We start from the raw sequence: 115,343 nt of genomic DNA, 5'->3' as shown, positions 1-115,343 counted from the left end.
ATGTTTCAAGTATTGTCGGCCACTAGGGAAAAAAATGTTGGTAAACATGAACGCATGTTAATCAACCGTAAAAAGAGACATAGGCTGTTAGCGGTGATCGGATGCGCGCGTGGTATGCCTAGAATTCCGATTTCGATGGGTCTTGCTCGACGTTAGCCTGAATTGGCCATGGGTAAACCCGGCTATTACCGTAAAACATGGAATTTGCCGACATCCTGACCGCGCTCGATCCGCAGTTGCCTTGTGGCGAGGATCTCGAATACGACCTTGAGTTTCTGCAGTTGCAGCAAGCCGCGGTGGAGCGCAGCGAGCAGCAGTTCGGCTCGACGATCATTCCCGCGCAGCCTCCTGATTGGCGTGAAGTCGAGCGCCTGGCGCGCGGATTGTTAGAGCGCACGCGCGATATCCGCGTCATGGCGTACCTCACGCAGGCCTGGACCGAAGTGCGAGGGCTGCAGGGCTATGCGCAAGGCGTGACGCTGGTGGCCGATACGCTGGAGCGCTATTGGGAAGCGGTCCATCCGCGGCTCGACAGCGACGGCGACTACGACCCCATGCCGAGGATGAACGCATTGTCGTCATTGGGCGCACATGCGGGCTGCGCGCCTAGCGTCCGTTCGAGCCGACTTGTCAATGGCGTACATGGGCAGCTGACTTTACGCGATGCCGAATCCCTCTTGGATGGCAGTCGTGCCGACCCCGAGTTTTACCCGGGTGGCCGCGCGCGGTTGGTTGAGCATCTGCGTCAGGCATGGATGCAGCAAGACAGTGCGTTGGTGGCGATAGCCGCAGCGGATGAGGGCTTGCGCCGTATTCAGCGCTTGGTGGCAGACAAGCTGGGGCGTGATTGGGTGCCCGACTATACGGCTATGTATCGCACGTTGAACGTGGTCTTGCAGGCACTGGGAGACAGCGTAGCCCAGCCGGCGCCGGCCCCACCCAGTACGGAAACGATACCGTCCGCGTCCGAGGTGAACGTTATGGATTCCCAGCATTCGCACACGGGGAACGTCGCTGCCCAGCCTGTCATGCGCTGGCAGGACGCGCAGATTCAATCGCGCGAGGAGGCATCGGCCATGTTGGCCAAAGTCTGCGCCTATTTCGAGGTGCATGAGCCTAGTCATCCCGCGCCGTATCTGATTCGTCGTGCTCAGCAACTGATTTCGATGAGCTTTCACGACATCATCAAGAACCTGGCGCCGCAAGGCCTGGAGCAATTCGAGACCTGGCTGCCCAAAGACGCCGATGGCGCCTCTGGCAACTGAGGTGACGACATGCTTGGCATAAATCGCAGCATAGGAGCGTAAACATGGCAACGACACTGAAGGGCAGCGGGCAGAAGTTCATCGCGCGCAATCGCGCCCCGCGCGTGCAGATCGAATACGACGTGGAAATCTATGGCGCTGAGCGCAAGATTCAGCTGCCCTTCGTCATGGGCGTGCTGGCGGATCTGGCAGGCCAGTCGACGCAGGCCCAGCCGGATGTGGCCGAACGCAAGTTCCTGGATATCGACATCGATAATTTTGATGAACGCATGAAGTCGATCCAGCCGCGCGCCGCGTTTCACGTGCCCAATACGCTGACAGGCGAGGGCGAGCTCAACGTGGACATCATCTTCGAGAGTATCGATGACTTTTCGCCCGCTACCGTGGCGCGCAAGGTGGACGCCCTGAATCAACTGCTGCAGGCGCGCACACAGCTGGCGAATCTACTGACCTATATGGATGGCAAATCGGGTGCCGAAGAGCTGATCGGGAAAGTGCTTAACAACCCCGCGCTCATGAACGCATTGGCTGCAGCCCCCAATCCTGATGCATCTGCCGATGCACCCAATACGCCCGACTCGGATCCGGCCGCTAAATAACCGAACACGGAGGTCGCGATGACTGCAGTAGCCAAACACGAAGACGCGCAAAGTCCGCAAACGCTCGAAGCCGATGGCCTGTCGGCACTGCTGAAAAAAGAGTTCAAGCCCAAGACCGAGCAGGCGCGCGAAGCGGTCGAGCATGCGGTGCGCACGTTGGCGCATCAAGCCCTGCAAAATAGTGGCGTGGCGGTGTCGTCCGATGCCTATCGCACCATTCAAGCCATCATTGCAGAGATCGATCAAAAGCTATCGGATCAAATCAACCTGATTCTGCACCATTCCGCTTTCCAGCAGCTGGAAGGCGCGTGGCGCGGACTGCACTACCTCGTCACCAATACGGAAACAGACGAGCTGCTAAAGATCCGCGTGATGTGCATGTCGAAAAAGGAATTGGGCCGCACGCTCAAACGCCATAAGGGCGTGGGTTGGGATCAGAGCCCGATTTTCAAGCGCGTGTACGAAGAGGAATATGGTCAGTTCGGCGGTGAGCCGATAGGTTGTCTGGTGGGTGACTATCACTTCGATCACAGTCCACCGGATGTGGAGTTGCTGACCGAGATGGCGCGCATCGCGGCGGCCGCGCATTGCCCTTTTATCGCGGGTGCCTCGCCCAATGTCATGCAGATGGATTCATGGCAAGAGCTGGCCAATCCGCGCGACCTGACCAAGATCTTCACGAACACCGAGTATGCCGCCTGGCGCAGCCTGCGTGAGTCGGAGGATTCACGATATATCGGTCTGGCAATGCCGCGATTCCTCGGCCGGCTACCCTATGGCGCGCGCACGAGCCCCGTCGATGAATTCGATTTCGAGGAAGACACCGACGGTGCGAATCACGATCGCTACACCTGGGTCAATTCCGCGTATGCGATGGCGGCCAATATCAATCGCTCTTTCAAGCTCTATGGCTGGTGCACGTCGATACGTGGGGTGGAATCGGGCGGTGCGGTAGAGAATCTACCTTGTCACACGTTCCCGACCGACGATGGTGGTGTAGACATGAAGTGTCCCACCGAGATTGCCATCAGCGATCGCCGGGAGGCGGAGCTTGCCAAGAACGGCTTTATGCCGCTGGTGCATCGCAAGAACTCCGACTTCGCTGCGTTTATTGGCGCGCAGTCGCTGCAGAAACCGCATGAATACTACGACGCCGATGCGTCGGCCAACGCCAAGCTGTCGGCGCGCCTGCCCTATCTGTTCGCTTGCTGCCGCTTCGCGCATTACCTGAAGTGCATCGTCCGAGACAAGATCGGCTCGTTTCGCGAACGCGACGATATGGAGCGTTGGTTGAACGACTGGATCATGAATTACGTTGACGGGGATCCCGCCAACTCGTCCCAGGAGACCAAAGCGCGCAAGCCCCTGGCGGCCGCCGAGGTCCAAGTGCAGGAAATCGAGGACAACCCAGGGTACTACTCTGCGAAGTTTTTCCTGCGGCCGCATTATCAGCTCGAAGGGCTGACTGTGTCGCTGCGTCTGGTGTCCAAGCTGCCGTCGCTGAAAAAGAACGATGGTTGATGGACGTGTTGCCACCCGGCCGCAGTCAGGCAAGGAGGCATGGATCGCGGCACAGAGTGCCGTGACTGCAACTTAGGGAGAGCAAAGTGTCTGTAGACATGTTCATGAAAATCGATGGCGCCAATGGTGAGTCCAGGGATGCTAATCACAAGAACTGGACCGATATCATTTCGTTCTCGTGGGGCGCGACCCAGCCGGGCAATATGTCCAGCGGCGGCGGTCTGGGTGCCGGCAAGGCCAGTTTTAATGACCTGCATGTCGTGGCGCGCATCGACAAGGCCGCGCCCGCGGTGATGAAGCACTGCGCGAGCGGCAAGCACTTGAGCCGGATCGAACTGTCGGTGTGCAAGGCGGGTGGCCAACAAGTGGAATACACCAAGATCACGCTCGAGGATGTACTGGTTTCGTCTGTGCAGTTGTCTGGCGAAATGAATTCCGAGGCGGTGACCGTGAACTATGCGTTCCAGGCGGCCAAGGTCAAACAGCAATACTGGGAGCAAACCGAGCAAGGCGGCAAGGGTGCCGAAAGCCTGGTGGCCTGGGATATCAAACAGAACAAAGAGGTGGGCTGAGCCTGGTCTTGGCGGCGCGCGTCGATGGCGGCATCCTGGCCCGTTTTGCCGGGGCAGAGATGTTCAGGCGAGCCCGCCCGTCGTGACGCGAACCTCACCTCATGACGATGGGCGATGTGCGGGTCGGCCATCTGCTTTCGATTTACTCCGCGGGAATCGTTCATGAGCAAATCAGCTATCGCCTTGCGCGAAAGCAGCCTGGCCGAGCATTTGGAGGCTGTCCAGACCGAGATTCGCCGTCATCCCGCCGATGCGGACATGCGCGCACAGCTGTTTCAACTGATGGCGGTGCAAGGCGAATGGACACGGGCACTCGAGCAGATAAAGCTTGCCGCGCAGTTGAACCCGCAGGCGCAGCCGTCGGCCATTTTGTATGAACAGGTCATCGCCGGCGAAGCCCAGCGCGAACGCGTGTGGGCCGGGCTTGAGCCGCCCGCCGGCTTTGGCCATGCACCTGGCTGGTTCGAGGATCTGGCGCTGGCCTTGCAGCGCGATGCCGATGCGCCTGAACAGGCGGCGGCATTGCGTGCGCAGGCCTATGAGGCGGCTCCGGCGACCGCTGGCGAGATCGGAGTGGCAGTCGAGGGCGTGGCCACTACGTTTGCCTGGATCAGTGATGGCGACAGCCGGCTGGGCCCCGTAATGGAGTTCATGATGGGTTCGCGCTATGGCTGGCTGCCCTTCGCGGCGTTGCGCAATGTGCGCATCCTGGCGCCGGAGGGTTTGGCAGATCTGGTGTGGGCGCAGGCCGAGATCACGACCACGGACGGACGCACGCACTACGGGGCGATTCCGGCGCGCTATCCGGCCTTGCCAGGGCAACAGTTCAGCGAATTGCCCGATGGCGTAAAGCTCGGCCGCATGACGGATTGGCACTGCTTGCATGAGGATATGTATGCGGGCATCGGCCAGAAGATGTGGATGACGGATCAAGGCGAATACGCCTTGCTGGATATCCGGACGGTGGAGATGGCTTGATGGCGGTTTACGAGTCGATGCGTCAGTCGCGGCAGGGGGATCCGCTGCCACGCAACGAACGCGTGGCGAAGGACCGCTTGCAGCCGTCGTTACTCGATCGTCTGATCGACCATGATCCCGCGAAAGGCGTTGAGCCGCGCGAAGCCTCGATGCTCACGCAGGCCGAGTTGCGCAACGCCGTGCTGCGCGACCTGCGCTGGTTGCTCAATACGGTGAACCTGCAGACCACGAACGATCTGTCGGCCTATCCACGCGTCATCGATTCCAGCTTGAATTTCGGACTGCATGCGATGGCCGGCAAACGCATGTCCGAGATCGATTGGATTGACGTGGAAGAGTCGATCCGCAATGCGATTGCCGCGTTCGAACCGCGCATCCTCGATTCCTCGGTGGAGGTCCGCTGTGTGACTGACACCGGCACGCTCGAGCACCACAACATCCTGAGTCTGGAAATCAAGGGCATGCTGTGGTGCGTGCCGCATCCGATGGAGTTCCTTTTTCGCACCGATATCGATCTGGAAAGCGGGCACATGGACCTGCGCGATCTGGGGGGCGGCTAATGGATGCGCGACTGCTGGACTACTACAACCGCGAACTGGTGTATCTGCGTGAGCTGGGCGCCGAGTTTGCGCAGCAGTATCCCAAAGTCGCGGGCCGGCTGGGGATGAACAGTACCGAGGTCGCGGACCCGTATGTGGAACGGCTGCTAGAAGGCTTTAGCTTTTTGACGGCGCGCATTCACCTCAAGATGGATGCGGAGTTCCCGAGGTTTTCGCAGCGGCTGCTGGAAGTGGTGTACCCGAATTATCTGGCTCCCACGCCTGCCATGGCGGTGGTGCAGTTTGCACCCAGCATGAACGAGGGGACGTTAGCTCGCGGCTTCGATCTGCCGCGCGGCACCTTGCTGCGAGGTCGCATTCCGCGCGGCGAACAGACGGCTTGCGAGTTCATAACTGGACATGCCGTGCGATTGTGGCCGTTGCGGGTCACCGAGGCAGCCTTTACCGGCCCGCCACCCGACCTGCCTTTGACGCGATTGGGCTTGGGTGGGCGTAATGGCCGGGTGCTCAGTGCGTTGCGCGTGGGCATCGAAATCGGTGGCGGCGTGCGGCTCGAGGATATGGATCTGGACCAGTTGATGTTTCACTTGGCCGGTCCCGATCTGCAGATGCAGCGGCTGCTGGAAATTTTGATGGGCCATACGGTGGCGGTCCTAGGGCACGATACCGCGCGCCCGTTAAGCTGGATCAACAAGCTGCCGCCTTCGGCCGTGCGTCACGAAGGCTTTGACGACGATCAGGCTTTGTTGCCCGCCGACTCGCGTGTGTTTCAAGGGTATCGGCTACTGCAGGAGTATTTTGCGTTTCCTCGTCGCTTTCTTTTCTTCAGCGTGAATGATTTAAAGCGCGGGCTACGGTCGACGGTGCGTGCGGCCAATGGGCAACTAAATACACGCAGTTTTGAACTCACGTTCCTGTTTTCCGTGGCGGCGCCGGAACTCGAGGGCGCGATTGCTGCCGAGCATCTGGCCTTGCATTGCGCGCCGGTCATCAACTTGTTTCCCAAGCGCGCGGACCGCATCGCGGTGTCGCCTCGCACGAGCGAATACCACTTGGTAGTCGACCGGACCCGGCCCTTGGACTACGAGGTCTTCAGCGCGACGCAAGTCGTGGGGCATGCCTCGGCCGAGCGGCCCGAACAGGAGTTCCGACCTTTTTACGGCACACTGGGCAGCGACCCGGACGATTATGGGGCGTACTACTCCCTGCGCCGCGAGCCTCGCATGTTGTCGGAGCAAGCCAGACGTAACGGGACACGCACGGGCTATATCGGCAGCGAGGTGTTTATTTCCTTAGTGGATCGCAACGAGGCACCGTTCTCGGGGCAACTGAGGCATCTGACGCTGCAGACCTTGTGTACGAACCGCGATCTGGCCATGTTGTTGCCATTGGGCACCGACACGGACTTTACGCTGCGCGTCTCGGCGCCGGTGGGTGCGATCAAGGTATTGCATGGGCCGACACGGCCGCATGCGGCCTTGGCCGAGAACGCGGCGACGTGGCATCTGATCAGTCATTTGGGCTTGAATTATTTAAGCCTCGTCGACCTGAACGCAGAGCAGGGCGCCCAGACGCTGCGCGAGATGTTGAATGTTTACGCCAAACTGGCCGACCCGGTGGTGCGCAAACATATCGCCGGTGTGCGGCATGTCAGCGCGGAACCCATGCATCATCGATTGCCAGTGCCAGGTCCCATCGTCTACGGCCGTGGTGTGCGTATCGGTCTACAAGTCGACGAGTCGGCGTTCTCGGGCATCAGTCCTTACCTGTTCGGCGCGGTGTTGGAGCAGTTTTTCGCGCGTCACGTCTCGATCAACATGATGTCCGAGCTGGTGTTGTCCACCCTGCAGCGTGGCGAAATTGCACGCTGGACGCCTCGCATGGGCGCGCGGCCCGCGGTGTAGGGCGATGAAATACGGAAAGAGGAATCTGTCATGAAACACGCGGCGAAACGTCAGTATCCTGCTTACGATCCGGTGCATCTGATCGGCACGGTGACGCATCGCGGTGAGGCGGGCGCATACGTGGTCGAATGCGACGGCCGCCCGTGGACGGCGAGGCGGGCGGCAAGCTGCCTGCTGACGCCGCAGCTGGGCGACCAGGTGATGATCAGCGGCCCCGATGCGTCGCGCGTCTATCTCATCGCCGTCATCGAGCAAGCCGAGCCAGCCCATAGCGAGCTGGAAACCGCCGGGGATATGGTGCTGCGCGCCGGGTCCGGCAATCTGACGCTGGAGGCGCCGCACGCCTTGCGGCTAAACGGCAAGGAGGAGGTAACGGTAGAGACCCCTAGCCTGCAGCTACAGGCGCAGGCTGCCGATTTCACGGCAAACACCTTGACCTACATCGGCAATGAGGTGGCCGCCACGGTGGGCTCGACGCGGTTGGTGGGGAAAGTCTACGAAGCCGTCATGGATCGCTTGTCGCTCTTGTCGCGCATCACTTTTCGCGTGGCCGAAGAGGTTGAGCATGTGCGCACTGGCTCGCTGGATTATCGCGCCGACAAAAGTGCGCGTGTGCATGGCGCCTATACGATGATCACGGCGGATAAGCTCGTCAAGGTAGACGGCAAGCAGATTCACATGGGATAAGCATGGCCGACACTGTGACGCATGACGGGGAACATGCCGTGGCATCGACCGCATCCGGGGCGACGGATTTGGGCGGGGCCAAAAATCAGTCCGAGAAAGGAACAGGCATGTCCGCACGGCCGACGATGCCGGCAGAGTTCTGGCATGCGCTCGCACAGAATCCTTATGCGCACGATCTGTTTCATACGCTGCGCTGGATCGATGCGCGCGCCCCGGGCCGTGTGCCTCTGGGCCGCGAATCCGTGCCACGTAACGAGCCAGTACGGCTGCGGCAAGAACCCTCCATGGCGTTCGCGCCATCGACGCTGGCCTCCGTGGACGCCGGGCGCGAAGGTCGTCCGCCCGAGATAGCGATCTACAGCTTTGGTTTGTTTGGACCTAATGGCCCACTGCCGCTGCATTTGACGGAGTTCGTACGCGAGCGCATCCATCATTATGGGGATCGCACATTAGCCGGATTCGCCGATGTGTTCCATCACAGGTTGATACTGCTGTTCTACCGCGCTTGGGCCGACGCACAAAGCACGGCCAGTCTCGACCGCAAGGAGGCCAGCTTTACGCGGTATATCTCAAGCCTGCTCCATATGGGCATGCCGTCGCTCGCTCGACGCGACACGGTGATGGATCATGCGAAGTTCTTCATGGCCGGGCATCTGCTGCGTCAGACGCGCAATCCGGAAGGACTCAGGCAGATTTTGCAGACGTTTTTCGCCGTTCGGGTGCGCATTGAGGAATACGTACCGCAATGGATACGGCTGGAGCCTGCGCAACGTTTAGGCTTATCCGGATCGATGGGGCTAGGTCGCGACACGATCCTCGGGCTTGCCGTGCGCGATGCGCAGCACAAGTTTCGCATTGAACTCGGGCCGCTCTCGCATGCCGAATACACCAGTTTTCTGCCTGGTGGCCATCGTGCGCGGCAGCTGTTGCACTGGGTGCGGGATTACATCGGCGTGGAGTTTGCCTGGGACGTACGGCCGGTGCTCAAACACGATCAAGTGCAAGGCATCAGACTTGGCGCCGCGCAGCCGCTGGGATTGTCGTCCTGGGTGGGAAAACGGCGCGCGCGGCAGGGCGATGCGCGCGACTTGTTGCTCGATTATGAAAGCCGCGAGCGCCGCGCGCGCGCAAGCGCCTCACACTGAACCGTAGAACACAACATGTCCGACATCGGCCGCATCGATCTTTTTGGCAAACTCGATCCTCTGCTGTATCAGTCGCTCGAGGGGGCGACGGCGTTTTGTAAATTGCGCGGAAATCCCTATGTCGAGCTGGTGCATTGGATCCATCAGATCGTGCACATGCAGGACAGTGACCTGCACCGTATCGCGCAGAGATTCGATCTGGACATGGGCCGTCTGCAGGCCGACCTTACCGCCGCGCTGGATCAATTGCCGCGCGGGGCCAGCTCGGTATCGGACCTGTCGGAACATATCGATTCCGCGGTAGAACGAGCGTGGGTGTTGGGTTCCTTGCGCTATGGGGCCCAGCGCATCCGCGGCGGGCATTTGCTGGCAGGGCTGGTAAAGACCTATGCATTACGCAATGTGCTGGTGGGGATGTCGGATCAGTTCACCCGTATCGTGCCGGATCTGTTGCTAGAGCAACTGATGCAGATTGTGCAAGGCTCGCCTGAGGATGCTGATGCAACCGCTGTGGCGTCTGCTGCCGGGCAGGACCAGGCGGTGCCCGGTGGGCGTTCAGCACTGGCGCAGTATGCGGTCGATCTGACGGCGCGTGCGCGGGCGGGAGAGATCGATCCGGTTTCGGGCCGGGATGAGGAGATCCGCCAGATCGTCGATATCCTGATGCGGCGCCGGCAGAATAACCCTCTGCTCGCGGGCGAGGCGGGTGTCGGCAAGACGGCGGTCGTGGAAGGACTGGCATTGCGGCTGGCCTCGGGCGATGTGCCGCCTCCGCTACGAGAGGTGGCGCTATGGTTGCTGGATATCGGCCTGCTGCAGGCCGGTGCCGGGGTCAAGGGAGAGTTCGAGCAGCGGCTGCGCGCCGTGATCGACGAAGTGCAGTCCAGCCCGCGTCCTGTGGTGTTGTTCATCGATGAGATTCATACCCTGATCGGCGCGGGCGGTGCGGCGGGCACGGGCGACGCCGCGAATCTGCTCAAGCCTGCATTGGCGCGCGGCCAGCTGCGCACGATCGGCGCGACGACCTGGTCCGAGTACAAAAAATATATTGAGAAAGACCCCGCGTTGACGCGGCGGTTTCAGGTGGTGCAGATTCACGAGCCCTCCGAGCCGCGTGCCGTCGGGATGCTGCGGGGTTTGGCCGCCACGCTGGAGACGCACCATCAAGTGTTGCTGCTGGACGAGGCCATCGAGGCGGCGGTGTCGTTGTCGCACAGGTATATCCCGGCGCGTCAATTGCCCGACAAGGCCGTCGCCTTGCTGGACACGGCATGCGCGCGCGTGGCCATCAGTCAGCATGCGGTGCCTGCCGAGCTAGAAGCGGTGCGCAAGCGTATCGAGGCCTTGGAGATCGAGCTGCGTATTGCGAAGCGCGAAGCACATATTGGCGTCGGAGAAAGCCTGCGTGTGGATCAGGTGATGGCCGATCTCGCACAGGCGCGCGATGCGCAAAGCCATCTCACGCAACGCTGGGAAAGCGAACGTGACCTGGTCGAGCGGGTGTACACGTTGCGTCGCGAGCTGGAGGACATCGCGGCCTCGTCTACGGCAGAGTCCTCCGACACGAGTGAGCAAGATGTCCAGCGCCTGCGCCGCGAACTTAAGCAGGCACAAGCCGAACTCTCGGAAAGGCAGGGCGAGCAGGCGTTGATCTATCCCGCTGTCGATGCGGCCGCCGTGGCGGCGGTCGTGGCCGATTGGACGGGTATCCCCGTGGGCCGCATGGTGCGCGACGAAGCTCAGTCGGTATTGCGATTGGCCGATACGCTGGAACAGCGGGTGATCGGTCAGCGCTATGCCCTGGAGACGATCGCGCGCCGTATTCAGACTTCGCGCGCCAAACTCACCGACCCGAATAAACCCGTAGGCGTGTTTTTGCTGTGTGGCCCGAGCGGCGTGGGGAAAACGGAAACGGCACTCAGCCTGGCTCAGGCACTGTTCGGCGGTGAACAGAATCTCATCTCCATCAATATGAGCGAGTTTCAGGAATCGCACACGGTGTCCACCCTGAAAGGGGCGCCTCCTGGATATGTTGGCTATGGCGAAGGCGGCGTATTGACCGAAGCGGTGCGCCGCCGCCCCTATAGCGTGGTGTTGCTCGACGAAGTCGAGAAAGCGCATCCCGATGTGCACGAGATATTTTTCCAGGTGTTCGACAAGGGTTGGATGGAGGATGGTGAGGGTCGCTACATTGATTTCCGCAACACGGTCATCATCCTGACTTCCAATGTCGGGACGGATCTGATCACTGCATTGTGCAAGGATCCCGCTTTGATGCCCGAGCCCGAGGCGTTGGCTACCGCACTGCGCGAGCCTTTGTTTAAGGTCTTTCCCCCGGCGCTGTTAGGACGGTTAGTTGCCGTGCCGTATATGCCGCTATCGGATGCGATGCTCGCGCGCATCGTTGAGCTGCAGTTCGACCGGATCGGTCAGCGTCTGCAGGACCAACATGGCATCGCATTCGAGGTCAGCCCCGAAGCGAACGCATTGGTGGTGGCGCGCTGCACAGAGGTGGAATCTGGTGGTCGCATGATTGACGCTATTTTGACCAACACCGTATTGCCTGAAATTAGCCGCGAGCTGTTGATGGCGGCGATGGACGGGCGGCGCATGCAGTCCGTGCGCGTGGGAGCCAACGGCGTGGAGTTTGATTATCACTACGACTACAGTGGTTGACGCTACGGCACGATTATTTGGTCCTTCCGGAGGGGCTGCGAGCCGGCGGCTGCTCGTGCTTGGCTTCAGGCGCGCGTTCGGGCGTTTCAGACCTGACGCGGCTGGGGCGCAGAAAGCCGCCGGTTTCACGGGTGTGATCGCGTGCGGTCCACTGGTCGTGCGCGGGCTCTTGTTTCGGATCGAACGTGTCACGCAACGGGTCCAGGCGATGCGGCGCGAGCGGATCGTGCGCGGGCAAGGTCGAAGGGGTGGGGTCGGAAAATACATGCTCGACATCTGGCCCCTCGTGCGAGTCAAGCAGCTCCAGCGGATCTCGCGCGGGGCCGCTCACGTTCGCGTCGCCACGTGGCAGTTGTCGCAATGGGTCTTCGGGGTTGCGTTCTCCGGCGGATTCCATGTCGAACGGATGCGTGCTCGCATCAGGCACGCTGCCTACGGGCAGGGTGCCGGGGCCGAACAGACCGCTGAAGACGTCGTCACTCTGGGCCGATGTCTCGGTATCGGATGCCAGAGACGATTCGGCTTGTGGCGAATCGGCTTCGACACCCGCTATGACATTTTCGTCGACCTCGATGTTCGGTATCTGGGCGACAGGGTCTTGGAACAGCGTGTCGCTTCGTGCCGTGCGGTCGATCACAGGTTCCGCGATCACGTCGGGCACCGGCTCGGGTACCGCTTCGAGCTGTGCGGGATCAGCCATTGCCGAGGCATGATCGAACTCCGACGCGGGCGTTGCGGCGTCGAGCAAGGGGCTTTCCAGCAAAGGATCCGGCTCGGGCTGCAGCAACGGCGTGGCCGCGGCGGCGCCGGCCGCCACGCCCGCCATCGCATCGATGTCCGGGTCTTGCGCCAGTATGGTGTAGGGGCCGATTTGCAATTGATCCCCCGAGGTCAACGGCAGCTCTTGATCCCGCTCGATCTGACGTCCATTCAGTCGAACTTCGCTCATGCTACTGAGGTTCACCAGATAGCACGCATTGTCGGTGATACGCACTGCCGCTTGCACTCGGCAGATATCGCGTTGCGGATCGGGCAGACGCAAGGCGTTATCAGGCGAGCGGCCGATAGTGCCACCCGGCGCGTGAAAGACGGTGGACCACGGTGCGATCAGACCCGACTCATCAGGTCGTTGCTGCACGGTAAGTTTCATGCCGGCGCCTCCTATGCGAGATTCGATGATAACGACTGCGGGAGGTCGATACGATGACGGCTAGTTATGAAATTTTATTTACGCGCCGGTTTTTCTCCCCACGGCGTAACAGTGGTAACTCTTTCTTTTTTCGCACGACAAGATTTTTGTTTTCCCTTGTCATAGGCGGTTTGTTACCCGCTAGAGGAGGCGCTGCGTAATGGGCTCTTTCCGTCATACCATCATTGCGGTCGGCAAGGGCTTATGTCTCGGATGGCTGGCTGTACTGATGCTTGTCACTGCGGGATGTTCGTCCACGGCAAGGCGCGTACCCGTGCCCTATGCGATCGAATTATCTGCGGATAAGCAGGTGAATCCCGATGCGAACGGACGCCCCTCGCCCGTGCAGGTCACGATCTACGAGTTAAGTTCGTCGACGGCTTTTGGCTCGCGAGATTTTTTTGCCCTGCAATCCGATGCGCAGGCAGCGCTAGGGAAGGAATTGCTGAACACGGATCAGGTTGTGTTGCGTCCCGGTGAGACAAAGACGCTGCAATACCCTGGCAGCAGCGAAGCGCGCATGGTCGGCATCGTCGCCGCCTATCGCGATCTGGAGCACAGCCAGTGGCGGCTGGTGGTCGAACTGCCCGAAGCGCAGAACACCAATATCTTCAAGATATGGCAGTTCTCGCCGAACGAGGAAACCATCAAGATCGCCGTCAAGAATCACGAGGTCATCGTGACTGATCGAGACCGATCATGGTGGCCATTTTGATAGCAACCTCCTCGCTGCCTCGGGACGACGCATCGAATCCTACACTCAAGCATAGCTATGGCAGAGAAGAATAAAGTCATCTGGTCGGAGGGGATGTTCCTGCGACCCCAGCATTTCCAGCAGTTCGAGCGCTATATCGAGAACACGCTGGCGCAGCGCACAGCCGCACTGCATGGGTTTTACTGGGGGTTTAGTCATCTCGCTTTCGATCGTGAAGCGCTGGCTATCGGCAAACTCGTCGTGACCGAGGCACAAGGGGTACTGCCTGATGGGACCACGTTCGGCTTTGCCCACCCTGACGATGCGCCCGGCGCGCTGGAGGTGCCCGCGACCGCGCAGGATGTGCGCGTGATGCTCGCGCTGCCTCGTGTGCGGCCCGGTGCGACGGAGGTGCAATACGAGGACGAGCCCGATTCCTTAGCGCGCTATCTGGTGCGGGAGACCGAGGTCGAAGATTCGGGTGCGATTGGCATGGAGCCTGCGTTGTTGCAGGTAGGACGTTTGCGACTGCGTCTGATGCTCGAAACCGATATGGGCGATGAATGGGTCGGCATCGGCGTGGTCCGCGTGATCGAACGTCGTGCCGACAATCGCGTGGTGCTGGATGAACGCTATATCCCTCCTTCGCTATCGTTTGGCGAACAGCCTCTTTTGCTGGGCTTTGCGCAAGAGCTGTATGGCTTGCTGCAAGCCCGCAGCGAGGTGCTGGCCGCGCGATTGTCACAACCGGGGCGAGGCGGTGTGTCGGAGGTCGCCGACTTCATGCTGCTAGAGACTGTCAATCGCTACATCGGCGCGTTATGGCATATGCGTCAGGCTGGCTGGTTGCATCCGGAACGGCTCTTTCATGACTGGTTGATGCTGGCTTGCGATCTCGCCACCTATACATCGGCGAGCAGGCGCCCCGAAGTGTTGCCGGTATATGAGCATGATGATTTGCAGGCCACTTTTGGCGCTTTGATGGATGAGTTGCGCCGATCCCTTTCGGCTGTGCTGGAGCAGCACGCCTTGCAGATCCCGCTGCAGGATCGTGGCCAGGGCGTGCGGGTGGCGCAGATCCCGGATCTGGATCTCCTGCGTACAGCGGGTTTCGTGCTGGCCGTGCATGCGGATATGCCTTCGGACACGGTGCGCGCGCGCTTTCCCGCGCAGGTCAAGATCGGGCCGGTCGAGCGGATACGCGATCTGGTGCATCTGCAGCTGCCGGGTGTGACGGTGCGCGCCTTGCCCGTGGCACCCAGGCAGATTCCGTATAGCGCCGGGCATATTTATTTCGAGCTGGATAAGGGCGGCGATTTCTGGAAGCAGCTCGAGCGTACCGGCGCGCTCGCGCTGCATCTGGCTGGCGAGTTCCCCGGTCTGACGATGGAGTTCTGGGCAATACGCGATTAACGGTGGCCCGCCAATCACGACATGCACGCATCTGACACCGCATTTCCCGGGCCCATGGGCACCGGTTTCCCAGAGGGCGGCGCGACGGCGTCGGACCGTTTGCGGCCGCACGAGTATGTGATCAGCGGCTCGAATCCCTTGGTGGCCGCAGCGAACCCTTTGTTGGATTTGATCCCGCAGATTCGTGCCACCACCTCGCATCCATCGCCAGCCATGTTGCGCGAGCATTTGCTCGACGAGATTCGTCAGTTCGAATTGCGCGCGCAGCAGGCCGGCATCCCGAACGAAACCATTTTGGGTGCCCGTTATTGCCTGTGCACGGCGCTGGACGAGGCCGCGGCGTTGACGCCATGGGGCGGCAATGGCGTATGGTCGGCGCATAGTCTGCTGGTGACGTTTCACAATGAGACCTGGGGCGGGGAGAAATTTTTCCAACTGTTGGCCAAGCTGTCGCAGAACCCGAGTCAGCATTTAGACCTGCTGGAACTGCTGTACTACTGTCTGGTCCTCGGATTCGAGGGGCGCTATCGCGTTCTGGACAATGGTCGCTCGCAACTGGAAACGCTGCGTCAGCGCTTGCTGCGTATTCTGCGCAGTGCGCGGGGCGAGTATCCGCGCGCATTGTCGCCGCATTGGCAGGATGTGCCCGCCCAAACACAGCTGCGGCGCTTGCCCGTGCCGTTATGGGTATTCGGTGCGCTGGCCGCGGTGCTGGCGCTGGCGATCTACTGGGCCTTGGCATGGCATCTGAGCCGTCAGTCTGACGCGGTGTTCGCAGCCATCAGCAATGTGAGTCCGCCCAAGGTGCAGATCGCGCCAACGCGCCAACCTGCCGCAGCCCCGCGTCTGGCGGTGTTCTTGTCGCCCGAAATCCGTGATGAATTGGTCTCCGTGCGCGATGAGGTCGACCGCAGCGTAATCGTGCTACGGGGCGACGGGCTGTTCGAGTCGGGCTCTGCCTCGGTGCGAGATCAGTACCTGCCTGTGTTGTCGCGCGTGGCCGACGCCCTGCGGCAAACGCAAGGCGAAATCCTCGTGCGTGGCTATTCCGACAATATCCCGATTCGTAGCGCTCGCTATCCGTCGAACTGGCATCTGTCGCAGGCACGGGCCGATGCGGTCAAAACACTGTTGGAGCAGCGACTCGATCAGCCGCAACGCGTGCGGGCAGAAGGACGGGGCGACGCCGATCCGGTGGCGCCCAATGATACGGCGGCTGGCCGCGCGCGCAATCGCCGTGTTGAGATCACATTAATGGTGCCGCCCGTCCCGAGAGGCGCAACCGTCGAGGGTGCGCAACAATGATTCATCGCCTGTTCAGTTTCATCTTTAGCCGCGGGTTGTGGAATTTCCTGGGCCTGGTGGCGATCGCCCTGCTGATCTGGATTGGCGGGCCCTTGCTCGCCATCGGCAACACACGTCCGTTGGAAAGCGAGACGACCCGCATCGTAGTCATCGCGGTGCTGTTCGCGTTATGGCTGTTACGCATCCTGTGGCGTAAATGGCGTGAGGGACGTCTCAATGCGCAACTGCTGGGGCAATTGCGCAAGCCCTCAACCAAGAAAAAGGTCGAGCCAGAGCCGCAAAATGGCGAAATACGCCAGCTGGAAGAGCGCTTTAACGAAGCCGTTGAACTGCTGCGAAAAACGCGTTTCGAGGGGGATAAACGCCGGCTGTCGCTATCGCGGTTTTCCAAGCAGCATCTCTATCAATTGCCGTGGTACGTCATCATCGGCGCTCCCGGCGCGGGCAAGACAACGGCCCTGGTGAATTCGGGGCTGAACTTTCCGCTGGCCGATCGTTTCGGCAAGGTGGCGCTGCGTGGGGTAGGGGGCACTCGCAACTGCGATTGGTGGTTCACCGACGATGCCGTGTTGTTAGATACGGCCGGACGTTACACCACGCATGAGAGCGACGCGATCGGTGACGAGCAGGAATGGAAAGGCTTTCTCGGTCTGCTCTCAAAATTCCGAGGCCGGCAACCCATTAACGGCGCGATGCTCACCATTAGCGTGGAGGACTTGCTCGCCGCCTCGGACGCCGAGCGCGCGCAGCACGCGGCCGTGTTGCGCCGGCGCCTGCAAGAGTTGCGCGAGCAGTTGGGCATCCAGTTCCCGGTCTATGTGCTGGTGACCAAGACCGACTTGTTATCGGGCTTTGAAGAATACTTTGCCTCTTTCAGTCGCGAAGATCTCGCGCAGGTCTGGGGCTTCACGCTGCCTTATACGCGCACGCAGGAAGCGGACTTCGACCTATACGAGGCGTTCCACGCGGAATACCGCCTGCTGCAGCGGCGTCTGGACGATGCGCTACCCGAAGTCATGGCGGCGGAGCCAGATGCCGCGCGTCGCGCGCGCGCCTATATGCTGCCGCAGCAGTTCGCCGGGCTGCAATCGTTGCTCGGTAACTTCCTGAGCGATGTGTTTGCCACCTCGAAGTTCGAAGCGCGGCTGGTGCCGCGCGGTGTGTACTTCACCAGCGGCACGCAAGGCGGCGAAACCTTCGATCAGGTCACAGGTCATCTGAAGCGTTATCTGCGCATTGACGGTGGCGCCTCGCAGGCCATCGCCGCTCGGGAAGAGGGCGGACGCAGTTACTTCCTCAAGGGCGTGCTGCAGGATGTGATCTTTCGCGAGGCGGGGCTTGCCGGACGCAATCTGCGTTGGGAGCGGCGCTACCGCCGTCTGCATTGGGCGGGTTATGGTTTGATTCTGGCGATCCTGACCGCGCTGCTGGTCGGCTGGTTCGTCAGCTATCGGAATAACGCCAACTATGTGGCAGACGTCGAGGGCCGTGTGCCCACGGTCGAAAAGCTGGCGCGAGATATCAAGATCACGCGAGCCGGGGATGTGCTGGGCCTGATGCCGTTCCTCGATAGCCTGTGGTATCTGCCACGCCATGCGGATTTCGAGCTCGATGCGCCGCCGCTGACCTATCAGTTCGGTCTGTATCAGGGGCAGAAGCTCAACGCCGCCGCACAGGGCGTCTATCGCGATACGCTCGAGCAAGTCTTGTTGCCTCAGGTCGCGCGCCGCGTAGAGAGCGCCCTGCGTACCGCTGCCCCGGATGATCTGGAATATTCCTATGAGGCGCTGCGGGCTTATCTGATGCTATACGAGGCCGATCATTACGACGCGGAATTCATGCATGCGTGGCTGCTGTCCGATATGCAGAACACCTTGCCCGAGGGCTATACGCGCCGCCAATATGACCTGATGTCTCTGCATCTGCGCAACCTCGTGCAGGGGCGCGTGTTGTCCTCGCCATTTCCACGCGATGAGGAACTGGTGACGCAGATGCGTGAACGGCTCGCGCACTATACGCTGGCCCAGCGCGCGTACAGCCGCCTGCGCAGACTCTTATCCAATACTGATCAAGGGCCTGAGCAGACCGCCATCACGCTGGGCGGGCCGCAAGCCAGCTCGGTGTTCGTGCGCAAAAGTGGCAAACCGCTCACGCAAGGCATTCCGGCGCTGTATAGCTACGACGGTTACTGGAAGGTATTTAACCAACGGGTGAATCGTGTCGCCGAGCTGCTGCGTCAGGACGACGCGTGGGTGCTGGACATCGCGCCGCCCGGCGCGCTGGACCAGCCGGCGCAGCAGCAGTTGATCGTGGATATCAAGCGGCTGTACATGAACGACTATGTGCAGCAATGGGACGCGTATTTGAATGACCTCAAACTCGCGCCCGCGACATCGCTTTTGGAAAACATTCAAATCGCACGCACATTGTCCGCGCCGGATTCTCCCCTGGTCAAGCTCGTACAGGGCGTGGCGCGAGAGACCAATTTGTTGCGCGACACGAACGATGGGCGGTCCCTCATGGATCAGGCTCGCGAGCGCGTCAGTAGCACACGCGATGCGCTGGAGCAGATGTTCGGGCCGACGGGCCCCAACTCCGCAACGCGTGCCGATGCCAGTACCGAGAAACTCGAACGCATTGTGGATCAGCACTTCGAGCCCTATCGTCGGCTCGCGCAGAGCGAGGCGCAAGGCGGGCAGCCCGTGATCGCGGCTACCACGGGGCTGATCAACGAGCTCTATACGTATCTGACCGCTGCCGACGCCGCACTGCGTAGTGCCAACCCCGCGCCGAATTCCGAAGTCGTGACCAAGCTGCGCGCCGAGGCCGGGCGTTTGCCAGAGCCGTTGCGCGATGTGCTCAATACGATGTCGGTCAACGCCTCGGACGAGATCTCCGGCGCGGCGCGTCAGCGTATGGGCGAGACGATGACGGCTACCGTAGGGCTGTTTTGTCGTCAGTCCATCGCCGGCCGCTATCCCTTTGCGCGCAGTTCGCCGCGCGATGTGGCGCCCAACGACATGGCGCGCTTGTTCGGCCCCAACGGCATGATGGACGAGTTCTTTCAGAAGGAGTTGGCTCCGCATATTGACGTCTCGGGATCGCGTTGGCGGTTCAAGCCCGGCATTGACGGTGGCCGGGGCGACAGCGCGGCGTATCTGGATTCCTTTCAACGGGCCGGCGTGATTCGCGATGTGTATTTCATGGCGGGAAATCCTTTGCCCTCCTATCGAGTCGCGATCCGGCCGATAGAGATGGATGCACAAATCACGCAGTTCGTCCTCGACGTCGACGGCCAGGCGGTACGCTATGCACACGGACCACAAGTGGCGACCAATGTGCAATGGCCGGGGCCACGCGGATCCAATCAAGTGCGCATCGAACTCGAACCGCAAGCCGGCGGGGCAGGGTTGTCCGCATCGGGGCCTTGGGCGCTGAATCGCCTGCTGGACAAGGCTCAGCTGCGGCGCGGCGCATCGCCTGAGATCACCATCGCGACCTTTGATATCAACGGCAGGAAAGTCGTGTTGGAGATCACAGCCAGCAGCGTCAAGAGTCCTTTTCATCTTCCCGAAATGCAGGGCTTTTCCTGCCCCGGCCGTTAGGTGAGACTGGCGATGAATGACGTCACGGCGCAGCTCGGTTGGTACGGCAAGATCCCGGCATCGGGCGACTTCGTGCATCGCCGTTTGCCCCGTGAGCTGATCGCCTGGTGGGATCGCTGGCTGCAATTCGGTCTGGCCGCCGTCAAGCAAGCGCCGAATGACAGCGCAAGCCGCAGTTTTGCCACGGCGCCAATCTGGAATTTTGCTATTCCGTCCGGGCCTAGTGGCGGGGCTGTGCAGTTGGGCTGCCTCGCGCCAAGCCGCGATCGTGTGGGGCGCGCGTATCCGCTATGCGTGACATGGACGGTCGCCGCGGCGCACTACGATGCAGGGATGTTGGACGGGGCGACCGAGTTCTACCGCAAGATCGGCGCGGGCATTCTCTCGGCCGTGCGGCATGGCTGTGCGACCGAACAATTCGATCGTGAACTGCTGGCGGTGCCTTTACCGTGCGCGGCGCGGCCATCCGTGGCCTCCAGCAGCGGTAGTGACATTATGGATATTCTGAATGCTGGCCGCGACGCCGTGGCGGCACCGCTGTCATCGCGCGAGTTGGCAGCCTGGCCGGAGCTCTCGCTGTGCTTTAACCCCAGTTCGCATACAAGCTATTGGTGGACGAACCAGGCTGATGGCGCGTCGCATCAGACTTATATCCATGGCGGGGCGTTGAACGCCGCGCTGTTCACACGACTGTTCGCGTCGCTGCCCGCGTGGCGCTAGCGATGCCACCGGTGCACGGAGTCTCTGCATGAGTACGACATCCTTCACGCTACATCCTGACGCATCGACCTTGAGGCCGCTGAATTTGATCGCCGCCGTGGCCAGAGGCGGCGTGCCGCAAAAGCGCATCCAGCGCGTGCTCGCCGAATTGATCGAGGCATTAGCACCCTTGCACGCAGAGGGTCGGGTGCATGGCGGCATCGCCACGAGTACGGTGGGGTTGGACGCATCGGGTCACGCGCATCTGATGCACGCGCCGTTGTCTCCTGCCCCGGACGCCGAGGAGGCAACGCGAATCGAGGGGTATGCCGCATTCGAGCAGTACACCGACGACCCGGATTGGCATTGTGGTCCATGGACCGATGTCTACGGGCTTAGCGCATTAGCCCATGCAATGGTGATGGGTGCCGCGCCGCCCGGCGCGCTGGCGCGTCGTGTCAAGGATCTCGCCACGCCGTTGGTGGAGATAAGCCCCGCCGGTTACGACCGCGAATTCCTGCAAACCATCGATAGCGGTTTGTCGTTAGCACCGGCGGGGCGACCCGCAACGCTACAGGCGTTCTGTGCGGCCGTCGGACTGGCGTGGCCGGGGCAGCTTGCGACAGAGACCGATCAAACGTCGTCTGTCGTCGACCGCGACGCTGCTACAGTGGCCGTAGCGCCGCAGACTGAGCATGCGGTGCAGGCGCAGGTCGCCCGTGAGGAGGCGGCCGCTGCGTTGCCCCCGGTGGCTGCCGCACCGGTGCGCCCGCGAGGCACGCGCGTGCCTTTGCTGTTGCTCCTCGGTGTGCTGGGCGCGATCGCGTTGGGCGTTTATATCTGGCTGCAGTCCGTGGCGCCGCCGCGCTCGGCCAATTACGCAAGCGCGACTCCCGAACACGAGGAAGCCGCGTCGATGCCGCCGAGCGTTCCCGAGCCGCCCGCGTTATCTCAACTTGAGCAGCGTGATGGCGAAGCAAACCGCGCGCAAACCGGAGCCGTATCGTCCGCTACATCCAGCCCAGAACAGTCAGAACCAGCCCCAGTCTCTGACTCTGCCTCACAACCGCCAACAAGGTCTGACGCTGCAGCGCCTCTGGCGGACACAGCTTCCGATGCGGCTTCTGACGAGGGCGATGCGACCCTGCATAGCACCCCTGACGCTCCCGCGTCGACTGCAGCGGTTGCTTCGTCCACCGCCGAGACCACCGCGAATCCAGACGTCGGGGCGTCGTCAGACTCTGTTGCTACGGCAACGACCGGGGTCCACCAACGTCCAGCGCCCGTCGGCGCCGATACTGATTCCGCAGGCAGCGCTGCGACAGCGCCACAGCCGCAGCCTTCCGCGTCCGAGACGTCGAACGAGCCAGAACCTACTGCTGCAGCTAACGACACCGCCGTTGGAACCCCGCCCGAGCCGTCTCCCTCCACGGAGAAGCCCCCCACCGCGACCCCTGTCGCCGTGCCGGTCCGGGTGCGCCCGTGGGGCGAAGTCCTGATCAACGGCCGCTCGCGTGGCGTCAGCCCTCCCTTAGGGCGGATCATGCTCACGCCGGGCAGCTATAACGTCACGATCCGCAATCCCGCCGCGGGAGAATATCGCGGCAGAATCACCGTGGCTCCCGGCGGGGGCGCTGCGATTTCTCACACTTTCGAGTAATGCGTTTCCACGCAAATGCCCCCGGTTACGCGCGCAGCGGGGGCATTCGGCGGGTAAAGGCCTATCAGCGGCTAGCGGTCACATCTTCCAAATCCGGGATGTCGGCATCCACCAAAAGGTCGCTGGTGAACATATAGCCCCAGCCATGTACCGCTTTAATGGGGAGGCGTACGCGTTGTGCCGCGGCTTTGCGGCGCATGCGACTGATCATGACGTCGATAAAACGGCCGCGCCGCTCGCTCTCGGGACCTTCGCCAGACGCCAGGTCGGCGCTGAGCGCATCGCGGCTGATGCGCTTATCGGGCTCGTGTGCGAATCGCAGCAGCAGGCTGCGCTCGGCGGTGGTCAAGGACAGCATTTGCCCCGTGGGGGCCATCAGCGCCCATCCTTTGCTGGTCAGGCGCCATTTCCCCGTGGAGGAAGCGGTCTCGAGCGGAACCGAGTAGCTGTGCGCAGCGTGCGTGGGCGTGGGTGTGGGGACATAGGTCTGCGGCGCGGGCTCCACCGCCGCAGCGTGTTGTGCCGCTTCAGCGATACGGCGCATCAACGATTGTAGAACCGCCGCCAGCTCCAGCCCCGAGGTGGTCGCGTCCAGGCAGGCGTCGGCGCCGCTCAACAGGGTTCTTACCCGCGAATCGCTATCCGGAAAATCCGCGATCGCCACAATGCCGACGGCAGGCAGCATGACGCGCAATTGCGCCGCGGCGATGTCGATCAGTGATAAACCGCCGGTTAGCACCACCAGAGGCACGGCATGCTGAGACAGATGCTCGTACAGTTGTGCCAGCTCGCCATAGTGGTGAACCTTGAACCCCAGGCGGGTAAGCTCGGTGATTTGAGAAACGGCGGGGTCGTCGCCAGTGAGGAAAAGAACGTCCGGCGATGTATTCATGGTTTTATTCCGAATAAGGCATCGAGACCATTGCATGGTCCGCGCCTAGTCTAACTCGGCCAGAGCCTGGAGTTTGTAAGGACTTACAAAGAGTCCGGCAAGGTTTGCGTAAGATGTTGGCCCTGGTTCTATCTGCGCGCGTCGAGGATAATCGACAGGGCGCGGCAAGTGAGCGGAAAGACGCATCTTGTGTGACGCAGTGTTTCATTCAGTGCGGTGGCGGAGAGTGTCCGCGCTACAGTCAGTCAGTGTACAAACATCTGGAGGTGAAGATGTTCAGGAAGTTGCGGGTAAGCCAATTCGTGTTAGCGGGCCTGGTACTAGGCGCGGCAGGATGTGCGGAAACCACCGTGCACACCCAGGCTCATGCCGAGGGCGCGGCCGCGACCCATGCCGCCACCAGCGCCGATTCGTTTGCGCAAACTGCATGGCAGCTGACCCGTTGGGTTGAAAAAGGTGGGGCGAGTCGGCCCATCGCCCTGGGACAGAACGCCCAGCCGGTTGAGCTGGTGTTCCTGGCTCAAGGCAAGGAATATCGGGTCAACGGCTACTCCGGGTGCAACCGCTATTTCGGTAATTATCGCTTGCAAGATGGGAAGCTGTCGATTTCTGTCCGGGGCAATACGCGAATGGCCTGCCCGGATCCTGCTCGAGCCGCGCTCGAAAACGCATATCTGAAGGCCTTGGGCGAGGTCTCGTCGTTTACGTTGGATAGCGGCAGCGCTCCGCGCCATCTGACCTTTAATCTGCGCGACGGCGACGTGCTGGAGTTCACGCGCACGCAGGATCCTCCGACGCCGCAGTAGGCACCACAGCCGGGCGATCGGCCCGGCTCGTTTACTATTACGCCGCTACATTCAACGCGGTACCGCTAGTCATGTCCAATGTCGTAAACATCGCTGCTTACAAATTCGTTCCCCTGGACGAGCTCCCCGTCTTGCGCGCCGAGATGCTCGCGCGCGCTCAGGCAGCCGAGCTAAAGGGAACGATCCTGCTTGCCGAAGAAGGCATCAATCTCTTTTTGGCAGGCACGGCCACGGGAATCGAGTCCTGGCTGCAATGGTTGCAGTCCGACCCGCGCTTTGCCGAGCTGGAAGTCAAATACAGCTTTTCGGATCATGTGCCGTTTCGCAAGATGCTGGTCAAGATCAAGCGCGAAATTATCCGTATGAATCACCCGGCGATTCAGCCGCGCGCCGGCCGTGCCCCTGCCGTGGCGCCGACCACGCTGGCGCGCTGGCTCGAGCAAGGCCAGGACGACGAAGGGCGGCCTATCGTCATGCTGGATACGCGCAACGCGTTCGAGGTGGATGAGGGCACGTTCGAAGGCGCGATAGATTGGCGCATCGACCGCTTCACCCAATTCCCCGAGGCGGTGCTGGCCAATCGCGGCAGCCTCGAAGGCAAGACGGTGGTGAGCTTCTGTACGGGCGGAATACGCTGCGAGAAGGCAGCGATTTTCATGGCCGAGGCGGGTATCGATCACGTCTACCAGCTTGATGGCGGGATCCTCAAATACTTCGAGGAAACCGGCGGCCGCGGCTTCAAGGGCAACTGTTTTGTGTTTGACGAGCGCGTGGCGCTCGATCCGAGTCTGGCGCCCACGGCGGAACCGGGCGAGGCCAGTCAGTAACGACGCAGTGAAGCTGGGATATCGGCGTTCACGCGGCGCCTTGCCCGCCAGGAACGCCGACTAGCATCGAGCGTTAGCGCACGCGCATACCCGGTTGCGCGCCGGGCCAGGGCTCCAGCACGTAGATGCCGGCATCCACCTTGTCATCCGCGTGGCTGCCCGCCAGCACCATCCCTTCGGACACCCCGAACTTCATCTTGCGCGGCGCGAGGTTGGCCACCATGACGGTCAGCTTGCCGATCAGATCCTCGGGCTTATAGGCCGACTTGATGCCCGAGAACACATTGCGGTGACGGCCTTCGCCCACGTCCAGGGTCAGTTGCAGCAGCTTGGTCGAACCCTCGACATGCTGGCAGTCGACGATCTTGGCAATACGCAGGTCGATCTTGGCGAAATCGTCGATCGTGATCGTGTCGGCGATGGCTTCGCCACCGGGCGTCGGCGCGGCCGGTTCGGGCGCGGCCGGCGGCTCGAACAGCTGGTCCAGCATGGTCGGGTCCACGCGTTGCATCAGATGCTTGAAGGGCGCCACACGCTCGGGCAGTACGGCGGCATCGGCCCAGGTGTACGGTTGAGCGGCCCCAAACAGCTCGCACGCCACGCGCTCGGTCAGCGCCGGCAACACCGGCGTCAACATCACGGACAACGCCTTGAAACCCGCCAGCGTGCGCGAGCAGATGTCTTGCAGCGCGGCCTTTTGTGCGTCGTCCGCCGTGCTGATGCCTTTGGCCAGCACCCACGGCTGCGCGCTATCGAACGCCTGATTGATGCCGTCCGCATACGCCATGATCTCGCGGATCGCGCGGTTATATTCGCGCGCCTCGAAGGCGGCGCGGATCGACTCGGCCTGCGCGGCAAAGCTTGCCGACAAGGCTTCGGTGTCGCCCGTATAAGCCAGCGCCCCGTCAAAATGCTTGGTGATAAAGGTCGCCGCGCGGCTGGCGATATTGACGTACTTGCCGACCAGATCGCTATTGACGCGGGCGACAAAGTCTTCCGGGTTGAAATCGATATCCTCGACACGGGCGTTCAGTTTGGCGGCGATGTAATAGCGCAGCCATTCCGCGTTCATGCCGATGTCCAGATAGCGCAGCGGCGAAATCCCCGTGCCGCGGCTCTTGGACATTTTCTCGCCACTGACCGTGATGAAGCCGTGCACATTCAGCGCATCCGGCGTCTTGCGGCCGGCGAATTTCAGCATGGCCGGCCAGAACAGCGCGTGGAAATAAATGATGTCCTTGCCGATGAAGTGCACCTGTTCGGTGTCGCTTTCCGGGTCGAGCAGTGCGTCGAAGTCCAAGCCTTCTTTCTGGCAATAGGCCTTTAACGACGCCAGATACCCCACCGGCGCGTCCAGCCACACGTAAAAATACTTGCCCGGCGCATCCGGGATCTCGATGCCGAAGTACGGCGCATCGCGCGAGATATCCCAGTCGCCGAGCTTGGCCTCGCCGTCATCGCCGCCCAGCCATTCGCGCGTCTTGGCCTGCACCTCGGCTTGCAAATGCTTGATCCCGCGCGCGTTGGCGCCGGTCGTCCATTGCTGCAGGAATTCCACGCAGCGCGGATCCGACAGCTTGAAGAAAAAGTGATCCGACGACTTCAGCACGGGCGTGGCGCCCGTCAGGGCCGAGTACGGGCTGATCAGCTCGGTCGGGGCGTAGACCGCGCCGCAGACCTCGCACGAATCGCCGTATTGATCCTTGGCATGGCATTTCGGGCATTCGCCCTTGATGTAACGGTCGGCCAGGAACATGCCCTTGACCGGATCGTAGAACTGTTCGATTGAACGCGTTTCGATCAGCCCCTGGGCCTTGAGCGCACGATAGATGTCTTGCGACAGGGCGACGTTTTCGTCGGAATCGGTCGAGTGCCAGTGATCGAAACGGATATGAAAGCCGTTCAGATAGCGCGGACGTTCGGCCGCATAGCGCGCCACCAGGTCACGCGGCGTGATGCCTTCTTTCTCGGCCTTGAGCATGATGGGCGCGCCGTGCGCGTCATCGGCCCCTACGAAGTGCACGGTATGGCCCGCCATGCGCATGGCGCGCACCCAGATATCGGCCTGAATGTATTCCATGATGTGACCGATATGGAAAGATCCGTTGGCGTAGGGCAGCGCGGTCGTGACGAACAGGGTGCGAGACATATCGTGGGATGAATGAGAGGAAAAAGTAACGTGTATTTTACCGGCCCGCGAAAGTTCCTTGCGGGGGCTTTAAGCCTGCCCCAAAAACAACACCCCCGCGCCGGGCAGGGCCGGAGCAGGGGATGGCGGCTAGGATGCTACGCGATCAGGCCGCCGGGGCCGGAACGGTCGGGCCCGTCTGATTAACGGATTTCGCGCGCTTCGACGTCGATCACGTCCTGACGCGGGGGCGTAAAGCCGCCGCCCGAGGCGGTGGCGCCCGCCGGCCGGAACGGATTGGGGCGCGCGGTCTGGCGCTGGCTCCAGTAGGCGCGCACGCCGAACGGCTTGCCGCGCACCTTGGCGACCAGGTACAGAATACCGACCGCGATAGCAGTGGAAATCATGAAGGCCAGGGCCATCGCCATGCCGAAAAGGGCCAGCACGGCGAAAGCCACAGCTCGGAGAATTCGGGAAATTGTGTCGATCATGAGTGTCGGATGCAAAACAGGAGAAAAGGTTCCCGTGTATCCGCTATCCTTCGGGTAGCGGCAGGTGTGAGCCTCCTGCCTTTGGAATAAGAGTAATGAGTATAACGATAGCGCAAGTACGCAGCGCATTACGCACGGTAACAGATTCGCCGCCGGCTGGCGACGCCGGGGGCGGGCAGGCGCTGGATCGACTCGTGAAAGACGCCGATATCGTCATCGATGGCGAGGCGGTGTCCGTGTCCGTGGCGCTGGGGTATCCCGCCGGCTGGGCGGCGCCTTGCGTGGAAAAAGCGGCGCGGGAGGCCCTGCACGCCGCCGGGGTTGCGCGCGCCGAAGTTACAGTCAGCTGGGCCGTGAAACCGCACGCCGTTCAGCGCGGACTGCGGCCCTTGTCCAATGTGCGCAATATCATCGCCGTCGCGTCCGGCAAGGGCGGCGTAGGCAAGAGCACGACCGCCGCCAACCTGGCGCTTGCCCTATCGGCCGATGGCGCCAAGGTCGGTCTGCTTGATGCAGACATTTATGGTCCGAGCGTGCCCGCCATGCTGGGCATCACCGGTCGCCCGGTCAGCCATGACAATAAAACCATGGAGCCCTTGCAAGGCCATGGCCTGCAGGCGAATTCGATCGGCTTTCTGATTGACGCCGATGCGCCGGCCATCTGGCGCGGCGCCATGGTCACACGGGCGTTCGAGCAGATGCTGCGCCAGACAAACTGGGGCGATCTGGATTATCTGATCGTCGATATGCCGCCCGGCACGGGCGACCTGGCGCTGACGCTGGCGCAGAAAGTGCCCGTCGTGGGCGCTGTGATCGTGACAACTCCCCAGGACCTGGCGCTCTTGGATGCGCGTAAGGGATTACGCATGTTTCAAAAGGTCGACGTCCCGGTGCTGGGGGTCATCGAAAATATGGCCGTCCATCTTTGCAGCCATTGCGGCCACGCGGAACACATCTTTGGCGAGGGAGGCGGTCAGCGCATGGCACAAGAGGTCAACGTGCCCTGGCTGGGCAGCCTGCCACTGGCAAAGACAATACGCGAGCAGGCCGATGCGGGTCGTCCCACGGTTATTGCGGACCCGGACAGCGAGGCCGCGCATCATTATCGCGACATTGCGCGCAGACTCGCCCGCGCCGTGGCCGCGTTGCCCCCCGATAGGGCCGGCAAGCTGCCGCCCGTCGTCGTCCAGGCGGCGGGGTGATACATGCGAGCAGTCGTCGGTTTTGTTTTGTTGATGGCAGTGGGTCTGGGATGGATGGGAGCCGCGCGGGCCGAAGAGCCCGAGGTGATTATCGATCCCGGTGGCGTGCCGCCCGCAGCGCTGAGCTCCATCACCGAAGCGGTCGCCGCGATCACGCGGCTGGCCGAGGATCAGGATGGCGGCGAAATCGACCGGCTACGCCGTCGGGCCCGCGACGCGGTGCTCGCCGCATTGGCCACCCAAGGCTATTTCACGCCCAAGGTCACCTTGCAGGCAGGCGAGGCGCTCGGCCGAGAGACCTGGGATATCTCGATCGAACCCGGCAAACGCGCCACCGTGAGCGCGGTCGACCTCAAATTCACCGGTCGCGTGACTCGTCCTGAGTACGCCGAGCGTGTCGCGGAACTGCGTGAGTCCTGGTCCTTAAAAGTCGGGCAACCCTTTATCAACAGCGATTGGAACAAAGCCAAATCCACGCTGCTGGACGATTTGTCCTCGCGGGATTTCATGCTCGCGTATCTGGCCGAGTCCGACGCCGCCGTGTATGCCGAGACTGCCGAGGTGCGGCTGTCCGTCACCTTCGATAGTGGCCCGCTGGTGCGCATGGGGCCCATGCATACGCAGGGGTTCAAGCGGGTGCCAGAGTCCCTAGCCAAGCGTTATGTCCGCTACGATGTTGACGAGCCCTATGATCAGAACAAGCTCAATGAATGGCAGCAGATGCTGCAGTCGACCTCGTTCTTTCGCGGCGCGTTCGTCACGCTGGGTTCACAGGAGCAGGACGAAAAGACCGACGCAGAGGAGGCCCCGATTTCTGAAACGGGCAAACTGCCTGCCGTGACGCCCGCTGGCGACCCGGAGGTCGCCAGCGCCGACGCGTCCAGCGCGGCGGACGGGCGCAATTCGGATGGCGTGATCACGCTGCCAGTCGATGTCCGCGTGGTCGAAGGCCCGGCGCGCCGGGTCAGCGCGTCCATCGGCCTGGACGACGAAGTTGGCGCACGGGCTCAGGCGGTGTACCAACAGAATGTGGTGTTCGACTGGCCGGTGATTTTCGAGAGCGGCATCAGCCTGGATCGCAAGGAACAACGCGCCTACGCGGACTTCCATCTGCCGCCCGATGAAAAGGGGCAAAAGGATTCGTTCGGTTTTCTAGCCCGGCATAAATATATTCAGGGCCAGGATGAGCGCCGCGTGGCGGTGGGCGCCACCCGCGTACGCGAGCGCAAGGGCGCGGGCGACAGTCGCGTTGACTACGAGAACCGTTGGGGCGCGTTGCTGGCGTACGATCAGGTCAAACTTGATGGCGGTGACGCCTTCGACTTGCCCACGGCCACGCTGACGTCGGAATTCTTGCGCCGCGATGTCAATGACAAATACGATCCGCGTGAAGGCAACCTGATCTCGCTCGGGGGCGGTGTCGGGATGGTGCTTAACACCGGCAAACCCTTTTTCCGCACGCGCATACGCGCCCAGCAGTGGTGGCCCGTCGGCGAACGCGATGTGCTGACGGTGCGTGGCGAAGTCGGGCGTATCTGGTCCGATAAGAACACCCGCGTACCGGACGACTTCGGTTTTCGGACAGGCGGGGCGCGCTCGATCCGCGGCTATCGTTATCTGAGTATCGGCGAGCACCGCGATGACGCCGTGGTCGGGGCCGCGACGCTGGCCGTGGCCAGCATTGAATACGACCACTATTTCGATGAGCGCTGGGGGATGGGTGTCTTTGTCGACGCGGGCGATGCGGCGGAGTCATTCGGTGAGATGAAGCTTCACTTGGGTTACGGCGCGGGCTTGCGGGTGCGTACCCCCGCCGGGCCGATATTTCTGGACGTGGCTTACGGTCAGGAACGGCACGATCTGCGGCTGCATTTTTCGTTGGGGATCGCGTTTTGAAGTGGCTGCGAGGGTTATTACGTCTCCTGTTTGTCTGGGGATTCCCGCTATTACTCACGCTGTTCATTGCGTTGTGCGGCTTGGCGTTGTGGCTGACTGGGACGCAAACCGGCACCCGAACCTTGCTCAAGGTCGTGGCGCAGCAGTTCGACGGCGTCGTGGAAGACGTCAACGGCTCGATACTCGGCGGCCTGCAGGTAGGGCGCTTGCAAATCGTCCCACCCGGCGCGGCGGTAGACCTGACGGACTTGCGTTTGCGCGTGCGTTGGCGCGCGCTGCAGGATTATCAGCTGCATGTCGAGGAACTGTCGGCGGCCACGCTGCGCGTCGATGTCGTCACGAGCGAGGATGACACTGAGCAGGACGCTAACGAGCCGGTCGTCGTGCCCGAATTGCCGCTGACTGTCGCTGTGGACCGTTTTGCCGTCGGCGCGCTGGACGTGACGCTCAACGGCGAACCCTTGCCCGTCGCTGTCAGCGATCTGGCGGCCCAGCTCAGTACGCAGAAAGAGGGTGCCCAGCTGGTCGTCAATAGCCTGCGTGTCGCACACGAGCAGATCGTGGCGAACCTGGACGGTCGTGTCGATTTGCGCCAGCTCAGCGAGCCGTGGCCGTTGCAAGCCAGCCTCAACATTGCCGCGCAGAGCACAGGCGTGGACTCGCCACTCTGCGCCACGCGAGCGTTGCATCTGCCGCCGGCTGACGCGCTCGCAAAAGGGAAAACCAGTCAGGCAGGCCGCGCGAAAAACGACGGCAAGGCGGGCAAGCCTGCGGCTGCAGCGAAAAAGGCCGGGAAACAAACCAAGGACGCCAAAGAATCGCACACGGCTGCCGAGGCCGCTCAGGAATCGCGCACGGCCGCCGAGGCTGCCAAGCCGCCTTCGCAACCGACCGCCGCCTCCGCTGTTGTCTGCGCGGCGACCGCACGTATCCAGGCCGAGGGCTCATTATCCGAAATGACCGTGCGGCTTGATGGCGCGACGGCGGATGGCGCGCTCAAGCTGGCCGCCCAGGCTGGGCTGGCGCTGGAGCAGGCCTTTCCGCTGCGTACCGCCAATCTGGACCTGCGCCTGGCCGATGATTCGGGAGCCACTATCACCCTGGATCGCCAGCCGCTGCCCGATAGCGCTGGGGTCGATCGCCTGGTTGCCACCCTTGACGCCCGGCGCCTCAATCTCGGGGCGCTCGCGGGCGATGCGTTGCCGCCTGCGCTGCTAAGCGCGCGCATGGCGCTCGAGGCGCAGCTGGTCGATGTGTTCACGTTGCGTCAAGCGGACGTGCAACTGCAAATCGATAAAGATAGCCGCTGGAACCGCCAACCGCTGTTTGGAACCCTGAAAGGGCGCGTTGACGTGCCCGCGACCGGCGCGCAAGCTGCAGCGTCTGGCACTTCGCCGTCCATCACCCCGGGCTCGACACCTGCCGTAAAAGCGCCCACGCCGTCCGCGGACCCGTTGGCGGGCTTTAAGCTGCACGATTTGGTGCTGGATCTCACCTTGGGTCCCAATCGAGTCAAAGCGCAAGGCGAACTGATCGAAGGGGCGGGTGCGCTGACGCTGGACGCCCAGGCGCCGAGGCTGGACGCTTTCTGGCCGGATCTGCCGGGTGGCGCCACCCTCAAAGGCAAATTGGCTGGCCGACTCGATCAGCACAAGGGTGAACTGTCGGCGCGCTATACCCCCGCTGACTCGCGGGCCGACACGCTGGGCCGTGCGCCCATGCAGGCCGACGTCGCTTTTACCGGCGGCTGGGGCGCCCCGGTCGTGCGCGCCCGTCAGGACGAGGCTGTGTCCGCCGCACCTGACGCCACGCAGCGACCCGATGACGCGAAAGCAGCGGCCGGCGCGACCACGTCAGCCGATTTGCGGGCGGCACTCACCGGATGGCGCGGCAAAATCGATCGCTTGACCGCGAGTTCGATGAATTTCAGCGCCAGTTTGCAACCCGTCACGCTCGCTTTTCTCCCGGATGCGCAGACTCCTCAATGGCAATGGGAGGTGGCCGCGACCCAGCTGACGTTGACACTACCGAACAAGCAACGCGCCGTGATTGCTCACCAGGGCTCGCGCGGTGGCCAGGGGCGCTGGCAGACGGCCGGCCGCGCCGATAACCTCGAAATCAACAGCGCGATGCTGCGCGAGATCATGCGCGCCCTGGACCCGGCTGCGGCCGAGGCGCAGCGCCAAAATCGCGTCAACGCGCGAGGCTCGCAGGCGTCGCGCCGCATTGCGCTGGATGCCGCCTGGGACCTGCAATTCGCCGGCGCATTGTCCGGCACAGCGCGAATCGCCCGTCGCGACGGCGATCTGCGTATCCCGGGCGATCCGCCTATCCCGCTTGGTCTGACGCGCCTGGTGGTGGATGTCAAAGCCACGCCGACCGGAGGGGGCGCGAGCCGCCTGGATGCTTCTTTAGACGTGCGCACCCAGAAAATGGGCGTGATGTCCGGGACGGCGACCGCCGTGCTGCTGGCTGACGCCCATGGCGGCTTTAGCCTGGATGAAAAGCGCCCGATACGCGCCGATCTCAACGCGAACATCGATGATCTGACCTGGGTCGATCTGTTCGTTGGCGATACGATGGAGATACGCGGCAAGCTTCAGGCCAATGTCAGCGCGCAAGGCACGCTCAACGGCAAATGGGCCACGAGCGGCACCGTGCGCGGTCGTGACCTGCGCGTGGTGCGCATCGATGACGGCGTGCGCTTGATCGATGGCACACTCGACGCACATTTGGACGGCACGCGGGTTGTGTTGGACTCGCTACGGTTCCCCGCATCGCTGCGCGTGATGCCCGACGAGTGGCGCACGCGCGAATGGATCACCCAGAATCCCGACGCCAAGGGCGGCTACGCCGAGGCGACCGGATGGTGGGATATCGAGACTTCGCAGGGCGCGATTCGCCTGAAGCTGTATCGATTCCCGGCGCTGCAACGCTCCGATCGTTACGCCATGGTGTCGGGTACGATCAATCTCGATGCCCAACTGCCGCGCTTATCGATTACCGGCGATCTGACGGCCGACGCCGGCTGGTTCAGCCTTGAAATTCTGCAGGGCGTGCCGACGCTGGATGACGATGTGCACGTGATCCGTCCGGGAGACAGCCAGACCACGCGCAGCTCGCCCCTGCAGATCACCATGGACCTGAAGTTCGATATGGGTCCGAGGTTCTACATCACGGGCATGGGTCTGGACGCCGGGCTGGTGGGATCACTGCAAATTCATATGGCCGATGGCCGATTGACGGGCATAGGCGCCTTGCGCACTCGCGCGGGCGGCATCGAAGCCTATGGACAGAAATTGCGGCTGCGCCGAGGCACCCTGACGTTCCAAGGCAGGCTGGACAACCCGATCCTGGATATCGAGGCCCTCCGTACCGGAGAGCAAGTCGAAGCCGGTGTCAGAGTCACAGGCACCGCCCAACGTCCGCGCATCGATCTGGTGTCTTACCCCGATGTCAGCGACGTAGAGAAACTATCGTGGCTGATCCTCGGGCGTGGCCCGGACGAAAATGGCAACGACGCGGCGCTGCTGTTGTCGGTGGGCACCGCGCTGCTGGGTGGGGGGCAGCCGTTCTATAAACAGTTCGGGCTGGATGACGTCAGTATCCGTTCGGGCAACATCGGCAGCTCTGGCAGTCTCCTGCCCGACCGGACGGTGGCCAGCCAGGTCAACTCGGGCAGCGACAGCGATCTCGCCACGCAGTTCCTGGTTGCGAGTAAGCGTTTCGCCAACGGCATCACGCTCAGCCTCGAACAGGCCATGGCGGGTTCGGAAACCGTGGGACGGGCCAGTTATCAACTGTCTCGACACTGGTCGGTGGATCTCAAGGGCGGCGCCGTTAATGGCATCGCATTGGTATACAAAACGTTCTTCGCCGATTAAGCGGTGCGCGCCTCAGAGCCTGCATTCCGGCTCTGAGGCGGCAGAGGCTAAAATACCTGTCAGTCAACCCGAACAAGCACTCATCATGAGCATTAAAAGCGACCGCTGGATCCGACGCGCGGCCGAGGCCGGCATGATCGAACCTTTCGAGCCGGGCCAGGTCCGCACGGCCAACGGCGGCCGTATCGTCAGCTATGGCACCAGCAGCTATGGCTACGATGTCCGTTGCGCCAACGAGTTCAAGATCTTCACGAACATCAACTCCACCATCGTCGACCCCAAGCAGTTCGACGAGAAGTCGTTCGTGGATTTCAAGGGCGATGTTTGCATCATTCCGCCGAACTCCTTCGCGCTGGCGCGCACGGTCGAATACTTCCGTATTCCGCGCAGCGTGCTGACGATTTGCCTGGGCAAGAGCACCTATGCGCGCTGCGGCATCATCGTCAACGTGACCCCGCTCGAACCCGAATGGGAAGGCCACGTGACCCTGGAGTTCTCCAACACTACGCCTCTGCCGGCCAAGATCTACGCCGGCGAAGGCTGCGCGCAAATGCTGTTCTTGGAAAGCGACGAGGTCTGCGAGACTTCGTATCGTGATCGCGGCGGCAAATACCAGGGTCAGCGCGGCGTCACCTTGCCGCGTACCTGATTGGGGCACGCCGTCAGGGGCGCAATGACCTGCCCGGGTACGCATTTTGCCAACCCTCATTCGCATACGGTTGTAACCGTCCGCCGCAGGGCGCGCTTATGCGCCCCTGCACTGTCTTTATCGCAGTACACTCGCGTCCGTCTCGGCCTTGCCTCAGGAGCGCCCGCATGAAATTTCGCTTCCCCATTTTTATCATCGACGAAGACTACCGGTCCGAGAACGCCTCGGGTTTGGGGATTCGCGCCCTGGCAACGGCTATCGAGGCCGAGGGTGTGGAAGTCATTGGCGTGACGAGCTACGGCGATTTGAGCTCGTTTGCGCAACAGCAAAGCCGCGCCAGCTGCTTTATCTTGTCGATCGATGATGAGGAATTCGACGACTCGTCTCCCGAAGATGTGGCCAGCGCGATCAAGAATCTGCGCAGCTTCATCGGCGAACTGCGGTTTCGCAATGCCGATATCCCGATCTATCTGTATGGCGAGACCCGGACGTCCGAGCACATCCCGAACGATATCCTGCGCGAGCTGCACGGCTTTATTCATATGTTCGAGGACACGCCCGAGTTCGTGGCGCGTCACATCATCCGCGAAGCGCGCAGCTATGTGGATAGCCTGCCGCCGCCGTTCTTCCGCGAGCTGGTGAAGTACGCGCAAGACGGTTCGTACTCGTGGCATTGCCCGGGTCACTCCGGCGGTGTGGCATTCCTGAAGAGCCCGGTGGGCCAGATGTTCCACCAGTTCTTTGGCGAGAACATGTTGCGCGCCGACGTGTGTAACGCCGTCGATGAGCTGGGTCAGTTGCTCGATCACACGGGTCCCGTTGCCGAGTCCGAACTCAACGCCGCGCGCATTTTCCACGCGGATCATTGCTTTTTCGTGACCAACGGTACGTCCACCTCCAACAAGGTCGTCTGGCACGCCAACGTGGCCGCCGACGATGTGGTGGTCGTGGATCGTAACTGCCACAAGTCGATTCTGCACGCGATCACCATGACAGGGGCGATCCCTGTGTTCCTGCGTCCGACGCGCAACCATCTGGGCATCATCGGGCCGATCCCGCTGGAGGAATTCGATCCCGAAAACATCCGGAAAAAGATCGAGGCCAACCCGTTTGCCCGCCAGGCGCGCAACAAAAAGCCGCGCATCCTGACGCTCACCCAGAGCACCTACGACGGTGTGATCTACAACGTCGAGATGATCAAGGAAAAGCTGGGCGACTACGTCGACACGCTGCACTTTGACGAAGCGTGGCTGCCGCATGCCTCGTTTCACAGCTACTACAAGGACATGCACGCCATTGGCCAGGGGCGCCCGCGCCCGGAAGGTCCGATGGTGTTCGCCACCCACTCGACGCACAAGCTGCTGGCTGGCATCTCGCAGGCCTCGCAAATCATTGTGCAGGAATCCGAGTCGCGCAAACTGGATCGCAACGTCTTTAACGAGGCGTACCTGATGCACACCTCGACCTCGCCTCAGTACGCGATCATCGCGTCCTGCGACGTAGCTGCTGCGATGATGGAGCCGCCGGGCGGCACTGCACTCGTCGAAGAAAGCATCCGCGAGGCGATGGATTTCCGTCGCGCCATGCGCAAGGTGGAATCCGAGTTCGGCAAGAACGACTGGTGGTTCAAGGTCTGGGGCCCGAACCGTCTGGTTTCCGAGGGCATCGGCAATCGCGACGAATGGGTGCTGGAGGCCAACGATCACTGGCACGGCTTTGGCGAGCTGGCCGACGGCTTCAACATGCTCGACCCGATCAAGGCAACGGTGGTTACCCCGGGCCTGGATATGTCGGGCAGCTTTGGCGAAACCGGTATTCCCGCCGCGCTCGTGTCCAAGTATCTGGCTGAACATGGCGTGGTGATCGAAAAGACGGGCCTCTATTCGTTCTTCATCCTGTTTACCATCGGCATCACCAAGGGCCGTTGGAACACGCTCCTGACGGCGTTGCAGCAGTTCAAGGATGACTACGACCGCAATCAGCCCTTGTGGCGCATCCTGCCCGAGTTCAGCCGCGCGCATCGTCGTTACGAGCGCATGGGGTTGCGCGATCTGTGTCAGCAGATTCACGAAGCCTACCGCGAAAACGATGTCGCGCGACTGACGACCGAGATGTACCTCAGCGATATGGTTCCGGCGCTCAAGCCCTCGGACGCGTTTGCCCGCATGGCGCATCGCGAAGTCGAGCGCGTCGAGATCTCGCAACTCGAAGGCCGCGTCACCGGTGTGCTGCTCACGCCCTATCCGCCGGGCATTCCGCTGCTGATCCCGGGCGAGCGCTTCAACAAGACCATCGTGCAGTACCTGAAATTCGCGCGCGATTTCAACGCCCGGTTCCCCGGCTTCGAGACTTATATCCACGGCCTGGCCGAGGATCTCGGTCCGGACGGCACCAAGCGTTACTACGTGGACTGCCTGATCGAGTGAGCGCGGTTCATCCCCACCGCCGCGCGGTCGCGCGGCGTGTCAGCATGAGAAGGGCGGGCGGCGCGCTACGGCGCGCGCTCGTTTGTCCCCATGTTTGATGTCGCAATCATAGGTGCTGGCGCTGCCGGCATGATGTGTGCCGCCGTAGCCGGCCAGCGCGGCCTGCGCGTCGTGTTGATCGATCATGCCAAGCGGCTGGCTGAAAAAATCCGCATCTCTGGCGGCGGCCGCTGCAATTTCACCAATGCGGGTACGGGGCCGGGCAATTTCCTGTCTGAGAACCCGCATTTCTGCCGCTCGGCCCTGGCGGGCTATACGCCCAAGGACTTCCTCGGGCTGTTGCGCGAACACCGCGTGTCCTGGCACGAGAAGCACCGTGGACAGCTGTTTTGCGACGACAGCAGTGAGTCCATTATCCAGATGCTGCGCGCGGAATGCGAAACCGCCCGGGTGCAGTGGCGCATGCCTTGTCAGGTCCAAGAGATCAGCCGGTCGGATACCGGCTATCGACTCGGCACGAATCAGGGCGAGATCCACGCCGCCAAACTGGTCATCGCCACTGGCGGCATGGCAATTCCCCAGTTGGGCGCCACCGATTATGGGCTGAAGGTCGCCCGACAATTCGGTTTGAAAGTCGTTGAGCCACGGCCCGCGCTGGTGCCGCTGACCTTTGATCCGGCAGAGTGGAAACCCTTTGCAGAGCTCTCGGGCGTGGCCTTGGAGGTATCGCTGGCCACGGGCTCCGGCCGCGCGCGGGGCGAGTTCCTTGAAGACTTGCTGTTTACGCATCGGGGGCTTTCGGGACCGGCGATTCTGCAGATCTCTAGCTATTGGCGCCCGGGTGAACCCATCGTCATCGATCTGGCCGCCGGCCGCGATCTTGCCCATGAGCTCATTGAAGCAAAACCCGGCAACCGGCAGCAGCTGCAAACGGTGCTGGCCGGGCTGTGGCCGCGCCGTCTCGCCGATCAGTGGCTACAGGCAGCGGGCCAGAGGGCCGGCGCTGACCTGGCGACGATGCGTCTGGCCGACACGCCCGATAAAACGCTGCGCGCGTTGGCAGGCGGCATTCATGAATGGCGTCTCGTTCCCAGCGGCACCGCGGGATATAAGAAGGCCGAGGTCATGCGGGGCGGGGTCGATACACGCGCGCTCGATCAGAAATCGATGCAGGCGCGCGAGGTGCCTGGCCTCTACTTCATCGGCGAAACCGTCGATGTGACCGGCTGGCTGGGCGGCTACAACTTCCAGTGGGCCTGGGCCTCGGGCGTCGCTTGCGGCAGGGCGCTGTAGTCACGGCGGGGGGACTCGGGAGTCCCCGCTGCTGGGGCACCTTGAAGATCCGGGCGCGCTGGGTCCAGAGCATGAAATCATGCGCATTTGTGTACACAAATAAAAATGAATATCATTTACGTGTAAGTGTGTCCGTGGGCGGCATCCGGTTGTCCCACTGCCATCCTCGACGCGTCCATCGCAGCCGCCACTCGACCCAATATGAGGCCAGGAGGGTAATCCCCTCAGTCCAGTGAACCTCCCCTTGGGCATACGAATTGCTGTATGAGCCCGCGTCGTTTGATTTGCTCCCCTCCTGGGAGCATGCAACCGAGGAGATCTGTCATGGCTTATACCCTCCCCAAGCTTCCCTATGCCTATGATGCTTTGGAGCCGCACATCGACGCGCAGACGATGGAGATTCACTACACCAAGCATCACCAGACCTATATCAACAACCTGAACGCCGCGCTGGAAGGGGCGGGTTTAGGCACCGATGAACCCGTGGAAACGCTGGTGGGCCGCGTCGACGCGCTACCCGAGGCCGTGCGCGGCCCCGTGCGCAATAACGGTGGCGGGCATGCCAATCACAGCTTGTTTTGGACTGTCATGTCGCCGGATGGCGGCGGCCAGCCCCAGGGCAGTGTGGCTGCCGCCATCGACAGCGATTTGAGCGGCTTTGACGCGTTCAAGGATGCCTTTACCAAGGCGGCGCTGACGCGTTTCGGCAGCGGCTGGGCGTGGCTCAGCGTCACGCCCGAGGGCAAGCTGGTGGTGGAGAGCACGGCCAATCAGGACAGTCCGCTTATGCACGGGAATACCCCAGTCCTGGGGCTGGACGTGTGGGAACACGCGTATTATTTGAAATATCAAAATCGCCGTCCTGAGTACATAGGCGCTTTCTTCAACGTGATTGATTGGGCCGAAGTGGCGCGCCGTTACGAAGCCGCCGTCGGTTGAGTCCAACAAGGTCTTGCCACCACTTCTTAGGTCGTTGATGAATACTTTTAGCCGCCATCGCGTTCGTCCACCGCTGACCAGCATCAGCATTTGGACTTTGGCCATTCTGGTGGCTTGTCTGGGCGCGCATGCGTTGTGGGACTATCTCGTTCCACGCGCCCCGCATGTGGCCGATGCGCTGGCGGGCGGGCTGCTGGCGGCCGCAGCGACTGCGCTGGGCACCTTGCCCGTGGTGTTTTCCCAGACCCTCTCGGAAAAAGTGCAGGACACGATGTTCGGGTTTGGCGCCGGCGTGATGTTGGCGGCTTGTGCCTTTTCGCTCGTGGTGCCCGGTTTAGCGGCGGCTGGCGAACTCGGGCATGGGCCGTGGGCGCGCGGCTTGATCGTGGGCGGTGCGTTGCTCGTCGGAGCCGCGGCGCTGCTCATTATGGACCGCACGTTGCCGCACGAGCATTTCATCAAAGGGCGCGAAGGCATCTCCATGCAGCGCGTGCGCCGAGCCTGGCTGTTTGTCATCGCGATCGCTCTACATAACGTCCCCGAAGGCCTCGCCATCGGGGTCAGTTATGTAGGCAACGACGCACTGCGCGGCAGCGCCTTGGCCACGGGGATCGCAATCCAGGACGTGCCGGAAGGGCTGGTGGTGGCCCTGGCGTTGCTGTCGGTGGGATATAGCCGCACATTCGCCGTCGCGTTAGGTATGCTGTCCGGGCTGGTCGAGCCGATAGGCGCGGTGATCGGCGCGCTGGTAGTGGGCTGGTCGGCGGAGTTGCTGCCCTGGGGGCTGGGATTCGCCGCCGGTGCGATGCTCTTTGTCATCAGTCACGAGATCATCCCCGAGTCGCATCGCAAGGGCCACGAGGTCTGGGCGACTGGCGGCTTGATGATTGGTTTCGTCCTCATGATGCTGCTCGACACCGCGCTGGCATAACCCGGCCGCTGACGTTTGCCGGCGCGGGCCGCGCGTATTACCTGTCGATCCAACACGCTGGCGCGCGTTGTCGCTAGGCGATGGTATGAATTTCGATGTATGCTTCACTCCGCTGTCATGTTAGTCGCGGGAGAGAGCGGTCCACCATCTTGGGGCAGGGCCGTCGCCGAAGGCGCAATTCGCCCGGAATCGCTCAGGTAACCCATACCGCGACGCACCAGTGTCCCGGCGCAGATCATGCGCCACACACTGAAACAGCACTCTGGAGAGACCTGGCGCCGCGTTGACGCGAGCAGCCCAGGCGCCGAAGGTGCAAACCCGCCGCATGCGGGGCAACTCTCAGGCAAAAGGACAGAGGGGCGGAAAATCCAGCTGGCTCTGGCGCTTTCCGCATCCAGGCCGGCATTCCGTAACCCTAGGCGATGCCGCCGTACTGGAGCCTGTTCATGTCTGCTGTTCTAAAACGTACCCCCCTGGCCGAAATGCACGTTGCCGCTGGCGCGCGCATGGTCGATTTCGGTGGCTGGGATATGCCGCTGGCATACGGGTCGCAGCTGGAAGAACACCACGCCGTGCGCCGCGATGCCGGTATGTTCGACGTCTCGCACATGCTGAATGTGGACGTGGCCGGCGAGCAAGCGACGGCTTTTTTGCAACGTCTTGTGGCTAACGATGTGGCCAAGCTGACCGTGCCCGGCAAGGCGCTGTATTCCTGCATGCTCAATCCCCAGGGCGGGATTATCGATGACCTGATTATCTATTTCTTTGCCGCCGACGCGTGGCGCGTGGTCGTGAACGCCGGCACGGCCGACAAGGATGTCGCCTGGATGCGCCGCGTCGCCGCCGTGGGCCAGTTCGATGTCACCATCACGCCACGTCGCGATCTGGCGATGGTCGCCGTGCAAGGCCCGAACGCCCGCGCCAAAGTCTGGGCGGCTCGCCCGGCATGGCAGGCTGCGACCGAATCCTTGACCCCGTTTGTCGGCGCGCAAGTCGCCGACGACACCCTGGTGGCGCGCACTGGCTATACCGGCGAAGACGGCTTTGAAATCGTCCTGCCCGCCGCCGATGTGGTCGCGCTGTGGAATGATCTGGCCGCCCAGGGCGTGCGTCCCTGCGGCCTGGGCGCGCGCGACACGCTGCGCCTGGAAGCCGGCATGAATTTGTACGGCCAGGATATGGACGAACTCACGCAGCCGGATCAGGCCGGTTTGACCTGGACCGTGTCGCTCAAGGATCCCGCCCGCCGTTTCATCGGCCGCGATGCGCTGGAGCAAACCGCCACGCCGTGCGCTTTCCTCGGCTTGAAGCTGCAGGAACGCGGCGTGATGCGCGCCCATATGGCCGTGCGTACGCCCCAAGGCATGGGCGAAACCACCAGCGGCACCATGTCGCCCACGCTGGGCGTGTCGATTGCTTTTGCCCGCCTGCCGCTAGGCGTGACACCCGGCCAAACGGTCGAGGTAGACATTCGCGGTAAATGGGTGCCGGCTTTGGTAACCAAATTGCCCTTTGTCCGCCACGGCAAACCCGTCGAACACTCGTAAACTGCCGCCATGCGCCGGCAGGGGTGTCGGCGCAGGCGCGTCCAAACTACTAGGAGCTTTTCATGAGCCTGCCCACCGATCGTAAATACACCGAGTCCCATGAATGGGTGCTCGCCGATGGCGATGTCTACGCCGTCGGCATTACCGATACCGCCCAGGAACAGCTGGGCGATCTGGTCTTTGTCGGCGACGTGGTCGTCGGCGCCAAGCTCAAGGCCGGCGACACCGCTGGCGTGGTCGAATCGGTCAAGGCCGCTTCCGACATCTACGCCCCGGTCTCGGGCGAAATCGTCGCGTTTAACGAAGAGCTCGAAGGCACGCCCAATCTGATCAACGAAGCGGCATTCAACACCTGGATCTACAAGATCAAGCCGGACAACGCGGCCGATGTCGACCAGTTGCTGGACGCCGCCGGCTACGAAGCCGTCGCCAACAGCTGACCCGCTTGACGTCATGCGGGCGATCTGGCCCGCATGACGCTTTCTCCGTACCGAGATTCCTCATGTCGCGCGCTTTAGATACCCATTCCGATTTCGTTCCCCGCCATATTGGTCCGTCGACCGACGATCAGGCCAAGATGCTCGCCGCCGTGGGCTGCGATAGCCTGGACACCTTGCTTGCCGAAGTCGTGCCTCCCGCGATTCGCAGCAAAGGCCCGCTCAATCTGCCGGATTCGCTGAGCGAACCGGCCATGCTGGCCGAATTGAAGGCCATCGCCAGCCGCAACCAAGTTTTCCGCAACTATATCGGCCAGGGGTACTACGGCACGCAAACGCCCAACGTGGTGCTGCGCAATGTGCTGGAAAATCCGGCCTGGTACACGGCCTATACGCCGTATCAGCCCGAGATTTCCCAGGGCCGCCTGGAGGCCTTGCTGAACTACCAGACCATGGTGGCGGACCTGACCGGGCTGGATATCTCCAACGCCTCGTTGCTCGACGAAGGCACCGCCGCCGCTGAAGCCATGACTCTGGCTCGCCGTGGTTCCAAGGCGAAAAGCCCGGTGTTTTTCGTCTCGGTGCATTGCCATCCGCAAACCATCGAAGTCGTGCGTACGCGCGCCGAGGGCCTCGGTATCGAGATCACGGTGGCCGACGAAGCGCAAGGCTTGCCCGAATGCTTTGGCGTGCTGCTGCAATATCCCCACAGCTTGGGTTCGGTCGCCGACTATCGCGCGCTGGCTGAACAGGCGCACGCACAAGGCGCGGTCGTGGCCTGCGCCACCGACCTGCTGGCGCTCGCGCTGCTGACGCCGCCGGGAGAGTGGGGCGCCGACATCGCCATCGGTTCTTCGCAACGCTTTGGCGTACCGTTCGGGTTTGGCGGCCCGCATGCCGGCTTCATGGCGTGCAAGGACGCGTACAAGCGCAATATGCCAGGCCGCCTGGTGGGCGTGTCGAAAGACGCCCAGGGCAACCCGGCGCTGCGGTTGGCCCTGCAAACGCGCGAACAACATATCCGTCGCGAGAAGGCGACCTCGAATATTTGTACCGCCCAGGTATTGCTGGCGGTCATGGCGGGCCTCTATGCGGTCTGGCACGGCCCCGAAGGCATTCGCCGCATCGCCAACCGTGTACAGCGTTACACCGCCATCCTGCGCCACAGCCTGACGCAGATGGGTATCAAGGTCGTCAACGACACTTTCTTCGACACGTTGTTGCTCGAAACCGGCCCCGCGACGCCGGCGCTGGTGACGGCAGCCGAGTGCGCGCATATCAACCTGCGCCGTGTCGATGGCGCGCGTCTGGCCATCTCGTTGGACGAGACCGTCACCGCCGCCGATCTGCAGACACTCGTTAATGTGTTCGCCGCGGGCCTGGAAACCGACGAGGTCGCGTTGGACATCGCGGCGCTGGACGCCGTGGCGGCAGGCGGTATCCCGGCGTCCGTGCAACGCGAGAGCGCGATCCTGACGCACCCCGTGTTCTCGAGCGTGAAGTCGGAAACCGACATGCTGCGCTATCTGCGCAAGCTGGCCGACAAGGATCTGGCGCTGGATCGCACCATGATCCCGCTGGGCTCCTGCACGATGAAGCTGAATGCCACGGCCGAGATGATCCCCATCACGTGGCCGGAATTCGCGCAGATCCATCCGTTCGCGCCCCAAGACCAAACCCAAGGCTATCGCGAACTGGTGCAGCGCTTGTCGGCGGCACTGTGCGAAATCACCGGTTATGACGACATCAGCCTGCAGCCGAACTCCGGCGCGCAAGGCGAATATGCCGGCTTGCTGGCCATTCGCGGCTATCACCGCGCGCGTGGCCAGTCGCAACGCGACGTGTGCCTAATTCCGGCCTCCGCGCACGGCACCAACCCGGCCTCGGCGCAACTGGCAGGCATGAGCGTCGTCGTCGTGGCTTCGGACGATAACGGCAACGTCGATATCGCCGATCTGCGCGCCAAGCTCGAACAGGTGGGCGATCGCCTCGCGGCGCTGATGATCACGTATCCGTCCACGCACGGCGTGTTCGAAGAAACGATCACCGAGATCTGCGACCTCGTGCATCAGGCAGGCGGCCAGGTGTATCTGGATGGCGCCAACATGAACGCGATGGTGGGCGTGGCGCAGCCGGGCAAATTCGGCTCGGATGTGTCGCACCTGAATCTGCACAAGACCTTCTGCATTCCTCACGGCGGTGGTGGTCCGGGCGTGGGTCCCGTGGCGGTGCGCGAGCATCTGGCGCCATATCTGCCCGGCGTGGTGAACGCACAGGGCAAGTTGGGCGCCGACGCGAATGTCGGTCCGGTGTCGGCCGCGCCCTATGGCTCGGCCAGCATTCTGCCCATCTCGTTTGCCTACATCGCCTTGATGGGCGCCGAGGGTTTGCGTCGCGCGACCGAAGTAGCGATCCTGAATGCGAACTATGTGGCATCGCGCCTGAGCGCCCATTATCCCGTGCTCTACTCCGGCCGTAACGGCCGCGTGGCGCACGAGTGCATCCTGGACGTGCGTCCGCTGAAAGAAACCAGCGGCGTGAGCGCCGAGGATATCGCCAAGCGTCTGATGGACTATGGCTTTCATGCGCCGACGATGAGCTTCCCGGTCGCCGGTACGTTGATGGTCGAGCCCACCGAATCCGAGGGCCTGGACGAGTTGGATCGTTTTGTCGATGCGATGATTGCCATCCGCGAAGAGATCGCGCAGATCGAACGCGGCGAACGCGACCGCGACGATAACGTGCTGAAGAACGCGCCGCACACGGCGCAGATGTTGCTCGCGGAAGAATGGCATCACGACTATCCGCGTCAGCAGGCCGCATATCCGGTCGCCTCGTTGCGCCAGACCAAGTACTGGCCGCCCGTCGCGCGCGTGGATAACGCGTATGGCGATCGCAATCTGGTTTGCGCGTGCCTGCCGATCGAGGCTTACCTCTGATCTGATCGCACGCTGACGCAGCGATAGAAGGCTCGCTTTGTCACGCGGCCGCTTTCATCGCTGTGATCGTCGCTAAATAAAACGCCCGTCGAAATCGCTTTCGACGGGCGTCTTGCTAGGTCAGCCGGAAGGCTGGCGCCAGGTTACGACTTCTTGTCTGCCGCGGCGTTCATCGTGTCGGCGAAATCCGTCACGCTGGCCAAAAAGACGGCTAGCGAATACTGCACATTACTCGCACCGATACCGCCATAGGCGTTCACATCCATTTCCAGGACGGCGACTTTTTTGTCGGCATCCCAATAGGCGCGCGCCATGCGATTTTCCTGATTCCAATCATTCAGCGCACGCATCGACACTGCATGCGGCGTCTTGATCGTCGCGCGCAAGGACATGTCGCTGCACGCCGAGGAGGTTTCGCAGTCATTGAACGCGATCGTGATGCTCTCGGCGCCTTCGTCACTGCCATCGACCTTCACCACGGGCGCGCCGTCGTCGGTGGCGCCCAACTGGTAGTCGTAACCCATGCTCTCGATGATCTCGCCGATGACCGTGGGATCCAGCGTCTCGAGCATTGCGTTATCGTCGCCAACCATTTCCTCATCGTCGCTGCCCAGGCCCCCTAATAGATTTTCGAACAAATCTTCGACGGGGAATTCCTCGCCATTGAGGTCAGCCTTGCCTTCAGCGTAGCGGAACGTGCCCACCAGGTCTTCGCCTTGCACCTTGGCGATGCCGAACATCTCGGCCAGGCCGCCCAGCGAGTCTATCTGTCCGGCGGCTTCGTCCGCAGCGACCGCGGCGTCTTCGCCCTCGTTTTGCAGATACTGCGCCAGCACATCCTGCATCATGGGTTTAGACAGCTTGATCTTCAGATCGATGAGTGCAATGGCCTGTTGAACCAATTGACGATAATCGGACGGCAGCGCCTGGCCGGGGTTCAACCCTTCCGGCTTGGTCAGGTCCACGGCCAGGTCCAGGCGGCTTTGCCCCTTGGCAGTTTCCCAGATCACCGGCTCGATGCGCAGCGTAGGCTTGGCCGCCAACAGCTTGATGAGTTGATTGGTCGCCTCGGTGACTCGGGCCTCGTTGGGCGAGCTGGCAACAGTGTCATCCGAGGATTCGCTGAGCAGTTCGTTATAAAAATCGGTCAGGGCCTTGGAGGCCGGACCATCGACGCGATCTACTTTGATGCTGACAGACCCGTGGCCAAAATCGTTGCCATTGACCAAAACCTGGCCGATCTTGTAGTCGGCGGCGCCATGGAGCATATCGCCGGTCTCGCCTAACGAGCCTGTATAGCTCAGTTTCTTGATCACGACATTCGAGCCATGCTCCTCGGGGGCTTGCCCGGGCGTGGCAGCGTCCAGCGCGCGCGGCTTCGCGTCGAACGCCATGCGGTCGATCTTCATGCCGGAGGTGCCGACGCCCAGACCCCACTTACCCGCGCGGGTATCGATCTCCATGCTCAGGCCATCGATGTCGATCTGTACGGTCTCGTCTTCATCATTGATGTGCAAAAACAGCTTACCCATCGTCGAGGACCCGACGATATGCTGCGTGGCGCGGGTGTAAGTCCCCTGCATTTGCGCGCCGCTGAACTTGATGCTTTGCTCGTCTTTCGCGAATTCGATGGGGACGATGGAGGAGGTGATTTCCGCATCGCCGTTGTACGCAAAGATCGTATCGCTAGTCACGGGCGAGGCACCCTGGGTCAACTCGAGCACGGGCTTGATGAACTCGTTTTCCGCCAGTTCGGTGTGCACAAAGGCGAGCTTGGGTAGCCAATGGCCACGTGCCAGCGCGCCCTTGGCGAATGGCCCGTGTTCGATTTTTCCCGCGATTTCCAGCAGGTTTTCAGGCAGCGTGTCGTCGTCGGCGGGTTCGCTCAGTTTGACCACATACCGAACATCGGTGGTAAAGAAATGGCGGTCGTAGGAGATCTGTTCGAACGACAGGCCGTGCCCCGTGCCGGCAAGCGCCTGAGCCAGCTCCTTATTGAGCCGCGTCACTTGCGCCGGTGCTTCGGCCTCGATGCGTTTGCCGGTGTACCAGGTCGCGCCGAGCCAACCAGCGACGGCGACAACGACCACTCCGGTGGTGATCCCTACTGCCTTTTTCATTTCGTTTTCCGTTATACGTTGCTTACCGCTGGATCGGCGCAAGCCAGCTATCCAGTCGAGGGCATCGTCAGCCCCGCGGGGAGTATAACGAGATGTGGGGAGCCGGTGTTTTCGCGGGAGTTACTGGCTGTATACGCGCACGTTGCGTGCGGCTACAAGAAACGCGGCCGGACTCGCGGCAATAGGATGCGCGGCATCGATGACGATGCCGCGCATCGCCCTTTATGCCACGCTGTGCAGCACGTCGTTGAGCTTGCTAAAGAGCTCCGTGATCTGCGTCTCGTCAATGATGAGCGGAGGCGACACGGCGATGATGTCACCGGTAAAGCGGACCATCAGACCATTGTCAAAGCACTTCTGGAACACCTCGGTCGCGCGCGCGCCGGGGGCTCCCTCGCGCGGGGCGAGCTCAATACCCGCCACCAGACCGAGGTTGCGGATGTCGATGACATTGGGCGCCGAACGCAGGCCGTGCGCGGCCACTTCGAACGCCGCCGACATTTCGCGCGCGCGGGCAAACAGGCTTTCGCGCTTGTACAAGTCCAGCGTGGCGATAATGGCGGCCGCGGCCAGGGGGTGAGCCGAATACGTGTAGCCGTGGAAGAACTCGATTCCGCCCGCCACGCCATTGACGATCGCGTCATGGACCTCGCGCTTGACCGCCACCGCGCCCGCTGGGACTGCGGCGTTGCTCACGCCCTTGGCCATGCAGATCAGATCCGGCGTGATGCCGAAGAATTCGCTCGCGGTCGCGGCGCCGAGGCGGCCATAGCCCGTGATGACTTCGTCGAAAATCAGCAGAATGCCGTATTTTGCCGTGATCGCGCGCAGGCGTTCAAGGTAGCCCTTGGGCGGAATGAGCACACCGGTGGAACCCGCCATGGGTTCGACGATGACCGCGGCAATCGTGGACGGATCGTGCAGGGCGACGAGCCGCTCGAGCTCATCGGCCAGATGCTCGCCCCAGGCCGGTTGACCCTTGGAGAAGGCGTTTTTCTCCAGGTTATGGGTGTGCGGCAGATGGTCCACCGCCGGCAGCAATGCGCCGGAGAACGTCTTGCGGTTGGGCGAGATCCCGCCCACGGATATGCCGCCGAATCCCACGCCGTGATAGCCGCGCTCGCGACCGATCAAGCGAGTGCGTTGGCCCTCGCCGCGCGCGCGGTGGTAGGCCAGTGCGATCTTGAGCGCGGTATCGACCGATTCCGAACCGGAGTTCGTGAAAAATACGCGGTCCAGGCCTTCGGGCATGATCTCGGCCACGGCGGTCGCGGCTTGGAATGCCAGAGGGTGACCCAGCTGAAAGCCGGGTGCATAGTCCATCTCGCCCGCCTGCTGTACGATGGCCTGGACGATTTCTTCGCGGCAATGGCCCGCGTTCACGCACCATAGCCCGGCCGTGCCATCCATCACCTGGCGGCCATCGACCGACGTGTAGTACATCCCTTTGGCGCTGGCCAGCATACGTGGCTGGCTTTTGAATTGGCGGTTGGCGGTGAAGGGCATCCAAAGATGCGACAGATCGGGCAGCTCGGCGGGGGCGTTCATGGTCTTGCTCCAGGTTGATCAATGTGCCGCCACGCAATCGTCTGACGTGCGTGGCAAAACGGCTTCCATTCTGGCCGGGCAACGGCAGGATGAAAATATACAGTCAACGTAATTCTTCCTAACTGTATTGGAAGACTAGCGAATACTGTACAGATACTGTCGCCGCTTTCGCCGCCGAAATCAAGAGCCGACCATGGCGATCAGGCGCGATGCGCCCACGACCACGGTATGTTCGGCTACCCGACGCGCCTCGGCCGCATCGTGGTTCTCCAGCGCCTGGAATAATTTCGAGTAGCTTTGCTCGAGCTCTTCGTCGCGTGTGCGGAACCCGTACATCAGGCGGAAAGAGGGGGCGGTGCGCAACCACAGGTCTTCGATCACGCGCACTAGCGCCGGCATCTTCGATGCCTCGTAGATCAAAAAGCGAAAGTCGCGGCTGGCCAAAAGCATTTTCTCGACTTCGTCGCTTTGTGAGGCTGCAAGAAAACCGTTCAGGGCGCGCTTGATCTGCGTTAACTCGCGCTTCGTGACGCGTAGGGCGGCGCGTTCGACGGCCAGACATTCGACGGCCAGACGGATGTCGCGCAGCTCTTCGTAGTGATGCGCGTCGAAGGCGGGCACCCGCGCGATCGCGCCGGGCACGAGCTCCAGCGCCTGCGCCGCGGCCAGGCGCGAGATCGCCTCGCGCACCGGCGTGACGCTGGTTCCGAGCGTCTCTGCGATCGAGATCAGCGAAATCCGGTCACCCGGCGCGAAATGACCCGCCAGCAATGCTTGACGGATATGGCGCTCCACGTGTGTCGATAAATTCTCGCGCAGGACTGTGTCGAGCTTTGCAACAGGGAACGTTCGCAATGAGCCACGGTTTTGCGTCGACGACCTTCGGGCCCTCGTCCCTGACTGCACAGTTTTCACTTTCTTTCCTCAATCGCGAGAGATCACACTAGAGATTCGGCTTTTAGCGATATCCGTCGAACATCGAAAGCCATCGAGTTCGTTGGACGCCAAAGCGCCAGGCGGGTCCCACTACACTAAGAGGTCTTCACAAATCGTGTAGAGCTCTACAGCATTTCGAAAAACGCCTGAATCTTATCAGGATCATTGGTTTTGGTGAGCGCCAGCGCGAGCAGAATCCGGGCCTTTTGCGGGTTGAGATTGTCCGAACCCAACATGCCTTGATCGCACAGATACTGCCGGCGCGCCACACGGCCGCTGCCGGCGCGGCTGCATTGCACCACCAGCACGCCGGAGGCGGCCGCGCGTTCGAGCGCCTTGCGCTCCAGCGGTGCGGGGATGCCTGGGGCCAGACCGGCGGAGATAATGCCTTTGGCGCCTGCGGCGACAAAGGCATCCACGGCCGTCGCGTCCGCGCCGGCATACGAATAAACGATGTCCACGCGCGGCAAGACGGAGATCTCGCTGATGTCGAACGGGCTCTCCAAGGTGTGCTTGCGCACCGGCGAGCGATAGAACTCGATGCGGTCGCCATCGACGTGACCCAGCAAACCGAAGTCGTGGCTGCGGAAGGTCTGAAGCCGGTAGGTCGAGGTCTTCGTCGCGTCGCGGGCCGAATGAATTTCGTCATTCAACACGATCAATACGCCTTTCCCAATGGATTGCTCGTCGATCGCCGTGCGCACGGCGGCAAGCACGTTCATATTGACGTCACTGCTGACCGCGCTGGCCGGACGCTGTGCGCCTACCAGCACGACGGGCTTGTCGGTCTTCAATACCAGGTTCAGGAAATACCCGGTCTCTTCGATCGTCGCTGTGCCGTGCAAAATGACAAAGCCGCGAATCTCGGGGCGCTCTTGCGCCGTACGCATGATCAACTGCGCGAGTTCGATCCAATCCGACGGCAAAATCGCCGAGCTGCCGACAGCGCGAAACGGCAGGGGCACATATTGGGCAAACCGCTCGGTTTCTTGAATACGCGCGATGGCCTCGGCCGAGTTCATCTTGCGGCTGATGTCCGGGTAGTTCAGCACATCCAGCGAATCATCCACCACCGAGGAAATTGTGCCACCCGTGCCGATTACGGCGACTAAAGGTTTATTCATCGTAGAACCATCCTGTTTTATATCGCTTGCTGAGTTGGATTGAGCCGCTCTTGGGTGACAACTTGCACCTCGGCTTCGAGCGCCTCTAGCAATAGTTCGGGCCAATCGGTCGGGAGATCGTGGCCGATGAGTACGATGCGCGTGCGTTGATCGTCGCTGGGCCATTGAGGCAGCCATTGCGGGCTGAACACCATATGCTGGACCGCATGCACGACCATCGGTTTATCGGGACATTCCGCCAGCGCGATAAAACCCTTCAGACGCAGCAGCTTGTCGCCTAAATGCGTGGCCAGTCCTTCCAGGAACAGCGGCACGACGGCGGCGCTCAAGGGCTTTTCGCGCACGAGGCTGATCGAGCGATAGCCATGCGTGTGCAGCGCTGGCGCGGCAGCGGGCCTGGCTCGTGGTTCGACGCGCTCAGGCGTTTGTCCCGACCAGCTCCGAGCATCCATCACGAGGGCGGTCGGATTCAGCGCCGACACCAGGGCGCGCACGCTGGTAGTGTCCTCGACCAGGTCGGTTTTCGACACGAGCACGATGTCGGCCATGCCGACCTGGCGTCGTGCTTCTTCGTAGCGCTCCAACGTGGACAGGGCGGCCACGCCATCAACCACGGTCACCACGCGCGACAACACGAAGTTCATGGCTGACACCAGATCGCTGCTTAATGCATGCAGCAAGGGCACCGGGTCGGCCAGGCCCGAGGTCTCGATGATCACGCGTTGAAATGCGATCTCGCCCGCCTCGCGGCGGCGGCGCAAATCGTCCAGGGCACGCGCCACATCCGATGATGAACGACAGCAGAGGCAGCCATTACCCAGGGTAATGACCGTCTCGTCTGCGCTTCGGATCATCTCGTGGTCCAGGCTTACCTCGCCAAACTCGTTGACGATGACGGCCGTATCGCGAAAGTCATCGCTGGACAACAAGCGCGACAACAACGTGGTTTTGCCACTGCCCAGGAAACCCGTTAAAAGCGTGACCGGGGTCATGTTGCGACTCCCATGACGCCCACGCGTAGCGGCACCCGTTGGCTTTGCATGATGCCAAGCATCTCGCTCACCACACTCACTACGCCGAGCACCGAACTGCAAAGACGCGATGAGCCCAGCGAGCTTTTGACCGACCAGCGTGCGATGTCGCGCATGGCGGGCGGTGTCTGCGTCACACTCACCGTGAAGCCATCCGCGCGTCTGATCTGGATCGTGTCTTCGCCCGAGTCGGAAAGTTCGACATCGTCCAGATTCCACAACGCGACACTGCCCGCCAACAAGGCGTGCAATCGACGCAAAAGTTCGCTTTCGTGCATCGCGCGCTCTACAGCTTAGTGCCGCCGTTGAGGATCGACGGATCGATCTTGCGGGGCAGATATTGGCCATTGGGGCGTGCATGGAACGCACCGTCTTCGACCGCGATTTGACCGCGCAGCACGGTCAGCGAGGGCCATACCGCGACTTCACGGCCTTCCCACGGGGAATAGTCGGTTTCGTGCAGCTCCTTGGCATCGAGCGTGCGGCGCAGACCGGGGTCGAGCACCACGATGTCTGCGTCGCTGCCCGCGGCGATGGCGCCCTTGCGGGGATACAAGCCCAGCACCTTGGCCGCGTTGGTCGACACCAGATCCACGAACTTTTCCAAACGATAGCCGCGCTTTTCGACCATCTCGGTGTACATCAGCGATACGCGTGGTTCGACCGCGGCATTACCGCCAGTCGTATCATCGATACGCACGCCTTGGGTCTTGGTGGCCAGCGAGCAGCAGATCTCGTCGGTGGCGATGGCGTGGATCGTGTCATCCAGCGTGCCTGCCCACAGTGCGTCCTGATCCTGTTGCGACTTCAGCGACGGATAGGTGTGATACATCTGACCGTTCGGGCGCTTGTAGTCTTCGCTGGTGTAGAGCATGTACTGATGCAGCGATTCGCCATAGATCGGCAGGCGCTTGGCTCGCGCTTCGCGAATGGCGGCGGTGCCGGTGGCGGCACTGACGTGCATCATGTAGAGCGCCGTGCCGGGCACCTGCTCGGCCAAGCGGATGATGCGGCGAAATGACAGGTCCTCGGACAGCGTGTTGTGCACTTCGGCCATGTTCTCGAAGGCGACCCGCCCTTCGCGAATCAGCTTGTCGTACATGTGCATGACGATGTCGTTGTCCTCGGCGTGAATTACGCCCATGCCGCCTTCGGCCGCAAGTACTTTGAAGACTTCCCAGATATCGCCGAAGTCCACCATCCGGCCACGCGTGGACGGGCGAATATCGGTGGTGAAGATCTTGATCGTCGGGTAGCCCGCCTGAATGGTTTCGGCGATCTGTCCGAAGATATCCGGCGGCAATGCGCCTTCGACCATCACGTGGTAGGCGTAATCGCAGTAAGTTTGGCCGATCCAATCCTGGTCGCGCTTTTCGATCGTACCCTGGATGGTGTTGCCATGTGTCCAACGGGCAAAATCGATAATCGTGGTCGTGCCGCCATGCAGTGCCGCGCGACTCACCACGTCTGGGGGATCAGACAAACCGGCCGTGCCGTCGACATTGGGCACGTGCCATTTGCAATGCACGTGCGGGTCGATGCCACCCGGAATCACGATCTTGCCCGATGCATCGATGAGCCGGCCGCCTTCTGTCGGAGACAAGCTTCCATACGCACCGACAGCGGCAATTTTCTCGCCTTGGATAGCGATGTCGTGCGCGCCGACGCCATGCGGCGTCACCACGCGATCTGAACGGATGATGAGATCAAACATTGATCAATTCTCAATAAATACAACAGCCAGTCGCGGCCGGATCGTCGTCCGGCGCGACAGTGGGCTCGCAGGCTAAATGCCCACGTCAGTATTGGTCGCCGGGCACCGTGCCGGGGGGCAAGCTGGCCACATGGCGGTAGATATCGCCCGGGCGGGTCAGCCAGATCTGGTCGCGGTGCTTTTGAATGTGTTCGAACACACGGCGCAACTGCGGCAGGCGGTAGGGGCGGCCCACCACGAACGGATGCAGCGCAATCGGGCAAACCAAGGGCTGACGCTTGGACTGCTCCAACATCTCGTCGAACGCGTCGATGAGCATGTCCGCGTATTCTTTGGAGCTATAACGGAACCACACCAAGGCGCGGTTATCGTTGGACTCGATGGGGTAGGGCATCAAGAGGATCTTGCCATTCCGGGTCTTGGCCCAGATTGGCTGGTCGTCGGACGTCCAGTCCATCACGTATTTATAGCCAGCCTCTTGCAGCAGGTCGAGCGTCTGGTCGGAGTTGGAGAACCAGGGGCTCATCCAGCCCGTGGGAGCATGGCCTTCCTCTTTGGTGATGCGGGCCGTGCATTGTTCGATCAGCGCGCGCTCTTCCTCCACGGATACCGCGGCTTGCTCGTCCGAGTTGGTATGGCCGTGCCCCAGAATCTCGTCACCATGTTCGCGGATACGCTCGACGATGTCCGGATGCAGGTCGTACGCGGCGGTATTGAGCTGATGTTCGAGCGGGATATTCATCTCGCGGAACATATCCATCAGTCGCCAGAAGCCCACGCGGTTGCCATAGTCGCGGTACGAGTAAATGCTGGGGCTTTGCGCCTGGTCGGGCGGCGCGATTGCTGCGCCCTTGCCCTTGCCAAATCGAAACACTTCAACGTTCATCGCCACGAAAACGGCCAGACGTGTGCCGTTAGGCCACTCGTAGGTCGGGCGCTGGTCGATGTTTCGATATTCATACCTTCCGTGATGTTCGAGCGTCATGTGTTTGCTTCTCCACGAATAAATTCAAACAATGCGCGCGCTTTCGTGGCGCTGCGCTGCCAGTCGTCTGCGTAATGTCGCTGCGGTCACCCCGCCGCCGTTGGGCGCAAATGGGCGTATCCACCGACTTGTAATGCGTTGTCGGTCTCGATGTGTGAGCATCGAGACCGACGGGTTATCGCCTCGGCTTTAGAAGTGTCCGGATTCGGGCCTTCGTATGCCTTTGGAACCTCGTTACGACATCATGTTGGGCAAGAACGTCACGATTTCCGGGAAAGCCACCAGCAATGCCAGCACCAGGAAATCCATCACCACGAACGGCGTGACGCCCGCGAACACGTTCTCCAGGCTCAGCGGCACCGGCGAGGCGCTGCGCACCACGTACACGTTCAAGCCCACGGGCGGCGTGCACAGCGAGATTTCCGCCAGCTTCACCGAGATAATGCCCAGCCAGATCGGGTCATAGCCCACGCCGATCAAGACCGGATACATCACCGGCATGGTCATCACCATGATCGCGATGGCTTCGATGAACATCCCCAGAATCAGGAAGACCACGATGAAGCAAAGCAGATAGGTGATCGGCGCGAGTTCCAGCGAGATCAAATAGTTCGTGACGTCGTTGACAATACCGGTGTAGGTCAGGAAACGCGCGAACAGCATGCCGCCGATAATGATGATGAAGATCGTCGTGCTGTTGATGCCTGCGTCTTTGACGATTTCAACTGCTGCCTGCTTGGTCAGGCGGCGCTTGCATACGACAATCACCAGTGCACCAAACGCGCCTACCGCACCCGCGAAGGTCGGCGTAAACAAGCCTGCGTAAATGCCGCCGATCACCAGCGCGAACAGAACACAAATGCCCCACACACCGGACAGCGACTTGAAACGGTCACCCCAGGTGAAGGTTTCCTTCGGCATGGGCGCAAGCGAAGGCTTGAGCTTCCACGCACATAGATGCCGCCCATGAACACGAGCGCGGTCAGCAGTCCGGGGACCAGGCCGGCCAGCATGATCTTGCCGATCGATTGCTCCGTGATAATGGCGTAGACCACCATCAAGATACTCGGAGGAATCAGCGCGGCCAATGTGCCCGAGGCGGCGATGCAGCCCGAGCTCAGCAGCTTGTCATAGCCCAGGCGGGTCATTTCCGGCAGCGCCATGCGCGTGAACACGGCTGCGTTCACTATGGTCGAGCCCGATGCCGCACCGAAGGCCGCCGAGGCCAAGGTCGTCGCGATCGCCATGCCACCGGGCAAGCGGCCCAGCCAGGTATAAGCGGCACGATAAAGGTCCGTCGTCAGGTTCGCCTGTGTCGCGAATGAGCCCATCAGGATGAATAGCGGAATCGTGGCCAACATAAAGGAGTTGGTCGTGGCGAACGGCACCATGGCCAGCTGCGCCCACGCAGCGTCCGGACCGATCGTCAGGTACATGCCCAGCACGCCGGCAATACCCAATGCCACGCCGATGTGCGCGCCGATCACCAGTAGGAGAAACAACAGTCCTACGCAAATCAAGCTAGTGGTTGCGGGATCAAGCACGGCGTTGTTCTCCTTCTTCCATGAGCGCCTTGATTTCGTCTGTGATGAGATCCTCTTTGCGACCGCCGACGCCGGTCAGCAATCGACCGATGTCTTCGAGCAAATCAAGAAACATCTGAATCAGGAAAAGCACCGAGCCGAACACCAGGACGAATCGGGCCGGGTATAACGGAAAACGAACCAGACCATTCGTCGCCTCATCGATCTCCCAGCTATAGAGCGCTTCATTCCAGCCTTGCCAGGCCAGGAGGGCAAAGAACACCAGCGCAGCCAGGTCAGCGACGATATCCATCGTCGACTGCACGCGGGGCGACATATGTTGGTAGAGCAATTCGACGCGGATGTGCTTGCGCTTGATCTGCGCGTACGCCAACCCACCAAAGACGACGAGCACCATCGTGCTCTCAGTAAGTTCATATGCGCCGGGCACGGGGTGTCCGACATAGGTGCCGACGACGTCGGCGACACCCAGGCACATGGACATCATCAATCCCAGGCCGCCAACTACGACAGTGGCCCAAGCCAGTTTTTCTAATAACCGAGACAATGAGGACATGGGGTTCGCTTCAGGTTTGAAGTCGGCGTGGCCCGGCCGGGCCACGCCATCTAGGCCGCGACGGGCTTATTGGGCCAGCAGTTCGCGCCAACGAGCAGCGATCTTCGCGGCTTCGTCGCCTTGGCCACGCTTGGCCGACTCACGTACCCAACCCTCGATGAGGTCAGGCGCGGCGGCTTTCCACTTGGCCATGTCATCGGGGTTGAAGGGCACGATCTCGATACCCGCTTCATTGATCACGCCGATAGCCTTCTGGTTGTTGGCGTCAACCCACTCCAGATAACGCTGTTGAGCAGCGGCTGCTTCCTCGGCGATGATGTCCTGGTATTCCTTGGGCAGGCGCGTCCAGGTACGATCGCTGACGGCCATCATGTGGCCCGTGAACGTCATGATGGGGCCACAGATCTTGTTGCCCACTTCATACAGCTTCAACGAGGCCAGGTTGCCCACGTCGGCGTTGGCATAGTCCACCACGCCGCGTTGCAGGCCTTCGTACATTTCGGTCGTCGACAGGGTCACCGGCACGCCGCCGGCCGCGGAGACGATCTTGGGAATGTCTGCGCCGAACGCACGCACTTTCTTGCCGTTGATGCCAGCCAGCGTATCGCAGCCTGCCTGGTTGCCCAGGAAGTAGTACGAACCCAGCGGTTGCTGGAACAAGAAGCGGATACCCATCTTCTTCATTTCGGCGTCAAAGCTGGGGAACTCTTTGCGCAGCGTTTGCAGCGTTTCGATGGCCTGTTTGGGGCTCTCGAAGACGAAGGGCAGTTGCGAGGCCTTCCACAGCGGCAGGCGGTCCGGATAGTAGCCGGCGGGCGCCGTTGCGAAGTCCACCGCGCCACGGCCAGCCAGAGCCAAGATTTCGCTCACGTTGCCCAAGCCGCCAGCGTAGGTCGCGTTGATCTTGACCTTGCCGTTGGTGCGTTGTTCGACGTTCTTAGCGAACTGGTTTTCGACCTCGAGGAACGGGCCGTCAGGCAGATAGTGCGCCCAGCGCAGGTTGTACTCCGCCTGTGCCATGGACAAAGCGGGAAGCAGCGCGAACGCGGTCGCGGCCAAAAAGCGCTTCATGGAAACTCCTTTAGTGCTTGAGGGAAAAAAGGTTGTGGGTAAACAGAGTGTCGTTCGGGCCAGCCGGTCGCGCATTCATCTGCCTTAACCCTGGTTCACTGACCACCAGTCTGACGTGTGACCATCCTGATATTTTGGTCTCGGTCGTGCCAGGATTAAAAAGAGAATACGCATATATCGTATACGATAAAAAGCCTGTCGTCGCTGGGCGTAGTTGCTTCTAAAGCTGCAAAGTAGCGCCAAATATCCCCTTATTTCATGCCTTTATTGAAATTCAGGGGGGAATAGCCTCGTGTTGCTTTGCTTTTTTGGCGCGCGAATTATCGCCGATAATCCTATACGAAAACAAACTTTTTTACATTGGAACGGTAGGGCGGCCCCGCCGCACAAGCCTGGTGCAGATCGCACTTTGTCGGCGTGCGGTTTTGGCTCAACTTGGGGCGGAGATGCCTTATTGTGGTGCGCGAGAGCGCGCCATCACCCATTTGCTCAGCTAGCTACTTTTCACCCGATGGCGCCGCCCGACATATAAAATCAGCGCGAACGTTCATCGGTCTGCGCTCATCCTTCGTCGGCCGGACGCACCCTTGGGACTCGCAGTTGCCATGTTTGATTTTCAGCCGGTTCGCGCGCGCAATCAGGGACCTACGCTGGTCGATCAGGTGGTGGACGCGTATGCCGCCGCGATCCAGAACCGCCGGTTGCGCCCCGGCATGGCAGTGCCTTCGGTACGTGAGTTCGCACGCAAGTACGGCGTCAGCACATTTACCGTCGCTAGCGCCTATGGTCGCCTGGTCAATCAGGGCTGGTTAACGGCGCGACCCGGCGCCGGATACCGCGTCGCGCCACAGGGGGATGCGCATGCGCCGAGCGAGCCTGCTCCCTGGGTGCCGCCGCGGTTGAATGCGAGCTGGCTGTTATCGGACATCTTTGCCGATCACTCCATCGCCATTAAGTCGGGTGGCGGCTGGTTGCCGGGTGAATGGTTAAACGAGGAAGGCCTGCATCAGGCGCTACGGCACTTGGGGCGCGTGCCCGCGTTGCGCATCGCGGGTTACGGGCATCCCTATGGTTATGCCCCCTTGCGCGACACCGTCGCGTCCGGGCTCGGCGCGCATGGCCTGGATGTAACGCTCGACCAGGTGGTGTTGACGCAAGGGGTGACCCATGGTTTGGACTTGGTCATACGTACTTTGCTGCGGCCGGGCGATACCGTGCTGGTCGAACATCCTTGTTATGCCAACCTGCTGCCCATGTTGCGGCTAGCTGGGGTTCGGATGGTCAGCGTACCTCGCACGGCAGACGGTCTGGATTGTGAGGCGCTGGCCCAAGCCGCGCAGACTCATCGTCCGCGCGCGTTATTCGTCAACACCGTGCTGCAAAATCCCTCTGGCGCCGTTATGAGCATGTCGAATGCCTTTCGCGTGCTTCAGCTCGCCGAGCAACAAGAGTTCTGGGTGATCGAGGACGATATATCACGTGAACTCGTGACCACCTCCGCGCCGATGCTCGCCGCGCTCGATGGAGCACGGCGTGTAGTGTATCTGGGCGGGTTCTCGAAAGTGATCAGCCCTTCGGTGCGCGTGGGTTATATCGCCGCGCATCGCGATCTGGTGCGCGACATCGCTCGCACCAAAATGGCGGTCGGCTTGACCTCGCCCGAAATCATGGAGCGTGTGGTGCATCAGGTCATCCGCGAGGGACGCTATCGCGCGCATATCGCGCGCACACGCGAGCGGCTGGCGCAGGCACACGCGGTGGTGGCGCAGCACATGGATGCACTGGGATTGACACTGTGGGCGCGCCCGCATGCGGGCTTATTTTTGTGGGCGCGGTTGCCAGACTCTTGGGCGTGCAGCGCCAATACGTTGGCCGAGGCCGCGCTCAAAGACGGCATCTGGCTCGCGCCGGGATCGTATTTCGATCCCGACGAGGCCGACATTCCGTGGATGCGGTTCAACGTCGCCTATTCACAAGCGCCCCAACTGTGGCGCTTTCTTGAGCAGGTGCGGCAAATGAAATCAGCCTAGCGTGCCGCCTGATCGCCTCAGTCGCGCCGCTCGTACACCACGAATTCGTAGTGGTAGCCGTTCTCTTCCGGCTGTGGCTCGCGCGAGGTTTCACGCCAATGCGCGGCGGCCAGTCCCGGGAAAAAGGCATCGCCTTCCACATGCGCACGCACTTCGGTGGCGATGACGCGTTGCGCGAGCGGGATGGCTTGCTCATAGATCTGCGCGCCGCCGATCACATACGCATGCGGCACGTTCCCACAGGCATCGATTGCCGCCTGCAAGGTCGTGGCCACCACGGCGCCCGGCGCCTCGTAATCCGCATTGCGAGTCACCACCACATTCGTGCGGCCCGGCAGCGGGCGTCCGAGCGATTCCCAGGTCTTGCGTCCCATGATGATGGGGCTGCCCAGCGTGGTGCGCTTGAAATGCGCGAGGTCGCCCGGCAGCTTCCAGGGCAACGCATTGTCGCGTCCAATGACGCGATTATCCGAATACGCGACAACAAGGGTCAGGGTAGGCGGCATAGGTTCGGCCTCGATGAAGTCAGCGTCGCAGTCGTTATACGGCCATGGGCGCGGTCAATGGCGGGTGATGCCTGTAGCCTTCCAACGCAAAATCACCCGGCTCCACGCGCTCGAGCCAATCGGGTTCGTACTGACCCGTGACGGCATAGTCCGGGATGCGGTCCGACAGCACCAGGCGCGGCGATTCATACGGCTCGCGCTTGAGCTGTTCGCGCAGCATGGGCATATGATTCTCGTAAATATGCGCGTCGCCAATGAAATACGAGAACCAGCGCGGGCGATACCCCGTCAACCGGCCCACCAGATGCAGCAGCGCCGCGCCCTCGGTCAAATTGAACGGCGTGCCCAGCCCGACATCGTTGGACCGTATATATAGACACAGTGATATCTCGCGCGTGCTGGCGTTAGGCAGGAACTGATAGAGCAGGTGGCAAGGCGGCAGCGCCATTTCCTCGATCTGTGCCCAGTTCCAGCCATGAAAGAGAATGCGTCGGTCCTGCGGGTTGGTATGTATCGTGTCCAGGCACTGACGCAGTTGGTCCACCGCTTTGTACAGCAACACATGCGGCACGCCGGCTTCGTCTACCTCGGATACTTGGCGGTAGCCCCGACCCAACGCATCTTCGATCTGCGTGCTCTGCGTCCGAGGCAGCAGCTTGTACGCCGGCCAGCGTCGCCATTGAACGCCATAGACCGGCCCCAGATCGTCCGGGCCCTCGCGGTACGGGTTGGCGAGCCAGTTTGCGTTCTCGTTCGCATTCTGGTCCCAAACCTTGCAACCCAGCGCGCGAAACTCCGCTGCGCTGCGCGCCCCGCGTAGGAAACCGACCAGCTCGCCAATTGCCGATTTAAAAGCCAGCTTCTTGGTGGTGACCGCAGGGAAACCCTGTTGCAGGTCGAACCGCAACGCCGCGCCGGGCAGGGACAAGGTCCGGATGCCCGTGCGGTTTTCCTGCCACGCACCGTGATCCAGGATGGATTGAATTAGCGAAAGGTACTGTTTCATAGCAAAGCCAGGCGCCCACGAAGCAAGCGTGGTCCCGCAGCCGTCAGGCCGCGGGCGTTTCGTCGGTGTCGACCACTTCTACCGAGAACGTGAGTTCAGCGGTTTTTTCCAGGATGGCCGACGCGGAGCAGTATTTCTCATGGGACAGTTGTACCGCGCGTTCCACGGCAGCGCGGGGCAATTTCTTACCAGTCACTGTGAACGCAAAATGAATGCGGGTAAACACTTTAGGGTCCGTTTCTGCCCGCTCCGCGGCCAGTTTGACCGAGCAGCCCGTCACGGCGTGACGTCCGCGCTTCAAGATCAGGACCACATCGTAGGCCGTGCAGCCGCCGGTGCCGGCCAGCAGCATTTCCATGGGGCGCGGGGCGAGATTATGCCCGCCACCTTCAACCGCGCCGTCCATGGCGGCGACATGGCCGCTGCCGGTCTGCGCGACGAACAGCATGCCGTCCGGGCCACCCCAGTTGATGGTGCATTCCATGAAAAATCCCTCGTTCGTAAGTCGCGAAGAAAACCTCGATGATAACCCGGGGTCAGCCGTCCAGGACGCAGGGTCGGGAGCGGTACATGCTAAAGCAGCGTTATAGAACGAGGAAGGCCGACACTAGCCAATTTCCCTACAATTAGGGGGAACCCTAGATTACAGATGCAGATGCTCAGGAGTCTCAATATGCCAGATGTCACCATGAATTCCGTTGCTGTCCCGTTTGCACGCCGGCGCGGTCCACTCGACGGTTTGATTGGTGAAGTCGACCGTGCCCTGCGCGTGCTCGCGGGTGCCGCGACCGCCTCGCGCGCCTATCCGGCACAAGCGGCAGAGCCCCAACCGCCCTTGACCGAGCAGGAAAAGCGGCATTCCGCCGGGCTGATGCGAGTGAATCACGTGGGTGAAGTCTGCGCACAGGCGCTGTATCGTGGGCAGGCCACCGCCTGCCGCGATGCGTCGGCGCGCCGTTTGCTGGAACAGGCCGCGGCCGAAGAGGTGGATCATTTGGTGTGGTGCGCCCAGCGCCTCGAAGAGCTCGGTAGCCGCCCGAGTTTGCTGAACCCGCTTTGGTATGCCGGTTCATTCACGTTAGGGGCTTTGGCCAGCGTGGCCGGCGTGCCGCGCAATCTGGGCTTTATGGCCGAGACGGAGCGTCAGGTCGAGGAACATTTAGACGGTCACCTGCGCACCTTGCCGCCCAGCGATCTTCGTTCCCGAGAGATAGTCGACAAGATGAAAGAAGACGAGGCCCAGCACCGGCATAACGCCGAAGAGGCGGGCGGCGTGCCATTGCCAGCACCCGTGCGCGGTGTGATGCGGCTGATGTCGCGCGTGATGACGACGACCGCCTACCGGATTTAAGTTGGATGTTCGGATCGCGGTAATTGTGCAATGCACAATTACCGCGATTGGCAGGGGTCATAGAGAGTCGCCGAGTGAGTCTAAGCGCTTGAAAAATTTAGGGTAAGCCCGCAAGGGTTTACCCTTTCCGGAAACGCCCTGATGCACGTAGATGCTTGTTGTCAGCGCAGTCGGGGACCGCATTGCGGCGTAATCACAACAAAAATCGCGGCCCCAAAAAATTTCCAAAAAACATCTTGCGTCGCACAAAACGATCGGCTAATATTCGTACATGGATGTTGATAACGCAGCGGCGCGGTGAAAACCCCGAAGCGTAGCGGCAAGACCCTCAGAGTTGCCCCAACATGCCACGGTTGTCTCCTCCACCCTCCTCCTTTGGTGGATTTAGCCCGAGATCTTACGATCTCGGGCTTTTTTTTTCGTTATGCGCTCGCTCGCCTGGTGTTGTAAGCAGTGCCCCCCCCCTCACTGCCGTTCTCTGCACTCACCGAAATCGCCCTGCCTCATCACCCCTTCCTGCATCTCCAGGATCAAGACGATTGTGGCCGCAAAGCCACGCCCGGGTAAAAAGGCGCGCGCCCTGGGCGTGACATGGGGGCTGGGCGTATCGGAGGGAGGCAATAGGATTACAATTCCCTCACGCTGCGGGTGGCCCTGCAGAGTACGCTTCAATTGTTACATCCTGAGGGGACACCTTTCACTTGTTCATGCCCCTCATATACGGGTGTTACACGCGGTGTCGATAATGTCGTGCTCCTTACCTCCACCTGCTAAGGTATTGTTGTGACTTGGTTATATATCTGTGTGGTGGCGTTCATGGTCGGGGGCCTAATCGTCGCCTCCGAGCGCTGGCATGGCGCGTTTACCGGTGACAGCGACCTAAATAAGCCTCAGGCCTCGCATTCGCGTGCCACGCCTCGCGTGGGTGGACTTGCGGTACTCGCTGGTTCCTTGGCGGGGCTGCTCGTGCTCGGGCCGAGCAACATGACGCTGACTTGGCTATGGCCTGCGCTGTTTGTCGCGGCCTTGCCCGTGTTCGTCGCGGGGCTGCTCGAAGACATTACCAAGGACATTGGCGCCAGTAAGCGCCTGCTTGCCGCTTTTTTATCCGCCGCGATTGCGTGGTGGTTGCTGGGCGGCGTCAGCCGTGTCGGCATGGCTCCTGTGGATTGGGTGCTGTCGTTCTGGCCGGTATCGCTGCTTTTCACCATGTTCGCGGTGGGGGGCTGTACGCACGCGCTCAACATCGTGGACGGGATGAACGGCTTAGCCGGGATGGTCGCAACCTTGATGTCGGTCTCGATTGCCCTGGTGGCGCTGCAAGTGGGCGATATGCCGATCTTTATGATCGCTGCGGCCCTGGCATCCGCCACGCTGGGCTTTCTGGTGTGGAATTTTCCGTTCGGCCGCGTGTTCCTGGGCGACGGGGGTGCGTATTTTCTGGGTTTCATGCTCGCGGAACTGGCCGTCTTGCTGGTTGTGCGTAATCCTTCCGTATCGCCGTTCTATGCGCTGGCGGTACTGTTTTATCCGGTTTTCGAAACGGGGTTTTCAATCTGGCGCAGGCGCTTCAAACGCGGAGTGCCGGTGGATCAGCCGGATGCGTTGCACTTGCATCAGTTGGTCTTTCGCCGCCTGGTGCGGGTGACGTTCAGCCGTGATCGTCGCCATGCCGTGCCGGCTCTGTGCAACGCCCTGGCGTCCCCCTATATGTGGGTGCTGGCCCTGATCGGGCTGGTGCCGGCCACGATATGGTGGGATAACGCCTGGATACTCTGCCTGAGCCTGGTGGTGTTCGCAGCGGTTTATATCTGGCTGTACGTCCGGCTCGTGTCCTGGCGTCGCCCGTCCTGGCTATTGCTGCCAAGGGCGCACTGAGCAGGCCACTGCCTCGCCGTTGTTACAATTCCCGTTCCTATTTGCAATGCCGCGATCGTAAAGCGGCAAAGGGAGAGCGATCTTGCGTATCGATGAAGTGAAACTTGCCGTGGTGGGCCTTGGTTATGTCGGGCTGCCCCTGGCCGTGGAGTTCGGCAAAAAGCGTCCGGTGATCGGGTTCGACATCAATGTCAAACGCATCCAGGCGCTGCAGGCCGGCCACGATCACACGCTGGAGGTCGAAGACGACGAGCTCGCGCAAGCCAAGAATCTGACCTATACGTCCGATCGTGCCGAATTGGGCAAAGCCAACGTGTTCATCGTGACGGTGCCCACGCCGATCGACCAATATAAGAATCCGGATCTGACGCCGCTCATCAAGGCGAGCGAGACCATCGGTTCAGTGCTCAAGCGCGGCGATATCGTGATCTACGAATCGACCGTGTATCCGGGCGCGACCGAAGAAGACTGCGTGCCCGTGCTCGAACGTGTGTCGGGTCTGAAGTTCAACGAAGATTTCTACGCCGGCTATAGCCCCGAGCGCATCAACCCGGGCGACAAGGCTCACCGCGTCAACACCATCAAGAAAGTGACCTCCGGCTCAACGCCGGAAGTCGCCGATCTGGTCGATGCACTCTACAACGAGATCATCACTGCCGGCACGCACAAAGCATCCAGCATCCGCGTGGCCGAGGCCGCCAAGGTCATCGAGAACACCCAACGCGACGTCAACATCGCGCTGATCAACGAGCTGGCCCTGATCTTTAACAAGATGGGCATCGACACCGAGGCTGTGTTGGAAGCGGCCGGTACGAAGTGGAACTTCCTGCCGTTCCGCCCGGGTCTGGTGGGCGGCCACTGCATAGGCGTGGACCCGTACTATCTGACGCATAAGGCGCAGTCGATTGGCTATCACCCCGAGATCATCCTGGCGGGTCGCCGCCTGAATGACTCCATGGGCGGCTATGTGGTGTCGCAGTTGGTCAAGTGCATGACCAAGCAGCGCATCCATGTGCAGGGCGCGCGCGTGCTGGTGATGGGCCTGACGTTCAAGGAAAACTGCCCCGACCTGCGCAATACGCGCGTGGTGGACATCGTGCACGAGTTGGGCGAGTACAACGTCGATGTGGACGTGTATGACCCGTGGGTCGATCCGCAGGAAGCCGTGCACGAGTATGGCATCGAGCCCATCGCCAAGCCCGAAGCCGGCAAGTACGACGCCATTATCCTGGCCGTCTCGCATGAGCAGTTCGTGAAAATGGGTGCCGCCGCGATTCGCGAATTCGGCAAGCCGAAGCATGTCTTGTATGACTTGAAGTACGTGCTCAAGCCCAGCGAATCCGACCTGCGTCTGTAAGGAGGTATGAATGTCTAATCGCTACGAGAGCATCCAGCGCGAACTGCAAGCGTCGCCTGCCAAATGGCTGGTGACCGGCTGCGCCGGATTCATCGGCTCTAACCTGCTGGAGACGCTGCTCAAGCTGAATCAGACCGTGGTCGGTCTGGATAATTTCGCGACGGGTTATCAGCGCAACCTCGATGAGGTACGCGATTCCGTGAGCGCCGAACAGTGGGCGCGCTTTACGTTTATCGAAGGCGATATTCGCGAATTGGCGGATTGCCAGCGCGCGGTGGAGGGCGTCGATTATGTGTTGCATCAGGCCGCGCTAGGTTCCGTGCCGCGCTCGCTGGTCGATCCGATCACGACGAATGCGGTGAACATCAGCGGTTTTCTGAACATGCTGGTCGCCGCGCGCGATGCCAAGGTCAAGAACTTTGTGTACGCCGCATCGAGCTCGACCTATGGCGATCATCCGGCGCTGCCCAAGCTGGAAGAAAACATCGGCAATCCCTTGTCGCCCTACGCGGTGACCAAGTACGTCAACGAGCTGTACGCCAATGTGTTCGCGCGTTCGTATGGGTTCCGCAGCGTGGGTCTGCGTTATTTCAACGTGTTCGGCAAGCGCCAGGATCCGGATGGCGCTTACGCCGCCGTGATTCCGAAATGGACGGCGGCCATGATCCTCAACGAGGACGTCAGGGTCAACGGCGATGGCGAGACGAGCCGTGATTTCTGCTTTGTCGATAACGCCGTGCAAGCCAATCTGTTGGCGGCGGTAGCCAGTGACGAGGCGCGCGATCAGGTCTATAACGTCGCCTTCGGCGGTCGTACCACGCTGAATCAGCTGTTCGACTATCTGGCGAAGACCTTGGGCCAGCAGGGCGTGCGGTATGAAAAGAAACCCGTGTATGGGGATTTCCGTCCCGGCGATGTGCGGCATTCGCAAGCCAATATTGGCAAGGCGGAAAAGCTATTGGGTTACTCCCCGGCCTACGACATCCTGCGTGGGCTGGAGGTCGCCATGCCCTGGTATGTCAAATTCCTGCGCTGATCGATTTTTATCTTGAAAGCGCTCATTCGCAGAGTCAATGCGATCCATCCTGATCACCAGCGCATTTTCAAGGCGGCGTTTCGGGTAGCGATCTTTTTGATCCTGGGTAAGGCCGCCGGCGCGGTCAAGGAAATGGCCGTCGCCTACCGCTACGGCGTGAGCGACGCCGTGGATGCCTACCAGTTCACGATGACACTGGCGAGCTGGTTGCCATCGACCATCGTGGGCGTATTGGGCGTGGTGCTCATCCCAGTCCTGGTGCGCCTCAAGCGCACTGGGGGCGCTGAACGCAATCAGTTCGTGCGCGAATTGCAGGGTTGGGTGCTGTTGGTCGGCGTTGTGCTAGCCGGGCTGACGGTCGCTGCCTGGCCGTGGGTGTTGCGCTGGGGCGGCAGCGGGCTGTCGGCCCAGGTGTCGAGCATGAGCACCGAACTGCTGCTGGCGTTCGCGCCGGTGGCGGCGCTGTTATTGGTGGCGGGCATCAGTGGGGCGCGTCTGCGGTCCCACGAACGGCACGTCAATACGCTGCTCGATAGTTTGCCCGCCATTGCTACGCTGGCTTGGGTGATGCTTGCCGCGCAGTCCGTCAATGATGTCGGTCCATTGTTGTGGGGTACCTTGGTCGGTTATGCCATTCAGACTGCGTGGCTGGCGTGGCTGGCCGCGCGTGCGGATGGTGGGTTCTGGGGCTCGCCCAGGTTGAGTCTGCAATCGCCGCATTGGCCCGAACTCGTTAGCGCCGCAGGCATCATGCTGGTGGGGCAAGTGGCGATGAGCTTCGTCGGGCCCTTGGATCAATATACGGCGGCGCAGTTAGGCGATAACGCCAACGCGACGTTGGGGTATGCAGCCCGGCTGCTGTCGCTGTTGATCGGCATTGGCGCGGTGTCGGTGGGTCGTGCCGCGTTGCCCGTGCTGGCCGATGTGCAAAGCCGTGGCGATGCGGCGCGCGCGCGGACTATGGCGTTGAAGTGGTCGGCCCTGATGCTGGGAGCGGGGGCCGTCGCGGTGGCGATCGCCTGGGCATTGGCGCCGTGGGGCGTTGCGGTGTTGTTTCAGCGTGGTGAGTTCACCGCTCAGGATACGCAGATGGTGGCCGAGGTGTTCCGCTGGGGCCTGCTGCAATTGCCGTTTTACTTCGGTGTTTTGATCCTGGTGCAGCTTCTAGCGAGTCAGAATCGCTACCGTGTCATGGCTTTTATCGCCGTGGCGAACTTTTTGCTCAAGGCGGCGTTGAATGGTGTGCTGGCCGACCATATGGGCACCGCGGGAATCATGTTGGCCACGGCATTGATGTATGCCTTGTCCTTTGCCTGTTATCTCGTGGTGGCGCTAAAACGCCCTGATCCGCCTGTTGCCAAGGAGGCGGTGTGAACGATACGACGATGCCTGTGCCGCGTGTCCTGATCTTTATTCACTCGCTGCATGGCGGCGGCGCTGAGCGCGTCGCCGCGGATCTGAGCGCGCACTGGGCCGAGTCGGGCTGGCCGGTGATGGTGGTCACGCAGGCCGACGATCGCGATGACGCCTATACGCTGCACCCGAACGTGCAGCGGCGGATCCTCTACACCGCCGGCGAGGGCGGCGGACTGCGCGGCATCGTCGCGAATGTGCGCCGCGTGCGCGCATTGCGCGAGGTGTTGCGCGAGTTTCAGCCAGACATCGTGCTGGGCATGATGACCACCGCCTCGGTGCTGGCGGTGTTGGCCGCTCGCGGTCTGCCCTGCCAGGTGATTGCCACCGAACATACCCATCCGCCGTCGCAGATGCTGTCTGGATTGTGGCAGCGTTTGCGCCGTCTGACTTATCCGCGCGCCGCGCGCGTGGTGGCGTTGACGCGCGGTACGGCGGATTGGCTGGATCAGCACGTGCCAGGTTCGCGCCTGGCGGTGATTCCGAATCCCGTGCATTGGCCGTTGACGCGAGGCGAGCCGGTTGTGATGCCGCCTGCCGCGAACGGGCGTCGCCGGCTGCTGGCGGTCGGACGACTGCATACTGATAAAGGATTCGATCTGCTGCTGCAGGCCTACGCGCGTGTCGCGCAAGCGCATGCCGACTGGGATTTGATCATCCTGGGCGAGGGCAGCGAGCGACAGGCCTTGCAGGCGCAGATCGACGCGCTGGGCCTTTCGGCGCGGGTATCGATGCCCGGCCGCGTCGGCAATGTCGGAGACTGGTACGCGCAATCCGATCTTTATGTGCTGAGCTCCCGATTCGAGGGCTTGTCCAATACGCTGCTGGAATCGCTGGCCAGCGGTTTGACCGCGGTATGCTTTGATTGCGACACGGGACCGCGCGAAGTCGTGCGCGATGGCATAGACGGAGTGCTGGTGCGACCCAACGGCGATGTGGCCGCTATGGCGGCGGCGCTATCGACGCTGATGCGTGACAGCGCGGCCCGCGAGGCCATGGCGGCGCGTGCCATCGACGCACGCGAACGATTTTCCGCCCAGCGGGTGCTGGGTATGTGGCAACAACTTTTTGACGATGTGCGGCGCGCGGGCTAACTAGTTTGGCGCGGCATCGTCCGGACGCACGCAAAAGAGACCATCATGTGTGGAATAGTCGGAATCTGGGGAGCTTTACCCGATAAGGCGCAAGTGCTGGCCGACAGCTGCCGGCGCATACAGCATCGTGGCCCGGATAGTCATGGTCTCTGGGAGGACCTGAACGCTGGCATCACGCTGGCGCATGTCCGTCTGGCGATTCTGGATCTGTCTGAAGCGGGTCATCAGCCGATGGTGTCGGCGTGTGGCCGGTACGTGCTGGTGCTCAATGGCGAGGTGTACAACCATCTCGAAATGCGCGCGCAGTTGGAACAGGCAGGCCATGCCCCGCAGTGGCGCGGGCATTCCGACACGGAGACCGTGCTGGCGGGATTCAGTGCCTGGGGCGTGGAGAAAACGCTCCAAGAGACGGTGGGTATGTTTGCTATCGCGCTATGGGATCGTGAACGGCGCAGCTTGACGCTTGCGCGAGACCGCATGGGCGAAAAGCCGCTCTACTATGGGTTTACGGGGGGCAACTTCGTATTTGCTTCGGAGCTGAAGGCGCTGATGCCCATCCCAGGTTTTGGCCGTGAGCTGAATCGCGGCGCGATCGCGTCGCTCATGCGGCACAACTATATTCCGTCGCCGCAATCGATCTACGAAGGCATCTACAAGCTGACTCCTGGCAGTTGGCTGGAGGTCAGCGAGGCTGATGTGCAAGGCGCTCGTGTCCCTCAACATGTCGCCTACTGGTCCGCGATGCAGATGGCCGATGCCGGCTTGCAGACGCGCAGTCATTTCGCCTCCGATGCGCACGCGGCCGATGAGTTAGAGGCCGTGTTGTCCAGGGCAGTGGGTGGGCAGATGCTGTCGGACGTCAGCCTGGGCGCGTTTCTTTCGGGTGGGATCGATTCGTCCACCATCGTGGCGTTGATGCAGGCGCAGAGCTCGCAACCGGTGCGCACCTTTGCCATCGGTTTTCACGAGAAAAAGTACAACGAGGCCGAGCACGCGAAAGCGGTGGCCAAGCATTTGGGCACGGATCATACCGAGCTTTATGTGACGGCTGACGACGCGCTGGCCGTGGTGCCCACGCTGGCCGATATGTATGACGAGCCGTTCGCGGATTCATCGCAGATCCCCACGTCGCTGGTCACGCGCATGGCGCGTCAGCATGTGACGGTGGCATTGTCCGGCGATGGTGGCGACGAGCTGTTTGGCGGCTACTCGCGGTATTTCCGGGTGCGTGACTGGTGGGCGAAATGCGAACGATATCCGCGTCCCGTACGTCACCTGATGGGGGCGATGCTCAGTGCTTCGACGTCTCTGCCTGGGCGTGGCGCGTGGCGCGGCAAGGTCGGCAAACTCGGTGAATTGCTGCGCACGGACCGTCATGGCGATTTCTATCGTCAGTTCGTGTCTTACTGGGCCGATCCCGCCCGTGTCGTCAAAGGGGGCGTCGAGCCGCCCTCGTTGTTCGAGCAACGATTGGAGGGCTCGGTCTTCGATGCCATGATGAAGCTCGATACGGTGACGTATTTGCCCGACGACATCCTGGTGAAAGTGGATCGCGCCGCCATGGCCGTGAGCCTGGAGACGCGTGTGCCCATCTTGGATCACCGTGTCTATGAGTTCGCCTGGCGCTTGCCTTTCGAGTACAAGGTCCGGGGCAACACTGGCAAATGGCTGCTGCGTCAGGTGCTTTACCGCCATGTGCCTCAAGCCCTGGTAGATCGTCCCAAGCGCGGATTCGCGGTGCCCTTGGCCGCGTGGTTGCGTGGACCGTTACGCGACTGGGCAGAGTCCTTGCTACAACCGGAGCGGCTGCGTCAGGAGGGCTGGTTCGAGCCCGAGCCGATTTTGCAGAAGTGGCGTGAGCACGTTTCCGGGCATCGCGACTGGAGCAGCCGTCTGTGGGGCGTGCTGATGATGCAGGCCTGGTTGGATCGCTATCACGCCGGTATGGTTGGACAAAAGGATACACGACGATGAAGATATTGCTGCTGGTCAGTTCCATGCACGCGGGCGGCGCCGAACGGGTGGCCGCCACATTGGTGAACGCCTGGACTGAGCGCGGCGATACCGTGACATTGGTGCCCACGTATTCTTCCAAGGGCACGTGTTTTTATCCCGTTTCAGATGCGGTGAACCTCATTTGGCTGGCCGATCGCGCGGGCACGCGTCATGGCGGGCCGCTGGCGGCGTGGACGCGACTGCGCGCGTTGCGCCAACTCATCATCGAGCAAAAACCCGATGTGGTGGTGTCGTTTCTGACCAATGTGAACGTCGCGGCCATTCTGGCCACCAAGGTCCTGGGCAAGCTGGACGTGCCACTGATTGTCTGCGAGCGCACGAATCCGGTCGCGGAAACGACGACGGGCCGTGTCTGGTCTCAGGCGCGGCGCTTTTTGTATCCGAAGGCCGACATGGTCACGGTACAGGCCGATGACACCGTGGGGCCATTCTCCCGGCAGGTGCCCGGCATGCGCCGCCTGGAAGTGATTCCCAATCCCTTGCCACCCGCATTATTGGATGCCCCGCTAGTCGATGCGCAGGCAGAGACGCCGCGCAAGCGGCTCTTGGCGATGGGACGGCTCGTGCCCGCTAAACAGTTTGATCTGTTGATCGATGTCTTCGCTCAGTTGGCGACCGCATATCCGGATTGGGACTTGTGGATCTGGGGCGAGGGGCCCGATCGGGACAGCCTGCGGGGGCGCGTCGAGTCCGCGGGGTTAGTGGATCGCATTCAGCTGCCCGGACGCACCGATGCGCCCTGGGAAGCGTTATCCGAAGGTCATGCCTTTGTGTTGAGCTCCGCGGTTGAGGGGTTTCCTAACGTGTTGTTGGAGTCGATGGCGCTGGGTCTGCCTTGCGTCGCATTCGACTGCCCTAGCGGCCCGCGTGAGATGACCCGTGATGGTCAGGACGCGATCCTGGTGCCCGCGGGTGATCGGGACAAACTGCGCGATGGCATGCGCCGCGTGATGGCCGACGCGACTCTGCGTCATAGCCTGGGCCTGCGCGCCGCGCAATCCGTGCGCGATCGTTATGCGCTGCCTGCGGTGCTGGCGCAATGGGATCGTTTGTTCGAGACGGTGCGAGGCAAGGCATGACCACGGGCGAGCCGTTGCGCGTTACCCATGTGATCACCGGCCTGGGGCAGGGCGGCGCAGAGGCCGTGTTGTTCCGGCTGGCCACTTTTGCCGGGCAGCCCGTTGAGCACACCGTCATTTCGCTGACCGATGACGGTGTGTACGGTGAACGTTTGCGGGCTGCCGGCGTCACCGTCCACACCTTGGGCATGGCGCGGGGGCGCGTTAGTCTCAGTGGGTTAGCCAGATTGCGTCGCCTGCTGATCGAGCAACGGCCGGATGCCGTGCAGACATGGATGTACCACGCCGATTTGATCGGCGGCATCGCGGCGCGATTGGCGGGTGTGCGTGCCATCGCCTGGGGCATACGCAACTCCGGTGCGCACTTGCAGCGCAGCAGCCGTTCCGCGCGACTGGTCTTGAAGCTATGCGCGATGCTCTCTGGTCGAATTCCTGCAGCGATCGTATGCGCAGCGCGCGATTCGGCGGTGCGTCACGAGCAATACGGCTATCGCGCGGATCGTTTAACCGTGATCGCCAATGGCTACGATCTGTCGCGTTATCAGCCCGATGCGCAAGCCCGTCAACGTATGCGCTTACAGTGGCAGGTGTCGGATACGACGTCGGTAATCGGATGTGTGGCGCGCTGGGACCCCCTGAAGGACCATGGCAACCTGCTCGGTGCAATGGCGTTGTTGGTGCAGCGATATCAGCCCGGCGCGGATGACGGCGTGGGCGGGGCTATCACGACGACTCGTGCCGATGCCCCTGGATACAGGGCTGCCGACATACGCTGCGCGTTAATCGGACGGGGTATGACCCTCGACAATGCCGCGCTGCGTGCGATGGTCGAGCGTTTGGGGTTGGGTGATCGGGTGCTATTGCTCGGCCCCAGCGATGACGTGCCGGCCGTCATGAATGCATTGGACATTCACGTCCTGTCGAGTTGCGCGGAAGGTTTTCCTAATGTGGTCGCGGAGGCCATGGCTTGTGGTACTCCTTGCGTCGTCACCGACGTGGGCGACGCCGCGCATATCGTCGGGCAGACTGCCCCGGTCGTTCCGCCGGAGAACGCGCAAGCCTTGGCTGACGGTATCGCCCGGGCGCTGCAGGACATCACGGTGCGCGGCCGCGATGCCGTGGGAGGCCCCGGACGTGCACGCGTGCTCGCCGAATTCGATCTGGCCCATATGGTCGCTCAGTACGAGTCAGTCTGGCGTCGCATCTCGCGCCGGGGTGCGAAGGAGTCATCATGAACCGACCGCGTCTGCTGTTTGTCGTCAACAATCCGGCGTTCTTTTTATCGCACCGGCTGCCGCTGGCCCTGGCCGCCCAGCGCGAGGGCTATGAGGTGCATGTGGCGACCATGGACGGCGACAGCGTGGCGCGTATTCAGTCGTATGGTATGACGCACCACGTCATCCCCATGACGCGTAGCGGCAAGAATCCGCTTAGCGAACTGAAGACGATGCTTGCGTTGTATCGCCTGTTCAGGCGGGTTCGGCCAGACATCGTGCACCTGGTGACCATTAAACCAGTGCTTTATGGTGGGGTTGCGGCAAGACTGGCCCGCGTACCGGGCATGGTCTCCGCGATATCGGGCTTAGGTTTCGTCTTCGTCTCGCGTGGGGCCAAGGCCGAACTCGTGCGCCGGGTGGTAACCGTGTTGTATCGCATCGCGCTTGGTCATCCGAATAGCCGCATCGTGTTTCAGAACGCCAGCGACCGTGATGTGCTGAGCAAGCTGGGGGCAGTGCGCGACGAGCAGGTGGTGATGATTCGAGGTTCCGGCGTGAACCTGTCGGAGTACGCCGCGGTTGCCGAGCCGCCCACGCCGGTCGTGGCCTTGATGGTCGCGCGTTTGCTGCGCGACAAGGGCGTGTTGGAGTATGTCGAAGCGGCTCGCATTCTGCGCCGGCAGAATGTGCATGTTCGGATGTTGTTAGCCGGGGGCATTGATCCGGGCAATCCGGCCTCGGTGACTGCGGAGGATGTGCGGGCGTGGCAGGACGAGGGCATCATCGAGCCCTTGGGTGAGCGCAGCGATATCGCCCGGTTGTATGCGGCGTCCCATATCGCCGTGCTACCTTCCTATCGCGAGGGGCTTCCCCGCTCGCTGATCGAAGCGGCGGCCTGTGGCCGCGCCGTAGTCACCACCGATGTGCCGGGGTGTCGTGATGCTATTGAGCCTGATGTGACGGGGTTGTTGGTGCCCTCGCACGATGCCAAGCCCCTGGCAGCCGCAATTGCGCGGCTGGCTCAGGACACGTTGCTACGGCAACGGATGGGCGCGGCGGGGCGTGCACTGGCCGAGCGCGAGTTCGATATCGAGGACGTGTGCACCAAGCACCTGGAGCTGTATCAAACGTTGCGGCAAGCGCGCTAAGAGCATTGCCGCGCCGTCAAGCATCTCTGTGATGCGTACACACACACGGCTTTGACAGCCCCGTCCTAAGCCCGCCGGGCGTAGCCAGCGAGCTTAGATCAGCCTCATATCAGAACGGCAGTTTGGCCTCGGGTGCCAGACGCAGCAGTTGTTGACGGAAATCTTCCTTGATGCGCGTCAAGGCTTCTTGCGTATCGGCCTCGAATCGCAAGACGACAACCGGCGTCGTGTTCGACGGACGGGCCAGACCGAATCCATCGGGATACTCGGCGCGTACGCCGTCGATGGTCACCACGCGCAGCGCGCCGTCGAACTTGCCTTCGGCTTGCAGGGCTTGGATCAACGCGAACGGTTGGCCTTCCTCCATCTCGATCTTGAGCTCGGGCGTGGATTCCGCCTGCGGCAGGCTTTCGAGGGGCTCGGAAGGATTGGCGTGGCGGGATACGATTTCCAGCAGGCGCGCACCGGTATAGAGGCCATCGTCAAAGCCATACCAACGCTCTTTGAAGAAGATATGGCCGCTCATCTCACCCGCCAACGGCGCGCCGGTTTCGGCGAGCTTGGCTTTGACCAGCGAATGGCCGGTCTGCCACATCAGCGGATTTCCGCCAGCGGCCTCGACGGCCAGACCCACATGGCGACTGCACTTGACGTCATAGATGATAGTTTCGCCCGGGCAGCGTTCCAGCACGTCGCGGGCAAACAGGATCAGCTGGCGATCGGGCCAGATGATCTGGCCGGACTTGGTCACTACACCCAGACGGTCACCGTCGCCGTCGAAGGCCAGGCCGATCTCGCAATCGGTGGTGGCCAGGCAGTGAATCAGGTCTTCGAGGTTGTGCGGGTCCGCGGGATCGGGGTGGTGGTTGGGGAAGCGGCCGTCGACTTCGCAGAACAGCTCGGTGACCTCGCAGCCCATCGCGCGGAACAAACGGGGCGCAACGGCGCCGGCCACGCCGTTGCCGCAATCGATGGCGATTTTCATGGGTCGCGCGAGTTTGACGTCGCCGACGATGCGCTGGATGTATTCCTCGATCAGGTCCAGCTCGCGACGCGTGCCCGGTTGCTCGGCCGCTGCGGGCGGGGTGACACGCGCGGCGTTCATCGCGTCGCGCAGGGCCAGGACATCGGGGCCATACAGGGCGCGCCCGCCCATCATCATCTTGAAACCGTTGTATTGCGGGGGGTTATGGCTGCCGGTGATAGCGATGCCAGAACCCGTTTTTTGCGTGTAGGCCGCGTAGTACACCAGGGGCGTGGGCACTTGGCCGATGTCCAGGGTGTCGATGCCGCCTTCCAGAATGCCGGCTTGCAGTGCCTCGGATAGCTCGGCGCTGCTCAGCCGTCCGTCCCGGCCCACGACCAGCGTGGAGACATTCTGGGCGCGCGCTTGCGCCGCGAGAGCGCGCCCGAGCGCGCGGGCAAAGTCCGGGTTCAGGGCGTCCGGTACGATGCCTCGAATGTCATAGGCCTTGAATACCGAATCGGGATAGCGTGCGACGTCGTTCAATTTGGCTCCTGGAGGTAGATAGCGAAAGCAGTACGCCTACCGTGACGGAACTGCTCGCACGGCGCGTGAATGGAGTGATTATCGTTGATTCCCGCCGCCTGCGGCGAGCCATGTGTGACGGGCAGCATCCCAGGTTACGGCGTCCTACAATAGCGGTTATCTTCCATGTCGCTGGGCGAGTGGCGCCGAGCGCTTTGACTGCGGTAATGTCTATGAGCTTATTGAACGCACTGGAATCGTTGCTGGGCCCGGAACATGTGCTGACCGGTGACGATGCCGAACCTTATCTGCACGACTGGCGCCGTCGTTATCGTGGTGCCGCGCTGGCGGTCATCCGGCCGGCTAGCGCCGAGCAGGTCGCGCAGGCCGTGCGGCTCTGCGCCGAGCACGGCGCGCCCGTGGTGCCTCAAGGCGGCAATACCGGTTTGTGCGGCGGCGCGACGCCGGACCAAAGCGGTCAGGCAGTACTGCTGTCCACGGCCCGATTGAATAAGATTCGTGCGATCGATACCGATAACGATACGATCACCGTCGAGGCGGGTTGCATTCTGCAAACGGTCCAGCAAGCCGCGGCCGATGCGGGTCGCCTGTTCCCCTTGAGCCTGGCGGCCGAGGGCAGCTGCACCATCGGCGGCAATCTGGCGACCAATGCAGGCGGCACCCAGGTGCTGCGTTATGGCAACGCTCGTGAGTTGGCGCTGGGGCTCGAAGTCGTGACCCCGCAGGGCGAGCTCTGGAACGGTCTGCGCGGTCTGCGCAAGGACAATACCGGCTACGATCTGCGCGACCTGTACATCGGTAGCGAAGGCACCCTGGGCATCATCACCGCGGCAACGCTCAAGCTCTATCCCAAGCCCGTGGCCTCGTGCACGGCGCTCTTGGCTTTGGATACCATCGATGCGGCGGTAGAGTTGCTGTCGCGTGCGCGTGCTGGGTTTGGCGCTTCGCTCACAGGCTTCGAGTTGATGGCGGGCGATTGTTTGCAAACCGTCGTGCAGCTCTTTCCCCAACAGCGCTTGCCGTTCGAAGGCGATTCCGCGGCGTCGCCGTGGTTCGCGTTGCTGGAGCTTTCCGATAGCGAAAGCGAGGCGCATGCGCGCGAACGTTTCGAGAGTGTGCTGGGCGAGGCGATCGAGGCAGGCATCGTCACCGATGCCGCCATCGCGGCCAATGTCGCGCAAAGCCGCGCCCTGTGGCATTTGCGTGAAAGCATTCCGCTTGCCGAGGCCGAGCAAGGCAAGGGCGTCAAACACGACGTATCCATTCCGATCTCGCGCATCGCGCATTTCGTGCGCACGACCAATGCGCTGCTGCAAGCGCGGTTCCCCAATGTGCGCAATGTTGTGTTCGGCCATCTGGGCGATGGGAATCTGCACTACAACGTGGCGCGCGCGCCCGGACAGACCGAAGCCGACTTGCTTGCGCTGCAGCAGGACATCTATGACATCGTCCATCGTAGCGTGATGGAGCACGATGGCTCGATCAGCGCCGAGCATGGTGTCGGTCAGCTCAAGCGCGACGAACTCCCGCACTACAAGAGTGCACTGGAGCTGGAGTTGATGAAACGCATCAAGCGCGCGCTCGACCCGGTCGGGTTGATGAACCCGGGCAAGGTCCTGCAGGCTTGATGGCGATAGGCCGGCGGCAGAAGCCGCCGGCCCGAAGGCCCCGCAGCGCTGCGGGGCCGGAAGCGGAACGGCGAATTAACGGGCGGGCAGCACCGTGCCGGACGACTCGCCGAAAGCGATGCGGGGATAGCCGGGCTTGTGGCATTGCGCGCGGATGATGATTTGATCGCCATCCTGCAAGAACGTGCGCTGTTCGCCCCATGGCAGGGTGATCGGCGATTTGCCGCCCTGAGTCAGTTCGAGTAGCGAGCCCAACTCGCCCGGATTCGCGCCCGACAGCGTGCCCGTACCGATCAAATCCCCTGGCTGCAGATTGCAGCCATTAACCGTGTGATGCGCGATCAACTGCGCCACATTCCAGTACGCATCGCGGAAGTTGCTGGTCGATAAATGCGCGGGCGCCTGCTGTGCGGCGCGCGAGGCTTCGGTAGTCATCAGCACTTCCATCTGTACGTCGTACGCGCCCTGGGCGCGATTGGCTTCGGACGACAGATAGGGCAGCGGCTGAGGCTCGCCTTCGCCACGGGTAAAGGGGATGCGGAACGGTTCCAGGGCCTCGAACGTCACTACCCACGGCGAGATCGTCGAGGCGAAATTCTTCGAGAGGAAGGGGCCCAGCGGCTGATACTCCCACGCTTGAATGTCGCGCGCGGACCAGTCATTCAGAATGCACATGCCAAACACATGTTCATCGGCCTGATCCAAAGTCACGCGGTCGCCTTGCGCGTTGCCCGTTCCCACAAAGATGCCCAGCTCCAGCTCATAATCCAGACGCTGGCACGGACCGAATTGCGGCACGCCGCCTTCGGCTGCGGGGCGCGTCTGGCCGACCGGGCGCGGGAACGCTTGATTGACGCCCACGCTGGAGGCGCGCCCGTGATAACCAATCGGCACCCATTTGTAGTTCGGCAGCAGGGGATTGTCCGGGCGGAACTGTTTACCCACGTTGGTTGCGTGATGCACCGAGATATAGAAATCGGTGTAGTCCCCGATGCGCGCCGGCGTGGTGAATTCGGCCTCGGCCTGCGCCACCAGCAGCGGCTCGATGGTCGCTTGCAGCGCCGAGCCCGTGCGTAACGCACGCGACAGCGCCAATCGCAGCGCGCTCCAATGCGAACGACCCAGCGCCATCAAGGCATTGAGGCTATCGCCCTGGCAGGCAGCGAGCGCTTGCGCGGCCTGTCCTTCGAACACGCCGGCTTTTGCCAACGCCGCCAGATCCACGATGCGGTCGCCGATCGCCACACCTGGACGAAAGGCCTCTTGAGAGCCGCGCCGGCGGAACACGGCATACGGCAGATTCTGCACCGGGAATCCCGTGGCGTCATTGTTGGCACTGGCGACCCAGCTGGTCAGGGTGGCGTCGTGAGTTTCGTTCAGAGTCGTCATGAGTTCGCGGTTCAGTTAGGCTTGGCCGGGTTGAAATGCTTTTGCAGCCCTTGCCAGCATTGGTAGTAGTCTTTCTGCAGTTGCTCGCTCGCCAGCGCTTGCGCGGTGGGGCGGATCACGCGGCGTGTCTCGAACATGAACGCCATCGTATCCCGGATGTAGTGCGCTTGCGAGGTGTCCGCGGCGCTTGCCTTGGCGAAAGTATCAGCGTCTGGGCCATGGCCGCTCATGCTGTTATGCAAGCTCGCGCCGCCAGGGGCAAAGCCCTCTGCCTTGGCGTCATACACGCCGTGAATGAGGCCCATGAACTCGCTGGCCACATTACGGTGATACCAGGGAGGTCGGAAGGTGTGTTCCATCGCCAGGATACGTGGCGGGAATATCGCGAAATCCATGTTGGCCGTGCCCGGGGTGTCGGAGGGTGCGGTCAGCACCGTGAAAATCGACGGGTCGGGATGGTCGAAGCTGATGGAACCGATCGTGTTGAAGCGGCGCAGGTCGTATTTATAAGGGGCATGCGTGCCATGCCAGGCGACGACGTCCAGCGGCGAGTGGTCGATCGACGCACGCCAGAAGCCACCCGTGAATTTGGCGATCAGTTCGAAGTCGCCTTCGACATCCTCGTACCAAGCTACAGGGGTTTGGAAATCCCGTGCATTGGCCAGACAGTTCGAGCCGATCGGTCCGAGCTCCGGCAGCCGTAGCGCGGCGCCGAAGTTTTCCAGCATATAGCCGCGCGCTTGCCCATCGGGAAGTTCGACGCGGAATCGCACGCCGCGCGGGATGACGGCGATTTCCTGCGGTTCGATTTCGATGATGCCGAGTTCGGTCGCCAGGCGCAGGCGCCCTTGCTGCGGCACGATCAACATTTCGCCATCGGCGTTATAGAAAAAACGGCCTTGCATGCTGCGGTTGGCCACATAGAGATGGATGCCGACACCGCTATGCTCGTCCGGTGCGCCGTTGCCGCCCCAGGTTTGCATCCCTTCGATGAAATCGGTGGGCGCTTCGGGAATGGGCAATGGGCTCCAGCGCAGCTGATTCGGGGTGACGGGGCCAGCGCCAAAATGACTGAGCCAACGCGCCGCGCCCTCGAACGGTTCGAACGGCAAGTGCTGCACGCCAGGACGGATGCGATAGAGCCATGAACGACGGTTCTCGGCCCGCGGCGCGGTGAAAGCCGTGCCCGACAATTGCTCCGCGTAAAGACCATAGGCGCACCGTTGCGGGGAATTCTGTCCGACGGGTAGCGCGCCGGGCAGCGCCTCGCTGGCCCAGTCGTTGCCAAAGCCGGTTTGATATTGCAAAGACATGAGGTCGTCTCCTGTCGCGCCGATAGTAGGCCGACGGCCCGTGCGCGCTGTACAGAAGCCATTTTCGACAAAAATCCACCCCTCGGCTATGGGAATAGGAAAATATCGACTATAAGTTTGGTGAATACCAGAACCGGATACAGGCCGACGCGTTATGGCGGAATTACGCAATATTGATTTGAATCTGCTTGTGGTCTTTCAGCATTTGCTGCAAGAGCGCAATATCTCTGCGGTCGCGAGACGTCTGAACCTGTCACAGCCCGCGGTGAGCAATGCGCTGCGGCGCTTGCGCAGCGCGCTGGGCGATGAACTCTTCGTGCGTACGGCGCAAGGCATGCAACCCACGCCGCATGCTGAACGTCTGGGTGGCCCGGTGGGTGAGGCCTTGGCGCTGTTGTCCCATACCCTGGACGCCACGCATGACTTTCGGCCAGAGGAGAGCCGCCGGCGATTTCGGATCGCTATGACTGACGTAGGGGAAATTCATTTCATGCCACGTCTGGTCAAGGCTTGCAGCCGGCAGGCGCCCGGGGTGCGCATTGATTCACTGCGGCTCACAGGCACCGATTTGCGGCGGGAGATGGACGCCGGGCACGTGGATCTGGCGATCGGCGCGTTCGACGACTTGGGCAGCGGGTTTATGCAACGCATGTTGTTTCGCCAGGGCTATGCCACGCTCTTTCGTCGCGGTCATCCGACGGCCCACGAGGGGATGAACGTCAAAGCCTTTCGCGCCGAGCGGCATCTCGTGGTGTCGCGCGCCGCGCCTCATGGGCAGGTAAATCAATCCCTGGAACGCGCAGGCGTGAAACTGGACGAGCATTTCAGCGTGCCGCATTTCTCGGCAGTGCCTTATATCGTCAGTACCACGGATCTGTTGGCGACGGTGCCGCGCAAATTGGCGGACACGGTGGCCGCGCAATTCCATTTAGGTCTGTTCGCGCCACCGATACGGATACCGGCCCTGCAGACGAATCTTTACTGGCATCGACGCTTCCATCGCGATAGCGGTAATCAGTGGCTGCGCGCGCTCATGGTCGATACGTTTGTCGAGGAGAACTGAAGCGGAATTTGTTTATCAGCTCTTCGGTTATTTCTACGGCAGGATCGCGCGCCTTGCGCGCGCTAGCGCGTCGTGAATGATCTCCATGTCGCCAATGTGATTCGCCAGTAGCAACACCAGCGCGGCATTCATCTCCGCGCTTTGTTCATCACTGAGGCCCTGATGCGTTTCTATCAGCGTCTGATAGAACGCATCCGGCGATGCAAGATTCGGCTCTATGTTCAATGGCATAGCGGTCCTCTTTAGGCTTGGCCGAGTGCGCGTCGCAGCGCGCGGACGATGCGCTGCGACTCCACTTCGCGTCCACGCGCGGCGATATGCTGATCCGGGCGTATCAGATACCAGGTGCCCGGGCGCGCGTCGTAGCGTTGCGCGAGACAGCCTTCATGATCATGCACCGAGGTAAAGTCTGTCGCCGAGGAAGCGGTGACCGTTGCCGTGGCAACGAGTACCAGTTGAAGCGGCATGGGACTGTTTTGCGCGATCTCCCGCAACGCGTCGAGTGTGGACACGGGTAGAGCCTCGTCATGAAACAGCGCCAGCACGAAGCGCCCATCCAGCATCGATAACCACCAGGCGTCGTGATGCCGCGCGTCACGCACCGGCGCATCCGACGCTGGCGCTCCCGGCACCATGCGTCCGGCATATGATTCGTGCTCGCTATCCGGCGTATTCAGTGGCGAATCCGCATACACGCTTGGCAGGGATAAGCGCCCGCTATTGACCAGGCCGCGCGCAAAGGGGTGCTCTCGCGCCAGGCGCAGCGTGGCATTGCGAAAATGCCGGCTCACCGCGCATTTAGGCGTAATAAAGTCGGTCGACCGCGTGGAGTTCAGCAGGTTCTCGTCGGCGGCGGCTTCGCGTTCCGAGGCATAGGTGTCCATGAGCGTATCGGGCGCAATGCCCTCGAGCACGGCGGCCAGCTTCCACGCCAGATTATCGGCATCTTGCACGCCGCTATTGGCGCCCCGCGCGCCGAACGGCGATACGCGATGCGCGGCATCCCCCGCGAACACCACGCGCTGATGCCGGAACGTGTCCATGCGTTCGCAGGCAAAGGTATAGACGCTTGCCCATTGCAACTCGAACGGGGTGTCCGCGCCTAGCAGTGCGCGAATACGCGGCAACACATTGGCGGGCTTTACCGCCTCGGCGGGATCCGCATTCCATCCCAGCTGAAAATCGATACGCCAAACGTTGTCCGGCTGTCGGTGCAACAACACCGATTGATTCGGATGAAACGGCGGATCAAACCAAAACCAGCGTTCAGATGGAAAGCTCGCCGTCATCTTGACGTCGGCAATCAGGAACCGGTCTTTGAACACCCGGCCATGGGCTTCCTGGCCCAGCATCTTGCGGATGGGCGAACGCGCGCCGTCGCAAGCGATCAGCCACTGCGCGCGCAGCGTATAGGGGCCATCCGGTGTGTCCACCCGCAGCGTCGCGCCATCTGGCTGCGTGCTCACATCTACGACCTTATTTTTCCAGCGCAGATCGATCAGCGGGTGTTGCGCCGCGGCCTCATACAGAAAGCCTTCGGCGTAATACTGCTGCAGATTCACAAAGGCTGGTCGGCGATGTCCTGGCTCGGGCAATAGATCGAATCGCCAGACTTCCTCATCGCGGAAAAAGATTTTGCCGACGTTCCACGATACCCCCTTGCTGGTCATGCGTTCGCCCAGGCCCAGGCGGTCCCAGATTTCCAGCGTGCGTTTGGCGAAACAGATCGCTCGCGACCCCGTGGATAGCTTGTGATCGTCGTCGAGCAACACGACGCGCACGCCGCGTTGCGCCAGATCCAGTGCGGCGGTCAGGCCCACCGGACCCGCGCCAACGACAACGACGGGATGGGTCGCGGGCGTGGCGCATTGTTGGTCCGCATGCGGACAATAGGCGAATTCCAGCGCCTGATAGTCGGTCTCGGTCACGCTAGTCTCCTGTGACGAGCGCCATGCTCGCCACAGGCCGTCGCCGGTCTCTCTGACGGAAACCGTACGCGGCCTTTAACGGGTCGAATTCAGAGTCGGGGCAGGGCGCTCAGCCCTCGAGCTGTCTCCACATCTCGATGTCGCGTTTGTCGGTCCAGATTCGCGGGTCATCGTAGCCTGTCGCCTCATCATAGGCGCGCGACACGTCGAACGGCATGCAATGATCGAAAATCACCCAGTCGCTATAGCGCGGCTGCATGAAGTCATAGACCTCCCGGTAAATCGTCTTCAGGTCCTTGCCCTCGGCGACACCGCGATTGACGGCGCCATAGAGGTCCGTCAAAAACGCCCGGGTGCCCGCCAGGCCTTGCCTGACTTCGGTGGCGCTCTTTAGCGCCGGGCCACGGCCGGGCACCATTTTCTCTGCTTCGAAGCGCGCCAACGCGTCCAAGGTCGTGGGCCAGTCGCGGAAATAGGCGTCGCCGCAATAGGGTGTGGATTGATATTCCACCAGGTCGCCCGCGAATAGGATTTTTTGCTCGGGCAGCCACGCAATGGTATCGCCCTTGGTATGGCCGCGACCGACTTGCAGCAGGTGCACCTCCAGGTTGCCGAGGTTCACCGTCATGGCGCCCTGGAACGTCATGGTTGGCCATACCAGCCCGGGCGGGATGGATTCGACATTGCGGAACAGGCGCGGGAAACGTCCGATTTCGCTGGCCTTGTCCTGCTCGCCGCGCTCGGCGATCAGATCATAGGTATCGCGGCTGGCGAGGATTTCTTGCGCGTTGTAGGCCGAGGCGCCAAATACCCGTACGGCATGGTAATGAGACAGCAAAATATATTTGATCGGCTTGTCGGTGACTTCGCGGATGCGGCGGATGACATCTTGCGCCATTACCGGAGTCGCCTGTGTGTCGATCACCATGACGGCGTCGTCGCCGATGATCACGCCGGTATTGGGATCGCCCTCGGCCGTATAGGCATAAGCGTTATCCGACAGCTTTTCAAAGGACACGACCTTGTCGCTCAGGTCGCCTTGCGAGGCGAATTGCTTGCTCATTTTGTCTCCGGACTTGTATTGGACGTCGGGCGTTCGCCCTGAAGCCCCCAATATAGATTCTGATTTGTTTTTGTGCAATACGTTCGTTATTAACGAATACCAGATGCACGCTGAGCGCGGGTAGGGCGTTCACTTCCTGGTGCGAGCGGCGATGACCCAGCGTTAATGAAGAGAGCGGTTATCGCACAGGCCCTCTGCAGTGCAGCCAGCGAACTATTGATCGGATATCAACGACGCTGGCAGCGCGGGCAGTAATACGTCGCGCGTTGGCCTTGCACCAGGCGCTTGATCGGCGTGCCGCAAACCCGGCAAGGTTGACCATGCCGTTCATACACCTTCGCGTGAATCTCGAAATAGCTGCCGGGCTGCCCGGTCGCGCCCACATAGTCGCGCAGCGTACTGCCACCCGAAGCCAAGGCGTCCGCCAAGGTGGCACGAATACTGTCGGCCAGCCGAGTGCAGCGCGCAAGCGAAACCCTCCCCGCAGGCGTGCGCGGGTCAATGCCCGCGCGAAACAAGCTTTCCGAAGCGTAAATATTGCCCACGCCGACCACGGCGTCACCCGCCAGCAACGCCTGCTTGACCGCGACGTTGCGGCCTCGAAATTGCTGATGCAGCCAGTGACCATCGAACCGGGGATCGAATGGCTCTATGCCCAGCTTGGCCAACAGAGGATGCGCGATGATGGGACCATCGCTGGCGGGATGCCATAACACGGCGCCGAACCGGCGCGGGTCATGCAGCCTCAGGGTGGCATGCTCGAACACCCAATCGACATGGTCATGCTTGCGAGGCGCCTCGTCCACAGGCACACTGCGCAGCGAGCCTGACATGCCAAGATGCACAATCTGGGTGCCATGCTCGAAGCGCAACAGCAGGTATTTACCGCGGCGCGCGCATTCCAGCACGGTGCGGTTAGTGAGCAGCTCAGGCAGTTCGGCCGGAATGGGCCAGCGCATGCGGGACTCGCGCACCACCAGATGGCGCAGGGTCCTGCCAGTGATCACGGTATCGATACCGCGACGTGTAGTTTCAACTTCAGGGAGTTCCGGCATTAGCCAGTGTAAGATGGGCAAACGTGTACAGATGATTGTGCCATTAACCGGGCGGGTCGTGTGAAGTCGTCATTGAAATCAGTTTCTTTTCTCACTGCGGTGCTCGCGTTGACAGTCGTGGGGATGCAGCCGTTGGCGCTATCCGCGGCGGAAGTCGTTCCCGGCGACGCGACCGGACCGCGCATCGTCAAACAGCCGCGCGCACCCGAGACGCAGGTGATACGGCTGCGTGCCGGGCAACTGCCCTATGTGACCCTGACGGGCGATATTTTCTTTCGGCTGATGGCCTCCGAGATTGCCGCCCAGCGCGGGATGTACGACACGGCGGCCTCCACTTTGTTGAGCTTGTCCCAGGAAACCGGCGACCCCCGGCTAGCGCGCCGCGCGCTGGAATTCCAGCTGGCCGGCGGCGACTTGCGCGGAGCGCTGGAGGCTGCCCGCATGTGGTCGCGTCAGTCGCCTAGCGATGTCGAAGCCAGTTCCACCGAGCTGGCTCTGGCCGCCGCCAATGGTGAAACCGCTGGTTTGTCCGCTGCCCTGCGCAGCAGGATAGAGGCGGCCCCCAACAAGCCCGCGGCGATTGCCCAAGCCATGGGCGTGCTTAGCCGCCTGAACGATCGTCGCCTGGCGTTGCGGATTCTCGAAGAGTCCTTCAGCCCTGCCGTGCGCAAGCTGCCGGAAGCCCATATGGCGCTCGCCGATGTGGCGGCAGCCGCGGGCGACGACGCGCGTGCCGTCGCCGAAGCACGCCTGGCCTTGCGTGCCGATCCGAAGTCCGAGGCGGCCGCGCAGCGCGTGTTGGAATACGGCGCTCGCGTCGATGCGGATCGCGCTCAGAAAGACGCGCGGGCTTATCTGGCGAAGTATCCCGATGCCCGCAAACTCCAGCTGGCGTTAGCCGGCATGCTTGCGGACAAGGGCGACTACGATGGCGCGTTAAAAGAACTGCGGGCGATGTCGCGACGCGCGCCCGAGGATTTCGATCTGCTGTTCTTGCAGGCTCAGCTCGCCTACAAGGCCGATCGCAAGGACGAATCGCGCCGTCTGCTGCAGGAATATCTGGACGTCCAGAACCAGCGGCAGGAGTCGATCGCCGCGGGCGCCAGCGATGCGGGCGCGGCCGAGGCGGATGCCCGCATTCTGCTCGCGCGCATTGCCGAGGATGAAGGGGAACTTGACGAAGCCATCGCGCAACTCGCTCAGATCGACGATGCGTCGCTGCGTTATTCCTCGCAGATGCGCCAGGCCGTGCTGCGCGCAAAGCAAGGCCGTTTGCAGGAAGCGCTAGCGATGGTAGATAGCGCACAGCCCAATGACGAGGACGATCAGATTCAAGGCGTGCTCACCAAGGCGCAACTCTTGCGCGATGCGGATCGCCTGGACGAAGCGGTCAAGCTGCTCGAAGCGGCCAATCAAGCGCAGCCCGACACCGTCGAGATCAAGTACGAGCTTGCCATGCTGTACGAGCGGCAAGACCGCTATAAAGAACTGGAAAAGCTGCTGCGCGAGGTCATCGCGTTGGATCCGGATCATGCGCATGCCTTGAATGCACTGGGCTACACCATGGCGGACCGGAATGATCGTCTGCCAGAAGCGCTCGATCTGATCACTCAGGCGATGGAGCTGCTGCCGAACAATCCGTTCATTCTGGATAGTATGGGCTGGGTGAAGTACCGCATGGGCGATATCCCGGCGGCCGCCGACTACCTGGATCGCGCGTATGCGCTTTTGCCCGAGCCCGATATCGCCGCGCATCTGGCCGAAGTGTTGTGGAAACAAGGACAACGCGAGCGCGCACGCGAACTGCTGCAGACGGGCTTTAAGAAAGACCCCAAGAATCGCACCTTGCTCGATACCGCTAAGCGTTTAGGCATCGCGCTGGGAGGCGATAAATGAGGGCAGTGTCCAAACTGTGGCGCGTGTGGCTGGCCACCGGCGTATGCGCGTTGACGGCGGCTTGCTCGAGCGTGCCTAAAGCGCCCGGGATGGCTGGCGATCAGACCTTTACGCGGCATGGCCGTTTTGCCATTACCGTGAGCGAGGCAAGCGGCGAACAGCAGGCCGTGCAAGGCGGCTTCGATTGGCAAGATGATGGGCAACGGTATCGGCTGGATCTGATCAGCCCGTTGGGTTCCATTCAAGGGCGCGTCGAGGGCAGTCCTGGCATGGCGACCTTGACCAAGGCCGACGGTTCCGTGCTACAGGCCGATGGCCCGGACGCGCTGGCCGAAGAAGCCTTGGGTGGACCGGTGCCCGTGTCGTATCTGCGTGACTGGATGCGTGGACGCGTGTCCAATACGGCCACGCAGATCACGCGTGACGAAGCGGGGCGTCCCGCTTCGTTCGAACAAGACGATTGGCAGGCGCGGTTGTCGCGTTATGACGCGCAAGGGCCTGGGTTATTGGTATTGCAACGAGCGGAGCCGGGGCGCCGAATCACGGTGCGTTTAGCGGTCGATCAGTGATGATGTTGTATGACGTGCCGGCGCCGGCCAAGCTGAATCTTTTTCTGCATGTGGTCGGACGCCGTGAAGATGGATATCACCTGCTGCAGACGGCATTTCGCTTTATCGACCTCTGCGATACGCTGCATTTTGAATTGCGCCATGACGGACGCATCGAGCGCCTGACCGATTTGCCCGGCGTACCCGCCGAGCAAGACTTGGTGGTGCGTGCCGCGCGATCCTTGCAGCGCGCCACGGGCACCTCGTTGGGCGCCAATATCTCGCTGGAAAAACGCATTCCGCAGGGCGGAGGGCTGGGCGGCGGATCGAGCGATGCGGCTTCGACGCTGATCGCCTTGAATCGCCTCTGGAACACCGGGCTGTCGCGTCAGGATCTGATGGCGCTGGCATTGCCCCTAGGTGCGGATGTGCCCGTGTTCGTGTTTGGTCAGTCCGCCTTCGCCGAAGGCGTGGGCGAGAAATTGACTGCGCTGGACTTGCCGGCGGCCAGCTATCTGGTGGCGCAACCGGACAGCAGTGTGCCCACCGCAAATATTTTCTCGGATCCTGACTTGACAAGGGATTCTTCTTTAGTCACAATAGCGGACTTTCTTGCTTCACAAAGTTTTGGTGCCGGTTACACCGAGCAGTCAGCACCAAGGTTTTTTGGCAGAAACGACTTGGAGCCGGTAGTTTATCGGCGCTACCCAGAGGTTTCTCAGGCGGCGCAGTGGCTAACGGCACGTGGTTGCCACGTGCGTATGTCCGGGTCTGGTGCGTGTCTTTTCGCCCAGTTCGCGACAACAGAACAAGCCGTTTTGAAAGAGCAAGAAATTCACGCTACAATGCGCGTCGCTAGTGAATTTGCTAGCGAAACGCAGAAAGGGTTTCGGTTGATTAGGGTATGTCCCGGATTAGTTGAACACCCGTTGCGGAACTGGATTGCAAGATAGTTGGGGAGTCGCCAAGCTGGTTAAGGCACCGGATTTTGATTCCGGCATGCGAAGGTTCGAATCCTTCCTCCCCAGCCAAAAATTCATAAAAAAGCTGTTGAACGCGCCTGTCAGACACTGGCCTCGGTTCAGCAGCTTTTTTTTATTTGCCGCATTTTTCGGCACGTCTGTACGCAAAGTAGTACACGTTTTCGCGTCCTAACCGACCATCGCAGCAGCTTCCATCATGGCAAACGACAGCTTCATGATCTTCACCGGCACGGCCAACACCCGTCTGGCCGTTGACGTAGTAAACCATCTTGATATGTCTCTCGGCAAAATGACCGTAGGCCGATTCTCCGATGGCGAGGTGATGGTCGAAATCAACGAGAACGTGCGCGGCAAGGATGTGTTCGTGCTGCAGCCGACCTGTGCGCCGACCAACGACAACCTGATGGAAATCATGGTGATGGTCGATGCGTTGCGCCGTGCGTCGGCCGGCCGTATCACCGCCGCCATCCCATATTTCGGTTACGCCCGCCAGGACCGCCGTCCGCGTTCGGCGCGCGTGGCGATCTCGGCCAAGGTCGTGGCCAATATGCTGCAGGTCGCAGGCGTCGATCGCGTTCTGACGATGGACCTGCACGCTGACCAGATCCAAGGTTTCTTCGATATTCCGGTCGATAACATCTACGCCGGTCCGATTTTGCTGGGCGATATCTGGCGCCGCAATTTCTCGAACCTGGTCGTGGTGTCTCCGGACATCGGCGGCGTGGTGCGTGCCCGTGCGCTGGCCAAACAGCTCGAAGCCGACCTGGCGATCATCGACAAGCGTCGTCCGCGCGCCAACGTCTCTGAAGTGATGAACATCATCGGTGAAGTCGACGGCCGTACCTGCATCATCATGGACGACATGGTCGACACCGCCGGCACGCTGTGCAAGGCCGCCCAGGCGCTGAAGGACCGTGGCGCCGGTGCGGTTTACGCCTATTGCACGCACCCCGTGTTGTCCGGCGGCGCCATCGACCGCATCGAGGCCTCCGAGCTCGACGAGCTGGTGGTGACCGACACCATTCCGCTGTCCGAACAGGGCCAAGCCAGCAAGAAGATCCGCCAGTTGTCCTGCGCGGCCTTGCTGGGCGAGACGATCCTGCGGATTTCCAACGCGGAATCGGTCAGCTCGCTGTTTACTGACTGATTCCTCAGTCCGAATCTGAATCCCCCCGTCTGCTGGTCGCGGCAGGCGGGCGATAACACGGTACGCATGTCGCGCACCGTGTAATTAACCGGTAGTTTCACGACTGCCTGATTGTCTGGAGTTATCCATGAAATTCAATGCCACTGCGCGTAGCGTCCAGGGTTCGAGTGCGAGCCGCCGCCTGCGCCGCGCGGGCCGCGTTCCCGCCATTGTTTATGGTGGTACGGCTGCCCCGCTGAACATCGAACTCGATCACAACGAAATCTTCCACGCCCTGCGCAAGGAAGAATTCCACGCTTCGATTCTGCAAATGGAATTGAACGGCAAGCAAGAACCCGTTCTGCTGCGTTCGGTTCAATGGCACGCCTACAAGCCGCAAGTCCTGCACGTTGACTTCCAGCGCGTGGACGCCAGCCAAGCGCTGACGACCAAGGTGCCCCTGCACTTCATCAACGGTGAGCAATCGCCCGCCGTGAAGCTGAGCGGTGCCATCATCAGCCAGATTCAAACCGAGCTGGAAATCACCTGCTTGCCGTCCGCTCTGCCGCAATTCATCGAAGTCGACCTGAGCAACCTGATCGGCGGCGCTTCGATTCACCTGGCCGACATCAAGCTGCCCAAGGGTGTGACCTACGTTGCACACGGTGGCGAGGCCAACCCCTTGCTGGCTACGGCCGTGACCAAGGGTGGCGCTGCTGACGCCGCTGAAGGCGACGCTGCAGCCGAAGCCTAAATTCGCGCCTCCGACGACAGTCGGATCGTGTCTGAACCCTGCGTGTGCGCGAGCATTCGCGGGGTTTTGTTTTTTGCGAGCGGCGGTGACGGCCCCGTTCCCCTATAGAATCCCACCATGTCTAACGCCATCCGTCTCATCGTGGGGCTCGGTAATCCGGGTCCCGACTACGAAAACACGCGCCACAATGCCGGCTTCTGGCTGGCTGACCATCTGGCCGATGATCTGCGCGCCAATTTCAATCTGGAAAAAAGCTTCTTTGGCTTTGTGGCCAAGGCGCGGCACAGCGGCGAGAACGTGCTGCTGGTCAAGCCGATTACCTATATGAACCGCTCGGGGCAGTCGGTGGGTGCGTTGGCGCGGTTCTACAAGTTGCTGCCTGAAGAGGTGCTCGTGTTGCACGACGAGCTCGACCTCTTGCCTGGTCAAGTCAAGTTAAAGCAGGGTGGCGGGCATGCGGGCCATAACGGCTTAAAAGATATTCAGGCGGCTCTAGGCAGTCCGAATTTCTGGCGGCTGCGCATGGGCATCGGGCATCCGCGCACATTGGGGCTGGCGCAAGAGGTTGCGGATTTTGTGCTGCATCCGCCGCGCCGCGAGGAACAGACGCAGATCGATGAGGTCATCCGGCGTTGCCGCGTCGTGGTGCCTTTTATGCTGGACGGCGATTTCGAGCGCGCGACACGCGAGCTGCATAGCGGCAATACGGCCTGAGTACGATGCAGTCCTCTACCAGCAAGCCGACGTTTAAGCAGGAGTTCGCGGATTTCTGGCGCTTTATCAAGCGCCCCGATCTGCGACGCCTGCCGGGCCGACGCGCGGCCAGTGGGCTGGGCAGCGATTGGTGGCCTGGCGTGCCGCTGCGTCGTGTGCTGGCTTGGGCGGCGGTTCTGTGGCTGCTCAACTTTGTTTTGCTCGGCCCGTTGGCGGTGTTGGCTGCCACCTCGGGTGGCGCTTCGCATCGGATGGACCCCGCGATGTTGCCGTGGTTTACCGCGGTAGTGTGGGCGCCGTTTGTCGAGGAAATGCTGTTTCGCTATGGGCTGCGGCGACCGCGTCAGGCCTTGTGGCTGTGCCCGGCCATGCTGCCACCCTTGTTATGGGGCGCGCAGGGGTGGACTTTTGCCTGGTTGGCGGTGGTGGTGGCCTTGGCGTGTCTGCCACTGCGCGCGGGGCGTCTGAAACGCTCCGGCTGGCGCATGGACTGGCGGCGCTATTACCACTGGAAATTCCCGCTGGTATTTCATCTGTCGGCGATCACGTTTGCCGCTGTCCACTTACATAACTTCCGCCTCGCCGACACCGCGTATTGGATGCTGCCCCTGCTAGTGCTGCCGCAGTGGTCCGCGGGATTGGTGGTCGGCTGGATGCGCGTACGCCGTGGCATAGGCGCCGCGATTCTGCTGCACGGGTTTTTCAACGCCGGGCCCTTGCTAATCATCTCGCTGGTCTTAAGTCAGAACGCATAACTGCGGTGCGCATGGGAGAGCACCCAAACGCTCCCGGATCTGTCGCTATAATCGGTAGTAACAATCAATATCATTTACGTTTGAGTGGCGGTCCCTCGCCGTTTTTCCTCTGCACAAGGAGTACTACCGCTGTGAAATCCTGGATTCTGCTGGCCGGCTCGATCATGGCCTCGTTCTCGTCGCATGCCTTTGAATTGCGCCATGGGGAAGGAGCCTTGACGGATCCTGCCACGCCACGACTGGAGCTGCCTGCCACGCCGAAGAAGATAGTGACCTTCGATCTCGGCGTGCTCGACACCTTGCACACGCTGGCTATTCCCGTGATCGGTGTACCGAAATCCACGTATGAAGGCGATCTGGCCGATTTCAACAAGGCGACTGTCGTCGGCACCTTGTTCGAGCCGGATTATGACGTGCTCAAACAATTGCAGCCTGAGTTGATCTTCGCTGGCGGCCGCAGCGCCAAAGCCATCCCCGAGCTGGAAAAGATCGCACCGACTGTCAGCTACACGGGCGATCCGCGCGCTTTTCTAGATTCCGTTCGCGCGAGCGCCAAGGCGATCGGTACGGCGTTTGGCAAAGAGGCGCAAGCGCAGGCCGCGCTGGCCAAGCTCGATGGCACGGTGGAAAAACTGCACGCCGCCAACAAAGGCAAGAGTGGCTTGTTCCTGTTTACGATCAACGGCAACGTCATGACGCATGCACCCGGCGATCGTTTTGGCTATGCCTATGAATTGTCCGGTTTGAATTCGGTGCTGCCGCCGTCCGATCCGAATGCGCCGGCTCAGCCGCGTCCGGAACCGGGCTCGGAAGCCGCCAAGGCCGCTGCTGCCAAGCGTGCCGAAACGCTGGCCACTGCGTTAAAGGCTGATCCGGACTGGCTGATTGTGCTGGATCGCGGTGCCATTAACGGGGGCAAGAAGACTGCCGCCGAGACGCTGGCCAAGCATCCCGAAATCAGCCAAAGCCGTGCCTTCAAGGAAGGCCGTGTGTATTACGCCGATCCGAACGGCTGGTATGTGGTGACGACCGGATTGGCGAATCTGCAAACCATCACGGACGATATGCTCAAGGCCATGAATTAGGCGCGTCTCGCGCATTTGGCTGCCCCGGCATGCGGGGCACCTAAAAAACAGCGGACTGGGTGTCCGCTGTTTTTATTTAGAACGTGTAGACCAGCCCCAGGCTGATCACCGGGTACCAGCGTGCCTCGTTTGCCTTGTCACGAACCGCGCGTTCGTGATCGTCGATTTGTTCTTGGACTTTTGGAAAACGGGTAACGTCGATGGCGGTCCGTGGTTCCGCGCTGACCCGGGCGCTTCCTTGATACAGGACACCGAGGTCGGCGGCAAAACTAAAACCTTTCTCTGTCACCTTGTGGTATCCGATCCCGAGATAAGGGGCGAAGGGTGCGTATTTCACTCGCGTATTGAGATCCACATACGTCTCACCGTGAACGCGCCTCCCATGGTTGACCTTGGTCGAATATGTAATATCCATGGGACCGGCCGAGCGTATCTGATTGTCATTCCGATACAGACCGGCCGTGATATGAAAGCCATTGTTCATCGGGTAGTAATCAAACAGAAGGCCGAGGGACCGCAGCTTGACATCGGCATCGTATTTCACTTTGTCGATGGTAAACGATGTATTGAAGCTAAACTGATTCCACGCGCCCCGCACGCTGAAATCATGGTCGCTGCGATAGCCTAGCTGACCGCTTAAACCCAATGTACTGACTTGGGGGGATACGAACCATGTCGACGCAGAGGTCGACAACGGAGACAGCGCGAGCGCCGTCAACGTTGCACAGCACCAACGCACACCACTCCTAGCGGTTTTCATCTGGACTATCCACTATTAGGTTAGAGCCAGTTAAGTGAAATTACTCGCCGGTAAGTTCCACAAAATTTCTCATTTTGTGAAATATATTTCTAGGTCAGGTGCTGGCGTCTACTGAGCCAGTCGACGCCAGCGCGATGCGCATGAGTTCTTGAAATCCGTGTCTGGGGTCGATAAACTCTGCGCCCCTTCTCGCCATTTGCTCCTATGACCCGGCTACAGACGAACCCAGTCGAAATTGTCTCTCCGACCACCCTGGCCCCGGATGCGGCAAATCCCTGTCTGAGCTGCGGGGCCTGCTGCGCGCATTTCCGCGTGTCTTTTTACTGTGGCGAAGTCGCCGGTGAAAATGGAGGAATCGTCCCATTCGAGCTCGTGCGGCCTATCAGTCCACTACGCGTCTGCATGGCGGGCACCGAAACGGGCGGCGGGCGTTGCGTCGCGCTGCGCGGAGAGTTGGGCCGTCCGGGCATTCACTGCGATATCTATAGCGTCAGGCCCACGCCTTGTCGGGAATTCGAAGTGTGGCAGCCAGACGGATCCGTCAACCCAGATTGCCAGGGGCTGCGCGCAAACCTCGGTTTGCCGCCTATTGCCCCGCGTCCCGACGCTGAAAATGACCCGAATGGGCCTGCCACGCCTTTGCAGCCTGCCGCGGCATAGAACTTGCCACTTACGCTCGACCCTGTTGTTGTCGCGATGTCGCCGTCGCGGGTAAAGTCGAAGTCTCCCCCATAATGGTTGATGACTCCGGCGCCCGTGGCCGGGTGACGCATCGGCCCAGGCGGGTCCAGGCAAAGGAAGAGTGGTCATGACGCGTACGAAGAAGCTACTTATCGGTCTGGGCGCTGCAATCGTTGTGCTTGCGGCTGCGGTGGTCATTGCCGTTGCACTGTTCGATTGGAACTCCCTCAGGCCGACCATCAATGAAAAGGTGTCCAAGGCGATTGGCCGGCCCTTCGCCATCAATGGCGATCTGACTGTACAGTGGCGTCGCCCCGCCGATACGCCAGGGTGGCGCGGTTGGGTGCCATGGCCTTACGTCACAGCCAATGATGTCACGGTGGCCAATACCGACTGGGGTCAGCCGCCGCGGATGGCATCGTTAAAGCGCGCGGAATTCACGGTTTCTCCGCTGGCGCTATTGAAGCGCTATGTCGTTATTCGCCAAATCCAGCTCACGGGGGCGGATGTGCACCTGGAGCGGCTCAAGGACGGTCGCACGAACTGGGAATTCGCCTTTGATGAGGGAGATGGCGAGCCCTCGCCATGGCTGGTCGATATAGATCAAATCGGTTTCGATCAGGGGAACGTGTCCTATCGCGACGAGATTCTGTCCGCAGGTCTGCGCGTACAGATCGATCCTTTGGGCAAACCGATACCTTATGCAGCGATCGCGGGGGACCAACGCGCCGAAGGCAAAGGTGCGGCGTCCGTCGCGAATGACGGCGCGCAGGTGCAAGAAGACTATGCCTTTGGGCTGAAAGTCGAGGGCAGCTATAAAAAACAAGCTGTCAAAGGCGAAGGGAAAATTGGCGGCGTGCTGGCGCTGCGCGACGCCACGCGCCCTTTCCCGGTGCAGGCCGATGTGTCCATTGGTCCGACGCGTATTGCTGGCACCGGCACATTGACCGACCCCGCCAGTTTGGGCGCCCTGGATCTGCGCCTGGAGCTATCGGGCAAGAGCATGTCGGACCTTTATCCGCTGATCGGCGTGACCTTGCCGGATACGCCTGCCTATGCGACCGATGGCCACTTGGTGGCGCTCTTGCAAGAGCCCGAAGGCGCGGTGTATCACTATCGAGGGTTCAATGGCCGCGTGGGCCGCAGCGACCTGCATGGCGACTTGACCTATCGTGATAGCGAACCCCGGCCCAAACTCAGCGGCGAATTGACGTCGCGTCAGCTGCGCATGGTTGATCTCGGACCGCTGATCGGTGTCGACACTGACGATAAAAAGAATGCCGGAAAAAAGGACGAAGGCAAGAAAGGCCGGCAAGACAAAGTCCTGCCGACGCAAGAATTCCGCACCAATCGCTGGCGCGATATGGACGCCAATGTCGCGCTGAAAGCCGAGCGCATTATCTACGACGAGAAATTGCCTATCACCAAAATGAATGTGCATTTCGTGCTCGAAAATGGCCATCTGACACTGGACCCATTGCGCTTCGGTTTCGCCGGCGGCACGATCGACGCCAACATCAAGCTCAATGGGGCGAAGACTCCGATGGACGGCCAGGCGAAAGTCGCCATACGGGGCTTGCGCCTGAAGCAACTGTTTCCCGATGTCGAAGCCATGCAACGCGCCTTGGGGCAGCTAAACGGCGATATCGCCTTGACTGGCACGGGCAACTCAGTCGCGGCCTTGCTGGGTACGGGTAATGGCGACACGCGATTGATCGTCAATGATGGCGTGATCAGTCGCGGCTTGATGGAAATTGCCGGCCTGAATGTGGGTAGCTACGTCGTCACTAAGCTGTTTGGCGACGAAGAGGTCAAAATCAATTGCGCGGCCGCCGATCTGCAAATGAAGCAGGGCGTCATGACGCCCCGGGTGTTTATCTTCGACACCGAGAATGCGATCGTGCAGGTACACGGCGACGTGAACTTCAAGAACGAAACGCTGGATCTGGATATCGATCCGGAGAGCAAAGGCATCCGGATCTTTTCGCTGCGTTCGCCGTTGTACGTCAAGGGCACGTTCGCGGACCCGGATGCAGGGGTGCAAGTGCTGCCACTGGCCGCACGTGGCGCGGGAGCCGTCGCGCTTGGTGTCCTGCTCACCCCAGTAGCCAGCCTGTTGGCGCTCGTCGCCCCTAGCTCAGGCGAAGACGACGCCAAGTGTGGCACTTTGATGAAACAGATGCGTGAGCCCGAAAAGAAACCGTCTGGAAAAGGGGAGCCTGCCAGGAAATAGGGGGCCGGCGACTGTGATTTGTGCAAATTTTCAGAACCTCGTATAATTCTTCCTCTCGATTGCTGGCGAGTATTTAAGCGCCTGGCGATACGGGCTGTTAGCTCAGTTGGTAGAGCAGCGGACTCTTAATCCGTAGGTCGAGTGTTCGAGCCACTCACAGCCCACCAGAATATCGAAAAAACACCGCGATTCGTCGCGGTGTTTTTTTTGCGCCGGCCTTTGGTTCTAGACGGCGCGTAACCCATGTTCGTATGACAGTACCGCGTCGAAACCAGGCGCAACCCGGTCCTACGCGCCCGCGGCGTGCTCACGGAACCAGCGCGCCGTGCCATCGTCAGCCGGAAAGAACGATTCGATCCGTAGCTCGTGCACAGTCACATCGTGCGGCGTGCCCATGGTGGCAATGGAAGTGAACAAGTTCAGCGCCACTCCATCCTTTCGAATCTGCATCGGTAAGAAGGGTAGCGCGCGCGCATCGAGGTTGGGCAAGCGGGTCGTTTCGCCGATCTCCGGCAATGCGATCAGTTCATCAAGCAGGCTCGCCGCCTCGCTCCCGAGGCCGTCGCTCATCGCTTCACGCTGGATCCAATGCAGCAGGTCAGCGCAGACGTCTTTCCAGTTCAGCAGGTGCTGGCGAACACCATTCGGATCGAGCATCAGTTTCAGCACATTGACACCCTCGCGTGGCAGCGGGGTGTCGTTCGGCATGTCGAGCAGCCAGCGCATCATCATTGTCGCCGGCGCATTGGCCATCACGAGATTCCACAGCCGGTCGACCACCAACGCTGGATAGGGGGCGTGCTGGGTCAGCATGAAATCCAAGGCCTGTTTCACGGCGGACAGTTCCGGGTCCGACAGCCGGCCTTCCCGATAGGCTGGCGCGTAGCCTGCCGCCAACAGCATCACGTTGCGTTCGCGCAGCGGGATGTCGAGGACGATTCCAAGTTTCAGAACCATCTCGCGGCTCGGCTGCGAGCGCCCGCTTTCGAGGAAGCTGATGTGACGCTGCGAGATACCGCTCTCGCTCGACAACCGAAGCTGGGTATAGCCACGCTTGTCACGCCAGTAGCGCAATGCCGTGGCGAAATCGGCAAAGTGGCGGCTGCCGCGCGCACTCAGCCGGACCGGATCTTGTTGGTCCATGTTGTCTCCATGCTGACTAACTGCCACGCGACACGTTTACCTTCAAGATAGCATCTTGCCAAGGAGACCGCTGATCCGTTTGATGCGACCGCGCGGCGCCAGAAGGGTGTTCTCGGTGCCAGCCACCGGGGCACGGCGCCGGCGGGACCGGCAATGGGTATCCCGGTCACTGCGCGATTGGAATTACGCCAGCGGATGACATACAACGCGATTACCTCCGACGTCATCGACGCAGAGGATCGCGCGGTCGACAATGGCATCACATCGCCGCAATGCATCGCGCGTTGCGCACCTGTCAGTGCCGTTATCTCGGGAGTCTGTCATGCCAGCTTATGCCGTCGCCATCCTTTCCGAAACGCACCTGAACGACGAGATCCGCGCCTATCTCGAGCGAATCGACTCGACACTACAACCGTATGCAGGGCAATTCATTATTCATGGGGGGCCATATATTTCGTTGGAGGGCGAGCCGACAGCAGACTTGATTGTCATCCAGTTTCCCGATATGGAGCATGCATCACGCTGGTATGACTCACCAGCCTACCAGGCGATAAAACCGTTAAGGACGGCAAGCAGCGATGGGATAGTGTTTCTTGTCCGGGGCGTGCCGACCGACCACCGCGCTATGGATATCCTTGCTTGATCGCTGGAGCACGATGTGCCCCAGCTCATCCTCGCTCAGGGTCTTGATAAGTCAATGCCGGTTTGACGTGGGTTCAATCTCGGTAGAGTTCACGAGTCATCGCTGCGGCGGTTCTGGTGTCCTTGAGATCGAAGGCCCGTCGGAGCGCGGTATCGAATTTGGCTCCCATTAGTTCCAGGTTCGTTCGAATGTCGCTGGGCCGCTCATCATCGCTGAGCTGGTAGGTCAGCATCAGCGCCGTGTGAACGTCTACGTCCAACTGGATCAAACGCCCCGCCGCTTCGTAACGGTGTTCCGACAATAATGTCAGCAGTGCTTTGGGTCCGTTTGCTTTCATCTCGAGCAGCTTCTTTAGCAAATCTTGATCGTTGCTTCGAGCCGCCTGAATCAATGCGCCTACGCCGTCCGTCACGGCGGGAATGAGCGCGCGTGCGGTTTCCTCATCGCGTTCGTCCGTGCTTTTGAGCAGATGCACGAGCGTCCGCGCGGAAGCGTCATCGTTGTTGGCTAACAAGCGGGCCAGGAGTCGATCCCCCGCCCTTACGCAATCTAGCAGTGCTTTGGGGACATCCAAGCCGGCGTTGATCAAGGTGCGCAGGCCTTCCTTCGCCTTTGATTGGCTGTGCAGCGATCTTAAAACGACAAGCGGGGTGACATTGGGGAGCATCGAGGCGACCTCAATCGCGTCCCCTTTAATCGCTGCCGTTAAGAGGGTCTGGAGGACCGAATGATCTGTTGAGAGAACCTGCCTGCTGGTGTTTTCCTCGGCTAGCTTGGCGCTTATCTCTTCGGGCAGCGTCGACGAATCCGCACCTGCCGCAATTAATAGCTTTAACGCAGCCAGTTCTGCATTGTGATCGCGGCCGTACAACTGGCTCAGGGTGGTGTCCAGCGCATATGAGGTGCGCACACCGGCCGCCATCAAAGTCTTCGCCGCCGCCAGATTACCGTTTTTGGCGCACCGGTATAGGAGTTGTTCCGCCTGTGACGGACTCGTAGAGATCAGTAATTTTATGGTGTCGATATAGCCTCTTGTTGCCAGCGTCTCCCAGCCGTCGTGCAAATGGTCTTTCTCGGCGCTTAGCGCGATTATTTCCTTCAGGCATGCCGTATCTTCCTTTTCGGCCAGTTTCAACAAAGCTGTCGTATCCGCAACCTCTCTAACAAAAATGTCAGCCGCGGTCATATCTTCGAAAAGTGTGAAGCGCGAATGCGTTCTAATGGTCGCTTCACCGACGCTTTTCACTAAACTCAGCAACGCTGGCGTGATCTCCGCTCCCCGCATCACGACATCCAAAGGATGTTTTTTATGTATTTGTGCGGAAATCTCGGTAAATATTTCTGGAAAAGCATACGCCCTGTCTCTTTGAGCGCCCAGCAAAAGCAATGGCGCGAATGCAATGACTAAATCATCGGGATCAAATGCATCCGCTGCAAAACCGAGTGCGTCCGAAGCGTCGGCGTTTTGCGCCGTTATGAACTGCAGGGCTCGAGCTTTTAGCGATGGGTCGTCCTTGTATGCCGCGATGATTGCCAGCGTCCTGTAGGGGACGGCGCCGGCATCGATCAACAGCTTGGCAGTTTCCGTATGACGATGTATTACCGCCTCTCTTAGTGCCCTGGAGAGGCCTGTCGTCGCCTTGGCCTCGAGAAACACCTTGATTACGTTCGTATGACCGCCCTGGGCAGCGTACTCCAGGGCCCTAGGCAGGTAACCTGTTGCGCCGACTTCGAGCAACGCTTTGACCACGTCCGCATGGCCGTTTGTTGCTGCCCCTATCACTGCTGGGGACAGGTCGGTTTTAGTGCCGGTGCGAAGCAATGCCTGAACTATTTCCGCATGACCATGTGCTGCCGCGATGTCCAACGCTTTCGGTAAGTATGCCGTCCCGCCTGCGTTGATCAACTTCTTGGCTATGTCTGTATGACCACACTCCACCGCATAAGTCAGCGCTTCGGACTTGATCGCCTTGGTGCCGACCTTGATCAACGGTTCGATGATGTCGGCAGGGGTTGTTCTTATCAGTTTTTCCACGGACGCGCCGGCCTCGAGCAACCGCTTGAATACTTCGAGATGCTGATCGCTTTTCGCGGTAAACCTTAGCGCTAGGGAAGGGTTATATTTCTTGTTAAGGTCGATCAATGCCTCGTATACCTCCTCCATTTGATCGAAGTCCGCTGCATGCGCTAGCGCCTCCGGCAGGCCCTCCCGGGCTCCGGCCTTGATCAAGGCGTCGAGCAAAATGAGGTTATTTTTTCGGGCAGCATCCATGATGAAGGTGTTGCCGCAGGAATCTCTGCGATCGAGTAGATCGCTGTCCCACTCATGATAGACGAGAAGATCCAGGGCGATCCTATCGCTGCTTGTCAGAAAAGCCGTGCTGAGATAATCCAGGCCTACTTGGTCGAGGTGTTCCCGGCGTTTTTCCCTGGTCGCGGGCAACAGGTTCGTGAAGGCCTGCAAATTGTCGTCACGTATAGCCTGCGAGATATCGTCCGTGGCGGTCCTTGAATTGGCAGGCCAACTGTCTGTTGGCGACGATGGCGACGAACGGGAATAGGGTTGGTTGTACATGGACCGCTTCCTCAGGTAGGGTGGTAAACGCGCCGGCGCAGGGGGCAAACCTGCATTGAGTAACAACCAGCCTACGAAAGTTCGATGAATTTCATAAGTTTCGGATTCAACTGGCGTATATAGACAAACACCGCGACTCCTCGCGGTGTTGTATTGACGTGCGCATCGCCGCGCGCGACGGGGAAAGAAGACTGTTGTTCGGGTACGCCCCGAAGGCGACTTAAAGCGTCAGAAAATGACCTGCGAGTGCTTCCTGTGCTTCAGTAACCCCCACATCGGCGAGTCTCTGGAGCCTCCGCTTGTTGCTCACGGTCATACCGTTGCGAATCAGATCGGCAATGACGGTTTTCGTATCGGCACCCGAATTCACAACGACTCTGAGGCGCAAGAGCTTCAATACGCTCCAATCGTCCCCAGTTAATTCCATCAGGGCGGAACGGCCGATCTCGGGGTGACGGGCAATCAGGTTCTTTGCTGCATCGATTTGCCATGATTCGGCCGCCCGCAACAGAGCGATTGATAAGTGGCCACCGAGGGATTGCAAAATGCACTGAACCGGAGCCTGGATCTGAGGCTGCTCCAGGCGGAAGCTCAGCATGAGTGCCGTATCCACATCCGCGTATCCCCATGAAATCAACTGGCCCGCAGCCTCGTATTCGCCGGTCGCTAATGCGTGGATCAGAGCGGCGGACCCATTTACCCGGAGGTTGATCAGGGTCTGTGCCAATGGCACATGTTTCATCCGGGCAGCATAGACCAGTTCATTTGTCCCATTGCTCAACGTCGGGATAAACCACTGCATAAAGGCGTCATCCTTCTTCTGAATAAGGTCTATGATGACCCTGGCGACGATAGGGTGCGAAACATATGGGGCGGCGTCCAAATGGCGTACGTAGCGTGCGTCTGCCTCAATCAAAGCGGTTGCCACAGCCATGAGCCGGTTTCTAACCGCATAACAAAGCGCTTGGGTGGCGTCTACGCCGGCATGAAGGAGTACCTGTACCCCAGTCATATCGCCGGAGTTCAGTGCCGTTAGTGCATTTTCCCATTTCGCTCCTCGGTCGATCAGCGTCTTGACTTGTGCGACCTCTTTCAGATTAATAACGTTGATGAGGGCCTTGTCCAGCTGCGCCGAGGGATGAGCACGGAGTGTGGCGATTTCCCTCGATATCTTCTCGCGAACATGTTGAGGCATGTTGCTGATATCCGCTTCCACAGCATAGAGCAGCTTGTAATTTTGCCAGGCGGCCCTCAGCTGTGGGGTTCCCGGAGGCGCATTGGTGTAAAGCGCTAACAAATTTTCCTGGGTTTCGATAGGGACGGTTGCCCCTGCCGCGACCAGTGTCCGCATAGCCGCGAGATTCCCGTCGCAGATTATTTTCTCTATTTTGAGGGCGAATAACGCCTTGGCTTCGGCCAATATTTTTATCGCATCAATATTGCCAAGCGCGGCAATTCGTGCGAACTCTGGGTACATTGTGTGTGTTATGCACTGCACGAGCTTCGCCATTGTGCCTGGCATTGTGGATGGAGCGTCCGACCTGAAGTCTTCGGCAATATGGCAAAACGCATGGGCTACCACTCGGGCATGCGCTGGTCCAATGTCGGGCGCGCAAAGAAGAGTCAAGCCGTCGGACTGGTTAGCGCTAGCTAGCTTGACGAGGGCGGCCGCCACTATTGAAGGTTCAGAGGAGAGAGCCTGGACTTTTTTTCTATCGCCGGCGATGGCCGCTGCACTGAGCACTTCAGAGCTCGGGGCGCCTAGAACCGTCAGCAAACGTATCGCGGTACGCCATTGATGTTCGACCGCAACGTCAAGGGCTTGAGTAATATTGACGCCCGATTTGGTCAACCGCTGCACGGCCTTGCCTTTAATTTCCGCTGAGACGTCGTCTTGCTGCAGTACTCTGGCCAGGGCATAGGAATTTTGTGCTTCATCAAGCTGTAGCAGGGGAAGCAAGTCGGGGTCATTTTCGGGATTTAAAAGTGCGCACACTAGCGGTGTGCGCCCCGTGTCATCTCTGGCGTTGATCAGTTCTTTCACCGTATCCGGGTGTTCGCTGAGGAGATGTCTGGCGATCGAGTTGCTACCGTGATCGGTCGCGACATGCAGTACGGTCAGGCCTCTTTCGTAGCGTATTTGAGCTAAGTCATCGGAGTGCCTTTCGATCAAGGCGGTCAAGTCAGGTACCTCGTCTCCGATAATAGCGGCCAGGATTAAGCCCTTGGTTGGACGGTGTTCCGGGTCGGCATTTACGTTGTCAAGGAAGGACGCGGCTTGGCTTGAGACATTAACGGCAGGGGCGCGCATATGGGCTCCGCGGGAAAGGGTTAATTGGAGGTTCTTACCGGGCTCCAAATAAACCATGTTCAACGCCACCGAATGGCAACGCTTTGAGAAATCGGATCGATGAACACCTGTCGATGGATCTCTTCAGCCGCCCTTCAAAGTTCCCCGGATCTGGGGCAGCTCTTGATTGGCTTGCTCTTCATTGCGGTGGTGATGGCATTCCCAAATGGGCTGGTTGGGCTGTATGATCAGTACATCAAGCCAAGGTTCTCGCGCAAGGCGCGAAGTTCTATGGATCGCGTCTCTACCGGCGATCTCCAGGCGCCTTGCGCTGGCCTTGATTCCAAGCCCGCCGCGGTGTTGGATGTCCCCCCGGCCAAACCCTCGGAACGAGAACTTGCGCGAGGACGTCGACGATAAAACCATCAGTGCCTATCTGTCTGTTTGACCCACCTGTATTCGCATACCGCGACACCGAGGAGATCGTCATGCCCAAGACCCTGATTGAAGTCGACCTGAAGCAATCGCCTTATGAGAACGAAAATATCCATAATCGTTGGCACCCCGATATCCCCATCGCGGTATGGGTTAAGCCAGGCGACGATTTCGTGCTGGAAACTTATGACTGGACCGGTGGCGCAATCAAGAACGATGACAGCGCCGATGATGTGCGTGATGTAGACCTGACGACAGTGCACTTTCTGTCTGGGCCGGTGGGCGTAGAGGGGGCCGAGCCCGGGGATCTGCTGGTGGTGGATTTCCTGGATATAGGTGCCAAGCCGGACAGCTTGTGGGGGTTCAATGGCTTCTTCAGCAAAAAGAATGGCGGGGGTTTTCTAGATGAGCATTTCCCTCTGGCCCAGAAGTCGATCTGGGATTTCGAGGGTATGTTCACCCGGTCGCGCCACATTCCGGGCGTGCAGTTTGCCGGCCTCATCCACCCAGGCTTGATCGGATGTTTGCCGGATCAGGCGATGCTGGATATGTGGAACAAGCGTGAGCAGGGTTTGATCGATACGAATCCCACCCGTGTGCCGCCGTTGGCGAATCCGCCCGCGCCCAAGACGGCGCATATGGGCCGTCTAAAAGGCGATGCGTTCGAGAAGGCCGCGGCCGAAGGGGCTCGTACGGTGCCGCCGCGCGAGCATGGGGGGAACTGCGATATCAAGGATTTGTCGCGGGGGTCCCGGGTGTTTTTTCCGGTCTACGTCAAGGGCGGTGGCTTGTCTGTGGGCGATCTGCATTTCTCGCAAGGCGACGGCGAGATTACGTTTTGCGGCGCGATCGAGATGGCGGGCTGGATTCACATGCGAGTCAATGTGATCAAGGGAGGCATGGACAAGTATGGGATCAAGAACCCCATCTTTAAGCCCAGTCCGATTACGCCGAACTACAAGGACTATCTGATCTTCGAGGGAATTTCCGTCGATGAACAGGGCAACCAGAAATACTTGGATATGACGGTGGCATATCGCCAGGCTTGCTTGAACGCGATCGAATACCTGAAAAAGTTCGGCTATTCCGGTGCGCAGGCTTATTCGATTCTGGGCACCGCGCCGGTGCAGGGGCATGTAAGCGGGGTGGTCGATATTCCCAATGCGTGCGCGACCTTGTGGTTGCCAACGGAGATTTTCGACTTCGACATCATGCCCTCGGCCAGTGGCCCGACCAAGTTCATCAGCGGCGACGTTGATATGCCTGTTTCGCCAGATCTGTAAGGAGACGTCATGCCTACCTATGACTATGCCTGCCGCGCATGTGGTGAGTTTTCGGCGCTGCGCCCGCTCGCGCAGTGGCAAGACCCCGCCGCCTGCCCGACGTGTGGCGAGGCGTCGCCGCGCATCTTGGGTGGTGCACCGGCGCTGGGTGCCTTGTCCTCGGCCATCAATCGCGCCAGGGCGCGCAATGAGGCCAGCGCCAACGAGCCGCGCAGTATCCGGTCTGGCCACGGCATGAACTGCGGCTGTTGTGGCGGCGCGAAGCGGTCTGGTAAGACACGGGTGGCCGCCGATGGCAGCAAGACATTCGCCAATAGCCGTCCGTGGATGATCAGCCATTAGCCGCGCTATGTATCGCTGCGTGGCGAGTGCGATGAAGTCCAGTGCGGGCCTAAATCGTCTTGGCGATTTTATCGAGACGAGAGCCTTGTTGACGGTGTAGAGGCGCCCGCACTTTTTCCTCGGAGCGGGACCGGTTCGTGGTCCCGTTCAAACAAGTGAGGCGGTCGGCGTAAAACTGTGCATCATGACACCCAGGGTAATCCCTAGTTTCTAAATCATCATACGAATACGTATTATCACTTCCTCAGAATTTCAATAATAGGGGACATAATGCGACTCGGATGCATTGCCGATGACTTCACCGGCGCTACGGACGTGGCGAACAACCTCGTGCGCGCGGGTATGCGCGTGGTTCAGACGATAGGGGTGCCGAAAGACGCGGGCGAGGTCGATGCCGACGCTATCGTCGTGGCGCTGAAGTCGCGCACCACGCCGGCCACCGATGCGATCGCCGAGTCGGTGCGGGCGTGCGAATGGTTGCGTGGTCTGAACCCTACCGCGCAGATTTATTTCAAATACTGTTCCACGTTCGATAGCACGCCCGAAGGCAACATCGGTCCCGTGACCGAGGCACTGATGGATGCCGTGGGATCGTCGTTCACCATCGCGACGCCCGCGTTTCCAGACAATGGGCGTTCGGTGTTCAAGGGCCACTTGTTCGTTGGAGACGTGCTGCTCAGCGACTCCAGCATGCGTCATCATCCCTTGACGCCGATGACCGACGCGAATCTGGTGCGTGTGTTGCAAGCGCAGTCCCGCCGGCGCGTGGGCTTGGTGGACCATCGTGTTGTGCGCCAGGGCGCGCTCGCGATCAAGCAGCGTTTCCAGCAGCTTGAGCAAGAGGGCATCGGCATGGCGGTTGTCGATGCGATCGATAACGAGGATTTGTTGACACTGGGCGCGGCCACGGCCGATATGGCTTTGGTCACAGCCGGGTCGGGATTGGCCATGGGTCTGCCGGCGCAGTGGGGTTTTGAACCCAACGCCAGCGCGCAGCGTTTGCCGCAAGCGGTGGGCGCGCAGGCGATATTGGCAGGCAGTTGTTCGGCGGCGACGCAGCGGCAGACGCGCGCGTTCATCGACGCGGGGGGCGCTGCGCTGGCATTAGATCCCTTGCAACTCGCGCAGGCAGAGAACCCGGTTGCCGACATATTGGCCTGGGCGCAGCCGCGCGTGAACCAGGGCGAGCGCGTTATGGTGTATTCGACCGCGGACGCGGAATCCGTCAAGGCCGTTCAAGCGCGTCTGGGCACACAAGAAGCCGGCGAATTGGTCGAGCGTACGTTGGGCGCCGTGGCGCAAGGCTTAGTCAGACTCGGCGTGCGTCAGCTGATTGTCGCGGGTGGCGAGACCTCTGGCGCCTGCGTGCAGGCGCTTGATATCGATCGGATGCAGATCGGGCCTCAGATCGATCCCGGCGTGCCATGGTGCTACGCGCATAGCCCGGCGGCCTCGGGCGAAGGGCTGCATCTGACGCTGAAATCCGGCAATTTCGGCAGCGACGACTTTTTCATCAAGGCATTCAAGATGTTGAACAACGAGGCGGCGGTATGAGCGAGGCAGCCCTGCGCGAGGAAATCTGTTTTGTTGGGCGCTCGCTTTTCGAGCGCGGCTATGTGCACGCGACGGCGGGGAACATCAGCGCGCTACTCGAAGATGGCAGTGTGTTGATCACGCCCACCGACGCTTGTCTGGGACGCCTGAAGCCGGCTGATCTGGTGCGCGTGGATGCGGAGGGCAATGCTCCCGCAGGCGCGCGCCCGAGCAAGACGATCGTCCTGCACCGCAGGATTTATGCGGCCGAGCCGACTGCGCGTTGCGTGATTCACACGCATAGCACGCACCTGGTGGCGCTGACCTTGAAAGGTGTGTGGCGGGAGTCGGATATCGTCCCGCCCATTACGCCTTACTTCGTGATGAAGGTCGGTCATGTGCCTTTGATTCCGTATCGCCGCCCGGGTGACGCACAGGTGGGCGATCTGGTGGCCGATGCGATTGCCCAGGGGCAGCGCGCCGGTGCGCCGTTGCGCGCCGTGATGCTGGACCGATTGGGTCCCAATGTCTGGCACGACAGTCCTGCGGCCGCGATGGCCGTGCTCGAAGAGCTCGAGGAAACCGCACGTCTCTGGTTGATGACTGATGCCAGCGCGCTGTCGCAAGCACAGATCGACGAGCTGCGCACAGCGTTCGGTGCACGCTGGTAAACGCGCGGCATCTCCCCCAATTCGCCCTTAGTCAGGACATCATGCTGAAGTTTTCCGCAAACCTTTCGATCCTCTTTACTGAGCTTCCTTTTGCGCAACGATTTGCCGCCGCGAAACAAGCTGGCTTTGATGCGGTCGAGTGCTGGTTTCCCTACGAACACGGTTCCGCTGCCGAAATCAGCGCCTGGTTGACCGAGCATCGGTTGAAGATGGTCGGGATCAACACCCCGTGGGGCGAAGGCGCTCAATGGGGACTGGCGGCGTTGCCGGGCTTCGAGGATGCGTTTGAAAAATCCATGCGCGATACGTTGGAGTTCGCGCATGCCGTAGGCGGCCCGGCCATTCATGTCATGGCCGGATTGGCCGGCCACGTATCGCCGTCAGACGCGCGTCGTTGCTACCTCAACAATCTGCAGCGGGCGTTGCGTTGGGCCGAGGGCAGCGGATCCACTTTGGTGATCGAACCCCTGAATGGCCGCGACCGGCCGGGGTACTTCCTGCATAGCGTGGATCAGGCCGCGGACATCATCGATCATCAAGGCTTGAGCGATCTGCGCATCATGTTCGATTGCTATCACATCCAAGTTCAGGAAGGCGATGTGATCATGCGCATGCGCCGTCATTTCGACAAGATCGGTCACGTACAGATCGCGGGCGCGCCGGCGCGCGGAGAGCCGGATCAGGGCGAACTGAACTACGTCGAGATACTGCGCGAACTGGACCGTCTGGGCTGGCAAGGCTATGTCGGCGCCGAGTACAAGCCCACGGGCGCCTCGGCCGACAGCTTCGGTTGGCTGGCTGACTTGCGCCGGGCAGGTATTGCCGCCTGATTCCGCGTCACCTGTTTTACCCCGCAGCACCTACGACATCACGAACCATAAGCACCTAGGAGACCCCACATGAAATTCGCTATGTCTCGTCAAAAAATGAGCCGCTATGCGTTGGGCTTGATTGCCGCCTGTTTCGCCGCCGGCGCGATCGCTGCTGATTCGCCCGACTATAAGCAACGCACGTTCAAGCTCGGCCACGTGATTGCTGACGATCACCCGGCCGCCCTGGGCGCCAAGCGCTGGCAGGAGCTGTTGGCCGAACGCAGCGGCGGCAAGATCAAGGTACGCATCCATGGCAACGGCAGCATCGGCGGTGATACGCAGATGACCTCCGCCGTACAAGGCGGTGTGCAGGAGCTGGGCATCATCACCTCGTCGCCGATCGCGAGCGTGGTACGTGAAATCGGCCTGTTGGACCTGCCGTTCACCTTCAATACGGCACAAGAAGTCGATGCCGTTCTGGCGGGTAAAGTTGGCGATGCAATCGCCGAGAAGATGAACGCCAACGGCATGGTAGTCGTGGGCTGGATGGAAAACGGTTTCCGCAGCATCACCAACAGCCGTCGTCCGATCACCAAGTTCGAAGACATGCAAGGCCTGAAGGTCCGCGTGTTGCAAAACCCGGTTTACATCGAGACGTTCAATACGCTGGGCGCCAATGCCGTGCCGATGCCGTTCCCCGAGGTCTACACCGCGCTGGAATCGCGCGCCGTGGATGGTCAGGAAAACCCGCTGGGCACGATCAACACGTCCAAGTTCAACGAGGTGCAAAAGTACCTGAGCCTGACCCGTCATACCTATACGCCGTATGTCGTGGTGGTCAGCAAGCGCGTGTGGGACAAGCTCACGCCCGACGAGCAAAAGCTGTTGAAGGAAACCGCTGCCGAAGCGTCCGAGTATCAACGCAAGATTTCGCGCGAAAGCGAAGCGCGCTTTCTGGCCGAGCTGAAGGAGCGCGGCATGGAAGTCAACGAGTTGTCGGCTGAAGAAGCCAAGCGCATGCGCGAGAAGCTGCAGCCGGTGATCGACAAGTTCTCCAAGGATCTGGGCGGCGATCTCGGTGCCGAGATGATGGTCGAGATCAACAAAGTTCGCGGTTCTTCCAACTAAGTCAGTATCGGAGTCAATTATGCAGATCGCCATTACCGGCGGAGGTGGTTTCCTGGCATCGATGCTGGTGCGGCGCCTGCTCGAAAGCGGCGTGGCCGGGAAACCGGTCACCCGTATCGTCACCATTGACCCGGTGCCGTGTCCCGTTCAAGACCCACGTGTGGAAAGCATCGTTTCCGACGTGGCGGACCCGAATACGCTCGCCCGCGCGATTACCACCGATACGCACGCTATCGTCCATTTGGCCGCCGTGGTGAGCGGGCAGGCGGAGGCGGATTTCGATCTGGGCATGCGTGTGAACATCGATGCCACTCGGGCGCTGTTGGAACATGCGCGCGCGCTTGGCACCAAGCCGCGTTTTGTCTTTACCAGTTCGGTGGCTGCCTTTGGCGGCACGTTGCCCGAGCGGGTGCAAGACGACACGCGTACATTGCCTCAGAGTTCTTACGGCGTGCAGAAAGTCATCGGCGAGTTGCTGGTGGGCGATTACACGCGCAAGGGCTATATCGATGGAATCACGCTGCGTGTACCGACGATCTCCGTGCGCCCGGGTGCGCCCAATAAGGCCGCGTCGAGTTTTGCCAGCGGCATTATTCGCGAGCCCTTGGCAGGCGTAGAGGCGGTGTGCCCGGTGTCGCCTGAACTGCGCATGTGGCTGCAATCGCCCGATCGCGCGATAGACAATCTGGCGCATGCGTTGGAAGTCGATGGCGCGCTGTTGGGCAATGACCGTACGGTAAACCTGCCGGGCTTGTCGGTGTCAGTGGGCAGCATGATCGAAGCGTTGCGTACGGCGGCCGGTGATGCCGTCACGAAGCTGATCCGTTACGAACCGGATCCTGCGGTCGAGCGTATCGTGGCCTCGTGGCCTAACGATTTCGATACCGTGCGCGCACGTGCATTGGGGTTTGTCGCGGATGAGGACTATGTCTCAGTGGTACGTGCCCACATGGCGCGCCTGGGCATAACGTCCACGGCGGCGCAGAATCCGCCCACGTAAAGGAGCGCACATGAAAAAGCTGATTGACGGCTATTTCCGAATGCTGAGCCTGCTGATGGTGTTGTGCCTTGTGGGCATGGTTGTGCTGGTGTTTGGCAATGTGGTGTTGAGGTACGGCTTGAACTCGGGCATTACGAGTTCAGAAGAGGTGTCGCGCTGGCTGTTCGTCTGGCTGGTGTTCCTGGGGGCGCTGGTGGCGCTGCGCGAACGTCAGCACCTGGGCGTGGAAATTCTGGTGCGCCGCTTGCCGGTCGCGGGGCAGAAAGTCTGTTTGATTGTAAGTCAGCTCTTGATGCTCGCCACGCTCTGGTTGTTTTTGTCGGGCAGTTGGGAGCAGACGCTGATCAACTTGCATGTCGAGGCACCGGCGACAGGATGGTCGATGGCGATCGTCTACATGGTAGGCATTGTGTTTAGCGTGTCGGCAGGCGCCATGGTGCTGTGGGACTTATACCGGGTGCTGTCTGGCCGTATGCGCGACGACGAGCTGGTCATGGTGACCGAATCCGAAGAAAAAGCCGAACTGGATAACTTGAAGCGCGAACTCGCCGAGGCAGAGGGGAAACAGCCATGACCGTGCTCGTATTTATCGGGGCACTGCTGGGCGCGATGGCGCTGGGTATGCCCATCGCCTTTGCGCTATTGGTATCGTCCGTAGCGCTGATGTGGCATCTGGACATTTTCGATGCCCAGATCATCGCGCAGAACTTTATCGCGGGGGCGGATAACTTCCCCCTACTGGCGATTCCGTTCTTTATGCTGGCCGGCGAGGTCATGAACGTCGGTGGTTTGTCGCGCCGGATTGTCGATATGGCAATGGTCGTTGTCGGCCATATTAAAGGCGGTTTGGGCTACGTCACGATTGTCGCGGCATGTTTGTTGTCGGCATTGTCGGGCTCGGCAGTGGCGGACGCGGCGGCACTCTCGGCGCTGCTGGTTCCCATGATGGTCAAGGCCGGCCATGCCAAGACGCGGTCGGCCGGTTTGGTGGCGGCGTCGGGGATTATCGGGCCGGTGATTCCCCCAAGTATCGGCTTCGTGATCTTCGGGGTCGCGGCCAACGTATCGATCACCAAGCTATTTCTGGCTGGCATCATGCCCGGAATTTATATCGGCGCAGCGCTCTGGGTGACGTGGTGGCTCTGCGTACGCAAAGAAGATCTGGAGCCCGGCCCCCGCGCGAGTGCGCGTGAACTGTGGCGTGCCACTTTGGATGCTGGCTGGGCGCTGATGTTGCCGGTCATTATCATCGTGGGGCTGCGTATGGGTGTATTCACGCCCACGGAAGCGGCCGTAGTGGCGGCAGTGTATGCATTGTTCGTGTCCACGGTGATCTATCGCGAACTCAAGCTCTCGCAGCTATACGCTGTGTTCATGACGGCGGCGCGCACGACCGCGGTGATCATGTTGCTGGTCGCGGCGGCCTCGATCGCGGGCTGGTTGGTAACTGTGGCGGACTTGCCCGGTGCAATTACCGACATGATGGAGCCGTTCCTGGATAACCCCACGATGTTGCTTATCGCGATCATGTTGCTGGTGATCGTGGTGGGGATGGCGATGGACATGACGCCGACAATCCTGATCCTCACGCCGGTGCTGATGCCCCTGGTGCGGCAGGCGGGGATTGATCCCGTATACTTTGGCGTTCTGTTCATTATTAATATGTCCATCAGCCTCATCACCCCGCCGGTGGGCACCGTGCTCAGCGTCGTGGCAGGGGTGACCAGGCAGCGTATCGATCAAGTGATGCGCGGCGTATGGCCATTTCTGATCGCCGAGCTGATCGTGCTGTTCCTGCTCGTGTTTTTCCCGGCGCTGGTCATTATTCCGGCGCGTTGGTTCAGTGGCTGATATCGTCAGGAGCCAGTCTATGTGCGCGCGCCCAGTGGGGGAAGTCAGTAAGCCGGTGGGCGGTACATTGGCGGATCGGGTGACGGCAGAGTTGATGCAGCTCGTGCGGGGAGGGGCCTATCCCGTCAATTCGCGGCTGCCGACCGAGCCTCAGCTCGCCGAGCGCTTTGGCGTGAGTCGGACCGTGGTGCGCGAAGCCATTTCCCGCCTGAAGTCAGAAGGCATGGTGGAAACGCGCCAGGGCAGTGGCACCGTGGTGCTCGATCCCAAGCGCAATACGTTTCGCATCGATGCGCTAGGCGGCGAGCTGGAAGCGCGGGCCGTGCAAGAGGTGCGCTGCGGTCTGGAGAGCGAAATGGCGGCGCTTGCCGCCGCGCGCTGCACGGATGAGCAAATCGCGCGGATTCAACGTGCCCTGCGGCGGATTGACGATGCCGTGGCCGATGGCGGCGATGGCGTGGCCGAGGATATGGCGTTTCATGCGGCGATTGCCGAGGCTGCCCAAAATCCGTTGTTGACCTCGCTGCTGGAGTTTATCGGACACGCGCTGCGTGATGTGATCACGATCACGCGTACGCATGAAGCGCGTCGCGAGGATTTCTTTCAGCAGGTGAATGAAGAACACGCGGCAATTGCGCAAGCGATCGCCCGCAGGGACATAGAGGGTGCGCGTCGGGCAGCGCTGCACCATATGCAGAGTTCGATTCAGCGTTTGATCGCAGCAGAATCCGACGAGCAAGGTCCCGCACTCTGATCGCGGGGGCGCTGTGCGCGCGTCCACGCCTGCCTGCCACGGCGCCACGCCGCGCAGGCAGGGCGATTTACCGGCGTTTTCCCGACGAACGCGACTCCCAGAACACCACGCGCCGATGGATCGCGCGCATGATCATGGAGCCGGTTAGGCCGATCGCGGCCAGGAGCAACACGCCCGAGAACATCGTTGCCAGGCTCATGCTTACTGAGGCGGAAGCAATCAAGTAGCCCAGCCCCTCTTGTGCCGAAAGGAATTCGCCCACCACGGCGCCAATCAGGGCCAATGACACACCGATCTGCAAGCCCGAGAAGATCTCCCCCGATGCGGCCGGTAGCTTGACGTGCAGCAACATGTACAGGCGCGATGCCGAGAACGCGCGGCAGGCGTCTAACAATTCCGGGTCCGTGCGTTTGATCCCATTGATCGTGTTGACGAACAGAGGGAAAAAGCAGACTAGCGCCACGAGCACGACCTTCGACGCCATGCCAAAGCCAAACCACACCAGGATGATCGGGCCCAGCGCCACCTTTGGCATCGCTTGAATACCGATGAACAAGGGGTAGAGAAACCGTTCAAACGTACGCGATTCCGCCAGCAATGCCCCCATCACGATAGCCAGGCTGCAGCCTATTGCGTAGCCGCTGAGCGTTTCGGACAGCGTGGCCCAGATGTGTGGCCACAGTGAACCGGTGGCAAAGCCTTGATAAAGGGCAGAGAACACGGCCGAGGGTGGCGGCAGAAGGTAGTCGGGAATGGCAAACAGCTGTATTGCGAAATGCCACACCAACACCAGCACCGACAGGCTGATCAACGGGTAGACAAGCGCGGTGATATCAAAACGTTTATTCATGAGTGAAATGGCGGCGCAGATGATGGCAGG

94 protein-coding genes, 2 tRNA genes, 1 pseudogene and 2 riboswitches (1 of these 99 only partly in view) are annotated in these 115,343 nt (G+C 61.1%); of the genes and pseudogenes, 65 read left to right on the top strand and 32 right to left on the bottom strand.

The window, feature by feature from the left end; all coding sequences use genetic code 11:
- Positions 1–197: 197 nt before the first annotated feature.
- From tssA to tssH, 10 genes are all read left to right on the top strand, one after another.
- Complete coding sequence (gene tssA, locus GOQ25_RS01885; RefSeq protein WP_160348738.1) at positions 198–1,265, top strand: type VI secretion system protein TssA; 1,068 nt, start codon at positions 198–200, stop codon at positions 1,263–1,265.
- Between the two features lie 44 nt (positions 1,266–1,309).
- Positions 1,310–1,864, top strand: coding sequence for a type VI secretion system contractile sheath small subunit (tssB, locus tag GOQ25_RS01880; RefSeq protein ID WP_160348737.1), 555 nt, complete (start codon positions 1,310–1,312; stop codon positions 1,862–1,864).
- Between the two features lie 18 nt (positions 1,865–1,882).
- Positions 1,883–3,385: a type VI secretion system contractile sheath large subunit gene (gene tssC, locus GOQ25_RS01875; protein ID WP_160348736.1), complete on the top strand. Its 1,503-nt coding sequence runs from the start codon at positions 1,883–1,885 to the stop codon at positions 3,383–3,385.
- 86 nt (positions 3,386–3,471) lie between these two features.
- Positions 3,472–3,957 carry a type VI secretion system tube protein Hcp gene (locus GOQ25_RS01870; RefSeq protein WP_160348735.1) on the top strand — a complete coding sequence of 162 codons (486 nt, stop codon included), beginning with the start codon at positions 3,472–3,474 and terminating at the stop codon, positions 3,955–3,957.
- A 162-nt stretch (positions 3,958–4,119) separates the two neighbouring features.
- Positions 4,120–4,935, top strand: coding sequence for a type VI secretion system accessory protein TagJ (locus GOQ25_RS01865; protein WP_160348734.1), 816 nt, complete (start codon positions 4,120–4,122; stop codon positions 4,933–4,935).
- Positions 4,935–5,495, top strand: a complete 561-nt coding sequence (gene tssE, locus GOQ25_RS01860; RefSeq protein ID WP_236844447.1) for a type VI secretion system baseplate subunit TssE — start codon at positions 4,935–4,937, stop codon at positions 5,493–5,495. Before GOQ25_RS01865 ends, tssE begins: the two co-directional genes overlap by 1 nt.
- Complete coding sequence (gene tssF / locus GOQ25_RS01855) at positions 5,495–7,399, top strand: type VI secretion system baseplate subunit TssF (RefSeq protein ID WP_160348733.1); 1,905 nt, start codon at positions 5,495–5,497, stop codon at positions 7,397–7,399. The genes tssE and tssF overlap by 1 nt, the downstream gene beginning before the upstream one ends.
- Positions 7,400–7,429: 30 nt before the next feature.
- Entirely contained in the window at positions 7,430–8,086 is a 657-nt protein-coding gene (locus tag GOQ25_RS01850) for a DUF3540 domain-containing protein (protein WP_160348732.1), read from the top strand.
- 107 nt (positions 8,087–8,193) lie between these two features.
- Positions 8,194–9,231, top strand: coding sequence for a type VI secretion system baseplate subunit TssG (tssG, locus tag GOQ25_RS01845; protein ID WP_202109293.1), 1,038 nt, complete (start codon positions 8,194–8,196; stop codon positions 9,229–9,231).
- 15 nt (positions 9,232–9,246) lie between these two features.
- Entirely contained in the window at positions 9,247–11,907 is a 2,661-nt protein-coding gene (gene tssH, locus GOQ25_RS01840; RefSeq protein ID WP_160348731.1) for a type VI secretion system ATPase TssH, read from the top strand.
- A 13-nt stretch (positions 11,908–11,920) separates the two neighbouring features.
- On the opposite strand, the gene GOQ25_RS19460 is transcribed toward tssH, so the two are convergent.
- Positions 11,921–13,057 carry an FHA domain-containing protein gene (locus GOQ25_RS19460; protein WP_236844446.1) on the bottom strand — a complete coding sequence of 379 codons (1,137 nt, stop codon included), beginning with the start codon at positions 13,055–13,057 and terminating at the stop codon, positions 11,921–11,923.
- 199 nt (positions 13,058–13,256) lie between these two features.
- Here GOQ25_RS19460 and tssJ point away from each other — a divergent pair, with 199 nt between their 5' ends.
- Genes tssJ through GOQ25_RS01805 form a run of 6 tightly spaced genes read left to right on the top strand, consistent with a single transcriptional unit; the run spans position 13,257 to position 22,472 of the window.
- The gene (gene tssJ, locus GOQ25_RS01830) at positions 13,257–13,811 is read left to right on the top strand and encodes a type VI secretion system lipoprotein TssJ (protein ID WP_160348730.1); all 555 of its coding nucleotides are present in this window, start codon (positions 13,257–13,259) and stop codon (positions 13,809–13,811) included.
- A 57-nt stretch (positions 13,812–13,868) separates the two neighbouring features.
- Entirely contained in the window at positions 13,869–15,203 is a 1,335-nt protein-coding gene (gene tssK / locus GOQ25_RS01825; RefSeq protein ID WP_160348729.1) for a type VI secretion system baseplate subunit TssK, read from the top strand.
- 21 nt (positions 15,204–15,224) lie between these two features.
- Positions 15,225–16,508, top strand: coding sequence for a DotU family type VI secretion system protein (locus GOQ25_RS01820; protein WP_370519863.1), 1,284 nt, complete (start codon positions 15,225–15,227; stop codon positions 16,506–16,508).
- Complete coding sequence (gene tssM, locus GOQ25_RS01815) at positions 16,505–20,113, top strand: type VI secretion system membrane subunit TssM (protein ID WP_160348728.1); 3,609 nt, start codon at positions 16,505–16,507, stop codon at positions 20,111–20,113. Before GOQ25_RS01820 ends, tssM begins: the two co-directional genes overlap by 4 nt.
- Positions 20,114–20,125: 12 nt before the next feature.
- On the top strand, positions 20,126–20,833 hold the full coding sequence (gene tagF / locus GOQ25_RS01810) for a type VI secretion system-associated protein TagF (protein ID WP_160348727.1): 708 nt from the start codon (positions 20,126–20,128) through the stop codon (positions 20,831–20,833).
- 28 nt (positions 20,834–20,861) lie between these two features.
- A complete protein-coding gene (locus GOQ25_RS01805; protein WP_160348726.1) occupies positions 20,862–22,472 on the top strand; it encodes a hypothetical protein in 1,611 nt (536 codons plus the stop codon).
- 64 nt (positions 22,473–22,536) lie between these two features.
- Here the strand turns inward: GOQ25_RS01805 and GOQ25_RS01800 are convergent, their stop codons facing one another.
- Complete coding sequence (locus GOQ25_RS01800; protein ID WP_160348725.1) at positions 22,537–23,364, bottom strand: winged helix-turn-helix domain-containing protein; 828 nt, start codon at positions 23,362–23,364, stop codon at positions 22,537–22,539.
- Between the two features lie 284 nt (positions 23,365–23,648).
- On the opposite strand from GOQ25_RS01800, the gene GOQ25_RS01795 reads away from it, so the two are divergent.
- Together GOQ25_RS01795 and GOQ25_RS01790 are read left to right on the top strand one after the other, a co-directional pair.
- Positions 23,649–24,170, top strand: coding sequence for an META domain-containing protein (locus GOQ25_RS01795; protein WP_370519866.1), 522 nt, complete (start codon positions 23,649–23,651; stop codon positions 24,168–24,170).
- Between the two features lie 71 nt (positions 24,171–24,241).
- Positions 24,242–24,997 (top strand): sulfurtransferase, encoded by a 756-nt coding sequence (locus tag GOQ25_RS01790; protein ID WP_160348723.1) that lies wholly within the window; start codon positions 24,242–24,244, stop codon positions 24,995–24,997.
- A 73-nt stretch (positions 24,998–25,070) separates the two neighbouring features.
- Here GOQ25_RS01790 and metG read toward each other — a convergent pair whose 3' ends face one another.
- On the bottom strand, positions 25,071–27,146 hold the full coding sequence (gene metG / locus GOQ25_RS01785; RefSeq protein ID WP_160348722.1) for a methionine--tRNA ligase: 2,076 nt from the start codon (positions 27,144–27,146) through the stop codon (positions 25,071–25,073).
- A gap of 182 nt (positions 27,147–27,328) precedes the next feature.
- Complete coding sequence (locus GOQ25_RS01780) at positions 27,329–27,616, bottom strand: hypothetical protein (RefSeq protein WP_160348721.1); 288 nt, start codon at positions 27,614–27,616, stop codon at positions 27,329–27,331.
- Between the two features lie 95 nt (positions 27,617–27,711).
- On the opposite strand from GOQ25_RS01780, the gene apbC reads away from it, so the two are divergent.
- From apbC to gcvP, 11 genes are all read left to right on the top strand, one after another.
- Positions 27,712–28,818 carry an iron-sulfur cluster carrier protein ApbC gene (apbC, locus tag GOQ25_RS01775; protein ID WP_160348720.1) on the top strand — a complete coding sequence of 369 codons (1,107 nt, stop codon included), beginning with the start codon at positions 27,712–27,714 and terminating at the stop codon, positions 28,816–28,818.
- 3 nt (positions 28,819–28,821) lie between these two features.
- Complete coding sequence (locus GOQ25_RS01770; RefSeq protein WP_160348719.1) at positions 28,822–30,714, top strand: BamA/TamA family outer membrane protein; 1,893 nt, start codon at positions 28,822–28,824, stop codon at positions 30,712–30,714.
- On the top strand, positions 30,711–34,598 hold the full coding sequence (locus tag GOQ25_RS01765) for a translocation/assembly module TamB domain-containing protein (RefSeq protein WP_160348718.1): 3,888 nt from the start codon (positions 30,711–30,713) through the stop codon (positions 34,596–34,598). The genes GOQ25_RS01770 and GOQ25_RS01765 overlap by 4 nt, the downstream gene beginning before the upstream one ends.
- Before the next feature lie 85 nt (positions 34,599–34,683).
- Positions 34,684–35,247, top strand: coding sequence for a dCTP deaminase (dcd, locus tag GOQ25_RS01760; RefSeq protein WP_160348717.1), 564 nt, complete (start codon positions 34,684–34,686; stop codon positions 35,245–35,247).
- 167 nt (positions 35,248–35,414) lie between these two features.
- Positions 35,415–37,673: an arginine/lysine/ornithine decarboxylase gene (locus GOQ25_RS01755; protein ID WP_160348716.1), complete on the top strand. Its 2,259-nt coding sequence runs from the start codon at positions 35,415–35,417 to the stop codon at positions 37,671–37,673.
- A gap of 90 nt (positions 37,674–37,763) precedes the next feature.
- Positions 37,764–38,966: an NAD(P)/FAD-dependent oxidoreductase gene (locus GOQ25_RS01750; protein WP_160348715.1), complete on the top strand. Its 1,203-nt coding sequence runs from the start codon at positions 37,764–37,766 to the stop codon at positions 38,964–38,966.
- A gap of 324 nt (positions 38,967–39,290) precedes the next feature.
- Entirely contained in the window at positions 39,291–39,905 is a 615-nt protein-coding gene (locus tag GOQ25_RS01745; RefSeq protein WP_160348714.1) for a superoxide dismutase, read from the top strand.
- Between the two features lie 37 nt (positions 39,906–39,942).
- Positions 39,943–40,836, top strand: coding sequence for a ZIP family metal transporter (locus GOQ25_RS01740; RefSeq protein ID WP_160348713.1), 894 nt, complete (start codon positions 39,943–39,945; stop codon positions 40,834–40,836).
- 117 nt (positions 40,837–40,953) lie between these two features.
- Positions 40,954–41,056: riboswitch (glycine riboswitch) on the top strand.
- 32 nt (positions 41,057–41,088) lie between these two features.
- Positions 41,089–41,201: riboswitch (glycine riboswitch) on the top strand.
- A gap of 81 nt (positions 41,202–41,282) precedes the next feature.
- Positions 41,283–42,383, top strand: a complete 1,101-nt coding sequence (gcvT, locus tag GOQ25_RS01735; RefSeq protein WP_160348712.1) for a glycine cleavage system aminomethyltransferase GcvT — start codon at positions 41,283–41,285, stop codon at positions 42,381–42,383.
- 62 nt (positions 42,384–42,445) lie between these two features.
- Complete coding sequence (gene gcvH / locus GOQ25_RS01730; protein ID WP_160348711.1) at positions 42,446–42,823, top strand: glycine cleavage system protein GcvH; 378 nt, start codon at positions 42,446–42,448, stop codon at positions 42,821–42,823.
- Positions 42,824–42,885: 62 nt separating this feature from the next.
- On the top strand, positions 42,886–45,759 hold the full coding sequence (gcvP, locus tag GOQ25_RS01725) for an aminomethyl-transferring glycine dehydrogenase (protein WP_160348710.1): 2,874 nt from the start codon (positions 42,886–42,888) through the stop codon (positions 45,757–45,759).
- A 143-nt stretch (positions 45,760–45,902) separates the two neighbouring features.
- Here the strand turns inward: gcvP and GOQ25_RS01720 are convergent, their stop codons facing one another.
- From GOQ25_RS01720 to dctP, 12 genes are all read right to left on the bottom strand, one after another.
- Positions 45,903–47,879: a DUF945 family protein gene (locus tag GOQ25_RS01720; RefSeq protein ID WP_160348709.1), complete on the bottom strand. Its 1,977-nt coding sequence runs from the start codon at positions 47,877–47,879 to the stop codon at positions 45,903–45,905.
- A gap of 222 nt (positions 47,880–48,101) precedes the next feature.
- Positions 48,102–49,427 carry an aspartate aminotransferase family protein gene (locus GOQ25_RS01715; RefSeq protein WP_160348708.1) on the bottom strand — a complete coding sequence of 442 codons (1,326 nt, stop codon included), beginning with the start codon at positions 49,425–49,427 and terminating at the stop codon, positions 48,102–48,104.
- Positions 49,428–49,607: 180 nt separating this feature from the next.
- On the bottom strand, positions 49,608–50,282 hold the full coding sequence (locus tag GOQ25_RS01710) for a GntR family transcriptional regulator (RefSeq protein WP_160348707.1): 675 nt from the start codon (positions 50,280–50,282) through the stop codon (positions 49,608–49,610).
- A 206-nt stretch (positions 50,283–50,488) separates the two neighbouring features.
- Positions 50,489–51,487 carry an asparaginase gene (locus GOQ25_RS01705; RefSeq protein ID WP_160348706.1) on the bottom strand — a complete coding sequence of 333 codons (999 nt, stop codon included), beginning with the start codon at positions 51,485–51,487 and terminating at the stop codon, positions 50,489–50,491.
- A 17-nt stretch (positions 51,488–51,504) separates the two neighbouring features.
- The gene (locus tag GOQ25_RS01700; protein WP_160348705.1) at positions 51,505–52,479 is read right to left on the bottom strand and encodes a GTP-binding protein; all 975 of its coding nucleotides are present in this window, start codon (positions 52,477–52,479) and stop codon (positions 51,505–51,507) included.
- Positions 52,476–52,796, bottom strand: a complete 321-nt coding sequence (locus GOQ25_RS01695) for a hypothetical protein (protein ID WP_160348704.1) — start codon at positions 52,794–52,796, stop codon at positions 52,476–52,478. The genes GOQ25_RS01700 and GOQ25_RS01695 overlap by 4 nt, the downstream gene beginning before the upstream one ends.
- Before the next feature lie 8 nt (positions 52,797–52,804).
- The gene (locus GOQ25_RS01690) at positions 52,805–54,232 is read right to left on the bottom strand and encodes a dihydroorotase family protein (RefSeq protein ID WP_160348703.1); all 1,428 of its coding nucleotides are present in this window, start codon (positions 54,230–54,232) and stop codon (positions 52,805–52,807) included.
- Positions 54,233–54,317: 85 nt separating this feature from the next.
- Positions 54,318–55,217, bottom strand: a complete 900-nt coding sequence (locus GOQ25_RS01685) for a polysaccharide deacetylase family protein (protein WP_160348702.1) — start codon at positions 55,215–55,217, stop codon at positions 54,318–54,320.
- Positions 55,218–55,451: 234 nt separating this feature from the next.
- A complete protein-coding gene (locus GOQ25_RS19645; RefSeq protein ID WP_370519862.1) occupies positions 55,452–56,087 on the bottom strand; it encodes a TRAP transporter large permease subunit in 636 nt (211 codons plus the stop codon).
- Positions 56,054–56,761 carry a TRAP transporter large permease subunit gene (locus tag GOQ25_RS19640; protein ID WP_160348700.1) on the bottom strand — a complete coding sequence of 236 codons (708 nt, stop codon included), beginning with the start codon at positions 56,759–56,761 and terminating at the stop codon, positions 56,054–56,056. The genes GOQ25_RS19645 and GOQ25_RS19640 overlap by 34 nt, the downstream gene beginning before the upstream one ends.
- Positions 56,754–57,317 carry a TRAP transporter small permease subunit gene (locus GOQ25_RS01670; protein WP_160348699.1) on the bottom strand — a complete coding sequence of 188 codons (564 nt, stop codon included), beginning with the start codon at positions 57,315–57,317 and terminating at the stop codon, positions 56,754–56,756. Before GOQ25_RS01670 ends, GOQ25_RS19640 begins: the two co-directional genes overlap by 8 nt.
- A gap of 66 nt (positions 57,318–57,383) precedes the next feature.
- Positions 57,384–58,388, bottom strand: a complete 1,005-nt coding sequence (gene dctP, locus GOQ25_RS01665; protein WP_160348698.1) for a TRAP transporter substrate-binding protein DctP — start codon at positions 58,386–58,388, stop codon at positions 57,384–57,386.
- A 605-nt stretch (positions 58,389–58,993) separates the two neighbouring features.
- On the opposite strand from dctP, the gene GOQ25_RS01660 reads away from it, so the two are divergent.
- Positions 58,994–60,418, top strand: a complete 1,425-nt coding sequence (locus GOQ25_RS01660; protein WP_160348697.1) for a PLP-dependent aminotransferase family protein — start codon at positions 58,994–58,996, stop codon at positions 60,416–60,418.
- Positions 60,419–60,435: 17 nt separating this feature from the next.
- Here GOQ25_RS01660 and GOQ25_RS01655 read toward each other — a convergent pair whose 3' ends face one another.
- From GOQ25_RS01655 to GOQ25_RS01645, 3 genes are read right to left on the bottom strand one after another with little or no spacing between them, the layout of a single operon-like run.
- On the bottom strand, positions 60,436–60,924 hold the full coding sequence (locus tag GOQ25_RS01655) for a dihydrofolate reductase (protein ID WP_160348696.1): 489 nt from the start codon (positions 60,922–60,924) through the stop codon (positions 60,436–60,438).
- Positions 60,925–60,958: 34 nt separating this feature from the next.
- Positions 60,959–61,930: a thymidylate synthase gene (locus GOQ25_RS01650; RefSeq protein ID WP_160348695.1), complete on the bottom strand. Its 972-nt coding sequence runs from the start codon at positions 61,928–61,930 to the stop codon at positions 60,959–60,961.
- A 43-nt stretch (positions 61,931–61,973) separates the two neighbouring features.
- The gene (locus tag GOQ25_RS01645) at positions 61,974–62,414 is read right to left on the bottom strand and encodes an OsmC family protein (RefSeq protein WP_160348694.1); all 441 of its coding nucleotides are present in this window, start codon (positions 62,412–62,414) and stop codon (positions 61,974–61,976) included.
- Positions 62,415–62,603: 189 nt separating this feature from the next.
- On the opposite strand from GOQ25_RS01645, the gene coq7 reads away from it, so the two are divergent.
- The 10 genes from coq7 to GOQ25_RS01595 all read left to right on the top strand — a co-directional run bounded on the left by coq7 (position 62,604) and on the right by GOQ25_RS01595 (position 75,519).
- Entirely contained in the window at positions 62,604–63,281 is a 678-nt protein-coding gene (gene coq7 / locus GOQ25_RS01640) for a 2-polyprenyl-3-methyl-6-methoxy-1,4-benzoquinone monooxygenase (protein WP_370519861.1), read from the top strand.
- Between the two features lie 783 nt (positions 63,282–64,064).
- Positions 64,065–65,159, top strand: coding sequence for a glycosyltransferase (locus GOQ25_RS01635; RefSeq protein ID WP_160348693.1), 1,095 nt, complete (start codon positions 64,065–64,067; stop codon positions 65,157–65,159).
- Positions 65,160–65,241: 82 nt separating this feature from the next.
- The gene (tviB, locus tag GOQ25_RS01630) at positions 65,242–66,516 is read left to right on the top strand and encodes a Vi polysaccharide biosynthesis UDP-N-acetylglucosamine C-6 dehydrogenase TviB (protein WP_160348692.1); all 1,275 of its coding nucleotides are present in this window, start codon (positions 65,242–65,244) and stop codon (positions 66,514–66,516) included.
- Between the two features lie 10 nt (positions 66,517–66,526).
- A complete protein-coding gene (locus GOQ25_RS01625) occupies positions 66,527–67,552 on the top strand; it encodes an SDR family oxidoreductase (protein WP_160348691.1) in 1,026 nt (341 codons plus the stop codon).
- Positions 67,553–67,564: 12 nt separating this feature from the next.
- Positions 67,565–68,926, top strand: coding sequence for a murein biosynthesis integral membrane protein MurJ (murJ, locus tag GOQ25_RS01620; protein ID WP_160348690.1), 1,362 nt, complete (start codon positions 67,565–67,567; stop codon positions 68,924–68,926).
- Positions 68,927–68,937: 11 nt separating this feature from the next.
- The gene (locus tag GOQ25_RS01615) at positions 68,938–70,059 is read left to right on the top strand and encodes a glycosyltransferase family 4 protein (RefSeq protein WP_160348793.1); all 1,122 of its coding nucleotides are present in this window, start codon (positions 68,938–68,940) and stop codon (positions 70,057–70,059) included.
- A gap of 45 nt (positions 70,060–70,104) precedes the next feature.
- Positions 70,105–72,033, top strand: coding sequence for an asparagine synthase (glutamine-hydrolyzing) (gene asnB, locus GOQ25_RS01610; RefSeq protein ID WP_160348689.1), 1,929 nt, complete (start codon positions 70,105–70,107; stop codon positions 72,031–72,033).
- Positions 72,030–73,154, top strand: a complete 1,125-nt coding sequence (locus tag GOQ25_RS01605) for a glycosyltransferase family 4 protein (RefSeq protein WP_160348688.1) — start codon at positions 72,030–72,032, stop codon at positions 73,152–73,154. The genes asnB and GOQ25_RS01605 overlap by 4 nt, the downstream gene beginning before the upstream one ends.
- On the top strand, positions 73,151–74,389 hold the full coding sequence (locus tag GOQ25_RS01600) for a glycosyltransferase (protein ID WP_236844445.1): 1,239 nt from the start codon (positions 73,151–73,153) through the stop codon (positions 74,387–74,389). Before GOQ25_RS01605 ends, GOQ25_RS01600 begins: the two co-directional genes overlap by 4 nt.
- Entirely contained in the window at positions 74,386–75,519 is a 1,134-nt protein-coding gene (locus GOQ25_RS01595) for a glycosyltransferase family 4 protein (protein WP_160348686.1), read from the top strand. The genes GOQ25_RS01600 and GOQ25_RS01595 overlap by 4 nt, the downstream gene beginning before the upstream one ends.
- Positions 75,520–75,628: 109 nt before the next feature.
- On the opposite strand, the gene GOQ25_RS01590 is transcribed toward GOQ25_RS01595, so the two are convergent.
- Positions 75,629–77,029, bottom strand: coding sequence for a phosphomannomutase/phosphoglucomutase (locus tag GOQ25_RS01590; protein WP_160348685.1), 1,401 nt, complete (start codon positions 77,027–77,029; stop codon positions 75,629–75,631).
- A 212-nt stretch (positions 77,030–77,241) separates the two neighbouring features.
- On the opposite strand from GOQ25_RS01590, the gene GOQ25_RS01585 reads away from it, so the two are divergent.
- Positions 77,242–78,657: an FAD-binding oxidoreductase gene (locus GOQ25_RS01585; RefSeq protein WP_160348684.1), complete on the top strand. Its 1,416-nt coding sequence runs from the start codon at positions 77,242–77,244 to the stop codon at positions 78,655–78,657.
- Positions 78,658–78,732: 75 nt separating this feature from the next.
- Here GOQ25_RS01585 and fahA read toward each other — a convergent pair whose 3' ends face one another.
- Positions 78,733–80,046 (bottom strand): fumarylacetoacetase, encoded by a 1,314-nt coding sequence (gene fahA, locus GOQ25_RS01580; protein WP_160348683.1) that lies wholly within the window; start codon positions 80,044–80,046, stop codon positions 78,733–78,735.
- Between the two features lie 11 nt (positions 80,047–80,057).
- The gene (gene hmgA, locus GOQ25_RS01575; RefSeq protein WP_160348682.1) at positions 80,058–81,359 is read right to left on the bottom strand and encodes a homogentisate 1,2-dioxygenase; all 1,302 of its coding nucleotides are present in this window, start codon (positions 81,357–81,359) and stop codon (positions 80,058–80,060) included.
- A gap of 154 nt (positions 81,360–81,513) precedes the next feature.
- Between hmgA and GOQ25_RS01570 the strand changes: the two genes are divergently transcribed.
- Positions 81,514–82,422, top strand: a complete 909-nt coding sequence (locus GOQ25_RS01570; protein WP_160348681.1) for a LysR family transcriptional regulator — start codon at positions 81,514–81,516, stop codon at positions 82,420–82,422.
- 33 nt (positions 82,423–82,455) lie between these two features.
- On the opposite strand, the gene GOQ25_RS01565 is transcribed toward GOQ25_RS01570, so the two are convergent.
- The 4 genes from GOQ25_RS01565 to mutM form a co-directional block, all read right to left on the bottom strand.
- The gene (locus GOQ25_RS01565) at positions 82,456–82,653 is read right to left on the bottom strand and encodes a DUF2783 domain-containing protein (RefSeq protein WP_160348680.1); all 198 of its coding nucleotides are present in this window, start codon (positions 82,651–82,653) and stop codon (positions 82,456–82,458) included.
- 11 nt (positions 82,654–82,664) lie between these two features.
- Positions 82,665–84,350: an FAD-dependent oxidoreductase gene (locus GOQ25_RS01560; RefSeq protein ID WP_160348679.1), complete on the bottom strand. Its 1,686-nt coding sequence runs from the start codon at positions 84,348–84,350 to the stop codon at positions 82,665–82,667.
- A gap of 109 nt (positions 84,351–84,459) precedes the next feature.
- A complete protein-coding gene (locus tag GOQ25_RS01555) occupies positions 84,460–85,413 on the bottom strand; it encodes an MBL fold metallo-hydrolase (RefSeq protein ID WP_160348678.1) in 954 nt (317 codons plus the stop codon).
- 227 nt (positions 85,414–85,640) lie between these two features.
- Complete coding sequence (mutM, locus tag GOQ25_RS01550; RefSeq protein ID WP_160348677.1) at positions 85,641–86,468, bottom strand: bifunctional DNA-formamidopyrimidine glycosylase/DNA-(apurinic or apyrimidinic site) lyase; 828 nt, start codon at positions 86,466–86,468, stop codon at positions 85,641–85,643.
- Here mutM and GOQ25_RS01545 point away from each other — a divergent pair.
- The 9 genes and pseudogenes from GOQ25_RS01545 (at position 86,467) to GOQ25_RS01505 (ending at position 94,329) form a co-directional block, all read left to right on the top strand.
- A pseudogene (locus tag GOQ25_RS01545) lies at positions 86,467–88,364 on the top strand (tetratricopeptide repeat protein). The gene mutM and the pseudogene GOQ25_RS01545 sit on opposite strands and share 2 nt — an antisense overlap.
- Positions 88,361–88,933, top strand: a complete 573-nt coding sequence (gene lolB, locus GOQ25_RS01540; protein WP_160348676.1) for a lipoprotein insertase outer membrane protein LolB — start codon at positions 88,361–88,363, stop codon at positions 88,931–88,933. The pseudogene GOQ25_RS01545 and the gene lolB overlap by 4 nt, the downstream one beginning before the upstream one ends.
- Positions 88,933–89,865 carry a 4-(cytidine 5'-diphospho)-2-C-methyl-D-erythritol kinase gene (gene ispE, locus GOQ25_RS01535; RefSeq protein ID WP_160348675.1) on the top strand — a complete coding sequence of 311 codons (933 nt, stop codon included), beginning with the start codon at positions 88,933–88,935 and terminating at the stop codon, positions 89,863–89,865. Before lolB ends, ispE begins: the two co-directional genes overlap by 1 nt.
- A gap of 1 nt (position 89,866) precedes the next feature.
- Positions 89,867–89,943 (top strand) — tRNA-Gln (locus tag GOQ25_RS01530).
- A 148-nt stretch (positions 89,944–90,091) separates the two neighbouring features.
- Positions 90,092–91,042 (top strand): ribose-phosphate pyrophosphokinase, encoded by a 951-nt coding sequence (locus GOQ25_RS01525; protein WP_160348674.1) that lies wholly within the window; start codon positions 90,092–90,094, stop codon positions 91,040–91,042.
- 127 nt (positions 91,043–91,169) lie between these two features.
- A complete protein-coding gene (locus tag GOQ25_RS01520; protein ID WP_160348673.1) occupies positions 91,170–91,775 on the top strand; it encodes a 50S ribosomal protein L25/general stress protein Ctc in 606 nt (201 codons plus the stop codon).
- Between the two features lie 117 nt (positions 91,776–91,892).
- Positions 91,893–92,489: an aminoacyl-tRNA hydrolase gene (pth, locus tag GOQ25_RS01515; protein ID WP_160348672.1), complete on the top strand. Its 597-nt coding sequence runs from the start codon at positions 91,893–91,895 to the stop codon at positions 92,487–92,489.
- 5 nt (positions 92,490–92,494) lie between these two features.
- A complete protein-coding gene (locus GOQ25_RS01510; RefSeq protein ID WP_160348671.1) occupies positions 92,495–93,244 on the top strand; it encodes a type II CAAX prenyl endopeptidase Rce1 family protein in 750 nt (249 codons plus the stop codon).
- Positions 93,245–93,375: 131 nt separating this feature from the next.
- A complete protein-coding gene (locus GOQ25_RS01505; protein ID WP_370519860.1) occupies positions 93,376–94,329 on the top strand; it encodes an ABC transporter substrate-binding protein in 954 nt (317 codons plus the stop codon).
- A gap of 76 nt (positions 94,330–94,405) precedes the next feature.
- Here GOQ25_RS01505 and GOQ25_RS01500 read toward each other — a convergent pair whose 3' ends face one another.
- Positions 94,406–95,089, bottom strand: a complete 684-nt coding sequence (locus GOQ25_RS01500; RefSeq protein ID WP_160348670.1) for a hypothetical protein — start codon at positions 95,087–95,089, stop codon at positions 94,406–94,408.
- Positions 95,090–95,293: 204 nt separating this feature from the next.
- Between GOQ25_RS01500 and GOQ25_RS01495 the strand changes: the two genes are divergently transcribed.
- The 3 genes from GOQ25_RS01495 (at position 95,294) to GOQ25_RS01485 (ending at position 98,170) form a co-directional block, all read left to right on the top strand.
- Positions 95,294–95,749, top strand: a complete 456-nt coding sequence (locus GOQ25_RS01495; protein ID WP_160348669.1) for a YkgJ family cysteine cluster protein — start codon at positions 95,294–95,296, stop codon at positions 95,747–95,749.
- A gap of 148 nt (positions 95,750–95,897) precedes the next feature.
- Positions 95,898–98,003 (top strand): AsmA family protein, encoded by a 2,106-nt coding sequence (locus GOQ25_RS01490; protein WP_160348668.1) that lies wholly within the window; start codon positions 95,898–95,900, stop codon positions 98,001–98,003.
- 91 nt (positions 98,004–98,094) lie between these two features.
- A tRNA-Lys gene (locus GOQ25_RS01485) sits at positions 98,095–98,170 on the top strand.
- Positions 98,171–98,291: 121 nt separating this feature from the next.
- On the opposite strand, the gene GOQ25_RS01480 is transcribed toward GOQ25_RS01485, so the two are convergent.
- Positions 98,292–99,146 carry a helix-turn-helix domain-containing protein gene (locus GOQ25_RS01480; RefSeq protein WP_160348667.1) on the bottom strand — a complete coding sequence of 285 codons (855 nt, stop codon included), beginning with the start codon at positions 99,144–99,146 and terminating at the stop codon, positions 98,292–98,294.
- A 322-nt stretch (positions 99,147–99,468) separates the two neighbouring features.
- Between GOQ25_RS01480 and GOQ25_RS01475 the strand changes: the two genes are divergently transcribed.
- Positions 99,469–99,789 carry a DUF1330 domain-containing protein gene (locus tag GOQ25_RS01475; protein WP_160348666.1) on the top strand — a complete coding sequence of 107 codons (321 nt, stop codon included), beginning with the start codon at positions 99,469–99,471 and terminating at the stop codon, positions 99,787–99,789.
- A 73-nt stretch (positions 99,790–99,862) separates the two neighbouring features.
- Here the strand turns inward: GOQ25_RS01475 and GOQ25_RS01470 are convergent, their stop codons facing one another.
- The gene (locus tag GOQ25_RS01470) at positions 99,863–102,364 is read right to left on the bottom strand and encodes an ankyrin repeat domain-containing protein (protein WP_160348665.1); all 2,502 of its coding nucleotides are present in this window, start codon (positions 102,362–102,364) and stop codon (positions 99,863–99,865) included.
- A gap of 220 nt (positions 102,365–102,584) precedes the next feature.
- The gene (locus tag GOQ25_RS01465; protein ID WP_160348664.1) at positions 102,585–104,675 is read right to left on the bottom strand and encodes an ankyrin repeat domain-containing protein; all 2,091 of its coding nucleotides are present in this window, start codon (positions 104,673–104,675) and stop codon (positions 102,585–102,587) included.
- Positions 104,676–105,142: 467 nt separating this feature from the next.
- Here GOQ25_RS01465 and fmdA point away from each other — a divergent pair, with 467 nt between their 5' ends.
- From fmdA to GOQ25_RS01415, 10 genes are all read left to right on the top strand, one after another.
- Positions 105,143–106,372 (top strand): formamidase, encoded by a 1,230-nt coding sequence (gene fmdA, locus GOQ25_RS01460; protein ID WP_160348663.1) that lies wholly within the window; start codon positions 105,143–105,145, stop codon positions 106,370–106,372.
- A gap of 9 nt (positions 106,373–106,381) precedes the next feature.
- Positions 106,382–106,714, top strand: coding sequence for a zinc ribbon domain-containing protein (locus tag GOQ25_RS01455; protein WP_160348662.1), 333 nt, complete (start codon positions 106,382–106,384; stop codon positions 106,712–106,714).
- 270 nt (positions 106,715–106,984) lie between these two features.
- Positions 106,985–108,268, top strand: a complete 1,284-nt coding sequence (gene otnK, locus GOQ25_RS01450) for a 3-oxo-tetronate kinase (protein WP_160348661.1) — start codon at positions 106,985–106,987, stop codon at positions 108,266–108,268.
- Entirely contained in the window at positions 108,265–108,918 is a 654-nt protein-coding gene (locus GOQ25_RS01445; protein WP_160348660.1) for an aldolase, read from the top strand. The genes otnK and GOQ25_RS01445 overlap by 4 nt, the downstream gene beginning before the upstream one ends.
- A gap of 41 nt (positions 108,919–108,959) precedes the next feature.
- Positions 108,960–109,748 carry a hydroxypyruvate isomerase family protein gene (locus GOQ25_RS01440; protein WP_160348659.1) on the top strand — a complete coding sequence of 263 codons (789 nt, stop codon included), beginning with the start codon at positions 108,960–108,962 and terminating at the stop codon, positions 109,746–109,748.
- An 81-nt stretch (positions 109,749–109,829) separates the two neighbouring features.
- Positions 109,830–110,858, top strand: coding sequence for a TRAP transporter substrate-binding protein (locus GOQ25_RS01435; RefSeq protein ID WP_160348658.1), 1,029 nt, complete (start codon positions 109,830–109,832; stop codon positions 110,856–110,858).
- Positions 110,859–110,877: 19 nt separating this feature from the next.
- Positions 110,878–111,858: a D-erythronate dehydrogenase gene (denD, locus tag GOQ25_RS01430; protein ID WP_160348657.1), complete on the top strand. Its 981-nt coding sequence runs from the start codon at positions 110,878–110,880 to the stop codon at positions 111,856–111,858.
- Between the two features lie 10 nt (positions 111,859–111,868).
- Positions 111,869–112,432, top strand: a complete 564-nt coding sequence (locus tag GOQ25_RS01425; protein ID WP_160348656.1) for a TRAP transporter small permease — start codon at positions 111,869–111,871, stop codon at positions 112,430–112,432.
- Positions 112,429–113,709, top strand: coding sequence for a TRAP transporter large permease (locus tag GOQ25_RS01420; protein ID WP_160348655.1), 1,281 nt, complete (start codon positions 112,429–112,431; stop codon positions 113,707–113,709). The genes GOQ25_RS01425 and GOQ25_RS01420 overlap by 4 nt, the downstream gene beginning before the upstream one ends.
- A 19-nt stretch (positions 113,710–113,728) precedes the next feature.
- Positions 113,729–114,463: a FadR/GntR family transcriptional regulator gene (locus tag GOQ25_RS01415; protein ID WP_160348654.1), complete on the top strand. Its 735-nt coding sequence runs from the start codon at positions 113,729–113,731 to the stop codon at positions 114,461–114,463.
- A 67-nt stretch (positions 114,464–114,530) separates the two neighbouring features.
- Here GOQ25_RS01415 and GOQ25_RS01410 read toward each other — a convergent pair whose 3' ends face one another.
- Entirely contained in the window at positions 114,531–115,313 is a 783-nt protein-coding gene (locus tag GOQ25_RS01410; RefSeq protein WP_160348653.1) for an ABC transporter permease, read from the bottom strand.
- Positions 115,306–115,343, bottom strand: the end of a protein-coding gene (locus GOQ25_RS01405; protein ID WP_160348652.1) for an ABC transporter ATP-binding protein. It continues 721 nt past the right edge of the window; 38 of the gene's 759 nt are visible here — the last part of the coding sequence; the start codon falls outside the window, past its right edge; the stop codon is at positions 115,306–115,308. The genes GOQ25_RS01410 and GOQ25_RS01405 overlap by 8 nt, the downstream gene beginning before the upstream one ends.

Origin of the sequence: Bordetella sp. 15P40C-2, assembly GCF_009763235.1 — a bacterium.
Lineage (GTDB): Bacteria > Pseudomonadota > Gammaproteobacteria > Burkholderiales > Burkholderiaceae_B > Bordetella_A.
Note: the sequence above shows the minus strand (reverse complement) of the source record. Positions and strands in the feature narration are given on the sequence as shown.

Bases quoted from the DNA above. Each gene is read 5' to 3' on its own strand.
- tssA (WP_160348738.1), top strand. From the start codon at position 198: ATGGAATTTGCCGACATCCTGACCGCGCTCGATCCGCAGTTGCCTTGT.
- tssB (WP_160348737.1), top strand. From the start codon at position 1,310: ATGGCAACGACACTGAAGGGCAGCGGGCAGAAGTTCATCGCGCGCAAT.
- tssC (WP_160348736.1), top strand. From the start codon at position 1,883: ATGACTGCAGTAGCCAAACACGAAGACGCGCAAAGTCCGCAAACGCTC.
- GOQ25_RS01865 (WP_160348734.1), top strand. From the start codon at position 4,120: ATGAGCAAATCAGCTATCGCCTTGCGCGAAAGCAGCCTGGCCGAGCAT.
- tssE (WP_236844447.1), top strand. From the start codon at position 4,935: ATGGCGGTTTACGAGTCGATGCGTCAGTCGCGGCAGGGGGATCCGCTG.
- tssF (WP_160348733.1), top strand. From the start codon at position 5,495: ATGGATGCGCGACTGCTGGACTACTACAACCGCGAACTGGTGTATCTG.
- GOQ25_RS01850 (WP_160348732.1), top strand. From the start codon at position 7,430: ATGAAACACGCGGCGAAACGTCAGTATCCTGCTTACGATCCGGTGCAT.
- tssG (WP_202109293.1), top strand. From the start codon at position 8,194: ATGTCCGCACGGCCGACGATGCCGGCAGAGTTCTGGCATGCGCTCGCA.
- tssH (WP_160348731.1), top strand. From the start codon at position 9,247: ATGTCCGACATCGGCCGCATCGATCTTTTTGGCAAACTCGATCCTCTG.
- GOQ25_RS19460 (WP_236844446.1), bottom strand. From the start codon at position 13,057: ATGAAACTTACCGTGCAGCAACGACCTGATGAGTCGGGTCTGATCGCA.
- tssJ (WP_160348730.1), top strand. From the start codon at position 13,257: ATGGGCTCTTTCCGTCATACCATCATTGCGGTCGGCAAGGGCTTATGT.
- tssK (WP_160348729.1), top strand. From the start codon at position 13,869: ATGGCAGAGAAGAATAAAGTCATCTGGTCGGAGGGGATGTTCCTGCGA.
- GOQ25_RS01820 (WP_370519863.1), top strand. From the start codon at position 15,225: ATGCACGCATCTGACACCGCATTTCCCGGGCCCATGGGCACCGGTTTC.
- tssM (WP_160348728.1), top strand. From the start codon at position 16,505: ATGATTCATCGCCTGTTCAGTTTCATCTTTAGCCGCGGGTTGTGGAAT.
- tagF (WP_160348727.1), top strand. From the start codon at position 20,126: ATGAATGACGTCACGGCGCAGCTCGGTTGGTACGGCAAGATCCCGGCA.
- GOQ25_RS01805 (WP_160348726.1), top strand. From the start codon at position 20,862: ATGAGTACGACATCCTTCACGCTACATCCTGACGCATCGACCTTGAGG.
- GOQ25_RS01800 (WP_160348725.1), bottom strand. From the start codon at position 23,364: ATGAATACATCGCCGGACGTTCTTTTCCTCACTGGCGACGACCCCGCC.
- GOQ25_RS01790 (WP_160348723.1), top strand. From the start codon at position 24,242: ATGTCCAATGTCGTAAACATCGCTGCTTACAAATTCGTTCCCCTGGAC.
- metG (WP_160348722.1), bottom strand. From the start codon at position 27,146: ATGTCTCGCACCCTGTTCGTCACGACCGCGCTGCCCTACGCCAACGGA.
- GOQ25_RS01780 (WP_160348721.1), bottom strand. From the start codon at position 27,616: ATGATCGACACAATTTCCCGAATTCTCCGAGCTGTGGCTTTCGCCGTG.
- apbC (WP_160348720.1), top strand. From the start codon at position 27,712: ATGAGTATAACGATAGCGCAAGTACGCAGCGCATTACGCACGGTAACA.
- GOQ25_RS01770 (WP_160348719.1), top strand. From the start codon at position 28,822: ATGCGAGCAGTCGTCGGTTTTGTTTTGTTGATGGCAGTGGGTCTGGGA.
- dcd (WP_160348717.1), top strand. From the start codon at position 34,684: ATGAGCATTAAAAGCGACCGCTGGATCCGACGCGCGGCCGAGGCCGGC.
- GOQ25_RS01755 (WP_160348716.1), top strand. From the start codon at position 35,415: ATGAAATTTCGCTTCCCCATTTTTATCATCGACGAAGACTACCGGTCC.
- GOQ25_RS01750 (WP_160348715.1), top strand. From the start codon at position 37,764: ATGTTTGATGTCGCAATCATAGGTGCTGGCGCTGCCGGCATGATGTGT.
- GOQ25_RS01745 (WP_160348714.1), top strand. From the start codon at position 39,291: ATGGCTTATACCCTCCCCAAGCTTCCCTATGCCTATGATGCTTTGGAG.
- GOQ25_RS01740 (WP_160348713.1), top strand. From the start codon at position 39,943: ATGAATACTTTTAGCCGCCATCGCGTTCGTCCACCGCTGACCAGCATC.
- gcvT (WP_160348712.1), top strand. From the start codon at position 41,283: ATGTCTGCTGTTCTAAAACGTACCCCCCTGGCCGAAATGCACGTTGCC.
- gcvH (WP_160348711.1), top strand. From the start codon at position 42,446: ATGAGCCTGCCCACCGATCGTAAATACACCGAGTCCCATGAATGGGTG.
- gcvP (WP_160348710.1), top strand. From the start codon at position 42,886: ATGTCGCGCGCTTTAGATACCCATTCCGATTTCGTTCCCCGCCATATT.
- GOQ25_RS01720 (WP_160348709.1), bottom strand. From the start codon at position 47,879: ATGAAAAAGGCAGTAGGGATCACCACCGGAGTGGTCGTTGTCGCCGTC.
- GOQ25_RS01715 (WP_160348708.1), bottom strand. From the start codon at position 49,427: ATGAACGCCCCCGCCGAGCTGCCCGATCTGTCGCATCTTTGGATGCCC.
- GOQ25_RS01705 (WP_160348706.1), bottom strand. From the start codon at position 51,487: ATGAATAAACCTTTAGTCGCCGTAATCGGCACGGGTGGCACAATTTCC.
- GOQ25_RS01700 (WP_160348705.1), bottom strand. From the start codon at position 52,479: ATGACCCCGGTCACGCTTTTAACGGGTTTCCTGGGCAGTGGCAAAACC.
- GOQ25_RS01695 (WP_160348704.1), bottom strand. From the start codon at position 52,796: ATGCACGAAAGCGAACTTTTGCGTCGATTGCACGCCTTGTTGGCGGGC.
- GOQ25_RS01690 (WP_160348703.1), bottom strand. From the start codon at position 54,232: ATGTTTGATCTCATCATCCGTTCAGATCGCGTGGTGACGCCGCATGGC.
- GOQ25_RS01685 (WP_160348702.1), bottom strand. From the start codon at position 55,217: ATGACGCTCGAACATCACGGAAGGTATGAATATCGAAACATCGACCAG.
- GOQ25_RS01670 (WP_160348699.1), bottom strand. From the start codon at position 57,317: ATGTCCTCATTGTCTCGGTTATTAGAAAAACTGGCTTGGGCCACTGTC.
- dctP (WP_160348698.1), bottom strand. From the start codon at position 58,388: ATGAAGCGCTTTTTGGCCGCGACCGCGTTCGCGCTGCTTCCCGCTTTG.
- GOQ25_RS01660 (WP_160348697.1), top strand. From the start codon at position 58,994: ATGTTTGATTTTCAGCCGGTTCGCGCGCGCAATCAGGGACCTACGCTG.
- GOQ25_RS01655 (WP_160348696.1), bottom strand. From the start codon at position 60,924: ATGCCGCCTACCCTGACCCTTGTTGTCGCGTATTCGGATAATCGCGTC.
- GOQ25_RS01650 (WP_160348695.1), bottom strand. From the start codon at position 61,930: ATGAAACAGTACCTTTCGCTAATTCAATCCATCCTGGATCACGGTGCG.
- GOQ25_RS01645 (WP_160348694.1), bottom strand. From the start codon at position 62,414: ATGGAATGCACCATCAACTGGGGTGGCCCGGACGGCATGCTGTTCGTC.
- coq7 (WP_370519861.1), top strand. From the start codon at position 62,604: ATGCCAGATGTCACCATGAATTCCGTTGCTGTCCCGTTTGCACGCCGG.
- GOQ25_RS01625 (WP_160348691.1), top strand. From the start codon at position 66,527: ATGTCTAATCGCTACGAGAGCATCCAGCGCGAACTGCAAGCGTCGCCT.
- GOQ25_RS01615 (WP_160348793.1), top strand. From the start codon at position 68,938: ATGCCTGTGCCGCGTGTCCTGATCTTTATTCACTCGCTGCATGGCGGC.
- asnB (WP_160348689.1), top strand. From the start codon at position 70,105: ATGTGTGGAATAGTCGGAATCTGGGGAGCTTTACCCGATAAGGCGCAA.
- GOQ25_RS01605 (WP_160348688.1), top strand. From the start codon at position 72,030: ATGAAGATATTGCTGCTGGTCAGTTCCATGCACGCGGGCGGCGCCGAA.
- GOQ25_RS01600 (WP_236844445.1), top strand. From the start codon at position 73,151: ATGACCACGGGCGAGCCGTTGCGCGTTACCCATGTGATCACCGGCCTG.
- GOQ25_RS01595 (WP_160348686.1), top strand. From the start codon at position 74,386: ATGAACCGACCGCGTCTGCTGTTTGTCGTCAACAATCCGGCGTTCTTT.
- GOQ25_RS01585 (WP_160348684.1), top strand. From the start codon at position 77,242: ATGAGCTTATTGAACGCACTGGAATCGTTGCTGGGCCCGGAACATGTG.
- fahA (WP_160348683.1), bottom strand. From the start codon at position 80,046: ATGACGACTCTGAACGAAACTCACGACGCCACCCTGACCAGCTGGGTC.
- hmgA (WP_160348682.1), bottom strand. From the start codon at position 81,359: ATGTCTTTGCAATATCAAACCGGCTTTGGCAACGACTGGGCCAGCGAG.
- GOQ25_RS01570 (WP_160348681.1), top strand. From the start codon at position 81,514: ATGGCGGAATTACGCAATATTGATTTGAATCTGCTTGTGGTCTTTCAG.
- GOQ25_RS01565 (WP_160348680.1), bottom strand. From the start codon at position 82,653: ATGCCATTGAACATAGAGCCGAATCTTGCATCGCCGGATGCGTTCTAT.
- GOQ25_RS01555 (WP_160348678.1), bottom strand. From the start codon at position 85,413: ATGAGCAAGCAATTCGCCTCGCAAGGCGACCTGAGCGACAAGGTCGTG.
- mutM (WP_160348677.1), bottom strand. From the start codon at position 86,468: ATGCCGGAACTCCCTGAAGTTGAAACTACACGTCGCGGTATCGATACC.
- lolB (WP_160348676.1), top strand. From the start codon at position 88,361: ATGAGGGCAGTGTCCAAACTGTGGCGCGTGTGGCTGGCCACCGGCGTA.
- ispE (WP_160348675.1), top strand. From the start codon at position 88,933: ATGATGTTGTATGACGTGCCGGCGCCGGCCAAGCTGAATCTTTTTCTG.
- GOQ25_RS01525 (WP_160348674.1), top strand. From the start codon at position 90,092: ATGGCAAACGACAGCTTCATGATCTTCACCGGCACGGCCAACACCCGT.
- GOQ25_RS01520 (WP_160348673.1), top strand. From the start codon at position 91,170: ATGAAATTCAATGCCACTGCGCGTAGCGTCCAGGGTTCGAGTGCGAGC.
- pth (WP_160348672.1), top strand. From the start codon at position 91,893: ATGTCTAACGCCATCCGTCTCATCGTGGGGCTCGGTAATCCGGGTCCC.
- GOQ25_RS01510 (WP_160348671.1), top strand. From the start codon at position 92,495: ATGCAGTCCTCTACCAGCAAGCCGACGTTTAAGCAGGAGTTCGCGGAT.
- GOQ25_RS01500 (WP_160348670.1), bottom strand. From the start codon at position 95,089: ATGAAAACCGCTAGGAGTGGTGTGCGTTGGTGCTGTGCAACGTTGACG.
- GOQ25_RS01495 (WP_160348669.1), top strand. From the start codon at position 95,294: ATGACCCGGCTACAGACGAACCCAGTCGAAATTGTCTCTCCGACCACC.
- GOQ25_RS01490 (WP_160348668.1), top strand. From the start codon at position 95,898: ATGACGCGTACGAAGAAGCTACTTATCGGTCTGGGCGCTGCAATCGTT.
- GOQ25_RS01480 (WP_160348667.1), bottom strand. From the start codon at position 99,146: ATGGACCAACAAGATCCGGTCCGGCTGAGTGCGCGCGGCAGCCGCCAC.
- GOQ25_RS01475 (WP_160348666.1), top strand. From the start codon at position 99,469: ATGCCAGCTTATGCCGTCGCCATCCTTTCCGAAACGCACCTGAACGAC.
- GOQ25_RS01470 (WP_160348665.1), bottom strand. From the start codon at position 102,364: ATGTACAACCAACCCTATTCCCGTTCGTCGCCATCGTCGCCAACAGAC.
- GOQ25_RS01465 (WP_160348664.1), bottom strand. From the start codon at position 104,675: ATGCGCGCCCCTGCCGTTAATGTCTCAAGCCAAGCCGCGTCCTTCCTT.
- fmdA (WP_160348663.1), top strand. From the start codon at position 105,143: ATGCCCAAGACCCTGATTGAAGTCGACCTGAAGCAATCGCCTTATGAG.
- GOQ25_RS01455 (WP_160348662.1), top strand. From the start codon at position 106,382: ATGCCTACCTATGACTATGCCTGCCGCGCATGTGGTGAGTTTTCGGCG.
- otnK (WP_160348661.1), top strand. From the start codon at position 106,985: ATGCGACTCGGATGCATTGCCGATGACTTCACCGGCGCTACGGACGTG.
- GOQ25_RS01445 (WP_160348660.1), top strand. From the start codon at position 108,265: ATGAGCGAGGCAGCCCTGCGCGAGGAAATCTGTTTTGTTGGGCGCTCG.
- GOQ25_RS01440 (WP_160348659.1), top strand. From the start codon at position 108,960: ATGCTGAAGTTTTCCGCAAACCTTTCGATCCTCTTTACTGAGCTTCCT.
- GOQ25_RS01435 (WP_160348658.1), top strand. From the start codon at position 109,830: ATGTCTCGTCAAAAAATGAGCCGCTATGCGTTGGGCTTGATTGCCGCC.
- denD (WP_160348657.1), top strand. From the start codon at position 110,878: ATGCAGATCGCCATTACCGGCGGAGGTGGTTTCCTGGCATCGATGCTG.
- GOQ25_RS01425 (WP_160348656.1), top strand. From the start codon at position 111,869: ATGAAAAAGCTGATTGACGGCTATTTCCGAATGCTGAGCCTGCTGATG.
- GOQ25_RS01420 (WP_160348655.1), top strand. From the start codon at position 112,429: ATGACCGTGCTCGTATTTATCGGGGCACTGCTGGGCGCGATGGCGCTG.
- GOQ25_RS01415 (WP_160348654.1), top strand. From the start codon at position 113,729: ATGTGCGCGCGCCCAGTGGGGGAAGTCAGTAAGCCGGTGGGCGGTACA.
- GOQ25_RS01410 (WP_160348653.1), bottom strand. From the start codon at position 115,313: ATGAATAAACGTTTTGATATCACCGCGCTTGTCTACCCGTTGATCAGC.